General features: G+C 32.2%; 98 protein-coding genes, 3 rRNA genes and 1 riboswitch (2 of these 102 only partly in view). Of the genes, 82 read left to right on the top strand and 19 right to left on the bottom strand.

From position 1 onward, the window contains the following. A protein-coding gene (locus ACWJKE_RS05715; RefSeq protein ID WP_462959230.1) for a hypothetical protein crosses the window boundary here: on the top strand, positions 1-2,316 show its 3' portion. Its footprint begins 897 nt before the window's first position; the window shows 2,316 of its 3,213 coding nt (coding positions 898-3,213); the start codon falls outside the window, past its left edge; its stop codon occupies positions 2,314-2,316. A gap of 398 nt (positions 2,317-2,714) precedes the next feature. On the opposite strand, the gene ACWJKE_RS05710 is transcribed toward ACWJKE_RS05715, so the two are convergent. The 3 genes from ACWJKE_RS05710 to ACWJKE_RS05700 all read right to left on the bottom strand — a co-directional run bounded on the left by ACWJKE_RS05710 (position 2,715) and on the right by ACWJKE_RS05700 (position 7,031). Continuing rightward, positions 2,715-5,696: a DUF3427 domain-containing protein gene (locus ACWJKE_RS05710; RefSeq protein ID WP_462959229.1), complete on the bottom strand. Its 2,982-nt coding sequence runs from the start codon at positions 5,694-5,696 to the stop codon at positions 2,715-2,717. Between the two features lie 396 nt (positions 5,697-6,092). After that, positions 6,093-6,491, bottom strand: a complete 399-nt coding sequence (locus tag ACWJKE_RS05705; RefSeq protein WP_462959228.1) for a (deoxy)nucleoside triphosphate pyrophosphohydrolase — start codon at positions 6,489-6,491, stop codon at positions 6,093-6,095. Positions 6,492-6,725: 234 nt separating this feature from the next. Further along, entirely contained in the window at positions 6,726-7,031 is a 306-nt protein-coding gene (locus ACWJKE_RS05700) for a DUF4277 domain-containing protein (protein ID WP_462959227.1), read from the bottom strand. Between the two features lie 391 nt (positions 7,032-7,422). Between ACWJKE_RS05700 and ACWJKE_RS05695 the strand changes: the two genes are divergently transcribed. The 8 genes from ACWJKE_RS05695 (at position 7,423) to ACWJKE_RS05660 (ending at position 16,829) form a co-directional block, all read left to right on the top strand. Further along, complete coding sequence (locus ACWJKE_RS05695; RefSeq protein ID WP_462959226.1) at positions 7,423-9,339, top strand: site-specific DNA-methyltransferase; 1,917 nt, start codon at positions 7,423-7,425, stop codon at positions 9,337-9,339. Between the two features lies 1 nt (position 9,340). Then, the gene (locus ACWJKE_RS05690; protein ID WP_462959225.1) at positions 9,341-11,680 is read left to right on the top strand and encodes a DEAD/DEAH box helicase; all 2,340 of its coding nucleotides are present in this window, start codon (positions 9,341-9,343) and stop codon (positions 11,678-11,680) included. Between the two features lie 193 nt (positions 11,681-11,873). Then, on the top strand, positions 11,874-12,752 hold the full coding sequence (locus ACWJKE_RS05685) for a hypothetical protein (protein ID WP_462959224.1): 879 nt from the start codon (positions 11,874-11,876) through the stop codon (positions 12,750-12,752). Beyond that, entirely contained in the window at positions 12,727-15,198 is a 2,472-nt protein-coding gene (locus ACWJKE_RS05680) for a DUF2357 domain-containing protein (RefSeq protein WP_462959223.1), read from the top strand. Before ACWJKE_RS05685 ends, ACWJKE_RS05680 begins: the two co-directional genes overlap by 26 nt. Before the next feature lie 135 nt (positions 15,199-15,333). Beyond that, positions 15,334-15,900, top strand: coding sequence for an L-2-amino-thiazoline-4-carboxylic acid hydrolase (locus ACWJKE_RS05675; protein WP_462959222.1), 567 nt, complete (start codon positions 15,334-15,336; stop codon positions 15,898-15,900). 119 nt (positions 15,901-16,019) lie between these two features. Next, positions 16,020-16,427 carry a methyltransferase gene (locus tag ACWJKE_RS05670; protein WP_462959221.1) on the top strand — a complete coding sequence of 136 codons (408 nt, stop codon included), beginning with the start codon at positions 16,020-16,022 and terminating at the stop codon, positions 16,425-16,427. 2 nt (positions 16,428-16,429) lie between these two features. Then, positions 16,430-16,654: a hypothetical protein gene (locus ACWJKE_RS05665; protein WP_462959220.1), complete on the top strand. Its 225-nt coding sequence runs from the start codon at positions 16,430-16,432 to the stop codon at positions 16,652-16,654. Positions 16,655-16,694: 40 nt separating this feature from the next. After that, a complete protein-coding gene (locus ACWJKE_RS05660; RefSeq protein WP_462959219.1) occupies positions 16,695-16,829 on the top strand; it encodes a hypothetical protein in 135 nt (44 codons plus the stop codon). Between the two features lie 15 nt (positions 16,830-16,844). Here ACWJKE_RS05660 and brnQ (ACWJKE_RS05655) read toward each other — a convergent pair whose 3' ends face one another. Continuing rightward, positions 16,845-18,155: a branched-chain amino acid transport system II carrier protein gene (brnQ, locus tag ACWJKE_RS05655; protein WP_462959218.1), complete on the bottom strand. Its 1,311-nt coding sequence runs from the start codon at positions 18,153-18,155 to the stop codon at positions 16,845-16,847. A gap of 309 nt (positions 18,156-18,464) precedes the next feature. Between brnQ (ACWJKE_RS05655) and ACWJKE_RS05650 the strand changes: the two genes are divergently transcribed. The 14 genes from ACWJKE_RS05650 (at position 18,465) to ACWJKE_RS05585 (ending at position 35,153) form a co-directional block, all read left to right on the top strand. After that, positions 18,465-19,259, top strand: a complete 795-nt coding sequence (locus tag ACWJKE_RS05650; RefSeq protein ID WP_462959217.1) for an acetoacetate decarboxylase family protein — start codon at positions 18,465-18,467, stop codon at positions 19,257-19,259. Positions 19,260-19,286: 27 nt separating this feature from the next. Next, entirely contained in the window at positions 19,287-20,150 is an 864-nt protein-coding gene (locus tag ACWJKE_RS05645; protein ID WP_220287455.1) for an SDR family NAD(P)-dependent oxidoreductase, read from the top strand. A 58-nt stretch (positions 20,151-20,208) separates the two neighbouring features. After that, complete coding sequence (locus tag ACWJKE_RS05640) at positions 20,209-21,879, top strand: oleate hydratase (RefSeq protein ID WP_462959216.1); 1,671 nt, start codon at positions 20,209-20,211, stop codon at positions 21,877-21,879. 259 nt (positions 21,880-22,138) lie between these two features. Then, the gene (locus tag ACWJKE_RS05635; RefSeq protein ID WP_462959215.1) at positions 22,139-22,756 is read left to right on the top strand and encodes a nitroreductase family protein; all 618 of its coding nucleotides are present in this window, start codon (positions 22,139-22,141) and stop codon (positions 22,754-22,756) included. A 442-nt stretch (positions 22,757-23,198) separates the two neighbouring features. Further along, positions 23,199-24,143: a ribonuclease Z gene (locus ACWJKE_RS05630; protein ID WP_462953955.1), complete on the top strand. Its 945-nt coding sequence runs from the start codon at positions 23,199-23,201 to the stop codon at positions 24,141-24,143. A 580-nt stretch (positions 24,144-24,723) separates the two neighbouring features. After that, a 16S ribosomal RNA gene (locus ACWJKE_RS05625) occupies positions 24,724-26,241 on the top strand. Positions 26,242-26,534: 293 nt separating this feature from the next. Next, positions 26,535-29,460: ribosomal RNA gene (locus tag ACWJKE_RS05620) — 23S ribosomal RNA — on the top strand. A gap of 116 nt (positions 29,461-29,576) precedes the next feature. Next, a 5S ribosomal RNA gene (gene rrf / locus ACWJKE_RS05615) occupies positions 29,577-29,693 on the top strand. Together the 16S, 23S and 5S rRNA genes form the textbook arrangement of a ribosomal RNA operon. Before the next feature lie 166 nt (positions 29,694-29,859). Continuing rightward, positions 29,860-31,320 carry an IS1182 family transposase gene (locus ACWJKE_RS05610; protein ID WP_462952569.1) on the top strand — a complete coding sequence of 487 codons (1,461 nt, stop codon included), beginning with the start codon at positions 29,860-29,862 and terminating at the stop codon, positions 31,318-31,320. 243 nt (positions 31,321-31,563) lie between these two features. After that, the gene (locus tag ACWJKE_RS05605; RefSeq protein WP_462953954.1) at positions 31,564-32,271 is read left to right on the top strand and encodes an LbetaH domain-containing protein; all 708 of its coding nucleotides are present in this window, start codon (positions 31,564-31,566) and stop codon (positions 32,269-32,271) included. A 219-nt stretch (positions 32,272-32,490) separates the two neighbouring features. After that, entirely contained in the window at positions 32,491-32,853 is a 363-nt protein-coding gene (locus ACWJKE_RS05600) for a GntR family transcriptional regulator (protein WP_216304564.1), read from the top strand. Position 32,854: 1 nt separating this feature from the next. Further along, positions 32,855-33,730: an ATP-binding cassette domain-containing protein gene (locus ACWJKE_RS05595; protein ID WP_216304563.1), complete on the top strand. Its 876-nt coding sequence runs from the start codon at positions 32,855-32,857 to the stop codon at positions 33,728-33,730. Beyond that, entirely contained in the window at positions 33,730-34,464 is a 735-nt protein-coding gene (locus tag ACWJKE_RS05590) for a hypothetical protein (RefSeq protein ID WP_216304562.1), read from the top strand. The genes ACWJKE_RS05595 and ACWJKE_RS05590 overlap by 1 nt, the downstream gene beginning before the upstream one ends. A gap of 47 nt (positions 34,465-34,511) precedes the next feature. Then, positions 34,512-35,153, top strand: coding sequence for a cyclase family protein (locus ACWJKE_RS05585; RefSeq protein WP_216304561.1), 642 nt, complete (start codon positions 34,512-34,514; stop codon positions 35,151-35,153). 60 nt (positions 35,154-35,213) lie between these two features. Here the strand turns inward: ACWJKE_RS05585 and ACWJKE_RS05580 are convergent, their stop codons facing one another. After that, positions 35,214-35,582: a GHKL domain-containing protein gene (locus tag ACWJKE_RS05580; protein WP_462959214.1), complete on the bottom strand. Its 369-nt coding sequence runs from the start codon at positions 35,580-35,582 to the stop codon at positions 35,214-35,216. Between the two features lie 471 nt (positions 35,583-36,053). Here ACWJKE_RS05580 and ACWJKE_RS05575 point away from each other — a divergent pair, with 471 nt between their 5' ends. Genes ACWJKE_RS05575 through ACWJKE_RS05550 form a run of 6 tightly spaced genes read left to right on the top strand, consistent with a single transcriptional unit; the run spans position 36,054 to position 39,230 of the window. Continuing rightward, positions 36,054-36,260 (top strand): DUF1657 domain-containing protein, encoded by a 207-nt coding sequence (locus ACWJKE_RS05575; RefSeq protein ID WP_216304559.1) that lies wholly within the window; start codon positions 36,054-36,056, stop codon positions 36,258-36,260. Positions 36,261-36,273: 13 nt separating this feature from the next. Further along, positions 36,274-37,134 (top strand): DUF421 domain-containing protein, encoded by an 861-nt coding sequence (locus ACWJKE_RS05570; RefSeq protein WP_220287836.1) that lies wholly within the window; start codon positions 36,274-36,276, stop codon positions 37,132-37,134. An 11-nt stretch (positions 37,135-37,145) separates the two neighbouring features. Beyond that, on the top strand, positions 37,146-37,625 hold the full coding sequence (gene spoVAC, locus ACWJKE_RS05565; RefSeq protein ID WP_220320553.1) for a stage V sporulation protein AC: 480 nt from the start codon (positions 37,146-37,148) through the stop codon (positions 37,623-37,625). Continuing rightward, positions 37,626-38,627: a stage V sporulation protein AD gene (gene spoVAD / locus ACWJKE_RS05560; protein WP_220287833.1), complete on the top strand. Its 1,002-nt coding sequence runs from the start codon at positions 37,626-37,628 to the stop codon at positions 38,625-38,627. Between the two features lie 21 nt (positions 38,628-38,648). Beyond that, positions 38,649-39,002 (top strand): stage V sporulation protein AE, encoded by a 354-nt coding sequence (spoVAE, locus tag ACWJKE_RS05555; protein ID WP_216304555.1) that lies wholly within the window; start codon positions 38,649-38,651, stop codon positions 39,000-39,002. Between the two features lie 27 nt (positions 39,003-39,029). After that, the gene (locus ACWJKE_RS05550) at positions 39,030-39,230 is read left to right on the top strand and encodes a DUF1657 domain-containing protein (protein ID WP_165414803.1); all 201 of its coding nucleotides are present in this window, start codon (positions 39,030-39,032) and stop codon (positions 39,228-39,230) included. Positions 39,231-39,732: 502 nt separating this feature from the next. Here ACWJKE_RS05550 and glpT read toward each other — a convergent pair. The 4 genes from glpT to ACWJKE_RS05530 all read right to left on the bottom strand — a co-directional run bounded on the left by glpT (position 39,733) and on the right by ACWJKE_RS05530 (position 44,289). Further along, positions 39,733-41,079, bottom strand: a complete 1,347-nt coding sequence (glpT, locus tag ACWJKE_RS05545) for a glycerol-3-phosphate transporter (protein ID WP_462959213.1) — start codon at positions 41,077-41,079, stop codon at positions 39,733-39,735. 123 nt (positions 41,080-41,202) lie between these two features. Further along, on the bottom strand, positions 41,203-41,568 hold the full coding sequence (locus ACWJKE_RS05540) for a DUF1667 domain-containing protein (RefSeq protein WP_220287838.1): 366 nt from the start codon (positions 41,566-41,568) through the stop codon (positions 41,203-41,205). Positions 41,569-41,574: 6 nt separating this feature from the next. Next, positions 41,575-42,834 (bottom strand): NAD(P)/FAD-dependent oxidoreductase, encoded by a 1,260-nt coding sequence (locus tag ACWJKE_RS05535; protein ID WP_304518689.1) that lies wholly within the window; start codon positions 42,832-42,834, stop codon positions 41,575-41,577. A gap of 15 nt (positions 42,835-42,849) precedes the next feature. Beyond that, on the bottom strand, positions 42,850-44,289 hold the full coding sequence (locus ACWJKE_RS05530) for an NAD(P)/FAD-dependent oxidoreductase (protein ID WP_258280700.1): 1,440 nt from the start codon (positions 44,287-44,289) through the stop codon (positions 42,850-42,852). A gap of 391 nt (positions 44,290-44,680) precedes the next feature. Between ACWJKE_RS05530 and glpQ the strand changes: the two genes are divergently transcribed. The 8 genes from glpQ (at position 44,681) to ACWJKE_RS05490 (ending at position 53,222) form a co-directional block, all read left to right on the top strand. Continuing rightward, positions 44,681-45,775: a glycerophosphodiester phosphodiesterase gene (gene glpQ, locus ACWJKE_RS05525; protein ID WP_165414443.1), complete on the top strand. Its 1,095-nt coding sequence runs from the start codon at positions 44,681-44,683 to the stop codon at positions 45,773-45,775. Between the two features lie 187 nt (positions 45,776-45,962). Further along, positions 45,963-46,730: a formate/nitrite transporter family protein gene (locus ACWJKE_RS05520; RefSeq protein ID WP_216304374.1), complete on the top strand. Its 768-nt coding sequence runs from the start codon at positions 45,963-45,965 to the stop codon at positions 46,728-46,730. 158 nt (positions 46,731-46,888) lie between these two features. Further along, entirely contained in the window at positions 46,889-47,575 is a 687-nt protein-coding gene (locus ACWJKE_RS05515; protein ID WP_462959212.1) for a Crp/Fnr family transcriptional regulator, read from the top strand. Positions 47,576-47,723: 148 nt separating this feature from the next. Continuing rightward, positions 47,724-48,731: an anaerobic sulfite reductase subunit AsrA gene (gene asrA / locus ACWJKE_RS05510; protein WP_216304376.1), complete on the top strand. Its 1,008-nt coding sequence runs from the start codon at positions 47,724-47,726 to the stop codon at positions 48,729-48,731. Next, positions 48,732-49,523: an anaerobic sulfite reductase subunit AsrB gene (gene asrB / locus ACWJKE_RS05505; protein ID WP_165414447.1), complete on the top strand. Its 792-nt coding sequence runs from the start codon at positions 48,732-48,734 to the stop codon at positions 49,521-49,523. It abuts the gene before it with no gap. A gap of 13 nt (positions 49,524-49,536) precedes the next feature. Beyond that, entirely contained in the window at positions 49,537-50,484 is a 948-nt protein-coding gene (gene asrC / locus ACWJKE_RS05500; protein ID WP_220286900.1) for a sulfite reductase subunit C, read from the top strand. A 282-nt stretch (positions 50,485-50,766) separates the two neighbouring features. Then, positions 50,767-51,552 carry an ABC transporter ATP-binding protein gene (locus tag ACWJKE_RS05495; protein ID WP_216304379.1) on the top strand — a complete coding sequence of 262 codons (786 nt, stop codon included), beginning with the start codon at positions 50,767-50,769 and terminating at the stop codon, positions 51,550-51,552. 2 nt (positions 51,553-51,554) lie between these two features. Further along, positions 51,555-53,222 (top strand): hypothetical protein, encoded by a 1,668-nt coding sequence (locus ACWJKE_RS05490; RefSeq protein ID WP_462959210.1) that lies wholly within the window; start codon positions 51,555-51,557, stop codon positions 53,220-53,222. A gap of 119 nt (positions 53,223-53,341) precedes the next feature. On the opposite strand, the gene ACWJKE_RS05485 is transcribed toward ACWJKE_RS05490, so the two are convergent. Beyond that, on the bottom strand, positions 53,342-53,632 hold the full coding sequence (locus tag ACWJKE_RS05485) for a DUF503 domain-containing protein (protein WP_220320305.1): 291 nt from the start codon (positions 53,630-53,632) through the stop codon (positions 53,342-53,344). Between the two features lie 222 nt (positions 53,633-53,854). Between ACWJKE_RS05485 and ACWJKE_RS05480 the strand changes: the two genes are divergently transcribed. From ACWJKE_RS05480 to ACWJKE_RS05465, 4 genes are all read left to right on the top strand, one after another. Then, entirely contained in the window at positions 53,855-54,046 is a 192-nt protein-coding gene (locus ACWJKE_RS05480) for a hypothetical protein (RefSeq protein ID WP_462953951.1), read from the top strand. Positions 54,047-54,122: 76 nt separating this feature from the next. Further along, positions 54,123-54,314 carry a hypothetical protein gene (locus ACWJKE_RS05475; protein ID WP_216304383.1) on the top strand — a complete coding sequence of 64 codons (192 nt, stop codon included), beginning with the start codon at positions 54,123-54,125 and terminating at the stop codon, positions 54,312-54,314. A gap of 218 nt (positions 54,315-54,532) precedes the next feature. After that, on the top strand, positions 54,533-55,861 hold the full coding sequence (locus tag ACWJKE_RS05470) for an MATE family efflux transporter (RefSeq protein WP_216304384.1): 1,329 nt from the start codon (positions 54,533-54,535) through the stop codon (positions 55,859-55,861). 73 nt (positions 55,862-55,934) lie between these two features. Continuing rightward, complete coding sequence (locus ACWJKE_RS05465; protein ID WP_220286896.1) at positions 55,935-56,753, top strand: MerR family transcriptional regulator; 819 nt, start codon at positions 55,935-55,937, stop codon at positions 56,751-56,753. Between the two features lie 37 nt (positions 56,754-56,790). Here ACWJKE_RS05465 and ACWJKE_RS05460 read toward each other — a convergent pair whose 3' ends face one another. Beyond that, a complete protein-coding gene (locus ACWJKE_RS05460) occupies positions 56,791-58,728 on the bottom strand; it encodes a Cache 3/Cache 2 fusion domain-containing protein (RefSeq protein ID WP_462959209.1) in 1,938 nt (645 codons plus the stop codon). Positions 58,729-59,302: 574 nt separating this feature from the next. Here ACWJKE_RS05460 and brnQ (ACWJKE_RS05455) point away from each other — a divergent pair. The 4 genes from brnQ (ACWJKE_RS05455) (at position 59,303) to ACWJKE_RS05440 (ending at position 63,454) form a co-directional block, all read left to right on the top strand. Beyond that, positions 59,303-60,598, top strand: a complete 1,296-nt coding sequence (brnQ, locus tag ACWJKE_RS05455) for a branched-chain amino acid transport system II carrier protein (protein ID WP_220286895.1) — start codon at positions 59,303-59,305, stop codon at positions 60,596-60,598. Positions 60,599-61,127: 529 nt separating this feature from the next. Continuing rightward, on the top strand, positions 61,128-62,000 hold the full coding sequence (gene speE, locus ACWJKE_RS05450) for a polyamine aminopropyltransferase (protein ID WP_165414534.1): 873 nt from the start codon (positions 61,128-61,130) through the stop codon (positions 61,998-62,000). A 238-nt stretch (positions 62,001-62,238) separates the two neighbouring features. Next, positions 62,239-62,967 (top strand): hypothetical protein, encoded by a 729-nt coding sequence (locus ACWJKE_RS05445; protein ID WP_216303689.1) that lies wholly within the window; start codon positions 62,239-62,241, stop codon positions 62,965-62,967. A 262-nt stretch (positions 62,968-63,229) separates the two neighbouring features. Next, positions 63,230-63,454 carry an alpha/beta-type small acid-soluble spore protein gene (locus ACWJKE_RS05440; protein ID WP_165414532.1) on the top strand — a complete coding sequence of 75 codons (225 nt, stop codon included), beginning with the start codon at positions 63,230-63,232 and terminating at the stop codon, positions 63,452-63,454. Positions 63,455-63,612: 158 nt separating this feature from the next. Here ACWJKE_RS05440 and ACWJKE_RS05435 read toward each other — a convergent pair whose 3' ends face one another. Then, positions 63,613-64,080 carry a GreA/GreB family elongation factor gene (locus ACWJKE_RS05435; RefSeq protein ID WP_216303688.1) on the bottom strand — a complete coding sequence of 156 codons (468 nt, stop codon included), beginning with the start codon at positions 64,078-64,080 and terminating at the stop codon, positions 63,613-63,615. 434 nt (positions 64,081-64,514) lie between these two features. Here ACWJKE_RS05435 and ACWJKE_RS05430 point away from each other — a divergent pair, with 434 nt between their 5' ends. The 4 genes from ACWJKE_RS05430 (at position 64,515) to ACWJKE_RS05415 (ending at position 69,222) form a co-directional block, all read left to right on the top strand. After that, the gene (locus ACWJKE_RS05430; protein WP_216303687.1) at positions 64,515-65,876 is read left to right on the top strand and encodes an MATE family efflux transporter; all 1,362 of its coding nucleotides are present in this window, start codon (positions 64,515-64,517) and stop codon (positions 65,874-65,876) included. A gap of 276 nt (positions 65,877-66,152) precedes the next feature. Beyond that, on the top strand, positions 66,153-67,370 hold the full coding sequence (locus ACWJKE_RS05425) for a quaternary amine ABC transporter ATP-binding protein (RefSeq protein WP_216303686.1): 1,218 nt from the start codon (positions 66,153-66,155) through the stop codon (positions 67,368-67,370). Next, a complete protein-coding gene (locus ACWJKE_RS05420; protein WP_216303685.1) occupies positions 67,339-68,181 on the top strand; it encodes an ABC transporter permease in 843 nt (280 codons plus the stop codon). The genes ACWJKE_RS05425 and ACWJKE_RS05420 overlap by 32 nt, the downstream gene beginning before the upstream one ends. A 141-nt stretch (positions 68,182-68,322) precedes the next feature. Beyond that, positions 68,323-69,222: a glycine betaine ABC transporter substrate-binding protein gene (locus ACWJKE_RS05415; RefSeq protein ID WP_216303684.1), complete on the top strand. Its 900-nt coding sequence runs from the start codon at positions 68,323-68,325 to the stop codon at positions 69,220-69,222. Between the two features lie 108 nt (positions 69,223-69,330). Here the strand turns inward: ACWJKE_RS05415 and ACWJKE_RS05410 are convergent, their stop codons facing one another. Together ACWJKE_RS05410 and ACWJKE_RS05405 are read right to left on the bottom strand one after the other, a co-directional pair. After that, positions 69,331-69,657, bottom strand: a complete 327-nt coding sequence (locus ACWJKE_RS05410; RefSeq protein WP_216303683.1) for a hypothetical protein — start codon at positions 69,655-69,657, stop codon at positions 69,331-69,333. Positions 69,658-69,837: 180 nt separating this feature from the next. Next, positions 69,838-70,146, bottom strand: a complete 309-nt coding sequence (locus tag ACWJKE_RS05405; RefSeq protein WP_462953949.1) for a hypothetical protein — start codon at positions 70,144-70,146, stop codon at positions 69,838-69,840. Between the two features lie 333 nt (positions 70,147-70,479). Between ACWJKE_RS05405 and ACWJKE_RS05400 the strand changes: the two genes are divergently transcribed. The 8 genes from ACWJKE_RS05400 (at position 70,480) to ACWJKE_RS05365 (ending at position 75,794) form a co-directional block, all read left to right on the top strand. Continuing rightward, positions 70,480-70,992 (top strand): RNA polymerase sigma factor, encoded by a 513-nt coding sequence (locus ACWJKE_RS05400; protein WP_462953948.1) that lies wholly within the window; start codon positions 70,480-70,482, stop codon positions 70,990-70,992. Next, positions 70,989-71,447, top strand: a complete 459-nt coding sequence (locus ACWJKE_RS05395) for a hypothetical protein (protein WP_462953947.1) — start codon at positions 70,989-70,991, stop codon at positions 71,445-71,447. The genes ACWJKE_RS05400 and ACWJKE_RS05395 overlap by 4 nt, the downstream gene beginning before the upstream one ends. Next, positions 71,428-71,958, top strand: a complete 531-nt coding sequence (locus tag ACWJKE_RS05390) for a hypothetical protein (RefSeq protein ID WP_462953946.1) — start codon at positions 71,428-71,430, stop codon at positions 71,956-71,958. Before ACWJKE_RS05395 ends, ACWJKE_RS05390 begins: the two co-directional genes overlap by 20 nt. After that, positions 71,951-72,256: a LiaF transmembrane domain-containing protein gene (locus tag ACWJKE_RS05385; protein WP_462953945.1), complete on the top strand. Its 306-nt coding sequence runs from the start codon at positions 71,951-71,953 to the stop codon at positions 72,254-72,256. Before ACWJKE_RS05390 ends, ACWJKE_RS05385 begins: the two co-directional genes overlap by 8 nt. A gap of 280 nt (positions 72,257-72,536) precedes the next feature. Continuing rightward, positions 72,537-72,665, top strand: coding sequence for a hypothetical protein (locus ACWJKE_RS05380; RefSeq protein ID WP_258280698.1), 129 nt, complete (start codon positions 72,537-72,539; stop codon positions 72,663-72,665). Positions 72,666-72,745: 80 nt separating this feature from the next. Further along, positions 72,746-73,294 carry a ParB N-terminal domain-containing protein gene (locus tag ACWJKE_RS05375; RefSeq protein WP_165414791.1) on the top strand — a complete coding sequence of 183 codons (549 nt, stop codon included), beginning with the start codon at positions 72,746-72,748 and terminating at the stop codon, positions 73,292-73,294. Between the two features lie 156 nt (positions 73,295-73,450). Next, complete coding sequence (locus tag ACWJKE_RS05370; protein WP_216303678.1) at positions 73,451-75,013, top strand: hypothetical protein; 1,563 nt, start codon at positions 73,451-73,453, stop codon at positions 75,011-75,013. Between the two features lie 64 nt (positions 75,014-75,077). Continuing rightward, positions 75,078-75,794, top strand: a complete 717-nt coding sequence (locus ACWJKE_RS05365; RefSeq protein WP_216303677.1) for an FG-GAP-like repeat-containing protein — start codon at positions 75,078-75,080, stop codon at positions 75,792-75,794. 46 nt (positions 75,795-75,840) lie between these two features. On the opposite strand, the gene msrB is transcribed toward ACWJKE_RS05365, so the two are convergent. Continuing rightward, positions 75,841-76,296: a peptide-methionine (R)-S-oxide reductase MsrB gene (gene msrB, locus ACWJKE_RS05360; protein WP_220286891.1), complete on the bottom strand. Its 456-nt coding sequence runs from the start codon at positions 76,294-76,296 to the stop codon at positions 75,841-75,843. A gap of 246 nt (positions 76,297-76,542) precedes the next feature. Here msrB and ACWJKE_RS05355 point away from each other — a divergent pair, with 246 nt between their 5' ends. The 10 genes from ACWJKE_RS05355 (at position 76,543) to ACWJKE_RS05310 (ending at position 88,638) form a co-directional block, all read left to right on the top strand. Continuing rightward, positions 76,543-78,606, top strand: coding sequence for a penicillin-binding transpeptidase domain-containing protein (locus tag ACWJKE_RS05355; RefSeq protein ID WP_220320302.1), 2,064 nt, complete (start codon positions 76,543-76,545; stop codon positions 78,604-78,606). A gap of 77 nt (positions 78,607-78,683) precedes the next feature. After that, positions 78,684-78,864, top strand: a riboswitch (cobalamin riboswitch). Positions 78,865-79,026: 162 nt separating this feature from the next. Continuing rightward, complete coding sequence (gene cobU / locus ACWJKE_RS05350) at positions 79,027-79,587, top strand: bifunctional adenosylcobinamide kinase/adenosylcobinamide-phosphate guanylyltransferase (protein WP_165414029.1); 561 nt, start codon at positions 79,027-79,029, stop codon at positions 79,585-79,587. Positions 79,588-79,621: 34 nt separating this feature from the next. Continuing rightward, positions 79,622-80,569, top strand: coding sequence for an ABC transporter substrate-binding protein (locus tag ACWJKE_RS05345; protein WP_216303674.1), 948 nt, complete (start codon positions 79,622-79,624; stop codon positions 80,567-80,569). A 16-nt stretch (positions 80,570-80,585) separates the two neighbouring features. Continuing rightward, positions 80,586-81,638: a FecCD family ABC transporter permease gene (locus ACWJKE_RS05340; protein ID WP_165414031.1), complete on the top strand. Its 1,053-nt coding sequence runs from the start codon at positions 80,586-80,588 to the stop codon at positions 81,636-81,638. Continuing rightward, on the top strand, positions 81,639-82,403 hold the full coding sequence (locus ACWJKE_RS05335) for an ABC transporter ATP-binding protein (RefSeq protein WP_216303673.1): 765 nt from the start codon (positions 81,639-81,641) through the stop codon (positions 82,401-82,403). It abuts the gene before it with no gap. A 279-nt stretch (positions 82,404-82,682) separates the two neighbouring features. Then, complete coding sequence (locus ACWJKE_RS05330; protein ID WP_462959208.1) at positions 82,683-83,864, top strand: O-antigen ligase family protein; 1,182 nt, start codon at positions 82,683-82,685, stop codon at positions 83,862-83,864. Between the two features lie 192 nt (positions 83,865-84,056). Continuing rightward, positions 84,057-86,111: an alpha-amylase family glycosyl hydrolase gene (locus ACWJKE_RS05325; RefSeq protein WP_220286888.1), complete on the top strand. Its 2,055-nt coding sequence runs from the start codon at positions 84,057-84,059 to the stop codon at positions 86,109-86,111. A gap of 274 nt (positions 86,112-86,385) precedes the next feature. After that, positions 86,386-86,727: a PadR family transcriptional regulator gene (locus ACWJKE_RS05320; protein ID WP_216303670.1), complete on the top strand. Its 342-nt coding sequence runs from the start codon at positions 86,386-86,388 to the stop codon at positions 86,725-86,727. Beyond that, positions 86,718-88,013: an FtsW/RodA/SpoVE family cell cycle protein gene (locus tag ACWJKE_RS05315; protein WP_220286887.1), complete on the top strand. Its 1,296-nt coding sequence runs from the start codon at positions 86,718-86,720 to the stop codon at positions 88,011-88,013. The genes ACWJKE_RS05320 and ACWJKE_RS05315 overlap by 10 nt, the downstream gene beginning before the upstream one ends. A gap of 166 nt (positions 88,014-88,179) precedes the next feature. Next, complete coding sequence (locus ACWJKE_RS05310; protein ID WP_216303668.1) at positions 88,180-88,638, top strand: hypothetical protein; 459 nt, start codon at positions 88,180-88,182, stop codon at positions 88,636-88,638. Positions 88,639-89,444: 806 nt separating this feature from the next. Here the strand turns inward: ACWJKE_RS05310 and ACWJKE_RS05305 are convergent. The 4 genes from ACWJKE_RS05305 to ACWJKE_RS05290 all read right to left on the bottom strand — a co-directional run bounded on the left by ACWJKE_RS05305 (position 89,445) and on the right by ACWJKE_RS05290 (position 96,677). Continuing rightward, positions 89,445-90,881 (bottom strand): glutamate synthase subunit beta, encoded by a 1,437-nt coding sequence (locus ACWJKE_RS05305; RefSeq protein ID WP_216303667.1) that lies wholly within the window; start codon positions 90,879-90,881, stop codon positions 89,445-89,447. Positions 90,882-90,944: 63 nt separating this feature from the next. Continuing rightward, on the bottom strand, positions 90,945-95,465 hold the full coding sequence (gene gltB / locus ACWJKE_RS05300; protein WP_462959207.1) for a glutamate synthase large subunit: 4,521 nt from the start codon (positions 95,463-95,465) through the stop codon (positions 90,945-90,947). A gap of 225 nt (positions 95,466-95,690) precedes the next feature. Continuing rightward, positions 95,691-96,407, bottom strand: coding sequence for an SGNH/GDSL hydrolase family protein (locus tag ACWJKE_RS05295; RefSeq protein WP_165414043.1), 717 nt, complete (start codon positions 96,405-96,407; stop codon positions 95,691-95,693). Positions 96,408-96,548: 141 nt separating this feature from the next. Beyond that, positions 96,549-96,677, bottom strand: coding sequence for a hypothetical protein (locus ACWJKE_RS05290; RefSeq protein ID WP_462959206.1), 129 nt, complete (start codon positions 96,675-96,677; stop codon positions 96,549-96,551). Between the two features lie 151 nt (positions 96,678-96,828). Here ACWJKE_RS05290 and ACWJKE_RS05285 point away from each other — a divergent pair, with 151 nt between their 5' ends. The 15 genes from ACWJKE_RS05285 to ACWJKE_RS05215 form a co-directional block, all read left to right on the top strand. Further along, positions 96,829-97,872, top strand: a complete 1,044-nt coding sequence (locus ACWJKE_RS05285; RefSeq protein ID WP_220320297.1) for an aliphatic sulfonate ABC transporter substrate-binding protein — start codon at positions 96,829-96,831, stop codon at positions 97,870-97,872. Between the two features lie 14 nt (positions 97,873-97,886). Continuing rightward, entirely contained in the window at positions 97,887-98,726 is an 840-nt protein-coding gene (locus ACWJKE_RS05280) for an ABC transporter ATP-binding protein (protein ID WP_220320296.1), read from the top strand. After that, on the top strand, positions 98,656-99,432 hold the full coding sequence (locus ACWJKE_RS05275) for an ABC transporter permease (protein WP_462959352.1): 777 nt from the start codon (positions 98,656-98,658) through the stop codon (positions 99,430-99,432). The genes ACWJKE_RS05280 and ACWJKE_RS05275 overlap by 71 nt, the downstream gene beginning before the upstream one ends. A gap of 29 nt (positions 99,433-99,461) precedes the next feature. Continuing rightward, positions 99,462-100,043: an adenylyl-sulfate kinase gene (cysC, locus tag ACWJKE_RS05270; protein WP_220286884.1), complete on the top strand. Its 582-nt coding sequence runs from the start codon at positions 99,462-99,464 to the stop codon at positions 100,041-100,043. 14 nt (positions 100,044-100,057) lie between these two features. Beyond that, positions 100,058-101,737: an adenylyl-sulfate reductase subunit alpha gene (locus ACWJKE_RS05265; RefSeq protein WP_216303662.1), complete on the top strand. Its 1,680-nt coding sequence runs from the start codon at positions 100,058-100,060 to the stop codon at positions 101,735-101,737. Beyond that, positions 101,727-102,041 (top strand): 4Fe-4S dicluster domain-containing protein, encoded by a 315-nt coding sequence (locus ACWJKE_RS05260; RefSeq protein WP_462953944.1) that lies wholly within the window; start codon positions 101,727-101,729, stop codon positions 102,039-102,041. The genes ACWJKE_RS05265 and ACWJKE_RS05260 overlap by 11 nt, the downstream gene beginning before the upstream one ends. Positions 102,042-102,053: 12 nt before the next feature. Continuing rightward, positions 102,054-102,854, top strand: a complete 801-nt coding sequence (cysD, locus tag ACWJKE_RS05255) for a sulfate adenylyltransferase subunit CysD (RefSeq protein WP_220286883.1) — start codon at positions 102,054-102,056, stop codon at positions 102,852-102,854. 18 nt (positions 102,855-102,872) lie between these two features. Next, entirely contained in the window at positions 102,873-104,582 is a 1,710-nt protein-coding gene (locus tag ACWJKE_RS05250) for a sulfate adenylyltransferase subunit 1 (protein ID WP_216303659.1), read from the top strand. A gap of 238 nt (positions 104,583-104,820) precedes the next feature. Beyond that, the gene (locus ACWJKE_RS05245; RefSeq protein WP_216303658.1) at positions 104,821-106,521 is read left to right on the top strand and encodes an ABC-ATPase domain-containing protein; all 1,701 of its coding nucleotides are present in this window, start codon (positions 104,821-104,823) and stop codon (positions 106,519-106,521) included. Between the two features lie 127 nt (positions 106,522-106,648). Continuing rightward, positions 106,649-110,077 (top strand): pyruvate carboxylase, encoded by a 3,429-nt coding sequence (locus ACWJKE_RS05240; protein WP_462959205.1) that lies wholly within the window; start codon positions 106,649-106,651, stop codon positions 110,075-110,077. Positions 110,078-110,329: 252 nt separating this feature from the next. After that, positions 110,330-111,619, top strand: a complete 1,290-nt coding sequence (locus ACWJKE_RS05235) for an ABC transporter substrate-binding protein (protein ID WP_216303656.1) — start codon at positions 110,330-110,332, stop codon at positions 111,617-111,619. Positions 111,620-111,665: 46 nt separating this feature from the next. Further along, positions 111,666-112,592, top strand: coding sequence for a carbohydrate ABC transporter permease (locus ACWJKE_RS05230; RefSeq protein ID WP_253198224.1), 927 nt, complete (start codon positions 111,666-111,668; stop codon positions 112,590-112,592). After that, positions 112,592-113,425 (top strand): carbohydrate ABC transporter permease, encoded by an 834-nt coding sequence (locus ACWJKE_RS05225; protein WP_216303655.1) that lies wholly within the window; start codon positions 112,592-112,594, stop codon positions 113,423-113,425. The genes ACWJKE_RS05230 and ACWJKE_RS05225 overlap by 1 nt, the downstream gene beginning before the upstream one ends. Positions 113,426-113,660: 235 nt before the next feature. Continuing rightward, complete coding sequence (locus ACWJKE_RS05220) at positions 113,661-114,803, top strand: SNIPE associated domain-containing protein (RefSeq protein ID WP_216304417.1); 1,143 nt, start codon at positions 113,661-113,663, stop codon at positions 114,801-114,803. A gap of 132 nt (positions 114,804-114,935) precedes the next feature. Beyond that, positions 114,936-115,343, top strand: the start of a protein-coding gene (locus ACWJKE_RS05215) for a dicarboxylate/amino acid:cation symporter (protein WP_216304418.1). 804 nt of this gene lie beyond the right edge of the window; 408 of the gene's 1,212 nt are visible here — the first part of the coding sequence; the start codon lies at positions 114,936-114,938; its stop codon lies beyond the right edge, outside the window.

Raw genomic sequence — 115,343 nt, 5'->3', positions numbered from 1 at the left:
TTTCAACTTAAAACATCAGTTTTAGAATACCTATTAAATAGTAAAAAGGGAGTATATGATATTTTTCATCCTTTATTTAAAGAATATATATTAAAATATATTAGTGACAATGAAATGACGAGTGAGTATGAAGTTATAGTAGGAGAAAGTGCAATAGAAAAAAAATTTTTTATAGAAGGAACTCTACTTTTACTAGATAAAGATAATGATGTTATTAATGAACATCTATTACCAGTAGGTGTAAAGTTATATAATTCAAGTAGAATAGTGCAATCTATTAAAGTATTAGAAAAAGCATTAACAATATATAAAAAAGATAGTAAATATATAGAGTATTATGCACATACCAATTATTATATCAGTTTGGTGTATATGGGTACTAATAATAAAAATGATGGATATATATGTATAAATAAAGCTATAGATATATATAATGATTTAAGTGATAAAAAAGGTTACCTTTTGTGTATAGCTATTAAAGCAGCTTTTTTGGCTGAAGATGGTAGAAAGGAAGAAACAGAAAAGTTACTAACAGAAATAGATACATTTGAATTTATTGATGATAAATTTAAAGCGTATGTATATATTAATATGTCAAAAATAAATCTTTCATTTAATCAATATGAAAAGGCAGCAACAAATGCCAAAATAGCATATGAACTTTTTGTCAAGGTTGATAATAAAGAGGGTGCTCTAAAAAGTTTGTTGAACTATTCAGGTGCATTATCTAATATAGATCAAGAAGAGTTAGCAACAGAATATCTAGAAATGATATTAGATGATAATAACATAAACAATAATAAAACGCTAAAAGCAGCCATTATGAATAATCTTACTTCATGTTATAGAAAGAAGAAGGAATACGATAAAGCTATATTTACATGTAATGAATCAATAAAGATAATGAGTGAACTAAAACAATACTCTAAATTAGCTATGAACTTATTAAATTTAGGCAATATATATAGAGATTTAAAAGATTGGATTAAATGCGAATCAACATATCTGCAAGGTATTAAAATTGCTGAGGCGCACGCAGTTATTAGAGAGACAGGAAGAGGATATGAGTTAATGGCTTCAATGAGTTACATGCAGAAAAAATATGATGAATGTATAAAATATTCACAGAAAGCAATTGAAGCAAGTAATCAAGTAAATGATGATTTTAGAGTTGCAGAAGCATATGTAGAGATGTCGAGAGGTTATTTAGGATTAAATGATATTATTCCTTATATTAATTGTATTGAACAGGCAGTACAATATTACCTAAAGGAGAATTTTGTTAATGAGGCTATCGATTACTTAATTAAACTTATAAAATATTATGATATAAATTATAATGAAGTAAAAGTTAAAGAGTATTTAGAAAAAATTAAATTGATAATAAATACAGAAAAAGATATTGATAACCAGTTACTTTATTATAATTTAGTAGAAGAGTTTAAAGAGAATGAATCTACAAATATAGTTGTTGATTTATACTATAATATTATTATTGGTATCTTGGAGTCTGAAAATAATTTAAATCTAATGCAGCTATTTACTGGATTTGTAGATATATGTAAAAACAATATTAATAATAGAACAAAAAATATGTTTATAGATGCAGTAAAGAGGCTAGTAGTAAAGGGTAAAGAAAGTAAATTATCCATGACTGTACTTGCCTTTATAATTGAAGAATCAGGACAATTAGTTGGAATAGATCAATTAGAATCTATCATAAAGCATTTAAAAGAATATTATAATGACATATATATTAGAAAAAACGGAGAGATGACATATATATTTACATCATATTGGAATTGTGGAGTCTATATTCAATATTGTTGCGAGGCCACTCAATTAATTAATATTAAAGTTGCGTTAGCATTATATTTGATAACTAAATTTAATGAGGATTATATAATTGGAGAGGGTAGCAATATTAAGTGTAAATATGTCGATTTTAATATATTGGATTTTAAATCAGTAAACGAATCACTTGGTGGAAACGAATATTTAAGTGAACATAATTTTAAAAAAATGCCTGTTAGCATCAGTACTGGGGTAACATGTGATGTAGCTACTTATATTATATTAGGAGAAGAGTACGAGATTAAGAAAAGTGAAGAAAGGGATATAAGAAATGAAATATTCATATATACCATTATGAATATATTTGATCAATTAACTAAAAGGATATCAAATGAAAGTATTACAAAAGTTGATAAAAGCGGTGCAATAAAAGCAAGAAAGTTTATTGAACATTTAATCTTTATAAAATTAGAAGATTCGAGTTCTAAATGGATTTTACAACCATTAGGGAGCGTTAAGTAATTATGTATGGCTTGTAATAAGATAATTTTAAAATCAAAAGGAGAATTAACAAATGACAAGGGAAAGTAATGTTTATTGTATTGCAGAAATAATATAATACAGAATAATTGTGGATGATTTCATAATAAGGCTGAGGCTTATTATGAAATCAGATAGTAGAAATGAACTCAGTGAAAACAGAAAAGATAACAATAGATAAAAAGTTAGCGCTTAACTCAAAAATAGGCAAATAGGTCATTTTTGGTCAAAAATTTAAAATTTATTTCTGTGCACTAATAGCAAGGGCTCTATCAAACCTATTAGAGCCTTTTGACATGTAGGAATAAAAGTGATATTTTCTAAGTTTATAGTGCACATGCACAGGTATAAAGATTAAATACCAATTCAACTATAAAACCTTATGAGATAATGTAGTCAAAGAGATCTTCTCTTACAGGTGTATATAACTGATACCTAATTTCAACAGCACTCTTATTAGTATTTCCCATAATAATCGGATTAGGAACACCTACAGCATTAATTTTTCCAAGATAATAAAACTCTTTTGATAATTTATCATCCTTATTTTTTCTTACAAACAAACTCATTTCAACGCCATCTTTTTCAGCATTATATGCTTGTACAACATCAGCGGACTTTCCCGTTCTCCCTGATTTAGATATTGCAATTAAGTGTGATGGGGATTCAAATCTATCCTCATAATTTATAGAAGCATTTATATTTTGAGATTTATTGTAATTAATAAATACAGGATAGGTTTTGGTTTTCTTATCAAACCTGTAACCACCAATATTAAGGGCCACTTCGCATTTTTCCCATTCTAATAATTTGCACACATCTTCGTATGTATATTTTTGATACAATTGAAAATTTGTATCCATATAATGATCACTGTAAGATCTTTTATATCTATCTATACCAAACTCAATTAGTTCAACAACTATTTGCTTAAATTCTTCATTCTTCAAATTTTCAATAAAAACATCCGACGTTTTATACTCTAAACCATCTTTTTCTAAGAAAATACAGTCCTTATATGTCGATTTAGCGCTTCCACTAGCAAATTGATTAGTAAGCACATTTACTATTGAGGTCTCTGTACTATCCTTAAGATTTATATCATATTCTTCTTTTAGAATATGTTTTATCCTAGATATTAAATCGAACTTATTATTTATTGAATATCTAATCATTTCTAACTCGTGAATCCGTTTCCCGGAAGCAAGTTTTTTAGAAATAAACTCTATAAAAGATTCTTGGACATCGTTAAGCTGCACCGTATATTCTTTTTCATATTTTGTTAAAAATTTATGATATGATCCTAGGCTATTATTATCGAAAATCCTTATAGGATCAATGGAGTCATGCAAATCAAAATCACTTAATCTAGGAATTTTACCTAACTTTTGTTTTAAACTATTGTAACTATCCTTAATACGTTTAATATCATTAAAATTGACTTTATCAATAGATTCAAAAATACGTTTCTTAGAAATTTCATCAAAATTCACAGTAGAGCAACCGGGAATTATTCTATTGCCCTCCATAACATATTTTCTAATAGTATCTTTATTAAAGGTTCGATCTCCTGAAAGAGCTATAGGAATCAAAAAGTTACTATCATAGTTTCCTACAAAATCTATGATGACAACAAATTCTTTATAATCATATTTTCTAAGACCACGACCTAATTGTTGTATAAAAATTATAGCTGATTTAGTAGCCCTTAACATAACAACTTGATTAACTGACGGTATGTCTATTCCTTCATTAAAAATATCAACTGTAAAAATATAATCTAAACAATTAACGAGTTCATCTTGTTCTAAGCGCTCAATAGCTGCTTCACGTTCTAGTTGAGTACTATCTCCTGTTAATGCTAATGTTCTTAAGCCACGAGTATTAAATTTAATTGATAATTCTTTAGCCTCTTTTTTATCACTACAGAATATTAGTCCTTTTACTCTATCACCACAATATCCATAAAAATTAATTTTATTTATTATATGATTAACCCTTTGGTCATCTACTAAATATTTAAAATCTGTAGTATCATCTAACCCATTACCATCAATAGATACATCCGTAATTCCAAAATAGTGGAATGGGCAAAGTAAATCTTCCTCTAAAGCTTGTTGTAGGCGGATTTCATATGCTACATTATAATCAAACATTTTAAAAATATCAAAATCATCAGATCTTTCTGGAGTAGCTGTCATCCCTAATAAAAACTCAGGCTCAAAATAATCCACAATCTTTTGATAACTAATAGCACCGGCCTTATGAACTTCATCTATAACAATATAATCAAATTCATCCTTAGAAAAGCTTAATAATACTTCATCTTTTGATAAAGTCTGAACAGTTGAAAATATAAAATCTTTATCAATATCTTTTGAGTTACCTGAAAGAATACCCATACTTTTAGTATCCCCAAAAACATTTTTAAAGCTATCTAAGGATTGTTTTGCAATTTGTTCTCTATGTACAATAAATAGCGCTCTTGTTGGATTGAAATTTCTAATATCAAAAGCTGATAAATAAGTTTTACCCGTACCGGTAGCTGAAATTAATAAAGCTTTTTTAGCCCCGTTTTCTCTTACTTTGTCTAAAGCTTGAATTGCAGATACCTGCATCTTATTGGGCTTTAGTATGTATTGAGAGATTCTTGGAACTTTGCTTTTTCTAACAAACTCTCTTTGTTTTAAATATATCTTTTCATAAGTTTCAATCCACTCTAAAGTTAGATTATCAGCTTCATGCCACATAGCTCGAAACTCATTTAATACTTCATTTGTTAATGAACCTTCCTCTAATGAAGATATCTTTATATTCCATTCTTTATTTTTAGTTAATGCTGCTTGAGTCAAATTAGAACTACCAATAATAAGCCTATAATGATCACTATGTTTAAAAATGTATCCTTTAGTATGAAAGTTATCTTTAGAATATAATCTAATATGAATATTAGAAAACTCTAAAAGCTTCTTTAATGCTTTAGGTTCACTAAAATTTAGATAATCCGTGGTTAAAATTTCACCTTTGATTCCCTTGTTCTCTAAGTATTTAAAGGTCTCAAGTAGTGGTGTAACACCGCTACTTGTAATAAATGCCACAGATATCATAAACTGATCGCAGTTCATAAGCTCTACAACAATATCACTTAATACTTTACTACCTTTACTATAATCATTTAAAATAAGCTTGGGTCTCAATGCTAAATTGGAATTTACTAAGCTGTTTATTAATCCTGTTTCATTCGCGTTTAAAATATCCTTGGCAATATTAATTTGAATATGACTACTTTCATCAATTGGTTTAAAATCTATAGTAGACTCTAAATTTTTATTTCTGTCTATTTCAGTTAAAGTTTTCAACATTACATTACACTTCCTTCAAAAGCTGCTTATTGTTATCTATCAAGACATAATTAATTCAAGGATTAAGGTTATCTGTTAACTTTTTTTATCCTATAGATACGGTTCTAGACTTATAGGGTTTTGTTATAAACTCAATAAATATACAGGTTGGTAACAAACTCCATATGATGTAATTTCACTTAATATTATAACAGATATGTATAATTATAACTTGGGAAATTATATTGAAAAGTACAATCGTATTCTAATTATACTATTAATGTTTGTTAAGGCATATTAACTAATCTATAAGTTTTCTTGAGCCTTATTGCAATTTATAGAATCTAAGCTAACATAAGAGAATGAAATGCCAGCCGGTTTATATACAGAACCCAGAAAAGGTACAGCTAAATTTTGCTATACCTTTTTTAGTGCAAGCTGATTTACAGCATTCATATCTGCTAGAGCCCATTTTAGAGAAAGTAAATTATCTCTATGTAACCATATCAATTTTGAATGTTCACTCGCGGTGGGGGTACCAGATGCTATGCGGCACCTAACAGTAATTAAATTTACTATAAATTTATCGTATTCGTGAGTGTTATCATTAAATATATCAATGAATTCAACCTCGCATGATAGCTCTTCTTGTATTTCTCTTTCAATAGCCTCTTTTAAATTTTCACCATCTTCAATTTTACCACCAGGGAACTCCCAATGGTTTGGAATGGACATTCTTGGCGAGCGAAGAGCACACAGAATTTCATTATTTTGATTCTCGATAATAGCGCCTACAACCTTTATTAATTTTTTCATACAAAACACCTCTAAATAAGTTTAGCATAAAAGGTTTAAATGTAAAAGTAATGGGTCAGGTTATTATCCCTCCAGTTATTATTGATTTATAAAGGGTATATTCACCGCTTAATTAAGCTAAGCATTTTCCAGAGTTAGATAGTTCCAATATTGTACTTTTACATTCTTCTATATATCGTTTTGAACCTTTTCAATTACAAACACGTCTTTCTCGTATACTCTCTTTTTTTTAGTTTATGGTCTTCCACTTTTGTGTATATAATGAAAAATTTTATTGGCAATATAAAGTCCTTCAAGATAGTTGTTGTTATATGTTTTATCGTCTTTGGTTACTGATAATACATTTGCATCAATCATTACTACGCTGGCTACGTTTATACCATCTTCATAAAACACATCTAAAAATTTACCCAATCTATCATTATTAGTTTGGCTTAAAGTTATAGGGCAATGAAATATTCTTTCAAGATCTTTCTCTTGATAATATTCATTTAGCAGGCATATGGGATGATGATCATAAGAAATATTTACAATCGTCATCTCAGCTATTATTCAATAAGGGATATTTGTTTTTCTGCTTAAACTTTTTTGAATCTAAGTTGATCACTTCAGATAATCGAAGATGTTAACAAATGCCTGCTATAAAATTATTTTTCTATGATAGTACATTTCCAAGTTATTTAATAACAAATTATTCATGTCCATAAATTTAATCACCTTAAAAAAATATTTCATTAACATAATCGAAATAAAACTTAATATTCTTTTTGTAAAAAAATGTAAAATAATTTATTTTATGTAAAAAAATGGTTTTTATTTTTTTTTAGTTGAATATAAATATTAATATAAGGAGTTAATGAGTTTGAGAAAACCGAATCATAAGAGCTTTTGATAAGCAAGCCGAGTCTAAAATATGAGGAGGAAATAATCAATGAGTAGCAAATATGATAGCTGTAGCAAAGAGGTATTGCTTAAAATCATAAATAAGCAGGAGAAAGAATTAAAAACAAAGAAATATGGTCTGGTTTGGGACAGTGAAAAAGAACTTGAACAGGTTGTAGTGGATTGCGAAAATAATCTCCCTATCCTACAAAGAATAAATGAAAAAGCAATTAGAACTGATGATGGTGAAGATAATATTCTAATTGAAGGAGATAATTATCATGCACTTACATGTTTAAACTATACACACAAAGGGAAAATTGATGTGATATACATCGATCCACCATATAATACAGGTGCAAAAGATTGGAAGTATAATAATGATTATGTAATCGAGGAAGATGGGTATAGACACAGTAAATGGTTAAATATGATGGAAAAAAGGCTACAACTTGCAGCTAATTTATTAAAAGAAGATGGGATAATATGTGTAACTATTGATGATTATGAACTTCCAAATCTATGGTTACTTATGAATAAGATATTTGGTAAAGAAAACCGACTTGGTGTGGTAGTCATTAGAAATAATCCGAAGGGTAGGATGACTAAAAAAGTCATTTCACAAGTGCATGAATACGCATTATATTTTGGTAAAAGTTCGAAATCTAAGATAGCAAAACTATATGTAAATCCCGAAGCAAAAAGCCATAATTATGTCAAAGATGATGATGGAGAATGGTATTTAAAAGTGAATTTAAGAAAACAAGGAGTAGATAGTGAGGCTATAAAAAAGGATGGAAATATTCGAGAAAGATATTTCCCAATATATTTTAATCAGAAAACAAAAAAGATAAGCATAGATGAAAAATTTGAAATAGAAATACTGCCGATTGATTCAAAAGGGCATAAAAGAATATGGCGAAGGGATAAAGTGGGTGTAGAAAAATTATTTAAATCTGGCGACATAATTTGTCATCGGGTTGGTGGGATTTATCAAATATTCTTTAAATTTAGAGGTGGATTAGGAGGACAACAACCTAAAAGTATTTGGGTAGACCCTATTTTTTCAGCAAGTGAATATGGCACGTCTATTTTGGAAGAAGTTTTAGGTGCAAGAGAGACTTTCCCATATCCTAAATCGTTACATGCAGTAAAACATTGTATTGAAGTTGCTACTAACAGTAAAGATGCAATAATTTTAGATTTTTTTGCGGGTTCAGGCACAACTGCACATGCTGTATTAGAATTAAATAAAGATGATGATGGTAATAGAAAGTTTATTCTTTGTACAAATAATGAAAATAATATCTGCGAAGATGTTACATATCCCCGTGTTAGAAACGTCATTAAAGGATATAAATATGTTGGAAATGATAAAACGGTTTTATTTGAAAGGAAAATCACATACTCAAGTCTAACAAAAAATATTAATAATGTCTTAGAAGAAATAGAGAATATAATTTCTGAAAACAAAGAAATATTTGATAAAATAGACAAGAAATTTATAGAAAATACTATAAAGATAATTGGTATAAAAAAAATCAACGGAATGAAAGCAGGTCTATGGGGGAATCTCCAATACTTTAAGACTGACCTAATCCCAGTTGAAAAGATTGATAGAATTGATGATAAACAAAGGCGTGAGTTGACTGAAAAAGCAGGGCAGATGATTGCAATCAAAGAAAATACTTTTGAAGAAATAGAATGTAATGAGTGGTATCAAATATTTGAAAACAGAAGTAAAACTGGTAGAACGGCAATTTATTTCAGGGAGGATATGGAGAAATTTGAAGAACTAGTAGAAAAGATAAAAACTACTAAAACAGTTTTATATGTATTCATGTATGGGAGAATAGATAAAAAGCTTTTTAAGTATTTAGGTAAGAATGTAAAGATCCAAGATATTCCAGAGCCAATTATTGAGATATACAAAGAGATTAACCTACCAATGAAGGAGGCAAGATAAAATGTTAGTGTTAAAGGATTTTCAAAAATCAATAATTGATGAGTTAAGTAATACATTTTTGGATTTATGGAAAAGTGGTAATTACAGAATACCTTTAATATTTAAGGCACCGACAGGAGCTGGTAAAACAGTTATGATGGCGGAGTTTTTACGTTGCCTCGATGATAACTATCATTTCCACGAGGATAAGGCGTATTTATGGGTGTCTTTTGGTGGAGATGATTCATGTATGCAATCAAAAGCTAAGTTTTACAGCTATTTTAACGAAGGTACAGATATGAATTTAAAGGATATAAGCAATTTAAGAGAGGGGAAGCTATACAAAAACAATATATTTTTTATTAATTGGTCTAAAATAAAAGGGACAGACAAGGAATCTAAAAAATTAAGAAGACCTAGTGAAAATACAGAGGGAGAATATGGGGTATTTGATGAATATATAAAAAATACCCAAAAGGAACGTGAATTGATTTTAATTATTGATGAGGCACATACCGAAACTGATACTATGCTTGCGAATGATGTTATTGATTTAATCAATCCAAGAATAATTATTAAGGTTACTGCTACTCCAAAAGAAATACCAAATGTGAGTGATGTAATTCATAAGAAAACAGGATTCGTTGAAGCACTCGAAGAAGATGTAATAGCGAGCGGGCTCATTAAGGAAAAGATTATCATTCAAACCGAAGAAGATTTTAAAAAATTGTCAAGCAAAGGATTGTTTGAAGATGAGATAATGCTTGAATTGGCATTTAATAAGAGAATTGAACTAAAAAACTTATATAATGAATTAGGGCTTGATATTAATCCACTTGTAATGATTCAGTTACCAAGTGACTTTAAGGAAAAAGAAGGGGTACAATCTAATCAAAAGGACCTTGTTTTATCATATTTAAAAGAAAAAGGTGTAAGAGATAATGAGATTGCAATTTGGCTTTCGAATGAAAAGAAAAATCTTAAATTGATTGAGAAGAATAATTGCGCAATGAATTATCTGATTATTAAAGTTGCTTCTGCGACTGGATGGGATTGCCCACGAGCTGATATTTTGGTTATGTTTAGAGAAATCATAAGCCCAATCTTTCATACACAGATAATAGGTAGAATAAAAAGAATGCCAGAAGGTCATCATTATGATAAAACGGAGCTAAACAATGCTTATATCTTTACAAATTATAATAAAAGCCATATTCGTGATATTAAAGACACTGAGAATTTGAACAAACCGCCCATTTATTATACGGAATTGAAAAGCGGTATTAAACAAATTGAACTTGAAACAACATTCCATGCTAGGGTAGATTTCAATAGTTTAACACCGCCACCAGTTTGGCAGAAGTTCTTTTTTTTAGTTTTTGATGAAGTATTTAGTACAAGTAATGCACCAATGGAATTAAATAATAATTATAAAAAAATGAAATCAGTTATTGATATTAATAATTGCAGTGTAAATAATCAAATAGTAGTTGATGCCCAAATTGAAGGTTTTGATAATTTTATAAATGAAATTAAGATAAAAGGGAAAGATATAAATTCTAGTTTTTCACCGTTAGAAGTAGAAAAACTTTATAATTTGGCTTGTTTTGAAGAATTAAAAAAACAAGGTGAGGATGAGGCAAAGTACAATCCATCTAGGTCATGGGGGCAATTAAAAGCTGCTTTAAATGTTTGGTTTAACACTCGTCTAGGGATAGATAGAAATAAGTATTATCCAATAATTGTAAATGAGCTACTTAAAGAATCAAGCGCTTTAAAAAAGGCTATAAGCAAGGCACTTAAAGAATTTAGAAACAAATATGAAATTGAAGTTAAGGAAAAGGAAACAAGAGATATATTTGATTTAAAGGTACCAGAAAGCAATACAAGTTTTACAGAGGATTTTGAAAAAATCGAGGGTATTTCGAAAAATGTTTATAAAGAATTTTACAATAGAAAAAAATATTTAGGTAAAAAAAATGAAGAGAATTTTATCTCATATTTAGAATCTAGGGATGATGTTCGTTGGTGGAATAAGCAAGCAGAGAGTGGTAGAAGCGTGTTTGCCATTGAGTATTATGACACTCAAGAAAAAAAAATTAGCTTATTTTACCCAGACTTTATAATCAAGACTGCAAATAAACTTCTTATATTAGATACCAAAAGCGGTAATACCGCAAAATCTCAACAAACAGCTGATAAAAATAAGGCGTTGCAGAAATGGGTTGAAAAGAACCAATCTAAATATGGATTTGAGATTATTGGTGGCATTATAATCAAGAAATATCCAAACTGGGTAATTAATTGCGAAGCTGAGTATGTCTATGAAAATAGTTCTGATTGGCAAGTCTTAATATTTTGATTAATAAAATTAATGTTAGCAAACATAAACTTCTAGTTTGTGGTAGTGTGTTAGAAGTCATAATAATAATTGAAAATTATTGTTTGATATAGAACAGGTCATATACTTTGTATGGTTCAGGATATGGTCTGTTTTATATTTCACGAACATTTTAAACAAGTTTAGTCGTTCCTCTTTCATAGATAACCAAGGGGTGTTTATTTTCACAGTTACGTATAAATTAGCTACTGGTAAATTAACTGAAATTATTTTTAGAGCTTCAAAAGAGAAAAATATTAATAAACCTTATTTTATATGTTTAGATGAAATGAACTTAGCTAGGGTTGAGTATTACTTAAGTGAATATTTAAGCATTATAGAATCTAGGGAATTTGATGAGAACAAAAATATTAAAACAGATAGATTATTTTCTCAGGGATATTTAGCTGAAGGAAATGAGTATGCAAATTTAAGAATACCTGAAAATATTTATATCGTAGGTACTGTTAATATGGATGATACCACATTTGCGTTTAGTAGAAAGGTATTGGATAGAGCTAATACTATTGAGTTTTCAGATGTAGATTTAGATGCTTTGGAATTTAGTAATGAAAAATGTGAAAGCATTAATATAGATAACGACTTCTTTAAGACAAGCTTCTTAACTATTAAGGATGCTTTAAATAGTGATGATGCATTTGTTAGGCAAACTAATAGTAAGGTTAAAGATATAAATGAAATATTAGAGCAAGGTAATAAGAATTTCGGATATAGAGTTAGAGATGAGATTGTATTTTATATGCTAGAAAACAAAATTAATGATTTATTAAGTGAAGATGAAGCTTTTGATTTTCAAATAATGCAAAAGATATTACCAATTATAACTGGGAGTGAGCTTCTAATTAAGGATATTCTAATTAAATTATTTAATTACTGTAATACGAGTGGTAAGGAAGTCAATGCTACGATGGAGTATATTAAAGATTGTGAAACAGAGCTGAAATCAGATAAGATTAAGTATAAAAAGAGTGCTAAAAAAATACTTATGATGTTAAGAGGTTATGAAGATGGATTTACTTCTTTCTGGGCGTAATGATAAGCTTTTAGAAATAGATTGTAGAGATGAATTCTCGTTAACATTTAGTGGTGAGAGTATAAATAAGAAAGCAAGAGATTTAAGTATTAATATAAATACTACCGCAACACTTACTGTAGCATTGGAATATAAAGATAAGAATAAAGTTATAGTGAAAGTCATTTCTGATAACGGTGAGTTAGCAGAAGTTAGTGGACCTAATGTTAAACCCTGCTTTTATGAAAATGGGAAATATCAGATCATCTTAGAAGTTAAAGATAAGGGCCATTATGAAGTAATTCATATGGGTAGTAATTTAAATAATGGGTTTCAGAAAATAAGTAATTGTTATATTGGAATGATTGATTTTTCTTCGGATATTGGATTGTCTAATTTTATAATTAATAAAGATGGAAAAGATATATTATCTATAGATATAGAGGTCTTTCCGTCAAAAATTGATTATCAAAAAGATTACAAAGACATAATGAATGAAGTAAATGAGGATATATATTTTTTAGCGTTTGCTCTTATGGGTAAAATTTATCTAGAAACTAAATTAGTGGATACTAAACATCAAACCAATGCAGAATTCATTAACATTTTGAGATGTATATTTGATGATTTAGAAAAAGCTATAAAAAGAATTATAGCAAATCCTAAGCATAACGTAGAAACTATAGAATCTATAAGAAGAGTAGAGAAATCAAGAGTACCGTCCCGCAATACAATTTCTTATCTAAGGGAGCATTCAAGCGTGCTTGTAGAGCATCAAAACGGATTTATTAAGGGAAAAGATAAAAACTATATTGCAACTAGGGTTGTAGATAAAAGGAAAATCACAACTATAGATATATACGAAAATAGATTTGTTAAGTACATGATAATCAGTATTATAAAAAGACTAAATGCAGTTGTGAAAAATATAGTTAGAAATATGCTCAGCAATAAAGCGAATAATAATACTGATGATAAAGTGGTGCTACATAAGTTTTTAAAGAATAAGATATGCATATTGCAAAAACACTTGAAAAATGGATTTAGTAATGTTAGTAATCTTACAGGCAAAAAGACTATGAGTTTAGTTTTTCAAATAGCTCCTGGCTATAGAGAAGTTTATAAAAAGTATATTATGCTAAGTAAGGGGTTAGCGTTAGGAGATGGAATCTATCAGATGACTCCTAAAAAGCTGTATTTATTATACGAGATGTGGTGTTATATGAAAATACACCATATTCTCAGTGAGTTAGGTTACACGGTTGAGGAATATGGAATATTAAAGTATAAGGACAATGGGTTCTATTTAACATTATCCCAGGACTCGCAGGCTAAGATGATTTATTCTAATAAAAAGAATAGGTTAGAGCTATGGTATAACAAGTCATATTCGTCTCCAACAACTAATCAAAGACCAGATACTGTACTTAATATTAGAAATTTAAATAATAAAGATGACAATAGAATTTACATATTCGATGCTAAGTATAGAATAAATGTAGATGATAAAGGGAATATAGGTCCAGTTGAGGATGATATAAATGTAATGCATAGATATAGGGATGCAATAGTATCAAAACTTAATAACAAGGTTCAATTTAAATATGATACCTTTGGGGCCTATGTTATGTTTCCGTATGGAGATGAGGAGAAGTTTAAAGAACATAACTTTTATAAGAGTATAGAAGAAGTAAATATAGGAGCTTTTCCTATGCTACCAGGGAGTACAAAATTAATAACTAAGCAGTTAAAGAAAATAATAGAACAATCCCCACTCGATGCAAGAAATGATAGGGTAGTTATAGATGAATATGATGATTATGGTAAGTTTAAACATCTGAGCGTAATGCTTGTTAATGTAAAGAATAAAGAGCATTTAAAAGAGTATAAAGAAAATCTATTTTATCATATTCCAATAGCGAAATTAAAAGAGGTTAGAGATTCGGTTGAGTATTTAGCATTCTATCAATCAAAAGAAAGTTTTAAAGATGGTGGTGGAATAAGATATTTTGGCAGGATAAAAGAGTGCAAAGAATATAAGAGAAGAGAATGTACTGAACTTAAAGCAAGAGCTGGTACTGAGAATGATATTTACATAAGAATTAACTTAGAATCTATAGAAGAAGTAGATAGTATAGTACCAATTCAAACAGGAACTAGACTTGTAACTTATACAACTTTATATCTTCTGAAAAATGCAGAAAACACCCATGAGCTAAAAGTAGGAAGTAGCTTAGAACTTGAGGTATATAAAATACTAAAGAAAGTAGCAAAAGAGAAGGGTGTTAAAATTAAGAAAATAGATAAAGACAAGGATACTAAAATTAATAAGAAAGATAAAGTGAAAGAGTATACTGTAGGGGATGCAACTGTAGAAATAGTAGATGAAATTACGATAAAGGTGAATGGTGATAAAACTAATTTAAGAAAATTAGAAGAGAATATTTTAAACTCTATGCTAAATTAATAATTAGAAGGTTTGTGGATTTACACAAGAAAGATGATGTACATCTATACCATTGGGATGTAGCCTATCCAAAGGAAGGGTTAGAACATTATCCTTAGATAATATAAATCATATTATTCTTGAAAGGTGGTAAGTATGAAGAAATTTTTAATAAATGAGTTTGGGAAAGAACAAGGGGAAAAAACATATAAACAACAACAAGAAAGATTTTATATACTTGTTAAGAATAGTAATGGAAAAAGTAAGAATCAGCTTAAAACTTTAAAAAAGTACATTCTCCCTCTAATAGCTCTTTATCAAATTATACAGGAAACCTCGGGGGAGAAAGAGACATCCTTACAAATTGTAGAGAAATATTTTTTTGAGGGTGTATATGCTAAAGTAAACCTTTTGCGTAAAATTGAAAAACTTCCATTCTTCTATAAAACTTTTCGTATGATATTTAACAAGGCACTAAAAGCCGATAACTGGGAACTTACAGTTGAACAGAATAACACTGAGGCTATGGTGTTTATTATAAAAAAATGCTTATGGCACGCTACTTGTGCAGAGCATAATTGTCTGGAAATGTGTAACATGTTCTGCAAAAGCGACAATAGGTGCTATGATTCCATGAAGAAAATTACTTTTAGAAGGACTCAAACGTTGGGAATGTGTGGAGAATATTGTGATTTTAAATTTATAAATAATAAAACAAAATAAGAATAATATTTAGTTAGTATTTGTAAATTAATTCACAAGCTTAATGAGCAGCGCATTAAGCATAAATCTACGGTCGATGCTCTATTTTAAAAAACTAAATATAGGGAGGCAACTTAAAAATGAGTTTTGATGACTATGCTAAAAATTGGGATACCGATGAAAGAATTAATAGAGCAAAAATAGTAGCAGATGAAATAAGCAAATCAATTGACATTGATAAAAATTATTCTGCTATGGAGTTTGGATGTGGAACTGGTCTTGTAAGTTTTAATCTTTATGATAAATTCAAAAAAATTAATCTTGTTGATTCATCAAAAGGAATGATAGATATACTCAACTTTAAAATTAGTAAATACAAAGTAAATAACATGTTTACTAATTATTTAGATATATCTGATAAGAATTCATTAGATATGAATTTTGATGTTATTTATAATTCCATGGCATTACATCATATTCATAATACTGCATCAATAATAAAGAGCTTTTACGAATTACTTAATGAAAATGTTTTTTATGTATTGTAGATTTGGATGAAGAAGACGGCAGTTTTCATAAAGAACATCCAGATTTTGATGGTCATAATGGGTTTAATCAAGAAAACTTAAAAAGCATTTTAATTAGTGCTGGGTTTAACGACATAGAATCGAATTCATTTTTTTATGGTGAAAAAATTATAGAAGGTAATAAAATTAACTATTCGCTCTTCCTAATGAAGGCAAGGAAGTATACAAATCCTAAATTGAGTATTTAGAGCACCGTTGTAATTCAAAGTGGAGTAACGGTAATATAAAATGAAAAAAGGTATAGCAAAATTTAATTTTGCTATACCTTTTCTTATAGAAGCTGCTTTACAGCTTGTATATCTGATGGAGCCTACTTTAGAGAAAGTGAATTATCTCTATGTAACCATATTAATTCTGAATTAACAGTGTTACATTACCTTACCCTTCAAAAATTGAAGTAGCTCCATCTTCATTTATAACTTCTTTTGGTTTTATTAAAATATTAGAAATTACAAAAGCTATTAAAGCAGGTATAAGCCATGAGAATCCAACATTTGATAGAGGAATAAATTCAATAAATCCAATGCTATTTGCGTAGATACTATTTATAGTATCTAAAATACTTATAATTAGCGCTGTGTACGTAGTTATAGCAACAACCGTATTACTCTTCACAATATCTCCAAGCAATGTAATAACTATTAGAACAATTACAATTGGATATAAAATTTGTAAAACAGGCCCTGCCAATGTAATTATACTATCAACGTCTTTCGTAGCTATTAATCCACTTACTACAGCCATAATAACAGCAGCAGTCTTGTAAGATACTTTATTATTTGAAAGATTAGCAAAGAATGTTGCTCCACTTGCGAGTAACCCTATAGCGGTTGTTAAGCATGCAAGAGCAACACATAAACTAAGAATAACTGCACCGACGCTGCCTAGGTCTAACTTAACAAGCTCTGTAACTAGTTTAGTTCTAGATATATCTCCTGGGAACAAAGTACTTGTTTGTGTTCCAAGATACATAAGGCCAGCATATACAAAGGTTAAACCCGCTACAGCAACTAGTGCTGATTTTATAGTCATCTTCATTATATCATTTGTATTTTTATAACCTTTAGCTCTAACAGATGAAATAATTATTCCTGCAAATATAACAGAAGCCATAGCATCCATTGTTTGATAACCTTCTATTAAAGCTTTTGAGAATCCACCTTTGTTAGATGTAGCTACAATTGGTCCAATAGGATCTATTATTCCTTTAAATATAATTATAGCGAGCATTAATAAAAGTGCGGGGGTAAGTATTTTACCTATATTATCAATTATTGAAGAAGGTTTAAGCACAAACGCAAGTGTTATTGCAAAATACAATATAACTACTATATTTTGTGGCACAGATGGAAATATAGGATGTATTCCAAGCTCGAAAGTTGTTGCAGCAGTTCTTGGAATTGCAAATAACGGTCCGATAACAAGAATTAAAGCTACACCGGTTATTATAGCAAATTTTTTACCTACTCTATTGGCCATTTTGTCGTAAGTCCCATTAATTTTGGCACAGGCAATTACTCCAGTTAGTGGAAGACCAACGCCTGTAATGAGAAAGCCTATTATGGATGCAAAAAATGCGCTTCCTGCAGTTTTTCCTAAGAATGGTGGAAAAATTAGGTTTCCTGCACCGAAAAACATTGCAAATAGTGCAAAACCTATAATCACGGAATGTTTTGTTGAATCTTTCATTTATGCATACCTCCAAATTAATTAATATATGTAATTTAAAAATTAAATTAGTTCTATTATAGCTATTTTTCTTAATAAAGCAAGGAATAATTAACTTTTAGTCTCCGCTAATGCTAAAAAACATACACTTTGAGTACAGTGTATGTTTTTCATACAAATTAAGGAAATTGATTGTTTAACACCTTTTTTATTAGCGTTATATTATAAATGTAGAATTCTTATATAAAAATATAAGTTTAAAGAAAGGATGGCGATGATGTAATATTAGTAAAATAAACCTGAAATATAAAATATAGGGAGGTATCATTAATGAATAGTTTTGTAAAAAATCCAAATGATATTAAAAAATATATTAGTAAACCTACAACTTTTTACGATGCTCAGATGCTCACAGCTTATTGGGAAACAAAGCCTGAGATTATTGCACGTATACTTCCAGCACCTCTAAAGCCTCTAAAAGTACCTTTGGTACATGCTTTTGTAGCTAATTATCCTAGAACAAATTTTTGCCCTCCATACAAGGAAGCAGCTTTATTTATACCAGCAGATTTTAATGGTCGAATTGGAATGTATTGTCTTTCAATGCCTATAAGTGATGGCATGGCTATGGGGCTTGGCAGAGAAATTTATGGTTTTCCAAAGAAGATGGCAGAAATCGAACTTAAGAAAGATGGAGACTCTGTTTACGGAAGTGTATCTCGAAATGGAATAAACTTCTTTAGTGTAAAAGCAAATCTTAATGGAAAATGTAATGCTGAAGATGGACAGAAAATAATTGCTGATAATTATGGAGAGGGATTACCTATATTCAATTTCAAATATTCTAAGTCACCAGATGGCAGTGGATTCGACTTAAGCCCACTACTTATAGAGCAAGGTGCAACTATGGATAATAAAGTGTTTAAAACTGGAGAATTTGAGATGGATCTGAAAGACTCACCACATGACCCTTGGGCAGAATTAGAAGTTGTAAAGATGCTAGGTTGCACTTACACTGTAGGAACTTCAGTACTTTTAAGGGGTAAAGTTTTGGCAGAAGTAGATCCAATTGCGTATTTACCATATTCAAATTCAAAATGGGATTGGTGGGAAGATACTCTATAAAACAGTATAAAAAGGAGGAGTTATATTATGAAAGAGTTTAAAGGTAAGGTAGCAGTTATTACAGGGGCTGCAAATGGAATAGGCTTTGCAATAGCTAAGGAATGTGCACGAAGAGAGATTAAAATAGTTATAGCAGATATTGATGGAAGGGACTTAAAAAGAGCGGAAGAACAACTTAAGGCAGAGGGAGCTGAAGTATTAGCTGTTGAAATGGATGTCATGAAATTTGAGGACATGGAGATGCTAGCGAAGATTGCCCTTGAAAAATTTCAACACATAGATTTATTGTTTAATAATGCAGGAGTCGTGGTTGCAGGGCCAGCTTGGTTACTATCTTTAAATGATTGGGAATGGGTTATGAAAGCTAATGTCTGGGGCATTATCCATGGCGAAAAAGTGTTCATTCCAATAATGTTAAAACAGGATACTGAGTGCCATATTGTTAATACTTCTTCTGTAGCTGGGCTTTTGGATTTGAATGGAATGTCAGCTTACCATACTTCGAAATTTGCAGCGGTTGGTCTTTCTGAATCTACCTACTTAGATCTTCAGTGCGAAACGGACAAAATAAAAATGTCAGTATTCTGTCCAGGATTTATTCAAACAGACCTTGATAATTGTGAGAGGCACAGACCAAATATTTATAAAAATGATATGAGTCAGCCTTATTATCAAAGTGATTTATATAAAGAAGAAGAGCAAAAGAAACATAAGGTTATCAAAGGCGGCATACCAATTGACACAATTGGGGCAACTATATTCAAGGCAATTGAAGAAGAAAAATTTTATATCTTAACACATGAAGAGTTAAATCCACTTATAGGTCTGAGAGTAAAAAACATGTTTGAAGGTGGAAGTCCATCTATGAATGTAATAAGAGGTGTTAAGTAACTTTAATGCGTTATATGATAAAGGATTAGTGAATAAACCAAAAAAACAGGAGGCGAACATGGAACAAAACTATAAAAATATAAATGAATTTTCTAATGGTGATAATGATAAAATAAAAGCTTATCTTGTTGGAGGTGGAATTGCATCCCTTGCGAGTGCTGTTTATTTTATTAGAGATGGACATGTTTCTGGAAAAAATATATCTATATTTGAAGAATCAAATGTAACAGGTGGTAGTCTAGATGCTCAGGGTTCAGCTGAAGATGGGTATGTCTATCGTGGTGGAAGAATGTTCGATGAAGAAGCCTACACCGCCACTTTTGATCTTTTATCAAGCATTCCGTCATTAACTGATTCAGAAAAAACATTATATGATGAATTTGTTGAATTCAATAAGAAATTTAAGTCTAGTGCTAAAGCTAGATTAGTTGGTGAAAATAAAGAGGTAATTGATGTATTTTCTCTTGGATTTAATCAACAGAATAGATTGGATTTAATTAAAATTATGGCTCAATCTGAGGAATCACTTGGAACAAGTAGGGTAAAAGATTGTTTTGAAGATTCATTTTTCAAAAGTAAATTTTGGTTTATGTGGTGCACAACTTTTGCGTTTCAACCATGGCATAGTGCAGTAGAATTTAAGAGATATCTTCATAGATTTATTCATGAGTTGCCTCGTATTAACACTTTGTCTGGTGTCCGTCGCACGCCGTACAATCAATATGATTCTATGATTTTGCCAATAGTTAAATGGCTAAAAGAACAAGGCGTCCGCTTTGAAATGAACTGTGAAGTCACTAATCTAGATTTTAAAACTTCTGAAAATGAAAAAACTGTAGAACGTATTCATTATACTTGTAATGGAAAACCAAAAAGTATTCACATTGAAAACGGGGACTATGTTCTTGCAACCATTGGTTCTATGACAGCAGGATCAAGCCTCGGATCAATGTCAACTGTACCTAAGGTTGAAGCTAAGAGCTTAGGGGGCTCGTGGAAACTTTGGGAAAATATAGCGAAGAATAGACCTGAGTTTGGTAAGCCATCCGTTTTTGATGATCATATAGATGAATCGCTATGGGAATCATTCACAGTTACTTTTAGAGATCCAACATTTTTCAAATTAATGGAGAATTTTAATGAAAATTCTGTATTTACTTTCAAGGACTCCAATTGGCTTATGTCAGTTGTTTTACCTCATCAACCATATTATAATAATCAACCTGAAAATGTTAATATATGTTGGGGCTATTGCTTGTCTCCAAATAAAAAAGGTAACTATGTGCAAAAAAAGATGTCTGAATGCACTGGTGAAGAGATATTAACAGAATTATGTTGCCATCTTGCTTTGAAAGAAGAGATGCCTTTAATTCTTAAAACATCTACATGTATACCATGTATAATGCCTTTTATAACAAGTCAATTTTTACCTAGAACAATGGGAGATAGGCCTGCGGTTGTACCAATAGGATCAACTAATTTAGCATTTATTGGACAATTCTGTGAAATGCCTGACGATGTTGTTTTTACAGTTGATTACTCGGTTAGATCAGCACAAACAGCAGTTTATTCTCTTCTCAAGTTAGATAAAGAGGTTACTCCTATTTACAAGGGCCAATATGATACCCGTGTAGTAATTGATTCAGCTATGACTATGCTAAGGGATGATAATCTCCGTGAATCACTTAGCTCAGTATTGAATATATTTAAGGCTCCTGAAACAAAATAACAAGTCAAAGATGCCTAAGTAGATTAAATAAACTGGTACCTATAGCGAATTAGCTATAGGTACTTTTTATGGACTCAAAGGATATATGAATAGAATGCGAGCATAATATCAAATTTAAACGATTTTTTAGTATTAAAGAAATTAATAATTTCAATATATGCTTGACATAATCAGTAAACTATCGGTATAATAATATAAATTAAGTAATAATAATTAGTAACGAATAATCTTAAAAAAGGAAATTAAGGGGTGTATTTAAATGAATTTAAAAGAAGTTTTTGAAAATAGAAGAGCTATTAATTTTTTTGATGTAAATAAAGGTCTTGAAGAGGGAATACTAAAGGATATAATTAACCTTGCGGTATTAGCTCCATCAGCATTTAACCTTCAACCTTGGGAAATTATAGCAGTGAAATCTAAAGAAGCTAAAGAGAAATTGTATAAACTTTCAAGTAGTCAGCCTAAGATATTAGAGGCTCCAGTGACCCTAATAATTGTAGGTAATAAAACTGGATATAATGAAACAAATCCTACATGGAAGGATATGTTAAAGCTATTTGGTGGTGATAAAGAAAAATTAGCAGGTACACAAGGGTTTGCACATAGTTTATATGGTACATCAGAGGAAAATAAATTAAAGTTCGCTGAGAGTAATGCAGGACTTCTAGCAATGTCTATAATGTATGCAGCTAAGAACCTTGGAGTAGATTCTCATCCAATGAGTGGCATGGATTTTGAGGGTGTGAGAAAAGAATTTGGACTTGATGAAAATAAGACAGTAGTAATGCTAATCTCACTTGGATACTTAGATGAAAGTAAGACACTTTATCCAAGGGCATATAGAAGAGGCTACGATGAGATAGTTAAAGAAGTTTAACGACATTTCAGAAGGAAAGTCTCCTATAGTTTCCTCGGGGTATTGAACATCTGTATTTGGTTATTCAATACCACAAAAACACATCCAATTGTAGTTTTGTAATTCTACAGCTTGGATGTGTTTTTGTATTATATATGAACACCTTTCTTGATAAATTTTCTTATTATTTTTCATAATGGTTCTTACAACTTTTATTAATTCCTTCATATATAGCACCTCTAAATAAGTTTAGAATAAAAGAGTTTGGATGAAGGTTCGTGAATATGAGAAGACTATGATAGTATATAATTATATAAGGAATACCCTATATTTTTTGTGGATTTTAAGTTCGAAATTGATATTCTTATTAAGTTGTAAAGAGGAATAATAGGATTCAACTTGGAGACTTTAGCATAGAATTTTGCATATTTTTCATGTTGAAACAATAGATGAGGTGATTTAATTGGTTGATTTAGCACTGCTAGGATGTGGAGGGGGAATGCCAATTCCCGAAAGATATTTATCTTCACTTCTCATAAACTATAAAGGAAGAAAAATACTTATTGACTGCGGAGAAGGTACCCAGGTATCCATGAAAATACTTGGCTGGGGGTTTAAGTCGATAGATGTGATTTGTATAACTCATGGACATGCGGACCACATTGTAGGACTTCCAGGTATTCTTGCAACGATTGGTAACAGTGGTAGAACTGATCCCATTACTATAATTGGGCCTAAAGGTATTACTGATATTGTGAAAGGGCTAAGGGTTGCAGCACCTTACCTTCCTTACGAACTTAATATCTTAGAAAATCCTCAAGAACCCGTGAGAATACAAGCTTCATTAAAATGTATTAATACTTCAGTAGGAGAATTTAATGATTTAATAATTTCAACACTAGAACTTGAGCACTCAACTAATTGTTTGGGTTATAGCCTCTATTTTAATAGAAAACCAAAATTTGATGTAGGAAGTGCAGCTAAAAATGAAATACCAAAGAGATTTTGGAGTAGATTGCAAAAAAATGAGATTATAAATGAACATGATAAAACATATTTTCCAAGCATGGTGATGGGAAAAGAAAGAACAGGGATAAAGATTAGTTTTATAACAGATACAAGGCCAACTCCTAAAATAACAACTTTTATTAAAGGAAGTGACTTGTTCATTTGTGAAGGTACTTATGGTAATGAAAATGATATTGAAAAAGCCATAAGGAACAAGCATATGACATTTAGTGAGGCGGCAGAACTTGCTTTAAGTGGAGATGTACAAGAACTTTTATTAACGCATTTTAGCCCTTCAATGATTAATCCGGAAGAGTATAAAGATAGAGCAGAAGGCATTTTTAAAAACACTATTATTGGCTTTGATAGAATTGTACGGAGTATGTCTTTTAAAGATTAGAAAAAATATTTCTTAATGTAACCACTACTTATAGGAGTAGTGGCTTTTTTAGCTAGTACTACAAATGACGTAAGTTTTTTTATGGTAGATAAAGAGGTAGTTGTAGCATTTAGCCATGCGTATCAGGATGCGAAATATTGAATTATTTAGACCAATTTGTAGTAATATGAGTATAATCTAGCTAGAGTACCTATGTTGTGAAATTATGCTCTTATTTATGTGATAGAATACTCCTTGTCGTCACAACCGAGTGGCACGATAAGCTAACTGTTAATAACTTTTAAATAAATTTTTCAATGAAAATAAATTAAAAAAATGTTGACAAAACAAGAAATACCTAGTAATATAGTAGAAGTCGTCACATGATGACAAAGCAAATTGGTCTTTGAAAATTAAACAGAGAAATAGGTAAAGATAGCGAAATAATATTTCGTTAAACCAGTTAATTACTTTAGTATAAAGTAAAATTTAGTCGTAAGACTAAAAGTATGTAATGAGCTTGCGAATCAACTTAATTGTTGATTAAACGACTTAACAGTTGTCGCAGATTAATCATTTCAACTAAAAAAGTGTAAACTTTTAAATTGAGAGTTTGATCCTGGCTCAGGACGAACGCTGGCGGCGTGCCTAACACATGCAAGTCGAGCGATGAAACCTTTCGGGGTGGATTAGCGGCGGACGGGTGAGTAACACGTGGGTAACCTGCCTCAAAGAGGGGAATAGCCTCCCGAAAGGGAGATTAATACCGCATAATATGTTTTGGTCGCATGATCGAAACATCAAAGGATTTTTCTTCGGAAAATTCCACTTTGAGATGGACCCGCGGCGCATTAGCTAGTTGGTGAGGTAACGGCTCACCAAGGCGACGATGCGTAGCCGACCTGAGAGGGTGATCGGCCACATTGGAACTGAGACACGGTCCAGACTCCTACGGGAGGCAGCAGTGGGGAATATTGCGCAATGGGGGAAACCCTGACGCAGCAACGCCGCGTGAATGATGAAGGCCTTCGGGTTGTAAAGTTCTGTCTTCTGGGACGATAATGACGGTACCAGAGGAGGAAGCCACGGCTAACTACGTGCCAGCAGCCGCGGTAATACGTAGGTGGCAAGCGTTGTCCGGATTTACTGGGCGTAAAGGATGCGTAGGCGGACATTTAAGTCAGATGTGAAATACCCGAGCTTAACTTGGGTGCTGCATTTGAAACTGGGTGTCTAGAGTGCAGGAGAGGTAAGTGGAATTCCTAGTGTAGCGGTGAAATGCGTAGAGATTAGGAAGAACACCAGTGGCGAAGGCGACTTACTGGACTGTAACTGACGCTGAGGCATGAAAGCGTGGGGAGCAAACAGGATTAGATACCCTGGTAGTCCACGCCGTAAACGATGAATACTAGGTGTCGGGGGTCGAACCTCGGTGCCGCCGTTAACACATTAAGTATTCCGCCTGGGGAGTACGATCGCAAGATTAAAACTCAAAGGAATTGACGGGGGCCCGCACAAGCAGCGGAGCATGTGGTTTAATTCGAAGCAACGCGAAGAACCTTACCTAGACTTGACATCCCCTGCATAACCCAGAGATGGGCGAAGTCCTTCGGGACAGGGTGACAGGTGGTGCATGGTTGTCGTCAGCTCGTGTCGTGAGATGTTGGGTTAAGTCCCGCAACGAGCGCAACCCTTATCATTAGTTGCTACCATTAAGTTGAGCACTCTAGTGAGACTGCCCGGGTTAACCGGGAGGAAGGTGGGGATGACGTCAAATCATCATGCCCCTTATGTCTAGGGCTACACACGTGCTACAATGGTGAGTACAAAGAGATGCAAGACCGCAAGGTGGAGCCAAACTCAAAAACTCATCCCAGTTCGGATTGTAGGCTGCAACTCGCCTACATGAAGCCGGAGTTGCTAGTAATCGCGAATCAGCATGTCGCGGTGAATACGTTCCCGGGCCTTGTACACACCGCCCGTCACACCATGAGAGTTGGTAACACCCGAAGTCCGTGAGGTAACCGTAAGGAGCCAGCGGCCGAAGGTGGGATTGATGATTGGGGTGAAGTCGTAACAAGGTAGCCGTAGGAGAACCTGCGGCTGGATCACCTCCTTTCTAGGGAGTAGATGTATTGACTTCGGTCGATGCAATAGAAGAATATTAATTTGTTCTTCAAAAATATCTATTGTAATTAATCGTACCTAGTTCTCTGTTTAATTTTGAGAGACTAATTTTAGCTAACTCTTAGGAGTTAGCTAATGAATAGTTTTTCTTAAAATGTTCTTTGAAAATTGCACAGTGAAAAAAAGTTGTTTTAAAAAAATTAAAACTACGTAAGTAGTTTATAAATTGATTTAATACAATTTCGCAAAATTAATATAACCGTCTATGTAAATAGACAGAATCAAGGTCAAGCTACAAAGGGCGCATGGCGAATGCCTTGGCACTAGGAGCCGAAGAAGGACGCGTTAAGCTGCGATAAGCTTTGGGTAGGCGCAAATAGCCTGTGATCCAAAGATTTCCGAATGGGGGAACCCACATAGTAACAACTATGTACTGCATACTGAATAAATAGGTATGCAGAGGTAGACCCGGGGAACTGAAACATCTAAGTACCCGGAGGAAGAGAAAGAAACATCGATTTCCTAAGTAGCGGCGAGCGAAAGGGAAAGAGCCCAAACCCAGGTCTTTGATCTGGGGGTTGAGGATAGATCATAAATACTGCAATTCCTTAATTGAAGATAGCTGGAAAGCTGCTCCGCAGAAGGTAATAGGCCTGTAAATGAAAAGGAAAAACAGTCAGATCTAATCCAGAGTACCACGAGACACGTGAAACCTTGTGGGAAGCTGGGAGGACCACCTCCCAAGGCTAAATACTACCTAGTGACCGATAGTGAAGAAGTACCGTGAGGGAAAGGTGAAAAGAACCCCGGAAGGGGAGTGAAATAGAACCTGAAACCGTGTGCCTACAACCGGTCGAAGCACTTTATATGTGTGACGGCGTGCTTTTTGTAGAACGAGCCAACGAGTTACGATATGTAGCAAGGTTAAGTACTTAAGGTACGGAGCCGAAGGGAAACCAAGTCTGAATAGGGCGCATAGTTGCATGTCGTAGACCCGAAACCGGGTGACCTATCCATGGCCAGGATGAAGCGGAAGTAAAATTCCGTGGAGGTCCGAACCACGTTGGTGTTGAAAAACCATGGGATGAGCTGTGGATAGCGGAGAAATTCCAATCGAACTCGGAGATAGCTGGTTCTCCTCGAAATAGCTTTAGGGCTAGCGTCGATTAATTGAGTAATGGAGGTAGAGCACTGAATGGGCTAGGGGCTGACAACAGTTACTGAACCCTATCAAACTCCGAATGCCATATACTTTTATTTCGGCAGTCAGACTGCGAATGATAAGATCCGTAGTCAAAAGGGAAACAGCCCAGACCATCAGCTAAGGTCCCAAAGTGTAAGTTAAGTGGAAAAGGATGTGGGATTTCTAAGACAACTAGGATGTTGGCTCAGAAGCAGCCACTCATTTAAAGAGTGCGTAATAGCTCACTAGTCAAGAGATCCTGCGCCGAAGATGTCCGGGGCTAAAACTTACCACCGAAGCTATGGGTGTACACAATTGTGTACGCGGTAGAGGAGCTTTCTGTACTGGCTGAAGTCATACCGTAAGGAGTGGTGGACGGTACAGAAGTGAGAATGTTGGCATGAGTAGCGAGAGTTAAGTGAGAATCTTAACGGTCGAAAACCTAAGGTTTCCTGAGGAAGGCTCGTCCTCTCAGGGTTAGTCGGGACCTAAGCCGAGGCCGAAAGGCGTAGGTGATGGACAATCGGTTGATATTCCGATACCACCAATGGACGTTATTAGAAATGGGATGACGCAGGAGGATAAGATGTGCACACTATTGGATGTGTGTCTAAGCATTTAGGCGGAGCAAGCAGGCAAATCCGTTTGCTCTTAACGCTGAGATGTGATGGGGAAGGGAATTTATTCCTGAAGTATCTGATTCCACGCTGCCAAGAAAAGTCTCTATCGAGGATATTGGTGCCCGTACCGCAAACCGACACAGGTAGGTGAGGAGAGAATCCTAAGACCATCGGAAGAATTGTTGTTAAGGAACTCGGCAAATTGACCCCGTAACTTCGGGAGAAGGGGTGCCTACGTAAGTAGGTCGCAGAGAATAGGCCCAAGCAACTGTTTAGCAAAAACACAGGTCTCTGCTAAAGCGAAAGCTGATGTATAGGGGCTGACGCCTGCCCGGTGCTGGAAGGTTAAGGGGATTACTTAGCGCAAGCGAAGGTATGAACTTAAGCCCCAGTAAACGGCGGCCGTAACTATAACGGTCCTAAGGTAGCGAAATTCCTTGTCGGGTAAGTTCCGACCCGCACGAATGGCGTAATGATTTGGGCACTGTCTCAACAACACATCCGGCGAAATTGTAGTGCAAGTGAAGATGCTTGCTACCCGCGATTGGACGGAAAGACCCCGTAGAGCTTTACTGTAGCTTAGCATTGAATTTCGGTATTGTCTGTACAGGATAGGTGGGAGACTGAGAAACATGGGCGTCAGCCTGTGTGGAGTCATCCTTGGGATACCACCCTGACAGTACTGAGGTTCTAACTGGAGGCCATGAATCTGGTCACAGGACATTGTTAGGTGGGCAGTTTGACTGGGGCGGTCGCCTCCAAAAAAGTAACGGAGGCGCCCAAAGGTTCCCTCAGCGCGGTTGGAAATCGCGCGAAGAGTGCAAAGGCAGAAGGGAGCCTGACTGCGACACTTACAAGTGGAGCAGGGACGAAAGTCGGGCTTAGTGATCCGGTGGTACCTCGTGGGAGGGCCATCGCTCAACGGATAAAAGCTACCTCGGGGATAACAGGCTGATCTCCCCCAAGAGTCCACATCGACGGGGAGGTTTGGCACCTCGATGTCGGCTCGTCGCATCCTGGGGCTGAAGTAGGTCCCAAGGGTTGGGCTGTTCGCCCATTAAAGCGGCACGCGAGCTGGGTTCAGAACGTCGTGAGACAGTTCGGTCCCTATCCGTCGCGGGCGTAGGAAATTTGAAGGGAGCTGTCCTTAGTACGAGAGGACCGGGATGGACAAACCTCTGGTGCACCAGTTGTCACGCCAGTGGCATCGCTGGGTAGCTATGTTTGGAAGGGATAAACGCTGAAAGCATCTAAGCGTGAAGCCCACCCTGAGATGAGATTTCCCATAACTCGCACGTAAGTGCGATGTTAGTAAGACTCCTGGAAGACCACCAGGTTGATAGGTTAGAGGTGTAAGCATGGTAACATGTTCAGCTGACTAATACTAATAAGTCGAGGGCTTGACCTAAATATATAATTAAAAGTAATGCGATATACTTCTTTCGTAAGAAAGAAGCGAGGCTTTGAGCGTGAGCGAAAAGACTAATTCACTGTGCAATTTTCAGAGAATATTTATATTCTCAATCTGGTGATTATGGCATGAAGGTAACACCCGTTCCCATACCGAACACGAAGGTTAAGCTTCAATGCGCCGATGGTACTGCAGGGGTGACCTTGTGGAAGAGTAGGTTGTCGCCAGGTAAGAAAAAAACACTAAGTTTAACGAGGCCACTGAAAAACTATATGAAAAATCGTCATCTAATTAAAGATGGCGATTTTTTTATATAAAAGACTAAAAAACAAAAAGGAATTTTAAAAGATATGTCGAATTAGTATAGTAGAATAAAATAAAAGGGGCTAAACTATTATGCTAAAAGGACAATTGGAAATAAAAATAAATACATACCATAGCTTATATTCGTTAATTATTCCGAAAGATAACATTTTAAAGCAAATTAATGACCTTGTTGACTTTTCATTTGTTTATGACGAATTGATGATTAACTATAGTTCATCTATGGGTAGAGGTGCTATTAACCCCATAATGCTATTTAAATATTTACTTTTGAAAGTAATATATGAATTGTCTGATGAAGATGTTGTTGAAAGAACTCTTTATGACATGTCCTTTAAATATTTTCTAAATTTAGCCCCAGAAGAAACAAATTTAATAAACTCAAGTACACTAACTAAATTTAGAAAGCTTCGCCTTAAAGACATGAATTTATTGGATTTATTAATAAACAAGACTGTAGAACTTGCTATAAAAGAGGGAGTTTTAAAAAGTAAAGCAATAATAGTTGATGCTACGCATACCAAGTCACGTTATAACCAAAAGTCAGCAAGCGAGGAATTATTGAAACGTGCAAAAAACTTAAGAAAAACATTGTACGGAGTACATCCTGGTATTAAAGAAGAGTTACCTAATAAAGTTACAACTGGAGTACTTGAAGATATTCTTGAGTACTGCAAATTATTAATTGATACCATAAACGAGAAGCCAGAAACTGCAGCAAATCCAGCTGTGAAAACTAAATTAAACTACTTAATGGAAGCTATTAATGATGACTTAGAAAATCTAAAAATATCAAAAGATGAGGATGCAAAAGTGGGGCATAAAACTGAGGATAGTTCTTTTTTTGGATATAAATCACACCTTGCTATGAGTGAAGAACGTTTAATTACAGCAGCTGTTATTACAACTGGCGAAAAAAGTGATGGAAAGGAGCTCATAACCTTAATAGAAAAAAGCCGTGAGGCTGGTATAGATGTAAATGAAGTAATTGGAGATACAGCTTATTCTGAAAAGAAAAACCTAGAATATACAAAAGAAAATAAAATTGCATTAATTTCAAGACTAAATCCTGTAATTTCACAAGGAATGCGAAAAAAAGAAGATGAATTTGAGTTTAATAAAGATGCTGGTTTATTTGTATGTCCGGCAGGTCATATGGCTATTAAAAAAGCAAAACAGGGAAAGAAGAATGTTGGTAAAAATCAAGTGCTAACCTACTATTTTAATGTAGAAAAGTGTAAAAATTGTGTTCATAAAGATGGGTGTTATAAAGAAGGCGCTAAATCTAAAACTTATTCAGTTTCAATAAAGTCAAATACTCACAAAGATCAAATAGAGTTCGAAAAAAGTGAATATTTTAAAAAACGAGCTAGGGAACGTTATATGATAGAGGCTAAAAACAGTGAACTTAAGCACCAACATAGCTATGATGTAGCAATATCGTCAGGCTTAATTAGTATGCAAATTCAAGGTGCATTATCAATCTTCACTGTGAATCTAAAGAGAATAATTAAGTTGAAAAGCATGAAATAGGGCTTTTAAAACTTAATTATAAAATAAAAAGCATGAGATATCCAAAATATGAATATCTCATGCTTTTTCTATTCAAGCTTGAAAACTCTACTAAATAAAGAGTGCTTTTTTCAGCGGCCTCAGTTTAACTTAGTGTTTTTTATTTGGTTAAAATAAATATATCTAATTACATCATAAAATACTTTATCACAATTATTCTAAAGGATACGTATAATATAGTATCAAATATTTAGGAGAAATATTATGAGTAAATATAAAATTGTTAGATATAATCCTGTAGGCCCAACTAATGTATATTCATATTTTGTTAGTAGTAATCCACCTACGTCTTTTAATCCTATTAGTATGTATCCCAGTATTGATAAAACTGCTTTCATAGGCCCTTTCGCGAGCATTATAGGCGATGTAAGAATCGACGCAAAAGTATTAATTGGATGTAATACAACTCTTAGAGCGGATGAAGGAACACCATTTTATATTGGAACTAAAACTAATATTCAAGATGGAGTAATATTACATGGGTTGAAAAACATGAAAGTCTCTGTAAATAAAAAAGAATATTCTATTTATATAGGAAATGAAGTTAGTATTGCTCATGGAGCTTTAGTTCATGGTCCATGTATTATTGGAAATAATACTTTTGTTGGATTTAACGCTATTGTTTTTAATTCTATTGTGGAAGATAGCTGTTACATTGATTTGGCAGCTGTTGTTACAGATGGGGTAAGAATTCCTGCTAATAGATATGTTCCTGTTGGTGCCATAATAAATACTCAAGAAAAAGCCAATGCTCTAGCAATGGTATCACAAAGTAATGAGGATTTCGCTAAAGGAGTAGCTAAATCAAATATCGAACTTTCACAAGCTTATTCTCTACAATTTGGTGATACTAGATGTAGTTGTGGTATTTGCTGTAATAGTGATACTTTTAAGAATTTAGAAAATGAATAATACATAAAAGACACAATAATACAAACTGTATTGTTGTGTCTTTTATGTATTATTAGCAAAACAAATTATATTCGTAATTTATTAATATCCCCGGGGATCTTCTAAGTGAGCTTATTAGTTTCAACCTAAAATAAACCAATTTACTATTGACAATGGAGTCATTTGGTTATATAGTTAGTTACATAAGTAATTAACCAAGTAAGTGAAGAAGGTGATAATATGAAATTAGATTTTAATAATGAGCTACCTATATATATGCAGATTGCTAAAGCTATTGAGAACAATGTTCTTAAGGGGGTATTTGAGGAAGAAACTGCAATTCCATCTACAACAGAAATATCTGTTAAGTATAAAATAAATCCAGCTACAGTAGCAAAAGGATTTAATCTACTTGTAGATGAAGGCATTATATATAAAAAAAGGGGCGTTGGTATGTTTGTTGTAACTGGAAGTAAAGAAAAGTTAATGAAAAAAAGAAAAGAAAATTTTTATGAAAGCTATATATTAGTCTTAATAGAGGAAGCTAAAAAATTAGATATTTCAAGTACTGATATTATTAAAATGATTGATGGGGGGATTTAATATGGGCACAATAAAGGTTTTAAATGCAAGTAAGAAATATGGGGATACCTTTGCATTAGATAATATTACATTAACATTAGAAGAAAATAAAATTTATGGATTATTAGGAAGAAATGGTGCAGGTAAGACAACTCTTTTAAACGTTATAAACAAAAGAATTTTCTTGAATGAGGGGACTATTTCTATAGATAATAATAGCTCGCCCTCGGATGGAAATGGTCTAGGGAAAATTCATTTTATGACAGAGCAAAACTTATATCCACAGTCTATGAAAGTAAAAGAGCTATTTAATTGGACTAAAGAATTTTATCCAAACTTTGATAGGTCTTATGCATTAGAGCTTTGTAAAAAGTTTGAACTAAATATAAATAAAAGGATTAAGGAACTTTCAACTGGATATTCCTCCATATGTAAAATTATAAATACCATGGCATCAGGTGCCGAAATATTAATATTCGATGAGCCAGTTTTAGGATTAGATGCTAATCATAGAGAGCTGTTTTATAAAGAACTTATGGAAAGTTATATAGAAAATCCTAAGACTATTATATTATCTACTCATATTATAGAAGAAGTTGCACAACTAATAGAGCGGGTAGTTATTATTAAAGATGGGAAATTAATTAAGGACGAAAGTGTAGAAGAACTATTAAAAGGGTGCTACTGCGTTTCTGGATTAAATAAAAATATAGATGCTTATATTGAAGATAAAAATTGTGTAAGTGTAGATGGAATAGCATCTTTTAAATCAGCTATTATAATAGGAAAAAATGCAGATGATGAAAAAAGGCAACAGAAAAAACTAGATTTAGAAGTTTCAAAGGTTGAACTACAGAAACTATTTATTCATTTGACTACTGACGGGAGGGTAAAATAATGACAAGCTTTAAACTTGCTAAATACAATATTAAAAGCAGCCTAAAACCAATAATAATTTATTACACTATTTTCATAGGTGCATTAACATGTATAGAAATGACAAACAAATTTTCAAATGGAGGAAGTGGTTATACAAAAGGATTAGAATTTTCATCTGTAGTATTTTTATTTGTGATAGGGTTAAACTTTTTTAAAGAAAATTTTCATTTTGCCCAAGCTAATAATATTACTAGGGTAGATTATTTTAAAGCTGCAGCAGTAGCTATTTTATCAATAGGACTCGCTATGTCAATATTGGATGTCATAATAAATAGAGTGTATAATATATTTATGGTAAGTCCAACAATGTATGATATGGTCTATAACGAGTCTTATAGTGTAGGCACAGTATGGATACAAAGCAATAGCATGCAAACACTATTTGGGACAGTTATATTTTTATTTGCTGGTTACATTGTAGCGTTTGCAATAGGATTATTAATAACTATGATATATTATAAGTGTAATAAAATAATGAAAATTTTAGTTTCTTTAATACCTATTACTATATATGGAAGAGCTTCATGCAATAATCCTAACCTTGGAGAAAAGGAAATGATTTTTATTGATAAGATACTTGGGATAAGCACGAGAAACTCTTATATGGCTGTATTAACATTCATATGTTTATTTATAATAACAATGGTTTTTGTTTATTTGCTTGTTAGAAAAGCTGTGGTTAAAAGGGTTTAACAGCTTCGAAGCTGATTTAACGACATAGATATTATGGGAGGGCTATTATGAAAGTCACTGATCTAACACATATTATTTGTTCCGACATGCCAGTTTTTCCAGGAACTGAGAAACCGATTTTTGAAAAGTCAAATACTTTGGAAAAGGATGGTTTTCAAGAGGCTAAAATCACTATGCACTCACATACAGGCACACATATAGATGCACCTGCACATATGCTCAGTGATGGTCCTTATTTAAATGATTTAGATATAGAACATTTTATTGGAAATGCTACTATTCTTGATTTTTCAAATAAAAATATGAAACTAATAGATGTTGATAGCCTAAGGTCCTATGAGGAAAAGATAAAAAATGTTGAGTTCATTATAATAAAAACAGGATGGAGTAAATACTGGGGTGATAAAAAATACTTTGAGGATTTTCCTTCTTTAAGTGAAGAATCAGCCAATTGGTTGTCAAAATTTAATTTAAAGGGTATTGGTATTGATGCAATTTCAATTGATGATATAAACTCAACCACATTTGCAGTTCATAAAATATTAATGCCAAAGAACATTATAATTATTGAGAACCTAGTGAATTTAGATTCCATCAGCAGTGAGTATTTTATCTTAAGTATTATGCCACTTAAAAATAAAAATGCTGATGGTTCACCAGTCAGAGCTATTTCCATAGAAGATATGTAACAAAATTAACTTCTATGACTCTACATAACTCAGCTACTTGCTTTGATTTTTTTTGAAAACTTACTCCCCCCTAATAATTTGTTTGAACAATATTTTAAAAACAGTATAATTACCTTCAAAGAATAGCTGAACATCACTGCCTTTTCTTTCAGCTATTTCTTTTATATTGTAAAGTCCATAGACTCTATTAACCCCTTCTTTAGTAGAAAGACCTCTTTCAAATATTTGTTCTATATTATCAAACTTTACTGTTATTCCGCTATTTTTAACTTCTACAATATTAGAGTTTTCTTCTTCACATATATTTAATATAAAGACCTTATCCTTAGTACTATTTATGACAGCTTGAAAAGCATTGTCCAATAGATTATTTAGCATATCTGAAATTTCATAATCATTTAGACTATTTTCTAGTGTATTATTGGCCACATTAAATAAGAATTTTATATTTAATCTATTCGCTTCACATAATTTATTGTAGATTATAGCTTTAACAATAATATTATCTATATATATATAATATCTTCTATAATATTATTTGAATATTTTAGAGACATAATATACTTGTTCAATTCATTTTTAACTTCTTTTTCACTTGTAATTTCTACTATTGCAGTTATGGTGTTTTAAAATTTTTAAAATCATGTTGTTTCCACCTTGTCTCTTCTACTATCTCAAATACCAATTGTTTTCATCTTTCAAAGAAAACTTTGGCCATAATAACATAAAGATAGTCAATTCAATAAAACTAAGTAATAATAAATAACTATTTAAAGTTTAATGAGTAAAATATTGAAGATAGGAGAAGATATATGAATAATAAAAAAGATAGAACTTTAATAAAAGCATGTTAGTTATACTGCGTGAGAAAAAGAATCGATAAGCATTAAGGAGGTCCATATGACTGTTGGCTCTAAGGTAAAGCAAACATTAGCCACTTTAAAAGGTTCTGAAGCTACTTTAAGATTATATTCATTGCAAGAACGAAATAAAGAAGCTAGGGCTATTTATACTGAGGCATTTGAAGAGATAGGTAAAATTAAAATAGATTTGGAAAAAAGAGTAGGCTCTATAGAGTTTCAGGAGCCTCAATACAAAGGTGACTAAGTGAGGTGAAATGATGAGTAATTGGTTAACAATATTATTCAACACGATAATTTTATATTTTTTAACACTGGTTTTAACAAGATTTATGAAAAAAAGAAACTTATTTAAGGTTACGCCTTTTGAGTTTATTTCTTATGTAATTATTGCTCTTATAGTTGCTTTAATTTCATTGGGTATAATTACGAATATTTATTTTGGACTAACTGCACTAGCTGTTTGGGTACTGATGCCTATTATCTTAGATTATTCCTCCATGAAAAGTAAATGGATTTACAATGTAATAAATGGAAAAGAAAGGGTATTAATTAAAAATGGTAAAATTATGGAAGATAATCTAGCTAAAGAAAGGATGACTGGGCAAGAGTTTCTACAAGAATTACGTTCAAAAAAAGCATTTGATTTAGCCGATGTTGAATTTGCCGTTATGGAAACAACAGGAGATATCAATGTTAGTTTAAAAGCTGATAAAAAGCCTGTTACTTCATATGATTTAGGAATAAAAGTTGCGTCTAAGGCTGAATCACAAACAGTTATTTTAGACGGGAATATGTTAAATGAAGGTCTTACCAATATTGGATTGAGTAAAGGGTGGCTTAAGACTGAGTTAGAAAACAAAGGAGTAGCAATTGAGAATGTTTTTATTGGTCAAGTAGATTCTTCTGGAGATTTATATCTGGATCTTTTTGATGATTTGATTCAAGTCCCAAAATCACAAATTAAAGAAATGCTATATGCCAGTATTCAAAAAAGTCAGGCGGACCTTATGTCCTTTGCTTTAGAAACAGAAACTGAAGAAGCAAAATCTATGTACTTAAAAAATGCTGAAAATCTAGAAAAGGTTATGAAAAAAATAAAACCATATTTATTACGTTAGAGGGTGAAATAATGTCTAATATGAAAAAGAAAAAACTAACGCCAACTCAACTGCAATATGGTGAAGTGGTGAAAAGCATAGAACCTAAAAGACCTATTTTTAAAAATTGTATTAAAGCATTCCTTGTAGGTGGTATCATATGCACCATTGGTCAATGCTTACAGGTGTTCTTTATCACCTACTTTAATTTTAATGAAAAAACAGCAGTTAGTCCGACTTCAGTAGTTTTAATCTTTGTTTCAGCGTTACTTACTGGACTTGGGATTTACGACCGCATTGGCCAATGGGCTGGAGCTGGATCTGCTGTTCCAATTACAGGTTTTGCTAATTCGATAGCTTCTGCTGCAATTGAGCATAGAAGCGAAGGATATGTACTTGGAGTCGCTGGAAATATGTTTAGGCTTGCTGGAGCAATCATTGTTTATGGAGTTTTTTCTGCTTTTGTGGTTGCTACGATAAAAATCACAATAAAATGGTTGGGAGTGATGTAGATGCTTAAAGGACATCAATCATGGATTTTCAATTCTAAACCTACAATATTAGGTTCTGCGGCAGTTGGTGGTCCTTTTGAAGGTAATGGGGCCTTAGCTGATGACTTTGATATAATTCATGAAGATTTATGGATTGGACAGGATAGTTATGAAAAGGCGGAAAGAGTTCTTCTTGAACATGCTTGTGAAAGAGCGATAAAGAAATCAAGTATAAAAAAAGAAGATATAAATTTTTTTATAAGTGGAGACTTGATGAATCAGATTACTTCCAGTAGTTTTACTGCGCGAACATTAGGGATACCTTTTTTAGGAATTTTTGGCGCTTGTTCTAGTTCCATGGAAGGGTTAGCCATGGCCGCTCAATTGATAGAAAGTAAGTCAGCTAAATATGTTATAGCATCTGCAAGTAGCCATAATGCGGCTGCAGAAAAACAATATAGATATCCTACAGAGTATGGTGGACAAAAACCACCTACTGCTCAATGGACAGTAACGGGGGCTGGAGCTGCGGTGCTTGGCAAAGAAGGATTTGGACCTAAGATTACTTCGACTACAATAGGAAGAGTAATAGATATGGGAATTTCAGATCCATTTAACATGGGGGCAGCTATGGCACCCGCGGCTGTAGATACAATTGAAGCACACTTTAGAGATTTAAATGTTGATGCCTCCTATTATGACCTTATTGCTACTGGTGATTTAGGCAAGGTAGGGCATAAACTCGCTATTAGTTTATTAAAAAGCCATGGTATAGAAATGCCATCAGATATATTTACAGACTGTGGACTTTTAATATATAAAAAGGACCAACCAGTTTTTTCTGGAGGTAGTGGCTGTGGCTGTTCTGCTACTGTAACTTATGGGCATTTTCTTAACCGTATGCGAAGAGGGGAATTAAAGAGAATATTAATAGTTGCAACTGGTGCTCTAATGTCTCCAATATCCTATCAACAAAAGGAAAGCATACCTTGCATTGCTCATGCAGTTTCTATTGAAATGTAAAAAAGAGGTGTGAGTTTATTTATGGAAAAATTTATTTATGCATTTGTAATAGGCGGTCTAATTTGCGTTATTGGCCAACTTATAATGGATATTTTAAAGATTACGCCTGCACATACTACGTGTACACTAGTTGTAATTGGAGCAATTTTAGGAGGACTAGGTTTATATGATCCTTTAGTAAAACTTGCCGGTGCAGGGGCATTTGTACCTATAAGCAGCTTTGGAAATACTCTAGTAACAGGGGCTCTAATTGATGCTGAAAAAACAGGATTTATAGGGATATTTACTGGCATTTTCAAGACAGGAAGTTCGGGGATTTCTGCTGCGATAGTTTTTGGATTTATTGGCGCTATACTATTTAAACCCAAAGGTTAAATACATATTTGAAGGGAGGTGAAAACTATGACTGTAGGAACTCAAATGCAACAAGCAATTGCAGGAATGCAAAGCGCTTCTGCTACAATGAAGACTTTTTCTCTAGAAACAGAGGATCAACAAGCAAAAAATGATTTTACACAAATCGCAGAGCAACTTGATTCTGCAATGGACATTTTAAAGGGAAGACAGAAATATATTCAAAAACAAGAGCCTCAATATAAATAGTGTTAATTCTTATATTTACAATATAAAAAGAAGTTCTGAACTCAGATTTTGTATTGAAATTAGCCGAATGCTGAAAACATAATAACTTTAAATTAAATATATTTAATTTTAGATATTTTTATGCATAAAATAGCAGTGACTGTTAATATAATTATAAAGAACATATCTACATCCTTAAGGATATTTGTTCCTCATTTAGTCCTCCACATTATTATAAGAAAAGTTATTATCTATAGAGATAATAACTTTTCGTCTTTTATTAAATAAATTTTACTTTCATACCCTTATGGAAAATTGCCTATTTCGACATGAGTATGGTATTCGCATTTTGTTAATGCAAGATTACATAACAAAAGACTGCATTTAATTTAACTGATGTCAGTTTAATCAAATGCAGTCTTAATTGCATAATACAAGAAATAAATTAAATCAATAGTTTTTTTATGTAAGATTTAATTTTATTTGCTATTGCTCAAATGTTTATAGCCAAGCAATATTAATTTTAAACCGCCGTAATATCTTCAGATTCTGGTTTTGACCTATCATGTACGTTCCAAGTAAGAGATAGAAATACAATAGCAAGTACAGCAGAAATCATAAGAAGCATGAATCCCCCATCCCAGTTGTATTTATCTACAATCATTCCTAGTAAAATTTCAGCTGCAACTTGCCCACCAAGATATCCAAAGAGTCCTGTAAATCCAGCAGCAGTTCCAGCGGCTTTTTTAGGAACTAGATCTAAGGCACTTACTCCAATAAGCATAACCGGTCCATATATTAAGGCACCTATTAAAGCTAAGGTAATATTTATTGCTAAAATACTTGAAGATTGCCAATAAACGAACACACCAACCGTAACACCTACCATGCAAGCTACGCCTACTGGTGCACGACGACCATGGAATATTTTATCACTGATCCATCCGATGAGTATAGTGCCAGGAATTGCGGCATATTCAAATAAAGAAAATGCAAGCGCTGATTCTTTAATATTAAAACCCTTTACTTCTTGTAAGTATAATGGAGCCCAATTAATGACACCATATCGTACTAAATATACAAACACATTTGCAAGAGCAATAAACCATATATATTTATTATTGAGTACATATTTAAATAGTATTTCTTTTCCAGTCATTTCTTTTTCTCTATTTTCTACTTTTACAGCAGGGTAATCATTTTTATATTCTTCTATAGGAGGAAGTCCTACAGATTGAGGTGTATCTTTTGCAAAAACCATATACAAAGTTCCAATTACGATTGCAATAATACCTGGCAAATAGAAAATTCCTTTCCAGCCTCCGAACATATGAACACCAATAAGAGCAATGGTAGCTATAAATCCACCACCAACATTATGTGCGGTATTCCAAATAGACATTTTAACGCCACGTTCTTTATCAGAAAACCAGTGGGTCATGATTCTTCCACATGGTGGCCAACCCATACCTTGAACCCAACCATTCACAAGCATCAACATAAACATTATTGTAAGACTTGAGGTAATTGGGAAAAATAAATTTGTAATACCAGACAAAATTAAACCAATACCTAAAAAATACCTCGCATTGGATCGATCTGATACGTTACCCATAACAAATTTACTGACACCATAAGCCATTCCTAGCGCAGATGCAACAAAACCAAGTTGTGTTTTTGTAAAGCCCTCTTGAATGAGATACATCTTAGCTAATGAAAAGTTACTTCTAACAAAGTAATAACCCATATAACCAATATATATACTTATAAATACTTGTAAACGATATTTTTTGTAAGCTGGGTCAATTTTTTCTTTTGGTAATCTCTCGATAGGTGCAGCAGGTTTTAAAAAATTAAATAAATTCCACACGTTTTCATCATCCTTTCGTTTTTAATTTTATTAGTAATCTGTTACTTGAATTTTATAGAAACACGGTATTACATTTATTAATACCGTGAATTTCCTCCATCTAACTGCCTTGAGTTAATACCACTATGCAGCTCCAATATCCTTAGTTGCTATAATATTTACGCCTGTGTCAAGTACGTTTTCTAGAACCACATCACCTATAGAAATAGGAGCTTTTACTATAACATTTTTTAATGCTCTTACGCAGTCATAAATCAGATCCTTTGGAATATCTCTCTCAGTTTTAACAGGAAGTATCTCATTTTCCCCACCTGAAACTAAAACAGAGGATGTAACGACTCTTGTTGGATTAGTGCATTCTTTCTTGCCGTAGGTTTCTCCAATCTTACAGGTATTTCCTTTAACGCTAATAACTTCTTTGCCCTCAAGCGCTACCACAAGAGCACAACCTATTGGACAGCCTATGCATGTTAATTCCCTTGTACTCATAGTTAACTACTCCTTTTCTACCTTTATGGTAATCTTTTTACAGTTACTATATTTATCAAAAACTGCTTTAGTTAATTTAACGCTTTCCATTTCGCCTGGTGTAAGAATCTTTTTCTTTAAATGCATTTCGCGCACATCATCAAAATAAACAGATATATAAGCAGATTTATGTACCTCACCAACCCTAAATCTAACATCTATTATGTTATCGATATTTTCAGGATTGATAGTACTTGGTACTGTATACCTAACTCCGTCTGTCGCGAAGATCTCAATACTCTTTCCGGCATGGTAAATTCCTTTTATATAATCAGAAGCATTTCTACCAGCAGTGTAGCTTTCAGTGGTTACATTATCTACTAAATCATGAACGTGAAGCACATTGCCACAGGTAAATATTCCAGAAATGCTCGTCTGCATGCTTTCATCTACCTCAGGACCCCCAGTAACTCTGGAAAGTTTAACATTAGCTTTTCTAGAAAGTTCATTTTCGGGTAGAAGGCCAACAGATAAAAGTAATGTATCACAAGCAATGTATTCCTCAGTTCCCTTAATTGGTTTTCTATGGTCATCAACTTGAGCTATAGTAACTCCGCAAAGTCTATCATGCCCATGTATATTTGTTATAGTGTGACTTAATTTTAAAGGAATATTAAAATCGTCTAAGCATTGTACAATATTTCTCTTAAGTCCACTTGAATGAGGCATTAGTTCTACACAAGCCTTTACATTTGCACCTTCGAGGGTCATTCGTCTTGCCATTATAAGTCCGATATCTCCAGAACCAAGTATTACTACTTCTTTTCCTGGCATTAGACCCTCAACATTAACATATTTTTGAGCTGTTCCAGCTGTATAAATACCTGCGCATCTTGCACCTGGTATGTTTAAAGCTCCTCTTGGTCTTTCTCTGCATCCCATTGCAAGTATAACTGCTTTTGCCTGGAGCTCCAATATACCATCTTCTGTATTTACAGCAGTAACTTGTTTACTATCATTTACATCTAGAACCATGGTATTTAGTTTATACTCGATATTAAGTGCAATAACCTTGTCAATAAACCGTTGTGAATACTCAGGACCAGTAAGTTCTTCTTTAAAGGTGTGAAGACCAAAACCATTATGAATACATTGATTGAGAATACCACCTAATTGATTATCTCTTTCTATAATTAAAATGCTGTTTATCCCTTGATCCTTTGCAGAAACTGCAGCTGCAAGGCCTGCTGGACCTCCACCAATTATGATTAAATCATATTCTTGCATATATATTCCTCCAATTTATAAAGATTGTTTATTTTTGCCAGTGAGCAGTATAGAATTTTCGCCTGATTTTGTGATGGCGCATCGTGGTATATTAAGTTCTCTTGAAAGAATATCTACAACTTTTGTTGCACAAAAGCCCGATTGGCATCTCCCCATTCCAGCTCTTGTCCTTCTTTTAACTCCATCAAGTGTTTTTGCTCCAAGAGGTCTTCTTATAGAGTCTATAATTTCACCTTCTGTTACAGTTTCACACCTACAAACAATTGTTCCATATTCAGGTATTTCCTTGATTATTTTTTTTCGCTCATCGTTTGACATTTCTCTAAATTTTCTTGTACCTTTTCGTATAGGGTTGAATTTTACATTTTCCTGCGGTGCTAATTTTTCTGTTACTATATCAGCTACCATTGCAGCAATACTTGGAGCACTAGTTAAACCTGGAGAATCAATTGCTGCTACATTAATAAAGTTCTTAGCGTCTTCTGCTTCCCCAATTATAAAATCATTTCCCTCGCATTTTGATCTATTCCCTGCAAAAGAAGTTATAACCATATTCATAGGAAGTGGCATTTGGATACTTAATTGAGCATTTAAAACGATATCATCGATGCCTTCGCGAGTTGTACTAAGATCAGCTTTGTTATCTTGATCTACAGCATTAGGTCCAATTAGAAGGTTACCATCAACAGTAGGGGTAACTAAAACTCCTTTTCCAAGTTTAGTTGGAAGTTGAAAAATAGTTTTTGTAACTAAATCTCCGCAAGCTTTATCAAATAAGACATATTCTCCTAGCTTGGGAAGTATTTTAAATTTATTATTGCTTACCATATTATTAATTTCATCCGAAAATAAACCGGCTGCATTTATTACTACTTTTGTTTCAATGTCGCCTTTATTAGTTTTTATAACGTAACAACTTTGTTTTTTTTCTATATTAAGGACCTCAGTTCCAAATTCAAATTCCACGCCATTGGTGTATGCGTTTTCAGCCATAGCAATAGTCATTTCATATGGGCAAACAATTCCTCCTGTTGGAGCATATAAGGCACCGACACAGCTCAATGTTACATTAGGTTCCATTTCTCTAACTTGATCTCCATCAAGAATAGCTAAATTAGGTACTCCATTTTTTTCGCCTTGTTCTAGTAATTCTTTAAGATCATTCATGTGTTTCTCGTCGAAGCACAGAACCAATGATCCATTCCTCTTAAATGGGAAATCTAATTCCTTTGCAAGCTTTGTATACATTTCATTACCTTTTGCGTTTAATTTTCCCTTAATAGTACTTGGATTAGCATCATACCCTGCATGTACTATTGCACTATTTGCTTTTGTTGTACCAGAAGCAACATCACTAGATTTTTCAATAACACATGTTTTTAAATTATATTTAGATAGTTCTCTTGATACTGAGCATCCAACAATACCAGCGCCAATAATAGTTACGTCAAACATTATCTTACCTCCTAAATGCGAATAAAAAGAGAACCTTAATTAATAGGTATGAAATACCCATACATTAAGGCTCTCTTTTCTCCGCCCTTAATTATTTAATGTTATATTACCATAATAACCAAATTAATGCAAAGCAAAATAATGGATGATGTAGCGAATTCAGTTGTTCTTCCCTCATAAATATTCGTCGGGTAACTTGTTTTTACATTTATGTAAAATACGCTGTTAATTTAAAGTTAGTGATAAAATATGAAAATGCTAGAAAATTTTCTGTTTTTTTCTTGAATTCTTCGTTTAGTTTAGTTATAATCAATTTGGTAGCTAACAGAAAACGTTATCACATCTACAAGATTTGAAAACGTATAACTAGATTATACAAGGGGGATATAACATGAAGAACGAAAAAAAACTAATTGCTCTAGCATGTACACTTACCATAACAGCAGGATTATTCGCAGGATGTAGACAGAAGTCTAAACAGTCTCCTCCAGTAGCAAGTAATACCACAACTGTTTCAACAAAAAATAAAAGCAATAAAATAGTGATTGGACATAGGGGTGCTTCTGGATATTTACCTGAACATACTTTAGAGTCCTATGCTTTAGCTTATGGACTAGGGGCAGATTACATAGAGAGTGATGTTTGTTTATCTAAAGATGGTGTTCCAGTAATAATGCATGATAATATGTTAGATACGACAACAGATGTAGCAAAGCGTTACCCAAATAGAAAACGAAGCGATGGACATTACTATGTAATTGATTTCACGCTAGGAGAAATTAAAACACTTAACGTGCACGAACGTACAAAAGAAGGGTCTAAGGATCCTGTTTTCCCTGATAGATTTCCTTTAAATAGTGCTCATTTTGAAGTTCCAACATTAGAAGAAATGATACAACTTGTACAAGGGCTGAATAAAAGTACAGGTCAAGAAAAAGGAATTTACCCTGAATTAAAAGAGCCTAAATTTCATACAGATAATGGACAAGATATTGGATCTGTGGTATTAAAAGTTCTTAGAAAATATGGATATGATACGCCTGAATCAAAAATTTATTTACAATGTTTTGATCCAACTTACTTAAGAAAAGTTAGGACAGAAATGGGCGCAAAAATGAAAATGGTCCAGCTAATTGGTGAAGAAGCAGATTGTCCAGGGGCAAATTATAAAAAAATGATGTCGGATGAAGGACTAGCAAAAGTAGCTGAATATGCAAATGGTATTGGACCTTGGTACCAACAAATAATAGATGAAAATGGGAAGAACGATAAAGAACCAGTTATTAATCCTAATTTAGTAAAAGATGCACATAAACATAATCTTGTTGTTCATCCATATACATTTAGAAAAGATGAAATCCCTAAATATGTAACTAGTGTAGAAGAGTTAATGCAAAAATTCTACTTTGAAGCTGATGTAGATGGTTTATTTACTGATTTTCCTGATTTTGGAATAAAAATATTAGAAAAAGGACCTAAAAAATAATCTTATATTAAAATGAGAGCACATAAGGATTGATTACCTTAAGTGCTCTTTTTTATTAATAACTAACGTCCTGGAAGTTAGATTGTTGGTAAAAAATAATTTTAGAAAATATGTGATATTAGTCACATATTTTCTTTTTCTGTAATGATATAATGTGGGTATCTTTTATAGAAGGAAGTGGTATGTCTTGTTTAGTGAAGAAATTAACAAAGTTTCAATATCGGCGGTAAAAAAATCTGAACTTTTAAAGAAAAGTAAAATGAGGTACCTCACTGCAGCGGCCCTAGCTGGTGCTTATGTGGGATTTGGAATTTTATTGATATTTACTATTGGAGGATCATTTGCAGCGGCTGAGTCACCGGCAACGAAAACTATTATGGGAGCTTCCTTTGGGATTGCCTTAAGTCTTGTAATAATGGCGGGCTCCGAACTTTTTACAGGAAATAACATGATTATGACCATAGGGTCTCTAGAAAAGAAAGTTCCTTTACTTGATTCAATAAATATTTGGATATACAGTTTTATAGGAAACTTTATAGGGTCAGCAGTGCTAGCAGCAATATTTGTAGGTTCTGGGCTTGCAAAGGGTAGCACAGCAACTTTTATTTTAAAAACATCACAAGGGAAAATGGCAACGCCAAGCATAGAATTATTTTTAAAAGGGTTACTTTGTAATATGTTAGTCTGTTTAGCCGTATGGTGTGCTATTAAATTAAAGGAAGAAACGGCTAAACTTATAATGATTTTTTGGTGCCTATTTGCATTTATAACTATAGGGTTCGAACATAGTGTTGCGAATATGACTTTGCTTACAACGGCACTAATGATTCCTCACACCGCAGCGATTTCTATAGGAGGATTAGCGCACAACTTAATTTGGGTTACCCTAGGAAACTTTGTAGGTGGAGCTGTATTTATTGGAGCAGCATATTGGTACGTAGCAAAAGAGAAATAAAACAATAAAAATATATATTATTAAAGCTAGGATTAATAAAGGTAAGTAATGTATAATTTCTTTTTTTGTTTTATTTTAAAATTTATTGCTATATAATAAGAATATTAGTATTTTTATTATAATGAGATTATAAAATGAAATCATAAGGAGAAGTTAATATGACACAAATATCGCTTAGGCAATTAAAAGACCTTCCTTTATTTAAATGTGTTGAGGATAAAACTTTGGATTTAATAAGAGAGAGTGTTGTAGTAAAAAAATTGAAAAAATCACAAATGTTATTTGCTGAAAGAGAAATCACAAATAATATATATATAGTGCTAGAGGGAAAGGTAACTATGTACAGAGTATCGGAAAAGGGTCAAAAGAGGGTTATCTATATCCTAAACAAAGGTGAGATTATAAACGAGGTCAATTTTGACAATTTTACGACATCTATTAATTGTGAAGGGTTTGAAGATAGTGAAATTATAAGTATATCAAAAGTAGACTTATTAAATATTATGAAACAGGATTTTAAGATTACAGAGATTATATTAAACTCTATGAGTAAAAAAATAAGAAGAGTGTATAGACAAATTAAGAACACAGTTCCTACTAAAATGGACAAAAGGGTAGCCGCAAAGCTTTGGAAGCTATCTAAAGATTATGGTGTAGAAACAGAAGATGGCGTTTTAATAGATATTAAAATAAACATAACTTATTTAGCAGATATGTTAGGTAGCTCTCGCGAAACTATTTCAAGGGCAGTAAAAGAGCTTGAAAACATGGATATGGTTAGAATAAAATATAGAAAATTCATAGTTAATAGAGAAAAGTTAAGCAAATACTTTAAAGGTGTGTGATGAAAATCACATACTTTTTTTATGATTTAAAATACAATATGCATAGTTAGTTATAAATTTAATTTTTATAGGAACTAACTAATGAAGTTAATTAATTAACAATATTTAGCGAATAGGTAAAATTTATTATAATGGAAGGTGTGCATTTATGGGCTTTAAGTTGAAAATAGAGAAGTTTGATGAGTATCTTGAAACATTGCGACATGAATATAAGGTGTATGCACCAGTAGTGCTCAAGGGAAAAGGAACTTTTGCGGACACAGATACTGTTAGGTATAGGGAAATAAAGAGTATAAGGGAAGTAGAGTTTGATTTAAAATCTAGTTTTTCTCCTAAAGAAATAACATTGCCAATTACTCAAACATTATTTTACTTTACTGAAAATGATTGCGTAGAGCCAAAATGCGATGAGAAGAAAATATTAATATTCTTAAGAAGTTGTGATATTCATGCTATAAAGAGATTAGATGAAATTTACCTTAAAAATGGAAATGAAGATTATTATTATAAGGTTTTAAGAGATAAAATTAAATTTGTACTTATGGGTTGTAGTGAAAGTTTTGAAAATTGTTTTTGCGCAAGTATGGGATCGAATATGATAGAAGATTATGATATGTACACTAAAATTCAAGATGATGAGGTCTTTGTGAATTGTAAATCCGAGGAACTGATGAAGTACTTTAACATAGATAAACCTAGTAACGTCGTGGTAGAGCCTGAATTTGTTTTGACTAATGAAGTAAAGGTTAATATACCTGAAAACTTAGATCAAAGAATTTTTAAATCAAAGATGTGGGATGAATATTCTTCAAGATGCATTGCTTGTGGCAGGTGTAATTTTGTCTGCGGTACTTGTTCTTGTTTTACTACGCAGGACATTTTCTATAAAGAAAATAAAAACGTGGGAGAAAGAAGGCGTGTTTGGGCATCTTGTCATGTAGACGGATACAGTGATATGGCAGGCGGACATGGATTTAGACAGGATAAAAAAGACAGAATGAGATTCAAAATTATGCACAAGGTATATGATTTTAAAAAGAGAGCCGGATATCATATGTGTATAGGTTGTGGTAGATGTGATGATATATGCCCTGAATATATATCTTTTTCAAATTGTGTAAACAAATTAAATAAAGCAATGGATGAGGTGGAATAAATGAAAAATATATACATGCCTTTTAAATCTAAGATACTTAATATAAGTAAGCATACAGAAACGGATTATACATTTAGAATGGAGTTCGAAGGTGTTGTAAAGCCGGGTCAATTTTTTGAAGTATCCATACCGAAATTTGGAGAATCACCTATATCCGTTAGTGAGATAGGTGAGGGTTATGTAGATTTTACAATTAGACGTGTCGGCACTGTTACGGATGTAATTCATAGCTTTTTTGTAGGAGGAACCTTGTTTTTAAGAGGGCCTTATGGTAATGGATTTGATGTTAACCTTTATAAAAATAAAGAAGTTATTGTAGCTGCTGGGGGAACTGGACTGGCACCAGTAAAAGGGATAGTAGATTATTTTGCTAAAAATCCAAAGGAATGTACGGGCTTTAATTTAATGGCAGGTTTTAAGTCGCCTAGTGACATCTTATTTAAAGAAAATTTCAAAGTTTGGGAAAAGAGTATCAGTGTAACGTTAACTGTAGACAGTGCTGATGACGGCTACACTGGAACTGTAGGACTCATAACAAAATATATTGCAGATATTCAAGTTCTGAATATGGATGAAGTACAGGTTATTGTAGTAGGACCACCAATGATGCTTAAGTTTACAGTAGCTGGATTTATAAAAAAAGGAGTAAAAGAAAAAAATATATGGGTATCTTATGAGCGAAAAATGTGTTGTGGAGTTGGGAAATGTGGGCACTGCAAAATTGATGATACATATATATGTTTAGATGGGCCTGTTTTTAACTATTTAGATGCAGTTCATCTAGTAGATTAAGGGGGAGAATTTAATGGATATAAATACCAAGTTGATGAAGAAAAATGCATACAGAATAACTAAAAAAAGAGGTAAAACAGCTATAAGAATAAGGGTGCCTGGTGGCCATATAGAAGCCAAACATTTAGAAGTTTTGCAAAGGGTAGCAGAAACTTACGGAGATGGAAATATTCATATAACTATAAGACAGGGTTTTGAAATACCTAATATTGATATAGATAAAATACCAGAAGTTAATAAGATGATTCAATCAGTTATAGAAGGCCTTGATATAAATCAGATTTCAGAAAATACAGGATACTTGTCTGCAGGTACTAGAAATGTGTCAGCCTGTATAGGGGCAAATGTCTGTCCTTTTGCAAATTACAATACTACAGATTTTGCAAAAAGGATTGAAAAGGAAATATTTCCCAATGACTATCATGTGAAAGTAGCTTTAACAGGTTGTCCTAATGATTGTATAAAGGCTAGAATACAAGATTTTGGGATCATAGGAATGACAGAGCCCCAATATGAATCTTATAGATGCATCAGTTGTAAATCTTGCGTAACTAACTGTAAAAAAAGAGTTACTGGTGCACTTAAAATGGAGAACTTTAAAGTAGTACGCAACCAAGACAAGTGTATTGGATGTGGAGAATGCATAGGTAAATGCCCGACTAGTTGCTGGAGCAGAAGTTATGAGAAATATTATAAACTTGTGATAATGGGTAGGACTGGCAAGAAAAATCCTAGGCTGGCTCAAGATTTTATAACTTGGGTGGATGAGGAAAATATAATCAAAATAATAAAAAACACATATTCATATATCGATAAGTATATTGATGGAAATGCTCCAGGAGGAAAAGAACACATTGGGTATATTGTTGATAGAACAGGATATCCAGTGTTTAAGGAATGGGTTTTAAAAGACGTGACTTTAGGGGAGAAAGCAGAGGTTAAGGAATATATTAACTGGTAATAATAAAAAGTATGTAGTAATTGTTCGGTGAGTGACATAACAGGTGAGTAACCATTAACATTAGAAAGCACCTTGTGAAATCAAGATTATTTATAAGAGTTGGCATCAGCTTAGGCTGGTGCTATTTTTTTTAGGTGGAAAGCTTATTTTAAAGAGATTTATATAAATAAGAATTAAAAGGTTTACATACAAGTAACAAGTGAAAACTTGTTGAAATTACCCAATTAAGCAGTATAATAAATTACATAAACAGATAAAAAATACATCCAAGGGGAGGGTACGATGGGAAATTTAGAAAGTATAATATCAATTAAAGATTTACAAATGAGCTATGGGAGTAAAAAGGTGCTTAACGGAATAAATTTAGAAATTCCTAGAGGTCAAATAATCGGATATATAGGGACTAATGGCGCTGGTAAAAGTACAACTATAAAGATAATGCTTGGGATATTAGAAGGATACTCGGGAAAAGTAGAAATATTAGGACAAGATATAAGTAATGGAAGCATAGAGTATAAAAAGAAAATAGGGTATGTACCAGAGCTTGCAGATATATATGAAAACTTGACTGCTTATGAGTATATAAGCTTTTTAGGCGGAATATATGGATTAGAAGAAAAAAAGCTTATCGAGAGAGTAACGAAGCTAATGGGCTTATTTGGAATTGAGGATGCTATAGATTCTAGAATATCCTCATATTCAAAAGGTATGAAGCAAAAGTTAATTATAATCTGTAGTTTAATTCATAATCCCGATATTTTATTTTTTGATGAGCCTCTAGGGGGACTAGATGCTAATAGTGTAATGGTGTTTAAAGAGGTTATGAAGAGTCTTGCAAAGAGCGGAAAAACCATATTTTACTCTTCACATATAATGGATGTTGTAGAGAAGGTAAGTGATAGAATATTACTTTTAAATGAGGGACAGATAGTTGCTGATGGAAGTTTTGAAGAGCTTAAGAATAATAAGAAGGAAGGAACACTTGAAGAAATATTCAATCAGCTAACAGGATTTAATGAGCATGCAGAGGTTGCTAAAGAATTTGTTTCTTTGGTTTGCGAGGTGTAATTATGAAGAATTTCACCGTACTTGCGATATTGGATAAATTTCAATCTTTATATGAAAAATTAGGCGTTAACTATAAGGCTATGAGAATGATTCTTCAGATAAAATTAACCACAGATGGTCGTAGAGTAAGTACTGTTATGGGGAATAATAAAAAGAGAGATGAAAGTAAGGACAAGAATAATTATCTATCATTATTGATGTTCAATTCAGTTATGAGCATTTTTATTGGATTAATAATAATGACGGGTGGTATGTCATCTATGCAATCTGCGAATGTTGTAATAGGTATAAATCTATTTATGATGATTTCACTTATGATATCTGATTTTTCAGCAGTATTACTAGATGTAAAAGAGAAAAATATATTACTACCTAAGCCAATCGATAGTAAAACATTTAATGCAGCAAAGACTACTCATATATGTATATATTTAATAGGTTTATCACTATCATTAAATTTGATTCCACTAGTTATTGGCAGCGTAAAATATGGAGCTTTATTTTCTGTGATATTTTTTATAGACAATATACTTGTAGTGTTCTTAGTTATAGCTTTAACATCTTTACTATATACTTTAGTTTTGAATTTTTTTGATGGAGAAAAATTAAAGGATATAATAAACTATTTTCAAATATTATTAGCGTTTGTATTTGCTTTTGGATATCAACTAGTTGCAAGAGTCTTTGATGCTACCAATATGAACAGTGAATATATGCCCAAATTGTGGCATGCATTACTTCCATCTATGTGGCTTGCATCTCCATTTGGTATACTAATAGATGGGAATAAACAACCTTTTCTAATATTTTTATTTGCACTCGCAATAGCAGGACCGATTATGTTAATGACGCTTTATATTAAAAGCGTAGTGCCTTATTTTGAAAAGAACCTTCAAAAATTAAATGATAGAGGGGGAGCCGTAAGCCGCAAAAGTGAAACTAGAAAAGAATTTATAGCAGGACTTGTTTGCAAGGACAAGATTGAAAAGGGTATGTTTAAATTTACTCAAAATATGATATCTACAGAGAGAAACTTGAAGCTTAAGGTGTATCCAACGCTTGCAATGGCAGTGTTTATGCCAGTGCTATTTATGTTTATGGGTAACGGACAAGATAAATCATTCATGGCTAATATTAAAACAGGATATGGTGGAAAAATTCATTTGTTAATGTATATAACTATATTCTTGCTTTGCTTTTGTACAGCGTTTATAAATAATAGTGATAATTATAAGGGGGCATTTATATACAAGGTATTGCCAATAGAAAATCCAGGAGTAATATTAAAAGGGGCAGTAAAAGGAACTATATTCAAACTAATACTACCACTCTATATATTAGAATCTATAGTGTTCACAATTTTTAAAGGACCGTCAATAATTTTAGACTTAATAGTAATGTTTCTAGTTCTTTTAATATTATTATTGGTGTATTTTAAAGCATCAAATAAGGCAATGCCCTTTAGTGTAAAGTTTGCTACATCGGATAGTGGTAAGCTTATAAAGCCATCAGTAATTACAATTATGCTGCTTTTAGTATTTGCTGGAATCCATGTAGCTATTAGAAATAATATGATATATATTGGTGTTTATGCGGTCGCGCTTTTGATATTTAATGTAATTCTTTGGAAAACTAGTTTTAATGTCAACTGGAAGGATATAGAAATGTAAGGGAAAAGATTTTTACCCACATACAAAAAACACTTGCATAACATATTCAACAACTCTTCACATTGAATATGTTATGCAGTTTTTTTGCAACAAGGCTAATTATAGCATCAATAGAAAGTCTACATACCTTGGATATCCTCTTTCTGAATATCAATTATTTCTGCATCAGTATTAGATTCTATAAAAGTTATAATATGCTCCATTGTAGAATCTAGCTGAGATGAAGTTCCACATATTCCTACGATACCGATAACTATTGTTTGATGAATATCCTGCTCAGCTACTTCTGCTACTGATATATTAAACTTGTTTTTTAGTTTTTGAACTATGCTTTTTACAACCATTCTTTTTTCTTTTAATGAATGCGACCATGATGATCTTAGGGTAACTGTCATAAATAAAATTTTCATTTATTCTTCACCGCCAATTTTACTATAAATATAGTATGTGTAAAAAAACTATTTATACTTATTGCTGAAACATATTTACTTATAACTGATTTTTATATATGACTCTTACTTAGTAACCTTTTAAAAATAGAGTTCATTAGTTCCTGTTATACTTTATAACAAAATGGTTAAACTATATAGTGTAATATATAGTTTAATTTCAGTATTGGAAGGGAGATACTAATGAATAAAAATAAGCTAGGAAAAGCAAAAAAATCAATTAATCAATTAGATGCTAATAAAGGAATTAGTGGCGTTTCAAATACTGAGATGTCTATTATGTATAACATATCTAATATGACTAGTGACATTACTGATGTTACTTTAGAAGAAAAAATAAAATCAAGTGATAGTTCTACACAATCAAGGCATTAGCGTTTATCAAATGACTCTCCAGTAGATAAAATTCAGGGTTATTTTCTATCACATCAAAATAGAAGGAGGTTTAAGAATGAATAGCTTTCAGCAAAAAATTGGAGATGTAATGGAATCAATAGAGGAATCAAATTCTTTTAAATGTGAAACAAGAAGGGATTTTAAAAAAGTAGCAAAAGCTTTAGTTGAAACAGGTGGAACTATACCAGACTTTAAAAAGTATGATTTAGCTTCAAAACATTGGAAGAGTGCTGAAAAATTTATTTAAACACGTTTTTCTAAAAGGGATAGAGCATAATAAATTAGACATTTTAATGTTATTTCTGTAGTATTCAAAAAAATAAAAAATAGAGTCGCGGATAAAAATTTATCTGTTGGCTCTATTTTTTAGTAATACTTTTGCTTATTTAGAAAGAAGTTGACTCTATAGTAACAATACAGTTTATAATAAGAAAGTGTGAAAATAATGAAAAAAGGTGGATATATATGACAAAGAGATTTTTGAAATATGCTATTCCATCAGCACTTGCTATGTTTATTTCATCTTTATATACAGTTGTTGATGGAATGTTCGTAGGACAAGGTGTTGGTGATTCAGCATTAGCAGCAGTTAACATAGTGCTACCATTTACAGTTATGTTATTTGGATTAGCTTCTATGTTTGCAATAGGTGGAGGAGCTCTAGTCTCTAAAAATTTTGGAGCAAGTAATACTGAAAAGGCAGTAAATATATTTAGACAAGTATTTAAATTTCTGCTAATAATTAGTGTTGTAATAAGTGTAATTGGTGTTATATTTACAGAACCAATAGTAAAGTTATTAGGAGCAACAGAGAGGCTACAGGGTTTATCAGTAGAATATTTAAGGTTTTATGCACTGTTTTGTATTCCTAATTTAACGGGAATAGTTCTTAGTAGTTTTGTTAGGAACGATGGAAGACCAAAACTTGCAATGGTTTCTACAATAAGTGGTGCAATAACTAATGTAATATTAGATTATATATTTATATTTCAACTTGGTTTTGGAATAAAAGGAGCAGCTATAGCTACAGGCCTTGGTCAAATAGTTACGGTATGTATGCTATTACCTCACTTCTTAAAAGGAGAAGGTCAATTAACTTTTGGGAATGTAAAGATTAGTAAGGAACTTATTAAAGAGTTTTCACTTATAGGATTCCCATCATTCTTTGCACAAGCAAGTTATTCAATAATTGTGTTATTGCATAATATAGCTTTAGCAAAATATGTAGGTGAGGTAGGAATTTCTGCATATAGTATAATAAATTATTTAACTACAAATATATATATGGTTCTTTATGGAATAACACTTGGAGTACAACCACTTTTAAGTTACAGCTATGGAAGAAAAGATGTTGAGAAATTGATAGGATTCTTTAAAATAACATGCGTAGCATCAATTTTAATAAGTGCTTTTTTTGTTATAACAAGTTTTATCTTTGGACAGAAGGTTATAGGAATATTCACAACAGATCCATACATAGCGCAGTTAGCATATAAGGCCCTTCGAATAGCAAGTTTTAGCTATTTTGTAGTAGGAATAAATTTAAATACCCTTGTGTATTATCAAGCTATAGAAAAACCAAAGTATGCAAATATAAGTTGTGTATGTAGATCAGTTATTTTCTTGCCAATATGCTTAACTTTATTTGGAAGTATGTTTGGGATAAATGGAATATGGGTAAGTGCGATGGTATCCGAAAGTTTAACATTTATAACTATAAAACTAATTGCAAACATAAAAACTTCTACACAAGCGGTTTTAACCGATTTAAATGTGGAACTTAAAGGAAAATAATAGTTTGAAGATGCATTAAAAATAAAAAATAGCATCATTATTTGGAAATATTAAATACAAATGAGGTGAGAATATGGGGACAAACTTTTCAATAGGAGAAATGTCAAAGTTACAAAATATATCAGTTCAGACATTACGATATTATGATAAAATTGGATTACTAAAACCTTCATATGTAGACGAGAAGAGCAGATACAGATATTATTCTGCAAAACACTTTGTAATACTTAATTCAATAAAACAATGTAAGGCTATGGGCTTATCTTTAGATGAAATAAAGGAATTAATAGAAAATTATACTTCATTTGATTCCATACTTAATATAATAAGTAAGCAAAAGGAAATGATAGATACCAAAATAAAAGATTTAAACGCAGTAAAAAATAATATTAGTTTTCTTGAGAAGCGTATAAAAAATTCTTTAAAAGAAGGGATTAATGATGTTTTTATTAAATATAACAAGGAAAGAAAATTCAAAAAATATAATAATACAAAGAGATATACAGAAGAATTTGAAATAAATCTAAGTGAAATATTAGTATCGATGGAGCAGAAGTATAGTAGTTCAATTAAAGAACTTGCTTTTGCTGTATCATATGAAGATATAAAAAAATATAATGAACTAATATATAATAATATGCTAATTAATGGTTTCGAGTGTGTTACAAATGATGATAATTTAATAACTTTGCCAAAGGGGGAATATATAACATTAAATTTTGATGATGATTATAATGATACTAGCAAGTATTATAAAAGTCTTATTGAGTATATAGATAGAAATAATATTGAGGTAAGCGGAGATTTTTATGAAATATACATAATGACTAGAGTTGGGAATGATGGGGAGGAAAGATCTTTAGGACAAATTCAAATATTAAAGAAAAAGTAAAGGGTATAATAAAAAAGCTGCATTCAATGCAGCTTTTTTATTTATATATATCGGAAAATTCAATTTGTATTTTTTCACTGTTTGTTTGATTCATTAAACCTATTTTTGAATTCGGATTATCATTACCGTCAACTATATTAACAGGCAAGCTTATTGTAAATTCTGTACCTTCTTGATACTTACTTTGTACATTAATTTTACCACCATGCATTTCAACTAAAGATTTAACTAGAGCAAGTCCTATACCACTACCTTCATGTGCTCTACTTAGTAAAGGATCCACTTGCTTAAACCTTTCAAAAATTTGTGATAACTTATCTTCTGGGATTCCTATGCCATTATCCTTTACAGAAAGTATAACGTGACTATCTTTATCGTAAACGCAAACTTCGATTTTATCTCCAGGCCTAGTAAATTTAGTTGCATTAGAAATTAAATTAAGTAAAATCCTCTCCATCTTTTCTTCATCAAAAGCCATAATTTTTTCTTCTATATCCGTATCAAAAATAATTATTCTTGACATGCCTTGCACATACGGAATAGTCGATAGGGTTATTTCCTCAACAACTTGTATTATATTTTGATTCTTTAAATTTAACTCCATAAATTTAGAATCAATTTTACTAATATCAATTATATTATTTACGAGTCGTAACAGTCTATAACAATTTTGTTTTATATAATTTGTATATTCGTTTAACTTATCCATGTTATTTGAATTTACATCTTTGCTTATATATACAGAAAATAATTGTGCTGTAGAAAAAATTATATTTAACGGTGTCTTTAATTCATGAGACATATTGGCAATAAATTCAGTTTTTAATTTATCATATTGTACTAATTCTTCTATCAAATGTTTATTTTCAGTTATCATATTATTAAAACTATCGGATAATACCCCTATTTCATCTTTGTTTTTTATGTCCGAATGTACTGTTAAATCGCCTGAGCCCGCAATCTCCATATATGACTTTAATTTATTAATGGGTTTAACCAAATTGTTAGCCATAAACACAGCTATAATCCCACCTAATAAAATCATTAATAACCCACTTAATAATGTGGTATTCAAAATTGATTTACTTGACGATGCTAAGTCATCATAGTTAGCTGTGGTAACAATATACCAATCCCAAGGTTCGAAATAGATAGAGTAAGCTAATTTATGCACACCTTTATATGTGTATTCAATTAATCCATCTCTTTTTGAAATTATTTTTTTACTTGATTCATAGTTGCTTAGATTCTTTCCCTTATCAGTAGGATGGACAATCGCTTTTCCATTAGAATCCATTATGTATACATAACCTGTTTTTCCAATTTTAAAGTTATTTAATGTTTTTTCTAAATAATCATTAAGTAATGTATTCCCTACAGCTATTGCTCCTACAACCTTTTTATCTTTATTAAGTAATGGTTTAATTCTTGACAAATAACTTTGATTTTCAGATAAATTTACGCCCCAATACTCATGATTATTAATTATTGTATTGTAAATATCTGAGTCAGCAGGGTAGTATGTTCCTTCAAGTCTTTGGTTGCCTTTAATACGGGTTGTAGATACCCTTATTAATTTATTATTACTTAATAAAAATATAGAAGCTGTGCTACCTATAGATTTATGTATATCATCAACAAGCTTAGTATCTAATGATAGCTTGTGTGTTCCGGCATATAAAACTGGTAAATAATAATCCCCTACTTTTATACTTTGGGTATTATCTACATTTATATTACCAAAACTATATAATAACTTCTCAGCAGAATCTAAATTACTATAAGACTTTTCTATAATGGAATCATTTCTTACGCTTATTGTAGTATTAATTAATTCTGTTACAGTTTGACTTTTTTCTTTAACTTCTTTAAATACTGCATCCTTTGATATTTTACCAATTAAAATACCTAAAAAACTTGATGTAAGTATAATTAATATTAGGTAACTAATAATTATTTTAATTTTAATACTCATACATTAAATCACTTCTCCTTAGATGATAAAAGAACATATTCAAATAATGATACACTTGACTAATGTAAATTTTCAAGTTTTTACTTTTAATTTATTAGATTCTACAATCTATCATGCTGTAAGGTTTACAGTAACTAATACTAGGTGTAAAAAAATGTTGTTACTTCACAATTTATAACAATTATGGACTAATTTTAGCATTTAAAGGCTTGTTTGTAAATAAAAAAATATGCGCAGTTATGGTAATGGCCTAGGGGAATTGCAACAGCAAAAAAATGTATTGATTGCATCGCAGTGATACGGAAGTTAGCTCATTGGTATACTTTTCATAGTTGTTATTATTCACGCATTGTTATACAATGCTATTATTCAAATAATTTAATAAGGAGATTTTCTCATGAATTCAGATTTTGAAAACGGTAAAATAGGAAAACTATTGTTCAACCTAGCATTACCATGCATTATGGCTCAATTAGAAATTAAAAAGATAAGGTAAGCCTTATTCTTAAAATAATAGTATGGATTTAATTATTTTTTAAAATTACATAAATTCATCATCTGGAGGTATACACAAATGAAAACTTCAACAAAACATTCCTTGGTTATAGGGTTTGCACTATTTGCAATGTTTTTCGGTGCAGGAAACCTAATTTTTCCACCATACTTAGGGAAAGCGGTAGGAAGCAAGTTTATTATAGCTATTATAGGGTTCCTCCTTACAGGAGTTGGTCTTCCTCTAATTGGAATAATTGCCTGTGCTAAAATTAATGGTTCTTTCGATAAAATGGCAAATAGAGTAGGTTCAAAATTTGCAATAATAACAGGTGTAGCTTTAATTCTTGTTATAGGACCTTTATTTGCAGTTCCAAGAACAGCCGCAACGACTTTCGAACTTGGAATACAGCCTTTATTCCCATTTATGGGGCAAAACATAACTATTATATTGTATTTTGCAATAACACTTGCATTCGTGCTTAAACCTTCTTCAATAATTGATAATATAGGTAAAATACTTACACCAGCACTTTTATTAATGCTCGCTATAATTATATTTAAAGGCATAATATTTCCTATTGGACCAATTGTAAATACACATTACCAAGGTGCATTTTCAAAATCTTTATTAGAAGGTTATCAAACGATGGACGGTATGGGCTCTGTTATATTGGCATCAATAATTCTTTCAGCTGTTAGAGCAAAGGGTTATGAAAATCCAAAGGATATAATGAAGATGACTATAAAGGCATCTATGGTGGCTGTAGTGGGTTTAGCCTTTGTATATTCTGGACTTATGTATCTTGGATCTCAAACATCTACTTTGTTCTCTGAAGATATAGCTAGAACTAATCTAGTTACACAAATTGTAAAACTAGACTTAGGCAGTATTGGTAGCGTTATTCTTAGTTTATCTGTGAGTCTTGCATGCTTAACAACTTCTATAGGATTACTTTCAAGTGGAGCAAAATACTTTACTGAACTCTCAAATGGTAAAGTATCATACACGACTAATGCTATTTCTATGGCGTTAGTAAGTGGAGTAATAGCTACAAAAGGCGTTGATAGTATAGTTATATTGGCAGTTCCAATTTTACAAATTTTATATCCAATTGTAATTATTCTAATAGCTATTACCTTTCTTGGTGATAAAGTGAAAAATGATAAGATTGTTGCTATAACTGTATACACAGCTTTAATAATAACTATTTTAGATACAGTAAATGGTTTATTTGGGAATAACATCGCATTTATTAAATTTATTCCTCTAGCAAGTGCAGGATTCTCATGGCTTGTACCTTCTTTACTAGCTTTTGTAATTTCAAACATTTTAATAAAATCGAAAGAAGATGCTACTTCAATTGTTGAAATGTGAGAATGTTTCAGCGATATAAATAATTAATATTTATAGTATAAAAAGCCACCTTTATGCAGGTGGCTTTTGTTTCTTTTGAGTTATCACTGCATTTTTTATCATTTAGTTTATGATTTCTATTTATTTTCGTCTCCACAGTAGCAACATCTACATCATCTAGTTTGTGCAAAACAATATAATTATCTTCTGTTATTCTTTTTTCTTAATTATGGTTTAAAAAGGATTTTAGAAAAAAATAACATTATATTAATATTATTAACCTAATTATAATATTCAGCTTTTTTTCTTGAGTGACCATGGGATAACTTTCAGTTAGCTATTATGGGTTGATGGAGATTTAAATAGAATAAGATATTGTGGTGTTGGGTTATCATTAGCATATCCAAGTTGAACTTTCGAATATCTATGATATACTTGAAGTGGTGGCTTTCGGAGATACAAAAGAAAACATTAAAGCTGTAATTGTTGAATTAACTATAATAGAGTTGCATCTTTACAAGCTTAAATTTATTATAATGGAGGAATTATTATGAAAATGGATGAATTGCCAAAGTATTTTAAAAAAATTGATAATGAACTGTGGTTTGAGGAAGTTGAAGTTGAGAAAAAAAGTTTGAAAATTACTTACAAAATTAATAAATGTTTTTCATATAGCAAATCGCCCTATCAAGAGGTAGCTTTGATTGATACTGTGGCATTTGGTCCATGTCTTGTGCTTGATGGGTCAATGCAGACTACTTCAGCAGATGGTTTTATATATAATGAAATGATTACTCATATTCCAGTAATCACACATAAAAACCCACAAAACGTATTGGTAATTGGTGGAGGAGACTGTGGAGCGGTACGAGAATTATCAAAGTATAAAGGACTTGAGACAATTGACATGGTTGAGCTCGACGAAGTAGTAACAAAAGAAAGCATAAAATTTCTTCCGGAAATAAGCGGAGGCGCAGGTTTTGATAAAAGAATCAATTTTAAATTCGGAGATGGAGTTGAATACGTAAAGAAGACCGATATTAAGTATGATATAGTCATGGTCGATTCACCAGATCCTGAGGGTCCTGCTAAGGACTTGTTTGGAGAAGAATTTTATAAAAATGTAAAAAGAACATTAAAAACTGATGGAGTAATGGTATGTCAAAGTGAATCTCCAATGCTTCATCGTAATATAATTGAGAATACAAGAAGGATATTAAAGAATAACTTTAAAATTGTAAAAACCTATATAGCGTTTGTTCCAACTTATCCAGGTGGATTATGGAGTTTTACAATGGCTTCAGATGTTTATGATCCTAGTAACATGGACGTAAATAAATTGCCTCTTGAAACTCGTTATTTAACAAAGGAGATTGCAAAATCTTGCTTTGATCTTCCAAATTTCATAAGTGATCTAAAATAGAAAAAGCTGAGCTTAAAAGTTTAGAGACTACAATTGATTAGGGTATAGACATGAAGTCTGTATCCTTTTTAATGTGATGGTTAAGGAGGGTTTAAATTATGCCAATCTGGGTGTCGTTTTTAATTGGGTTTATTATAGCAATTGTATTTAGCATTTTTATTAAAAAAAACAAATAACTTTTAAATAATTATGATTATAAAGTTATCACTATAAAAGCATATGCGAGGAGAAAAAACAAATGAAAAAGTCAGTAAAAGCACTTGTAATCTTATCACTCATAGTACTATTAGTTATAGTAGTAAGTATATACAGAATAGTCTCAACACCACCATCACAAGTATCATCAGAAGCTGCAACAGGAACACCAGAGCAAATAGCGGATAAAAGGATTTCAGATGCGAAAATAGTAGCGGATAAAAAAATAGCAGATGCAAAAATAGTAGCAGATAAAATAATAGAAGATGCAAAAGTGGCGGAGGAAAAAAAAACATCGGATTTAAAAGCAATCGAGACTAAAAAAATATTAGAGGCAAAGTCTCAGGGTAATCAACTTAAAGAAGATGAATATAAAAGTTATAGTAATGAAAAATTTTCATATTCAATTATGTATCCTAATGATCTTAAAGTAGTTAATGATACTGCAAATGGTAATATATTTAAATCTGACGATGGAAAGGTTTATTTGCAGGTATATGGAACTAATAATGCACCAAATGATACTATTGATTCAATATACAATAAAGCAATTAAAAATAATAATATGTATTATAAAGCTAAAGGTGGTAGTTGGTTTGTAATATCTTATACTGAAGGTGACGAAATAGTATATCAAAAAAAAGTAGTAGGAAAAGCTTCAACAAATACTTTTATTTTTAAATTTCCAGCAAATGAAAAGGACAAATATACTAAAGTTGTGGATAGGCTTGAAAAAAGTTTCAAGACATCTTCTACTGATAAAAATCATTAATGGTAGAGTTGATAAGCCGCATAAAAAAATAGATAACTATTATAAATAAATATAATAGAAAAAGGAGATAATTAAAGTTATCTTCTTTATTTTATTTCAAACACAATCAAAATTAATAAACCTAAATAAAAATTTTAAAGATGAATTAATGAATAAAAAGTTCGTTTTAAAAAATACTAGTTGTAGATATACAAGGTTGAGATCAAAATTATTACAATATATCTTGGGTATTTACAATATAAAATTATATGGAGGTAGTAAAATGACTAAAAGAACATTAGTACCAGAAGCAGCGGGAAAACTTCAAAAATTTAAGATGGAAGTAGCACAAGATATGGCAGTAGATAATATTGAAAGCAGAAATGTAGATATGGGCGATGTGCCAAGTAATATTGTAAATAAAATAAAAAATTCAGGTAATGTCGGCGGAGAAATGGTAAAGAGAATGGTAGAGGCAGCAGAAAAAAATATGGTGGATAATAAGTAAAGGGTGTCGTGCATCCGTATGAAGTTTCTCCGCCGTGCCTTGAAATAAGGGTTTGAAATGTGAATTCATAAAAGCAATGATAAGGGGTAATTTTAAATTTACAAAACAAGAATTAATAAAAAAAATTTAAGCAGAGAGTGATCTCTGCTTAAATTTTTTTACTCGTAAATTTTTTCTATACTTACTTCATAATTGCCTTCAGGAGATATAACAGAGCACTTTTCTCCAAGTGCCTTTTTATATATTGCCATTCCAAGAGGGGATTCAATACTTATGTTCATTAAATCAGGGTTGGTCTCTACTGTTGATACCAGGTGTATGTTCTCAATATCACCTGTGTCAAGAAATTTAATATCAGCCTGACCTCCAAGACCTAATTGGTCGTCACTACTGTAATCATCTACGACTGTAGAGTTCCTAAGTAACTCTTGAACTGCAATTATTCTATCATTATTGGTTGCTTCCTCATCTTTAGCTGCATCATACTCTGCATTCTCACTTAAATCGCCATGGCCCTTTGCTTCTTTAATTGCGGCTGTTATTTCTCTTCTTTTTTCTCCTGTGCGAAAGGATAATTCTTCCTCTAATTTTATTACTCCACTAGGTGTTAATATTGTATTTTTCATAGTTTTGTCACTCCTAACAATTTTTGCGTATATGATTCTGTCTTCTATTTTAAAATAAATTAGACATATCAAATTTTTTTAAATATAGAGAAGACAATAAAGAATTATTATATCACATTTTTGGACAATATATTAAATGTAATTTTGAAGTTAATGTTTATTTAAATGTATTCTAATAAACATTACAAACTATATTTATAAAAACTGCAATATATTTTGTTGTTAATGAGCCCTGAAGTAGATTGAATAATTTAGGCTTGCAGAATAAGAAAAAATGTAGAACATGTGTTATACTAGAAAATAGGTATATCAATGGTTAATGCCGCATATCTAAACATATGTGACTCAAATAGAATAATATAAAATTACTGGAAATTGTAAAAGTTTCTTACTGACATTTTAAATTTATATTTTTAGTATGGAGGAATGTTTTTATGAATCAAACAAAAGAATTAGGAACAGAAAGTATAGGAAAACTACTGGTTAAGTTTTCGGTGCCAGCTATAACAGGGATGATTGTAAATGCGTTATATAACATTGTAGATCGAATGTATATAGGGCATATTAAAGGGGTAGGATCCTATGCACTTTCAGGACTTGCTATAACGTTCCCCATATCAGTTATTATAATGGCTTTTGGAATGCTTATTGGGATAGGTGCTAGTGCAGTTATATCAATAAAACTAGGAGAAAAAAACAAGGAAGCGGCAGATAATATTTTGGGAAATGCCTTTATACTTATAACGATAATATCATTAGTGATTAGTATACTTGGAGTTTTGTTTTTAAATAAACTCCTAATCTTATTTGGAGCAAGTGAAAATAGTATCCCCTATGCAAAAGCATATATACAAATCATACTTATGGGAGCTGTTTTTCAAAATATAGGATTTGGTATTAATAATATAATTAGAGCAGAGGGTAATCCTAAAATGGCAATGCTTACAATGGTATTTGGTGCAATTATTAATATTATATTAGATCCAATATTCATATTCGTTTTTGATATGGGAATTCAAGGTGCTGCAATAGCAACCATAATTTCTCAAGCTTTTAATACTATATTAGTATTGAAATATTTTACATCTAAAAGCAGTGGAAGCGTGCTAAAAATAAAGAAAGCCAATTTAAAGCTGCATAAACATATTATAAAAGATATTTTTGCTATTGGCATGGCTCCTTTTTCTATGCAAATTGCATCAAGTTTTGTAATTATTTTATATAATAAAGGTCTTTATTCTTACGGAGGGGATCTTGCAATAGCTGCAATGGGAATATTAAATAGTATATCAATGCTTATTTTTATGCCTATATTTGGTATAAGTCAAGGGATTCAGCCTATAATAGGATATAATTATGGGGCTAAATTGTATCCAAGGGTTTTAAAGGTTTTAAAGCTTGCCATAACTTTTGGCACTTGCATTGCTATAATTGGATTTATAGGAGTACAAGTATTTGCGAAGCAGCTTATTGGCGTATTTGTAGGTAATAATACTGACCTAATAAATCTAGGTGCACGTGGAATTAGAATAGACTTAATCTTTTTACCTATATTAGGGTTTCAAATTTTAGGGGCAAGCTATTTTCAAGCAATAAATGAGGCAAAAACCTCAATGATTTTAAGCATATTAAGACAAGTCATAGTACTAATTCCACTTATTCTTATACTTCCATTATTTTTTAAATTGGATGGATTATGGCTTTCACAACCTTGTGCAGATTTGATCGCAACTGCACTAACCGCATTCTTCTTATGGAAAAGTATTAAAAAACTTAAATGTAAAAACATTGTATAGAAAAACAACAAATGTAACACAATAACAAAATAGATCCAACAAAAAAAGGTGTTTATAAAGAACACCTTTTTATGTTAATTATTTTTAATAATTCAGGAGGTTGAATAAGTATGCAAATACCTTATTAATAGCATATATGTAATATAATAGGAGAAATGCGATTGTCGAAAACTTGTATTTACTGTCGAGGTCTAGTACAATGTAAGAATATCGCTTAAATCTAAAGGGATGTGTTTACAAATAATACATAGATTAAATAATCAAAGAGGTGAATAAATGTTGAAAATTGAAGTTAAAGGTTTGACCAAGATTTTTGGTAAAAACCCTAAACAAGGAATAAAGCTTTTACAAGAAGGAAAAACAAAACCAGATATCTTAAAAGAAACAGGAATGACTGTAGGTGTAAATAGGGTATCGTTTGAAGTACACTCTGGAGAAATTTTTGTCATTATGGGATTGTCAGGAAGTGGGAAGTCCACCCTTGTTAGATTGATTAATCGTCTAATCGAGCCAAATGCAGGTAGTGTGTTAGTGGATGGTGAGGATTTGGCGAAAATGGATAAACATAAATTAAGAGAAACTAGAAGAAAGAAACTAAGCATGGTTTTTCAAGGATTTGGATTATTTCCCCATCGTACTATTTTGGAGAATGCCGGATTCGGATTAGAAATACAAGGTATGGATAAAAAAGAAATTGAGGAAAAAGCCCTCGAATCATTACAATTGGTAGGGCTTAAAGGATACGAGGATCAATATCCTAGTCAATTATCAGGAGGGATGAAGCAAAGAGTAGGTCTTGCAAGGGCTCTAGCTAATAATCCAGATATTTTATTAATGGATGAAGCCTTTTCAGCACTAGATCCTTTAAACCGTAAAGAGATGCAAGATGAGCTTATAGATTTACAAGCAACCATGCATAAAACAATTATATTTATTACGCATGACTTAGATGAAGCACTTAAAATTGGAGACAGAATAGCAATTATGAAAAATGGATTAATAGTGCAGGTTGGTACTCCAGAAGAAATTATGACAAATCCTGCTGATGAATATGTTAGAAAGTTTGTTGAGGATGTAGATAGATCCAAGGTTTTTTCTGCACAACATGTTATGAAACGCCCAGAGACCATAGATGTAGAAAAACATGGTCCACGAGTTGCATTAAAACGTATGAGACAGGCTGGAATTTCAAGTATCTATGTTATTAATAAAAACAAAGAGTTCTTAGGAGTTGTAACTGCAGATGCGGCAGCTGAAGCAGTGAAAAATGGAACTAAAGATATTTATGATGTTATGATTACGGATGTTCCTGTAGTTCTTCCAGATTTGTCATTAAATGATTTGTTTGAGATAATACACGATTCTCCTGTACCAGTAGCTGTTGTTGAAGAAAAAATATTAAAAGGAATTATAGTTCGAGGTGCAGTATTAGCGGCTCTTGCAGGAAATGAGGTGAATAACGATGAAACAAATACCAACGATACCAATAGTTAAATGGGCTGACATGCTTGTAGCATGGTTAAGAGATAACGCTCAGTGGTTTTTTGAACCAATTAAAGATATTCTAAATGCTGTTGTAAATGGGTTAAGTGACGCATTAATAGCTATCCCTCCAGTGGTTTTTATACTGATTATCGTAGCATTAACTATATTTATAACTAAGAAAAAATGGGGTTTATCTATATTTGCATTATTGGGGTTGCTATTAATCCTAAATCTTGGATATTGGGAACAAACCATGCTTACCCTTTCATTGATTTTGACATCTAGTTCAATATCAATTTTGATTGGTATTCCTCTTGGAGTTTGGATGTCAAAAAGCAGAATGGTGCAAGATATAGTAACGCCTATATTAGACATTATGCAGACTATGCCTGCTTTTGTTTATTTAATACCAGCTGTTTCTTTCTTTGGGATAGGAATGGTACCTGGAATTATTGCATCTGTTATATTTGCAATGCCTCCAGTTGTAAGGTTAACTAATTTTGGTATTCGCCAAGTTTCAACAGAACTTATTGAGGCAGCAGATGCCTTTGGGTCAACTCCTGCACAAAAATTATTTAAGGTTCAACTTCCGATTGCGAAAAATACAATTATGGCAGGGGTTAACCAAACAATTATGTTAGCACTATCTATGGTTGTTATAGCTTCTATGATTGGTGCTGACGGGTTAGGTGTTGAAGTCTTTAGAGCGGTTACAAGAAATGAAGCCGGACAAGGATTTGCTTCAGGTTTAGCTATTGTTATATTAGCGATGATATTGGATCGTATTACTCAAGCGCTAAATAAAAAACACACTACATAAGGTTTTAACGACATTTCAGAAGGAAAGTCTCCACTTCTATAATTGGGAGTGTAAATCTCCTTCTGAAGTTGTTAATATTGCAGCTTCGAAGAAGATGATTTAACGACATTTCAAAATAAAATAAAAGGAGTAAGTAAATTAATGATTAAAAATAATTGGAAACAATTTGGAATAGTAACATTTAGTCTAATAGCTCTGACTTTTGTAGGATGTAGTAGTAAAAGTGGCGAAGTAAAAAAGACTGATAATTCAAGTATTGAAAAACAATTAAATTATAAGATTACAGGTATAGATGCGGGCGCGGGCGTAGTGCAAGCTGCTGAAAAAGCTGTTAAAGACTATAAATTAGATTATAAAGTGCAAACTAGCTCAGGTGCTGCTATGACACAAGCACTTTCAGATGCAATTAAAAATAAGGAGCCAATTATAATAACTGGTTGGTCACCTCACTGGATGTTTAGTAAATATGATTTGAAATACTTAAAGGACCCTAAAGGATCTTTCGGTGGTGCTGAAAATATAAATACAATTGCACGCTTAGGATTAAAAAAAGATAAGCCAGATGCTTATAAAATTTTAGACCAATTTTCATGGACAGCTGATGATATGGAAGCTGTTATGCTTAAAGTTAACGAGGGTGAAGTTGTAAAGAAAGTTGCAAGACAATGGATTACTGACAATAAAGATAAAGTAAGTAAGTGGACAGCGGGTGCAAAAAAAGTGGATGGTAAGGAAGTCAAGCTTGCTTATGTTTCTTGGGATACAGAAATTGCATCTACTAATGTAATTGCATTAGTACTTGAAGATATGGGATACAAAGTTAGACTTACGCAAGTAGAATCAGGTCCTATGTGGGCGGCTGTAGCTACTGGAGATGTAGATGCTATTGTTGCAGCATGGTTACCAGGAACACACGCTAAATATATGGCTGACTACAAAGGTAAAGTTGAAGATCTAGGTCCAAACCTAGAGGGAGCTAAAATAGGGTTAGTTGTTCCTAAATATATGAACATTAATTCTATAGAAGATTTAGCTAAATAGATTATTTATTAAAAATAGGCCTTCAAAAGGCCTATTTTTTTACGTTATTAGATTCAGTGTATGTAGCAAGTTAGAGTGAGGTTAAATTGTCATCTCTAGTTCTACTTATTAATCTTTTCTGCAGCAATTCTTGTGAACCCAATTTTTATAGTCTTCTTGAAATCCTAAGTCAGTATAACAAATTAATTCTCCAGGAGAAATGGAATTAGTACATACCTGACAAGTAGAGTTATACTCAGCTGTCTTTGTAATCCCTAACCATAGGGGTTCATTAAGTTTTAAAAGTTCATGTTCTAGTTCATTATCTGTAAATTCCTTGCATACTAACTCACGTAAATAACCTGAAAAATTATTTTCTCCATGAGTTAATTTAGATTTTCGCAGTGCTAATTTATACACATGATCTGGCAGGTTAATTGATACTTTTTTACTCATTATTACTAACTCCTATAGTATTAATATCTACTGATATAATATGAGGGTTATTATAATTAGTGCACACTTTGTATCGAATATTGCCTTGGACGTGGTACTACTTTAAAGGTAATTATTAAAAAGTGCATAAGTAATCAATTAGAAGCAGATAGGATAGGGAACAACCTATATTAGTATTAACTACAAATTTGTTGTTGGGTATTTTTTTTCAAATGCAAAATCGGTTACTCTACTTAATAGATAAATAGAACTGCCCAAAAACCCGATCTGTTCACCAGTTAGTAAATTTAATATAGATAATATACCTAATAGTAGAAAACTAAATCCCGCTATAACAGTTGAAACTTTTTGTTGTTTTAGATATTTATTTAGTACATTCTTGTCTTGAATGTTCATTTCTAGTATTTTTTTTTTGGTATTATAAATTCCTAATAAAATGAGTGTTATTCCTAGAACTATTATAAGTGAACTCAGTGCTAATTTAAACATACTGTTACCTCCCATCATATAAATACATTTGCGATAGCCTGACAGAGCTATTGCTTATTAAATCATCTCCTGCGGAGCTGTATATTAACGACTTCAGAAGGGGATTTATACTCTCACTGAAGTTTTCTATTTGTTAGGGTAAGTAACGCCTACTTATAGTAGGTAACTCCCACTTATAGAAGTGGGAGACGTTCCTTCAGAAATGTCGTTAAATTGTACTTTATTTATATGGTAATTGTAACATTAATTTTAATAACATTACATTTTAAATGTTATAATTGAAGTGTTTTTTATTTCTCAATCGTTATATTAAGTGTAAGGGCAAAAAAGGGGGTGATGGTTGTTCAAAAAGAACAGTTTGCAAACTATATAAAACAATATGAACGTTTAATCATTACTATTTGTCTATCCTTTACAAAAAATTACTTTGATGCAGAGGATTTGGCACAACAAACTTTTTTGTCTGCATATATAAGCTTTGGTAAATTTGATGGGGTAAATTTTAAAGCTTGGCTTACAACAATTGCAGTGAATAAATGTAAAGATTTTCTTAAAAGTCCTGCAAGAAAAATTCACAGCATACCTGATGAAGATTTTGAGGGTATAAAGTATAAGGGGGAAACACCTGAGGAGTCGCTTTTAAAAAAACATAGTAGCGAAAGAATATATAGTTTATGTAAGAAATTAAAAGAGCCTTATAGGGCGGTGTCAGTAAACTATTTTTGTGAAGATGTTAAACTTTCTGATATGGCAAAAAACACAGGTCAAAGTTTGAAAACATTGCAAACACATCTTTATAGATCCAAAAAGATGTTGAAAGTTTTATGGAAGGAGGAGTTTATGTGAGTGGTACATTATTTAAAGAAAACGGACACTTAAGTAAAATATCAATAAAAGGGCTTAAAGAGGGATCTCTAAGTGATAATGAACTAATTTTATTATCAGAACATATTTGCCATTGTGAAGGCTGTGCTGATGCTTTAGCTAATAGTTTCGATGATAATGAACTTACTGATGCTCCTTTAGGATTTGAGCAGGAAATACTAAACAAAATAAATAAGGAAAAAGAAATTAATACTCAATTTATCTTTTATTCTATGAGGGTAGTAATGGCAGCAAGTATAGCATTAATGTTTGTTTTTTCAAATCCATTAAATTTTGTGGCCAATGCTAAAAGTGAAACACTGGAGGTAACCCCTATGAGTTTAAGTACCATAAACTCAATTAATGAAAGTCTTAATAATTTCTCGCAAAAAATAATTAACTTGGAGGTTTTTAATAATGAAAAAGGAAAAAAATAAATTTTTAACCTTTAGCTTTTCAATGTTACCTGGCGCAGGTCACATGTATATGGGATTTATGAAGATGGGTTTATCACTTATGACAGCATTCTTCTTTTTAATATTTCTTTCTAGCTGGCTTTCTATAGGGCCACTACTATTCGTTTTACCATTGATTTGGTTTTATTCGTTTTTCGATTGTATGAATAAACGTTATTCAACGGATGAGGAGTTTTTACTTTTAGAGGATAATTATTTATTTTCTCTCGATGAATTAGTGAAAATAGATAAAGGTTTATTTAAGAAGCACAGCTTGATTGCAGGGATATTACTAGTATTTACCGGAATTTATTTAATATGGAATAACATCATAAACAGCTTACTTGGACGTATGAACATGTCGGGCGAACTATATAGTCTTATTAATGATGTAACAAGAGTGGTGCCTCAAGTAATAATAGGTATTGTAATAATTGTTGTGGGTGCGAAACTTATTATAGGCAAGAAAAAAGAGTGTGATATGAATGATTAAGGGACGTAGAGCGGGAACATTTACTACTGGAATAGTTTTAGTTATATTTGGAATAATGTTTTTACTACGATTAATAAATCCAAGTATTAAATATTTACTAATAGCATCGATGTGGCCCCTAGTTTTAGTTCTACTAGGAATTGAAATTATTGTAGCCTACTTAATAAACAAAAAAGAAGCAATGAAATACGATTTTGGCGCAATAATACTGATAATAATGGTATCATTCTTTGCAATGGGTATGGGATGTATGGAGTATACAATTACTCACATTGAACAGTTTAGAACTGTATTTTAACGTCATTTTAGAAGCTGTGTAGCTTTGCAGGAGATGACTTAAGTTAAGAATCCCAGCACTTAAATATATTTAAGTACTGGAAAGTTTTGTTAAGTAAGTGGAAAATAGTAGTATAAAAAAATAGTTTAACCCCTAAAAGTATGCTATTTCCTGCAATTGTAGGGTTTGAATTGTAACTTTATGCATACAATGATATAATAGATGTATAGGTAAGAATAGTGATAAGTAATAGTTAAGATTTACAAATAAAATTTTTGAATTTACGAATGGGGTGAAGTCTGTGTTAGCTTATAATGAAAAAAATTCTACAGTTGAAAAATATCTAAAAACGTCTAACATAGTTATAGGTAAATTTACTTGCGTGAAAACTAATATGAAGTTAAATTATAATATAGTTAAAAACACCTAGAAAGGGCTATGAGCTTTCTAGGTGTTTTATTTTTGGAATTAAACAGCTAAAATATATACAATTAAAAGGAGAGTTTAAATATGAATAAGAGTGAGATTATAATTAAGGGATTACCTGTAAAAACAAATAGGTTAGAGAATGGAGATGTTAATTTACTATTTAAAATAGGAACTTATGATGATATGAATTCAATTTATAGAGTAATTGTCAAAAAAGATTATTGGAGAGATGCAGTAATAGGTATGAAGGATGTAAATTATTTTGTAATTAAAGGTGAATTAAAAGCGTGCGTAAATAGCAAGGGAACCCCTTTTATTTCAGTTGAAGCATCATCAATTAAAATATTCAATCTGTTAAAAGATGCGAATGGTCAAATAGATTTAAATTACGAAATGCCAATTGGAACAGACGAAATAATGGATATTTCAAAGTTAGTAAATGAAAATGAAGATTTGTCAATAAAACGTTCAAAAAACAAAGCAATAAATTATATGAAGAATAATAAAAAGTTTAACAAACCTATTGTTATTAAAAAAGGAAGCTTTGTAATTGTATCGGGCCATGATCAATATGCAGCAGCGCAAGAACTTGGAATAAATAACGTGCCAGTTTCATATGAAGAAAATTAGTAAGTCAAAATTATATTTTTATTTTACTATTTATATTAGTTTTTAATATTATCTACAGTCAGTGATGTGAATATGTTTGAACATAGTATGCAAACAGGCTATAATATATTAAATACAACATATTGTTTATTTTATATAAATGTTTGGAGGGAGAAAATGGTTTGCAACAGCTGTAAGAATGAATTTACTAATATTAATGGATTAAAATTTTGCCCATATTGTGGAGAGAAAATAGAAGAAAAAATAGATTTAGAAGATGAACGGATTACTAATAAAAATAATAACAGGGATAAAGAAAAGACAGTTGGAGCGGACAAAAAAGAGGAAAAACATCAGGAGACGATAGCGATGCCTGCAATAACTGAGGAAAACATAAAAAAGGATAAAAGGGATAAGTTTTTTGCTTATTTTAAAAAAACATTTGTGCATAGGAAAGTAATTATACCTATAATATCATTATTAGTTGTTACCTCAGTCGCAGTCTTTGCATACACAGTTTTTATTGTTAAACCAGTGGATGAAGTGAAAATAAAAGACGACTTGCTAGGAAAAGTAGTAACTCTTCCTAAAGGAACAGTAATAAAAATAAGCAAAAATGATATGAAAAGCTTTAAGATAAATAGTAGGAATACATATAAGGGCAAGGATGACATAAAAGTAGATTTAACTTTAAACAATGGCGCTATTGAGGCAAAGACTTCTTTGGCTCTAGTATATAATGATGAAGGAAAAAATCAATGGAAGATTAGCCCTAAAATTATAGTTGAGAGCGTTAATTCATTGAAACCGTTGGTAGGTATGAATGAAAAGAAGTTTTGGGTTGGATTAAAAAAATTAAGTATTAATATTGCAGATATACCAAAAGTATTAGGTGGACAAGATGTCACAAATCTTGGCATGGTTTCAAGAACACCGGATTTAGAAAACAAAAAAGAAGAAATTTTGGTGACAGCTTCTATAGACAGTGGACTTCTGGTTTCTACAGGAAAGATAAAGTGTAACCTTGTTTTTGAAAATGAAACTTGGAGAATTGATAACATTGAAGAAAACAGCGCAGAGGGATCTAAATTAGTCTTATCACCAACTTTTTCTGATGAAAAGGTTATTGAAACTATAAAAGAACAAGGAGTGGGAGAAACAGTATCCTATTCAAGTTTTTTTGGTGGCAAAGGGTTTGCTATAAATGATAGATTTACTAAGAGTATTAATATATCTGATAAAAAGTTTGATGTACAAAATGGAACATTAATTGTTAATGCTAAGAGGGAGAGTATAGTGGGAGAAATAAAGTTGGTATTATCAACTAATTATACTTTCTCAATATCTTTCGCCAATATATCTTTTTTAAACAGGTCAAAAACTACCGTTGATAGTGGGACAATAAACAATGTGCCTACGGAGATAATAGTACCCTCTATTACCAATGCCGAAATTGAAGGGAGTAATTTATTTTTCTGGTGGTCTAATAACCATAAAATAACAGCTAAAGAAGCGAAGACCTTTAAATCTAATGAAATATTGTCTAAGAAGGGATTAGATAATATAAAATATGTTTATGGAAGTATTACTTATAAAGATGAGAAAAAGAATGAAAACAAAAACGTTTCTTTTGTAGCGCTTTATTTTCTTGTTTACGATGCTGACAAGGGATATAACTGGAAATTAGATAAATTAGTTGGCGAAGATTCGCCCAATTACAAGGCTTATAAAAATCAATAAATGGAACAATTTATTGCTTGGCTCATAAGATATTTTATAAATCTTATAATGCAAAGGAGCAGTTATGTATAATAGATATAATAGGATAAATCCGAGCATTGTTAGTTATGCAAGTGGAGATGTAAATGGTGATGGAATAACAGATGCTGTGTACTTAACAGGTATAAAGACACCAGATAGTCCATATACTCAAAATATCGTCCTTGTAATTCAAGATGGAATAACAGGTGATTTTGCTAGTATACCACTTAGTGAAAATACAGGATACAATCCTACACTATTTTTGGGGGATTTTACTGGAGATGGTGTAGATGATATTTTAATAAGTATTGCAACAGGTGGTAGTGGTGGAATAATGTACTATTACATTTACTCGTTTATTAACAATGAAGCAAAATTACTATTTGACTTTAATGTATATAATGAGCAATACAAATACGATGTTACTTATAAAGACAATTACAAGGTTGAAGTTATCAGTAAGAAAAATAACCAAAAATACATTATAGATATATCCAACAAGGACGCCGATTATTTAAATGAAATATACGACGAAAACGGAAAGCTAAAGAATCCAATCAACGGATTCGTTGATCCTATAAGCGGCTTATATCCTGTGGATTTTGATTCAGATAAAGTATATGAGCTATTGGGTTATCAAAAAATAGCTGGAAGATACCATGCAGACTCCTTAGGATATGTTTTAAATACTTTAAAATGGAAAGATAAGATATTTGCTTTGGATAATCAGCAAGTAGCTATTAATGGATTACAAGTATAGGTATACTTGTAACGACAGTTTTGGAGGAGAGCGAGAAACGCTCTCCTTATTTATTGAATAATTCTAAGTAATCTCCATATCCTTCATCGCAGAGCTTATGAATTGGTATAAACTTTAGTGAAGCACTATTTATGCAATATCTTAATCCACCCTGGGAAATCGGACCATCGTTGAATAAATGTCCTAAATGACTGTCACCATATTTGCTCCTTACTTCTGTTCTCATCATACCATGGGTTGCATCCTTATTTTCTTTAACGTTAGCATCCTCAACAGGCTTTGTAAAACTAGGCCACCCACAACCTGAATCAAATTTATCAAGAGATGTAAATAAGGGCTCTCCACTATTAATATCTACATAAATGCCTTCTTCTTTATTATTCCAAAATTCATTTTCAAAAGATTTTTCTGTGCTGCTTTCCTGACTTACTTCAAACTGAATTGGAGTTAAGATCTTCTTTAGTTCTTCTTTACTTTTTTTAGTATAAACTTTATTATCCATAATAATGCCTCCTTAATAATGAGTATAATATTTATTGCACCAATTAATAGTTATTATATACTAAATACATTATAAGCAACAGGGGTAAAGATGTGTTGAAAATAGTATCCTGAGGGTATTAATTCTCTAGTTAATATAATTTATTTTATAATATATTTGTTTAATATGCAAAAAAATAAACTTTTAAAAATCATACTATTTAATTATACGGTTCAAGTGTTATAATAAGTAAGGGGTGGTAAAAAAATGTCGAAAAAAAACTTAAAAGTAGTACTTTTTACAACGATAGGGATTATATTAATAGTAATGGCAGTATTTATGTTTAATTTTTTTACAAAAGTGGATAGTGCAACAAAAACATTTGATACATATAAGAACAAGTGGGTAAAGCAGGATTTCAAAACAATGTATAGCATGCTTTCAGTTAAAACTAAGGAAACAATAACTGAAAAGGAATTTGTAGACAAATACAATGCTATTTATAGTGGAATAGAGGCTAAAAGTATATCTATTAATGTGGAGAATGAAGATAAAATTAAGGAAGGAAATAAAAAAGCTATAAATATACCATTTTCTATAGTTATGGATACTGCAGCAGGGCAATTAAAAATGCCAGGCTACCAGGCTACTATGGTGAAGGAAGAAGTTAACAATAAAAAGCAGTGGACATTAGTTTGGAATGAGAAAATGATATTTCCTAGTATGGAAGCGGGAGATAAGGTTAGGGTAGAGCCAGAAGTGGCTATACGTGGAGAAATTTATGATAGGAGTAAAAAACCACTTGCAATAAATGATTTAATTGTTACGATTGGAATAAAACCCATTACATTTATTAAAAATAAGGATGCTAATATATCGCAGATGGCTAAGATACTAGATATTGATGCTTCGGTTATAGAAAATAAACTAAAGGATAATGAAAATTCTGATCAATTTATACCGATTATTAACATATTGCGTAGTGAAAAAGTAAAAATAGATGGAGTTATGAAGCTTGATGGGGTAATCCCGAACAAGACTAAAGGTAGAGTATATCCAGGTGGGGAAGCTTTGGGGTCGCTTATAGGATACATAAAGCCGATAACTGCTGAGGAACTACAAAAGAATTCTAGTAAAGGGTATAACTCATTTAGTTTAATAGGAAAGGCAGGTCTTGAACAGGTTTATGAGGACAAGCTTAAGGGTGAAAATGGGGCAACAATATATATATCAAAACAAAATAATAACAATAAGGTTGTAATTCTTAAAAAAGAATCAAAAGCAGGTGAAAATATAACATTATCAGTAGATAGTGAACTACAGAAGAAAATATATGAAGGGATGAATAAAGAGCCGGGAGCCAGTGCAGCAATAAATCCAAAAACTGGAGAGGTATTGGCTTTAGTAAGCTCGCCGTCATATGATACAAATGCAATTACTACTTATGTTTCTAATACCCAAAAGGCAGAATGGGAAAAAGCAGGGGATCCATTTAATAATAGATTTAAGGCTGTATATTCTCCAGGGTCTACATTTAAACTGATAACGGCTGCAGTTGGGTTAGAGCAAGGGAAGATAAAACCTAGTGAACTTATTAACATACCGGGAAACGAATGGCAACCGGATAAATCATGGGGACTCAATAAGGTTACTAGGGTTGGTGAACCGAGAGAGTCAGTGAATTTACAGGATGCATTTGTATACTCTGATAACATATATTTCGCAAAGGCAGCTCTTAATATAGGTAAAGAGGAATTTATAAAAGGATGCAACAATTTTGGAATAGGTCAAAAGCTTCCAATAAATTATCCAATAGCAAATTCACAAGTAGCCAATGGTAACAACATTAAGAATGATGTAGCATTAGCAGATACTGGTTATGGTCAAGGGGAGGTCCTTATGAGCCCACTTCACCTTGCACTATCGTATAGCGCAGTTGTTAACGATGGAAATATTATGTCTCCAACTTTAGAAAGTTTGAATGAAAAGGTAAAGGCTAAGGTATGGAAAGCTAATGCAATTTCCGCGGATAATATAAAATTTGTAAAAGATGGTCTCACTGGAGTTATCGATAACCCAAATGGTACAGGTCATGCGGCAAAAGTTGATGGGCAAGCTCTCGCGGGTAAAACTGGAACAGCGGAACTTAAGAAAGATGACAAGGATAAAGCTGCAGAAGAAAATGGATGGTTTATATGTATGGATACAGTTAATCCTAAAATAGTAGTATCAATGTTAATGGAAAACGTTAAAGAGAAAGGTGGAAGTCACCATGTGGTACCTATTGTAAAAGGAGTAATGGAATATTACTTAAATAAAACACTGAAATAGCGTTAGAAAGTAGGTAGAATGATTTACATTGCTTTAATATTTTTTTGATGTTACAATAAAAATAGTCAACTTAATAAAAATTAAATATTGTTTTAGGTGCCTTGTAACAGGGGTTAAAAGGGAAAGTGACTAAAAAACCACTGCAGCCCACCGCTACTGTATTAGAGGATGAAATCCAAAGAACCATTGGGAAACTGAGAAGGTTGGAGAGTAAGATGATGCTAAAGCCAGTAAACCTGCCTATTGCTTGAAATTTTAGTCTTCGGAGGGAGGATGAAAAATGCGTGATTTAACAATAATATTGGGTTATCCAATATATGAAAAATTTAATTGCATTATTCCACATCCTTGAGATGTGGTTTTTTTATTTTCTGATTTTTTTACATTAGAGCATATTATTAAAATAATAAGGAGCATACTATGAAAAAAATTATACTTATAACAGGTGGCGCAAGGAGTGGGAAAAGTACATATGCTGAGAAGCTAGCCAAAGAAGAGAAGGGCAACGTACTTTATATTGCAACTTCAATTCCGTTTGATGATGAAATGAAGGACAGAGTAAAAAAACATAAAGAAAGAAGACCAGCTAATTGGTATACCTTTGAAGGCTATAAGAATTTAAAACAGGTATTCTATAACGAAGAAATGCAGTTTGATACGATTTTATTAGATTGTATTACAATAATGACTACAAATCTTATGTTTGATGAAGCGGGGGATAATTTCGATGATCTTAATAATCAAGCTATAAGCGCAATGGAAAAAGGGATTTTACAAGAGGTAGCAGTATTTCTTGACGAAGCAGAAAAAAACTTAAAAACAATAATTCTTGTAACTAACGAAATTGGCTCTGGAATTGTACCAGAATACAAGATGGCAAGGGTTTTTAGAGATATTGCGGGTAGAGTTAATCAGTATATTGCATCAAGGGCTCAGGAAGTTCACATGGTGGTTTGTGGTATCCCAATTAAAATTAAATAAGTAATTAAAAAATTAAAATTTATGGAGGCAACTTATGTTTAAAAGAAAAAGTATAATAAGTCTAGTTTTAGCTGTTTTTGTTTGTGTTGTATTTAGCGCGTGTGGCAGCAAAGGTGAGAATAAAGGGTCGCTTAATACTACTAAAAAGGAAACTAACGCTGTAGTATATCCGCTAAAGGTAGTTGACTCATATGATAGAACGGTTATCATTGAAAAAGAACCTAAAAGAATTATTACAATTGCACCAAATATAACAGAGGGAATATATGCACTTGGTAAAGGAAGCAGTGTAGTTGGTAGAAGTGATTACGATGATTACCCAGCTCAGGCCCTTAAGGTTACATCTGTTGGTGACTTATTGCAACCAAGTGTAGAGAAAATTGTTGAATTAAAACCTGATGTAGTTATTGTATCAGCTCTTTTTGATAAGGCTATTATTAAAAAATTAGAGGCTCTTAATATAAAGGTTGTAGCGCTTGGTGGTGAAGAAAATTTTAATGGTGTGTATGACACAATGTCAAAACTTGGTCAGGTTGTAAATGCTAGTGGGGAAGCCCAGACAATAGTATCAGATATGAAAAGGAAAGTTGCAGAAATAACTGATAAGGTTAAGGATGCTAAGAAGCCAACAGTGTACTATGTAGCAGGATTTGGCAAGAGTGGTGATTTTACAGCAGGAAAAGATACATTTATAGGTAGTATGATAGACATTGCTGGCGGAAAAAATGCTGCGGGCGACGTAGTTGGTTGGAACTACAGTGTAGAAAAGCTTGTAGAAAAGAATCCTGATGTGCTAATTTGTTCAAAGCTCTATGATTCAAAAAAAGGTATAAAAGCTACCAATGGTTACAAAGATTTGAATGCAGTTAAGAACGGCAAATTATTGGAGATTGATGAAAACATTATTGTTAGGCAGGGACCGAGACTTGCAGAAGGACTTGAAGCAATTGCTAAATTAGTTCATCCTGAACTTTTTAAATAAAAGGGGTTAAATAACCATGACGTTTATAGAAAATAAGAGTTATTATCGACGAGTTTTTGCAGTAGGGGTATTTTTACTCCTAATTGTAATGATTGTAGCAACAAATTTTGGGGTAGCAGATATTTCTTTAAAACAGACAGCCCTAATTATTATAAGCAAAATTCCAATATTAAATAACAGTGTATCCTTAGATGGAATTAATCCTACATCTGCAATCATATTGGTAAAGTTAAGACTTCCTAGAATCATTTTATCCTGTTTAGTAGGAGCAGCACTTTCAGTGGTTGGTACCTCTTTTCAGGGTATTTTCAAAAATCCAATGGCAGATCCATTTATTCTCGGAGTTTCATCAGGGGCTGCACTTGGGGCCACTATAACCATGGTTTTTCTTAATGAAATCAATTTTTTAGGGATGAGCATGGTGGCATTCAATGCTTTTGTAGGTGCTATAATAACTACTTTTCTGGTTTATAATATTGCGAGAGTCGGTACTAAAGTTCCAGTTACCACACTTTTACTATCGGGTGTTGCCATAAATTATTTATTATCATCCATTATTTCATTAATGATGACCTTTAATAGAGATAATATTGAAAAAATAGTTATGTGGACGATGGGAAGTTTTTCAACGGCTGGATATCACGAGGTAATTTTACTGTTTATAATAGTAGTTCCCTCAATTTTATTTATTTTTACATTTTCAAGAGATCTGAATATCATGGTTCTTGGAGAAGAGAGTGCTAGAAGTCTTGGTGTAGATGTAAATGGATTAAAAAAGTATATACTTTTAATAAGTACTTTGATGGTGGCAGCAGTCGTATCTGTAAGTGGAATAATTGGATTTGTAGGTCTTATAGTGCCTCACTCTATTAGAATGATTTTTGGACCAGATAATAGGGTGGTTATACCATTTTCTGCACTTGGGGGAGCTATATTTTTAATAATTTGCGATACGCTTGCAAGAGCAGTAGTGCCTCCATCAGAAATACCAGTAGGAATTATTACTTCAATTTTTGGAGTTCCATTTTTTATATATTTATTATATAGAACAAAGAAGAAGGCGATGTAATTGATAGAGATAAATAACGTAAGTTTTTCCTTTGAACAGGAAGTATTAAAGGATATTAGTATAAACATAGAAAGAGGAAAATTTCACACTATTCTAGGTCCAAATGGTTCAGGTAAAACTACACTTCTAAGGATATTATCAAAATCACTGCAACCTGAAAAAGGTGAAGTTTTTATTGATGAAAAGGACTTAGCCCAAATGAAATCAAAGGTTTTAGCAAAGAAAATAGCAGTGGTACCGCAAAGCACAGAAATCGAATTCGATATTTCAGTACAAGATATAGTTCTTATGGGAAGAACGCCTCATATTTCTAGATTCTGCTCAGAAAGTGAAAAAGATATGGGAATAGCTATGAAAGCTATGAAAATGACAAACACTTGGGGTCTTAGAAATAAAAGCATAAATGCATTAAGTGGCGGAGAAAGACAACGAGTGGTAGTGGCAAGAGCGATTGCCCAAGAAACAGGAATAATTCTTTTAGATGAGCCTATTTCTCACCTAGACATTCATCATCAAATTGAAATGATGAATCAATTAAAACAATTAAATGAAAATAAAAACATAACAATTATTGCTGTGCTACATGATTTGAACATAGCGGCTGCATATGGCAATCATATGATACTAATGCATGATTGCTTAGTTTACAAAGATGGAACTCCAGAGGAAGTATTAACAGAAGATATAATTAAAGAGGTTTACGGATTAGATGTATATATAACTAAAAATCCTAAAACGGGTAAAACTTTTATTATGCCATTTTAGTAGCAAGGGTAATCCTTTGCTACATTTATTTTTTTGAAACAATATGGGAAAAGAGATATAATGGAGGAAGGGGGATAATAAAAATGATATCCTACAGATATTTTAGTCGGTGTAGCTTTAGGGCTTATATGTTGTAGAATAATAATATACCCTTTTAATAAAGTAAACAATAATACCAAGGCTAGTATATAATAGAAAGAGGTGACAAGGTTAATATTAGTACTTAATGGAATTGCAGTTTACAAAATGATAAGGTAATTCTCTTGGGCACTTATCATTATGCTTACGAAAAAAAATACTAGAGATGAAGGTGGCTTTATTATGGGCATTTTAGTTTTATTAACAATCATTTCTCCTTATACGACCATAATACCATTATTATATATGATATATATGGTGTTATTTAAAAAAATTAAGATAGATAAAAATTATTGGAATATAGGACTTTGTTTACTATTTATTTGGTCTTTAATAGTAGGAGTTATAAATTATAGTTTTACATCAATTGTTGCATCGTTTGCTCTCTTTATATATCTATGTGTTAGTATTTTTTTGCAAAATTATTGTAAAAATGAAAATATGGTGGAAAAGATATATATGCATTTAGTGTTTTTTTCTCTGTTCTCAGCAATTTTTGGAATTATTGAGAAAGTGTTATATGAGTATTTTAATTTTAATATTTGGGGGGCATTTCTTCAAAGTACAGCTCAGCCAGCAGTTAATGGTAGAATATATAGCACCTTTGGTAATCCTAATGTAGCGGGGAACTGGTTTGCTATAATGATTCTTGTAGGTATTTATTTTTGTAGCATTAAATCAAAAACTGCAAAATTATTTTATGAGACAGCGACAATCCTCTTTGTTATTGCATTGTGTTTAACGGGATCTCGGGGTGCTTTTATGGGGCTATTATTTGGCGTTTTTATATTTTATCTACTTAAAGGTAATAAAAAAGATATATGGCTGTTTATCACAATATTTATAATTACGGCTGTAATTACTTTTGTACCACCAGAAATGCTTAAAAATTTAACCGGACATGATTTCGATACCTCATTCAATAGTCGTTTTGGAATATGGGATGGATGTTTAAAAATGATAAAACTTAAGCCTTTTACGGGTTGGGGTATTATGGGGATAACTGACCATGGAGAAAGCTTCATGAAAGGGTATTATTATGCAACCCTATACCACGGTCACAATATCTGGATTACTATTATGACAACACTTGGAGCTGTTGGGCTTCTCATATATACCTATATGAAAATTAATTTATTCCGAAATTTAAAGATACTTCATGCACAGAATTGTAGATTAGTTCCAATGCTGGCAGGTATTCAAGCTGTAATAATTGGGCATGGACTGGTTGACTTTACAATGATTGCACCACAAGCTGGGTTATTATTTATAGCTAGTTCAGCTATAATAAACGCCCTTATAAAACAAGATAATATCAATTGAGAAAAATATAATAGATATAATAATTTCATTACTAATAGACTAAATTTAAGTCGTTATAATTATTTTTGAGTTTATTATTTATTTATTTATTTATTTGAAGAACAAAGGAATTGATAATATTTAGTCGAATTAGATATATTAGTAATAAATATTTTGACTTGCAATAATTTCAAATACGAAAGGAATTTTTAAATGGAGGATTATAAAAATAAAAACATCAAAATAATAGAGATTGATCCATATCTCAAGCCGTTTGAAAGTGATATTAGGATTAGAGTGGACCGTTATACATCTTGTAAAAAAGAATTACTTGGTAATAATCAAAGCTTTGACTCTTTTGCGAGTGGCGACTTATTTTACGGGTTCCATTTAATTAAGGGGGGATGGGTTTATAGAGAATGGGCCCCTATGGCTGATGCTCTTTATTTAATTGGCGATTTTAACTCTTGGAATCCTCAAACACATCCATTGATAAGAAAAGAAAGTGGAAATTGGGAGATTTTTTTGCCAGGGGTACAAGCCCTAAAACATTTATCCTATGTTAAGGTAAGGGTAGTGGCTAAAGGTGTATCAAGAGATAGAATTCCTCTTTATATTAAGCGGACGATGCAGGATCCTATTACTAATGATTTTGTAGGACAAATTTGGCAACCAGACTTTGAATTTAAGTGGCGGGATAGTGAATTTCATGTTGATAGCGAATTGCCATTGTTTATATATGAGGCTCATGTAGGTATGTCCCAGGAAAAAGAAGGAATGGGTACTTTTAGCGAGTTTACAGAAAATATTCTTCCAAGAATAAAGGCTGCTGGTTATAATACTGTGCAGCTTATGGCGGTAATGCAACATCCATATTATGCCTCTTTTGGTTATCAAGTATCTAATTTTTTTGCTGTTTCATCTTGGTTTGGAACCCCTGAAGAGCTTAAAGCATTAGTTAATGCTGCCCACCTTATGGGAATTGCGGTATTACTTGATTTAGTACACTCTCATTCAATTAAGAATATAGCTGAGGGGATTAATGAGTTTGACGGAACTGATTATCAATTCTTCCATACTGGAGTTAAGGGGAATCATCCAGCATGGGGTACAAAACTTTTTAATTATGGGAAGCCAGAAGTTCTTCATTTCCTTTTGTCGAATATTAAGTTTTGGCTAGAGGAATACCATTTTGATGGTTATCGATTTGATGGTGTGTCATCGATGTTATATCACCACCAAGGGCTTGGAGTAGTGTTCTCGGATTACAGTAAATACTTTAGTATGGATACGGATATAGAAGCAATTACTTACCTTCAATTTGCTAATGACTTAGTAAGAGAAGTAAAACCTAATGCAGTAACTATTGCAGAGGATATGAGCGGAATGCCTGGAATGTGTCTGCCAGTTGATTTTGGTGGCATTGGCTTCGATTATCGTTTGTCTATGGGAGTGCCTGATCTTTGGGTGAAATTGTTAAAAGAACTGCCAGATGAAAAATGGAGCATGTGTCAGTTGTGGCACGAGTTAACTAATAGACGGCCTAAGGAAAAGAATATAGGGTATTCTGAATCACATGATCAAGCACTTGTAGGTGACAAGACCTTAATGTTCCGTTTAGGCGGAAAGGAAATGTATTCTCACATGCTAAAAAGTGATGATAATTTAATAATAAATAGAGCAGTAGAACTTCATAAACTTATTAGATTTATTACTATAACTTTAGCTGGTGAAGGCTATTTAAATTTCATGGGGAATGAATTTGGTCACCCGGAATGGATTGACTTCCCAAGAGAAGGTAATAATTGGAGTTATAATTACGCAAGAAGACAATGGAGTCTGATGGAAAATAAAGATCTTAAGTATGAATATTTGTCAAATTTTGATAAAGAAATGCTAATTTTATTAAAAACATATAATGTTTTAAGTGCAACAGACCTCCAAAATCTTTGGACTGATGATAAGCAAAATATGATTGCTTTCAGAAAAGGTGAATTAGTATTTTTATTTAATTTTAATCCATCTGCTTCTTTCTCAGAATATGAACTACCTACTGGCGAGATGGGTGAATATAAGATTATCTTTAATAGTGATGAAACGATATTTGGTGGCCAACACAGAATTGCAACAGATTATATATACAGCGCGAAAACATTACGAAATAAGGGGAATAAACCTGGGATTATAGTGTATTCACCTAGTAGAACTGTGCTAGTTCTAAAGAAAGTTATTCAAATGAGTGACCCCTGCCAGGCAATGGAAGGGTAGAAAATCATGAATTCCTAAAAGTAATGATATGTAATATATGACAAAATAAAAACACCTAGAAGAAGTTCTTCTAGGTGTTTTTATTTTGAAGGGTTTGGAAGTAGCTTATAGAAGAGGTATTGTTAAAACATAATTAAAAATATACTAATTCTCATTTATATTCTATATTGACATTTTGGAATATAATGTTATTATTATACTTATGATATCAATGTATCGGATTACTAGGTATAAATGGTATCATATGCCATAAAAATATAAGGGGGGCAATAACATGTCAATAAACAAGGAACTGTTAAAGGGAAGTACGATAATCCTCATTTTAAAATTAATTGATAAAAAACCAATGTATGGCTATGAAATGATAAAAGAAATGGAAGAAAAATCAAACGGTGTGTTTACATTGAAGGAAGGAACTCTCTATCCAATTCTTCATACCTTGGAGGCAAAAGGATTAGTTGTGGCATATTGGGGTGAGGGTTCTGGAAAACGTCCTAGAAAGTACTACAGGATAATGGAGGAAGGTAGATTATCATTAAAGGCAAAAGAGGAAGAATGGACAACTTTCCGTTCTACAGTTGATAAAATATTAGGGGGGGCTATATTATGGACGTAGGAGATAATTCTAAAATTAGTGAATATATAGATTATGTATGTTCTTATGTAAAGTATAAGGGAGCTCATAAAGAAATAAAACAAGAGCTATCCTCACATATTGAGGATATTGTAGGCGAATATGCTGAAAAAGGAATAGTACAAGAAGAATCAGTAATTAGAGCTGTTGAACGCATGGGAGATGGCGAAGCAGTAGGTAAACAGCTAAACATAGCACATAAGGGAACTCCGGATTGGATTACATTAATTTTAACCATACTACTCGTTAATATAGGTGTTGCATTGATGTATCTCATGCAATATAAAAATTCATTCAGAAGTAGTGATTATCTATTTAAGCACAGCTTATTATATGCTGCTATTGGTACTATAGGTATAGTATTATTATATTTCTTTGACTATAGAAAACTTCAAAAGTATTCGAAACATATCTTTGTAGGCATGTGCTTATTATTTACCTTATCATTTTTTATAAGCCACCCTATAAATGGAAGTCCTTTTATCAGTGTAGGAAGATTTACATTTGATATTAAAGCAATTAGTTTATATGTATTTATAATAGCACTAGCAGGTATATTCAATAACGATGACTGGAATAAAAAAATGAATTTAATTAAAGCTGTATGGTATTTAATTATTCCAATGCTTTTAATGCTAGCTGCTCAAGGATTAGGTTACTGTGGAATTTATTTTATTACATTTATAGTTTTAGCTCTTAAATCTAATATGAAAAAAAGATATGTAATTTACATTGTTGCACTTAATACTATTTGTTTTCTGTATTATATTATATCAGAACCATATAGAATAAGTAGGTTTTTTACTTTTTTACACCCATTCTCGGATGCGAGAGGAGTAGGGTTCTTGAATGTACAGATGTACGAAATAGCTCATACATCTGGAATTTTCGGACATGGGTTTTCTGCAAATGAGGCACTGTTAAAGGTACCTGAGATGCAATCAGACTTTGTTTTTATTTATATAGTACATACTTTTGGGTGGCTTGGAGCCGCGGTTATTATTTCTATTATTGTTTCTTTCATATATAGAATTCTACATGTTTCAAAATATGTTAGAGATAATTATGGACGATTACTTATAAGCGGTTTGATTAGTATATTTATAGTTCAATTCGCAACGAATATATTAATGAATCTAAATTTATTCCCTATGATAGGAATTCCACTTCCTTTCATAAGCTATGGAGGCTCTTTAGGGATTATTAATATGGTATCCGTAGGCATTATTATGAGTGTGTATAGAAGGCGAAGTTTATCCAATTCATGAGTGTGCTAATTCTATGTTGATTATTAAATAATTACTTAAGTATAATATGAAAAATATGTTATAATTTTATTATAGGTTATTTATATCATAAAAGGACGATACATACATAAGTGTAAGCTATGACGAATCAATATGAAAATACATTAAATAAAAAGGCGGAATTATTTTGAAAAAACGTTTATTAATAATAGCTCTGATAATCAGTTTTCTATTTGCAACTTACGCTTTCATTAATCAAAAAATACAAAGAAAAAAAGCGAATGAGGTATTTATACATTGCATTTATGAACTTGTAGGTTGCTTTGGGATTGGTTACAGTAAAGTTGATGAGGAAGATAAAATATCTTACTATATGGAGGCATCTGCATATTTACATACAGCTATATCTATATTACCTTTTACGTCCTATGCTAACGTTGAAAATAAAACTGGAGGTTCAACTGCACTATCTAAACTTTATATGTCCATTTCAATAAATGCTACACCTCAATCTACTAATAGATCGATAGCTTTTACTGAAAAAGAAGAAGAAATACAACGGTATTTGTATTTTATGAGTATTAATCCTAATGATAAGGAGAATTGGGATTTACTTTCAAAAATTGCAGTGGATATAGGATATTAAAAGAGTGTAAAATAAAGTTATAGCTTTAACCGCTGGGGCAGTTAATTTGAACTGTTCTTTAATTATGTGCTGCAAGGATAATTTATATTTGGAGATAGAGGTTATATGAAGAAAAATTTGAAATTTGGCACTTTGATTATTGCTCTGATTACTATGTGGTAGGCTTTTGAATTTGATAGGGATTATTACAACTCAATGGGAGTGGACAAGTTTTTCAGTGGTTTTGTTAATGATTTTTGCGAGTAATGAACAATTTAAAAAAAAAGGGAACAAAATAAAAGAAAGAATGCTGGGATAAAAAATTTGATAATAGAAGTAACATACCATTAAGTCCAGAAAAAACATTAGTCGAAAATTGAAAATAACGAGGATAGATGCTTTCTCGTTACTTACATTTTTCGTAAGATGCAAAGTTAAGTCAACATTTGTGGATCTTATTAAAGGTTGAAAAATATAAAAGATAGGAAGAAGGCTGTGTTAAATAAAACCTTCTTCTTATCTTTTATATTATTAAAATACATACCATAGGATGTGCTAATTACTATATAGTATGAACTTTCTCCGAAAGTGACTTCAAATAAGAAGAGCAGAAACATTGAAAATTCATTTAGTAATTCTTCTTTTGGCAATATAAAATTCTCGTGAGCCTCCTGTAAGGAAGGCTAGGGAACCGGCTGTAAGCCGAATGTGAGCGTTAGAGAAATTTATATTGGCAAAAGATTAGAATTATTTGATGGAATTTCACGTTTCAAGCTCTTATTTCGAATCACGCAGGAGAGATTTCATACTGATTGTACTATTTGCTCTTACCCCCTTAATGAAGTTTCCCCCATTAAATACTTATCAATATTTTTAGTAACTGCGCGACCTTCATATATTGCCCAAACAACTAATGATTGGCCCTTTTTCATATCTCCAGCTGCAAAAACGCCTTGTAAATTAGTCATATAATTATCATCTACAATAACGTTTCCTCGGTTATCAAAGTCTAAAGCTAAGTCCGTAAGCATACCTTCATGTTGTGGATGCAAGAAACCCATAGCTAAAATAACCAAGTCAACTTTGAGCTCAAATTCTGAACCTGGTATTTCACTCATTTGTTGCATACCTTTTTCATTACGTGTCCACTCAACTTTAGATGCATGGAGCGTAGTAACTTCGCCATCTTCACCAGTGAATTTTCTTGTAGTAATATTCCAATCGCGGTTGCAACCTTCTTCATGAGAAGTAGTAGTTTTTAGTGTTCTAGGGTATGAAGGCCATGGCATTGTGTCGTCTCTATCTACAGGGGGCTTTGGCATAATTTCATATTGATATACGCTCTTAGCTCCTTGCCTTATTGCAGTTCCAATACAATCTGAGCCAGTATCTCCGCCTCCGAGTACCAGTACAACTTTGCCTTTAGCATTTATCTCACTAGCTTCTATTGTTTTGCCTGAAACTCTTCTATTTTGTTGTTTTAGATAATCCATAGCAAAATGTACACCTTTTAATTCTCTGCCTTCAACTAATAAATCTCTAGGAATTGTACTACCACCAGTTAAAGCTACTGCATCAAATTCAGATAAAAGAGTGTCTACAGAATAATCAACTCCGACATTTACATTAGTTTTAAAGCTAACTCCTGCCTCAATCATAAAATCCACTCTTCTTTGAACTATGCTTTTATCTAATTTAAAATCTGGTATGCCATATCTTAAAAGCCCGCCTATTTCATCGTCCCTTTCAAAAACAGTTACATCATGGCCTACAGAGTTAAGTTCAGCAGCTGCCGCAAGGCCCGATGGACCCGAACCAACAATAGCGACCTTTTTACCAGTCCGAACTCTAGGCTCTAAAGGGTTTGTCCATCCTTGTGAAAATGCTTTTTCTATAATATTTAATTCTATTTCCCTTATTGCAACAGGGTCTCCATTAACTCCTAATGTACATGAACCTTCACAAGGGGCGGGACAAATCCTGCCAGTGAACTCTGGGAAATTATTTGTAAGGGTTAACCTGTTATATGCTTTTTCCCATTTTTCTTTATATACCATGTCATTCCAATCTGGAATTAAGTTTCCTAGAGGGCAACTCCAGTTACAAAAAGGAACACCACATTCCATGCACCTTGCACCTTGCTGACGCAGTTTTTCAACTGGAAATTCTATGAATAATTCTTTAGAGTCCTTAATTCTATCTTTTACAGGGCGTTTATTTGCAGTTTCTCTTTTGAATTCTTTGAAACCATACAATTTTCCCAAATTTAACACCTCCAAAAATTGAAAACTGAGAACCGTCCCTAAAGAGAGACAGTTCTATAGCTTCTATTTACCTTCTAATATTGCTTTGTAAGCGGTTGGTATTACTTTTTTGAACTTTAACTTGTATTCTTTCCAGTTATTTAGAATTTTACTTGCTTTATGGCTGTTAGTTGCTTCAAAATGTTCTTTTATTATCGAATGGAGCTGTAATAAATCTGGTTCTGAAGTTATTAATTCTACCTCTATCATTTCCATATTACAGTTTGATTTTAATGTTTCATCTTCGTCGATAACGTATGCTATACCACCGCTCATTCCGGCTGCAAAGTTCCTGCCTGTTCTTCCGATAATAACTACAATTCCACCTGTCATATATTCACAACCGTGGTCTCCAATTCCTTCAACTACAGCCTGGGCTCCTGAATTTCTTACTGCAAAGCGTTCGCCTACTAATCCGTTTATAAACAACTTACCAGAAGTCGCTCCATAAAGAATTGTATTACCCGCGATGAAGTTTTCGTCTTGAATAAAACTGCAATTTTCTGGTGTCTTTACAATTATTTTAGCACCTGATAATCCTTTGCCAACATAATCATTTGCATCTCCTACTAAGTTTAATGTTAATCCATTAGCACCAAAGGCTCCAAAACTCTGACCTGCTGCCCCAACAAAATTTAATGTTATTGTATCGTCAGGAAGTCCAGCGGCGCCATATTTCATAGCAATTCTTCCACTTAACATTGCACCAACAGAACGATTAACATTTTCAATTTCTAAATTAGAGGTGCTTTTCATTCCATTTTCTAGGGATATTTTTGCCATTTCAATAAGCTTGAAATCTAAAGAAGTATCTAACCCGTGATCTTGTGATATTACACAGTACCGCTTAATCCTTTTGGGCATATCAGGTTTATATAGAATATTTGATAAATCTAGTTCCTTTGCTTTCCAGTGGTCTATAGCCTTTTTCTGATTAATTTTATCTACTCTACCTATCATTTCATTCATAGTTCTAAAACCAAGTCTCGCCATATGCTCTCTTATTTCCTTGGCAATAAATGTAAAGAAATTCACCACGTATTCAGGTTTTCCCCTGAAATTCTTACGAAGTTCTGGATCTTGCGTAGCTATGCCCATATCACAAGTATTCAAGTGACAATTTCTTAGCATAGTACAACCGAGCACTACAAGAGCTGTAGTTGCAAACCCAAATTCTTCTGCTCCAAGAAGTGCTGCAATAACAACATCACGTCCTGTTTTAAGCTGACCATCAGTTTGAACGGTTACTCTGCTTCTTAAATTATTTAAAAGCAATACCTGCTGGGTTTCAGCAAGTCCAAGCTCCCAAGGTAGCCCCGCATGCTTTATTGAGGAAAGTGGGGAAGCACCTGTTCCTCCATCATGACCACTTATTACTATAGCATCTGAATGTGCCTTAACAACTCCAGCGGCTATGGTTCCAACACCTAACTCTGAAACCAATTTTGTACTTATTCTGGCCCTAGGGTTTACACTCTTTAGATCATGAATAAGCTGAGCTAAATCTTCAATAGAATATATATCGTGATGAGGTGGTGGGGAAATTAAATCAATCCCAGGGGTTGAATGCCTTAGCCTAGCTATATTTGCATCAACTTTTTTGCCTGGTAGTTGACCACCTTCACCAGGTTTTGCTCCTTGAGCTATTTTTATTTGCAATTCGTCTGCATTTACAAGATATTCAGCAGTTACACCAAATCTACCGGAAGCTATTTGTTTAATTGCACTTCTTCTTAAATCACCATTTTCATCAACTTTGAATCTTTCGGCATCCTCTCCACCTTCACCAGTGTTGCTTTTTCCACCAAGCCTATTCATAGCTATAGCCATAGTTTCATGGGCTTCCTTGCTGATGGACCCAAAGGACATTGCACCTGAGCAAAAGCGTTTTACTATTTCACTAATTGGTTCAACACTTTCTATTGGAATTCCGTTCCCATAATTAAGTTCAAATAATCCTCTAATTGTACATAAGTTCTTGTCCTGCTCATTTATCACTTTTGCATATTCTTTATATAAATTATAATCATTTGATTTTGTAGCAACTTGAAGTTTAAAGATTGTATCCGGGTTAAATAAGTGGTGTTCTCCACCTTTTCTCCAAGAATATGCCCCTCCTACATCAAGTTCAGCTATAGGTTTTCTTAATTTGTTGAAGGCATTTTTATGCCTAATTAATACTTCTCTTGCTACGGTATCTACACCAATTCCACCAATTCTAGAAGAGGTTCCACCAAAATATTTTTGGAGTAAATCAGAACTTAAGCCAACTGCGTCAAAAATTTGTGCTCCATGATAACTCTGTATAGTTGAAATTCCCATTTTTGATAATATTTTTAGAAGCCCTTGTGATATTGCATGTATATAGTTTTCATGGGCTTTTTCTATAGAAACATTTTCTATATCGCCATCATTTATAATATTATCAATAGACTTAAATGCAAGATATGGATTAACACCTGTTGCCCCATAGCCAATTAATAAGGCAAAATGCATTGTTTCTCTAGCTTCTCCTGTTTCGACTATAATAGAAACAGAGGTTCTGGTCTTTTTGCGGGTTAAGTGCTGCTGAACGGCAGATAATGCAAGTAAGCTTGGGATTGCAGCATCATAAGAGTCTACTGATTTATCACTAAGAACGATAATATTATAGCCTTCTTCAATTCTTGCAGATGTTCTTTTGCAAAGCTTGTCTAGGGCATCTTTAAACCCTTCAATTCCAGTATCTGCTTTAAAAGTTATGGGAATTGTTGTAGTTTTAAAAGCGTTATCTTTTAAATTTTTAATCTTAGCTACTTCTAAATTAGTTAAGATAGGACTCTTTATTTCTATAAATGGGTTATCAGTAAGATCTTGATTTAAAACATTATCTTGAGATCCCAAATAGTTCATAAGTGACATTACCATTTTTTCTCTAATTGGATCTATTGGTGGATTGGTAACCTGAGCAAAAAGTTGCTTGAAATAAGCAAATAAGAGTTGAGGCCTATTAGATAATACAGCCAGTGGTGTATCATTTCCCATAGAGCCAATGGGTTCCTTACCATCTCTTGCCATAGGAGATAGTATAATCCTTAAATCTTCTAGAGAATATCCAAAGGCTTGTTGCCTTTCCTTTAAAATATCTTTGTCTATTTTAACGTCATTAATTACAGCATCAAAATCTTCTAGATAAAGTTTATTTTTTAAAATCATTTCACCATAAGGCTTGTTTGTGCAAACTGCTTTTTTTACTTCTTCATCTTCAATTATTCTGCCTTCATTTGTATCAATCAAAAACATCTTTCCTGGTTGAAGCTTGCCTTTTTCTTTGATATTCTCTGGTTTAAACTTAAGTACTCCAGCTTCAGATGCAAGAACAGCAAAGCCATCCTTTGTTATTATATACCTTGCGGGCCTAAGTCCATTTCTATCGAGTGTTGCACCTATTCGAATACCATCTGTAAATGCAACAACAGCAGGACCGTCCCAAGGTTCAATTAACGAACCATGATACTCATAAAAAGATTTTTTATAATCTTCCATATCATTATTTGACATCCAAACTTCAGGAATCAACATCATTATGCTATGAGGTAGAGATCTTCCATCCATTTTTAAAAGTTCTAACATATTATCCAGGGAAGCTGAATCGCTACCATTAGGGCTAATAATTGGAAACAATTTCTTTATGTTCTTTCCATACACTTTGGACTTTAAAACTCCTTCGCGAGCATTCATCCAGTTTCTATTTCCTCTAATTGTATTTATTTCGCCATTATGAGCCAAATATCTAAAGGGTTGTGCTAAATCCCAAGTTGGAAAGGTGTTTGTACTATATCTTTGATGAACAAGGCAAATCGCACTCTTAAAATTTATGTCTTGTAAATCGATGTAAAATCCTTTTATTTGGTCGGCAAGTAAAAGTCCCTTGTAAACAATTGTTCTGCTAGAAAGACTGCAGATATAGAAATATTCTGTGCTTCTATTAACCAATTTGATTGCTTCTCTTTCTGCTCTTTTTCTTATAATATAAAGTCTTCTTTCAAATTCTTCTTGAAGCTGCTCGTCTGTTAGAGTCGGATCTTTAAAATTTGATCCTAAAAAAATCTGTCTAATTATTGGCTCTGTTCCTTTTGCCGTGTCTCCAATGTTTCTATTATCTATAGGAACAGATCTCCAACCTAATATTTTTTGTCCTTCTTCTTCGGCAATTCTTTCAAGTATTCCTTCACATTGAAATCTTAATGCAGGTTCCTTTGGCAAAAAAATCATTCCTACGGCGTAGCTTCCTGCCATTGGTAATTCTAGGCCTAAATTGTCACAGCTAATCCTAAGAAATTCATCAGGAATTTGTACCAAAATACCTGCACCATCTCCAGTTTTAGGATCTGCACCCACTGCACCTCTATGAGTTAAATTCACAAGAACTTTTAACCCTTTTTTTATAATACCGTTGGTTTTCTCACCTCTGATATTTGCTACAAAGCCAACGCCACAATTATCTTTTTCAAAGGCCGGATCATACAATCCTTGCTTTTCAGGATAACCAATGCTATTACTCATGATATTACCCCCTTTATATTTATAAATGAATTATATAAATTGTACCATGATTTTATGAAAATGCAAGTTTCATTTTTAAAAAAATCATATTTAACAAATTATACTTAATAAATTGTGTTTAAAAAATAACAAAAGCAACAAAAATTGAAAGTTAATTTCCAATCTTTGTTGCTAAGGAATTATATGATACGTCTGAATATATGTTCTATGAGCGTATCAACATTTTTAATGTTGTAATAAAAAGTTGTAGTTTTCTTTTAAAAATTTTAATATAACATTTGCTATTAATGATTGACCTTCAATATTGGGATGTATTCCATCTTTACATAAAAATTGACTATAGTCGCTGTACTTTAAAAACTCTGTGCGTACATCAATAAGAACAGTGCTAGTTTCAGCGGCTATCTCAGTAATGATTTTACTATATGAGTTATGCCAATTAAAGAGTCTATCCTTCGTGCCTAACCACTGTAAGATATTTTTTTCTGAAGTAGAATCTTCTTTTGTAATCCATTTAAAATACTTTAAAGGATCGAGTGGTGGCAACGTCATAAGTATAGGGAATATGTGATTAGTTTTCAATGTGTCTATCATTGTAAGTAGTGTTTCACGAAAGATAGAAATATCAGTATTAGGTCTGTATTCCATATCAGGATTTTTAGCGATGTCATTCCAGTTATAGTCACAGTCATTACCACCAAATTCTATTAACACTATATCAGGTGATTTTTTGATGACATCATTATACATCTTACGTGCGCCTCTCATAATGGTACTACCAAATTTACCAGCATTATATACTGGGCCTTTTATTTTATTTTCAATGATGCTCGTAAAGTTTTCTTTTAAAGTTGCGTATTTAGATCTTTCATCATCATAAATGATTCCCTTTGTAATAGAATCACCAAATGCTATAAAAATATAACTATCTTTTATTTCCATAATATACCTCCATGAAATTAAATTATAATCGTATAAATTGATTGCGCTAATTTATATATATTAATAATATATCATATGAATATAAATAATTCAATACGTAGTTATTGAAACTACGTATTGAATAAAAAACTTTGCTATCAATTAAATTATAACTAGCGCAGCTTCGAAGGGTTTAACAACTTCAGGAGGAGATTTATATTCCAACTGAAGTTTTCTATTTGTTATAGTATGCATCTTATTTGTTATAGTATGTATCTTAATTGTATCCATTCACTTATAGAAGTGGAAGACATTTCAATAAAACATAGTAAACCTATTGACATTATAGGGGATGGAATATATACTTATATAAAATATATAAGAGGGACACTTTCCTTTTGAAATATTGTTAAAAGTGGGGATTTAAATTAGGAGAGATAAAATGAAAAATTCAAAGAGTCTTAAATTTTCAATGGTATTATTCGTAGGTGTTTTAATACTTGGGGGATTAGCAGGATGCTCATCTAAAAAAGTAGAAAATGATAATGTAAATCTTAGAGTTGGGTATTTTCCAAACATAACTCATTCACAAGCTCTTGTAGGACGCGCACAGGGAAGTTTTCAAAAAGCCGTCGGCGGAAAAAATAAGATAGATTGGAAATTATTCAATGCAGGCCCAGCAGAAATAGAAGCACTTTTTGCAGAAGCTATTGATATAGCATATATAGGGCCTGGTCCAGCTATTAATGGATATGCAAAATCCAAAGGCGACATTCAGATTATTGCAGGGGCAACCGACGCAGGAGCAATATTTGTATCTAAAAGAGGAACAATTATTAAAAATCTAAAAGAGTTAAGTGGCAAGAAAATTGCAGTTCCACAATTTGGTAATACACAAGATCTAACACTTCGAAATATATTATCTGCGAATGGGCTTAAAGACACGACAAAGGGTGGAACCGTGGAAGTAAGGCAAGCAGCAAATGCGGATATTTTATCTCTGATGCAAAAAGGGGATATAGATGCAGCCTTAGTGCCAGAACCATGGGGTTCAAGATTTATTAAAGAGGCGAAAGCAAATATTATTTTAGATTATAAAGAAATATTTAGAAAAGGAAAATATACTACTGCTGTAGTAGTTGTTAGAACTGAATTTTTAAAGCAGCATCCACAAATTGTTGAAAATTTTATAAGAAATCATGTAGAAGTAACTGATTATATTAATAAAAATCCAGATAATGCTAAGGAAATAGTAAACAAACAAATTACTGAATTAACTAAAAAAGGAATACCAAATGATGTTTTAGATGCTGCTTTTAAGAGATTAACAATTACAAATAATCCGGAAAAAGACTCAGTAATTGATTTTGTTAAATATTCACTCCATGCAGGCTTCTTAAAATTAGAGCCAGATACTAAGGAGTTGTTTAATCTTAGTATTTTGAATAAAGTTTTAAAAGAAAAAGGGCAAGATCAAATCAAATAAAAGAGGTGATAAATTTGAGTCTTATTGTTAAGGGCGTAAGCAAAGAATTTGTTTCAAAACATAAAAAAACAAGCACACTTGAAAATTTTAATTTAGAGATAAAAAAGGGCGACTTCGTATGTATACTAGGACCGTCTGGTTGTGGGAAATCAACACTGCTAAATATTTTGGCAGGACTTGAAAAGGCCACTAAGGGCGTGGTTATACTTAATGGTAATGAGATAGCTGGGCCGGGACCAGATAGGACAGTGATGTTTCAGGAAGCAGCATTATTCCCATGGCTTAAGGTAATTGATAACGTAGAGTTTGGAATGAAAATGGCAGGTGTGACTAAGGGAGTTAGATACGAGAAGGCACTACATTATTTGAAAATGGTTCATCTTTCAAAGTTCCAGAATTCCTATGTTTATGAGCTGTCGGGGGGAATGAAGCAGAGAGTAGCACTTGCTCGCGCACTATCTCTTGACTGCGAAATACTTTTAATGGATGAACCTTTTGCGGCTCTTGATAGTCAGACTAAAATGATGTTACAACAAGAATTGCAACGCATATGGGTAAATACAAAAAAAACCATCATTTTTATTACTCACAACGCAGAAGAGGCAGTTTATTTGGCCAATAGAGTTGTAGTGATGGCAGCAAATCCAGGTAGAATAAAGCAGGAGTTTATTATAGAGCTTGCAAGGCCAAGACAGATGGAAAGTTGTGATATTGCTTATTACACATCTAAAATAATGAAAGCATTAAAAGAGGAGGTGGAGAAGGTTGCAAAAGCAGAATACGATGGTGATTGGAATATTGAAGAAAATTCTGTTTTATATTCTTCTAATATTAATATGGGAGGCGATTTATAAAGTAGGAGTTGATATTCTAAGAATTTGGAGGCCTTATACGTTACCATCACCTATAGATGTTTTTGGGACTCTGGCAGTTCTAATAAAGGATAATACTATAGGGATAGCCATTGTTGCAAGTTTAAAGAGAATACTAGTGGGATATTTTATTTCAGTAGTAATAGGAGTTACTCTTGGGCTCACAATTGCTAAATTTAAATATTTAGAAGAGAACCTGGGTCCATTAATTTTAGGCCTTCAGACATTGCCAAGTATTTGCTGGTTGCCGTTTGCGATTTTATGGTTTGGGCTTAGTGAGAGTTCGATTATTTTTGTAATTGCAATTGGTTCCACATTTGCGGTGGCAATATCAGTTAATTATGCAATAAAAAATGTTAATCCCTTATATATAAGAGCTGCAAGAACGATGGGAGCTAAGGGTAGTAAGATCTATACTCAGGTAATCCTGCCGGCAGCGTTGCCGGATATAGTTAGTGGATTAAAGCAGGGATGGTCCTTTGCATGGAGGGCTCTAATGGCTGGGGAAATGCTTTCGTCTACAAAGGGGCTTGGTCAAGTACTAATGGTAGGAAGAGATTTAGCAGACATTAGCCAGGTTGTAGCAGTAATGATAGTAATAATAATTCTTGGCTTATTAGTTGATAAACTTGTTTTTTCAAGATTAGAGAAAAGCATGAGACATATTTGGGGTCTTGATAGGGTCTAGTTTTTAAAAATTGATGGAGGTGAAGTTAAATGAGTACAGAAAATCTTACCTGGCATAATACGTTTGTAACTCGCAGGCATAGAGAAGCCACACTTACACAAAAATCTAAGTTATTATGGTTTACTGGGTTATCAGGTTCTGGTAAGTCTACGGTGGCAAACGCTTTAGAGATAAAATTAAATCATCTAGGAAAATCAACTTATCTATTGGATGGTGATAATATTCGCCTTGGCATAAATTCAGATCTTGGATTTTCTGTAGAGGATAGAAGTGAAAATATTAGGCGAATTAGTGAAATTGGAAAGCTATTTGTAGATGCAGGACTAATAACTATTGCTTGTTTCATATCCCCGCTTATTGTAAACCGTGAAATGGTAAGAGCAACTCTTGGTGAAGATTTCATTGAAATATTTGTAGATTGCCCACTTGGCGAATGTGAGAAAAGAGATCCTAAAAATCTATATAAAAAGGCGAGACTCGCTGAAATTAAAGAATTTACAGGAATAACTTCACCTTACGAAAACCCAGAAAATCCAGAAATTGTGATAAATACAAAAGAGCAAACTATAGATCAATGTGTAGATAAAATATTAGATTATTTAAAGCTATAGTTTAGGAGGTTAAGATGAAGCTAGAAATGAAAACTTTGGTAGCAGATATATTAGTTGTTGGTGGAGGCACGGCCGGATGTTATGCATCACTTACTTTAACTAAGAGAGAAGACATAAGCATTATAGTAGTGGACAAAGCTAATATAAAAAGAAGCGGATGTCTAGCGGCAGGAGTTAATGCAATCAATGGTTATATTAATAAAGGATATACCCCAGAAGACTTCGTAGATTATGTTAAAAATGAAGCTGAGGGAATAATAAGGGAAGACCTGGTATATTCTATTGCTAAAAATTTAAACAAAGTTACAAAAAATATGGAGGGACTAGGGCTTGCAATCTTAAAGGATTCACAGGGCCAATATGTTACTCGTGGCAAAAGAAGTATTAAAATCAATGGGGAAAATATAAAACCTCTTCTTGCAAATGAGGTTAACTCAAAGAAAAACATAAAGGTTTTAAACAAGGTAAATATAATAGATTACATTGTTAAAGATGAAGTAGTTATAGGTGCTTATGGTTTCCATATAGAAAAAAATATCTTTTATGTAATTTATGCAAAGGCAGTTATTTGCACCACTGGTGGAGCTTCAGGCCTTTATAAACCTAATAATCCTGGATTTTCTAAACATAAGATGTGGTATTCACCTTTTAATACCGGAGCAGGGTATGCAATGGGAATAAGAGCAGGGGCTGAGATGACATCTTTTGAAATGAGGTTTATTGCGCTTAGATGCAAGGACACCATAGCACCTACAGGCACTGTGGCTCAAGGTATTGGTGCTAAGCAAATTAATGCCTACGATACGGAGTATGTACAAAACTATGGGAGACCTTTAACTATTACACGATTATTTGCAACTGTAGAGGAAAATAAAAAAGGCTTAGGACCTTGCTATTTGAAAACTAAGGGCATTTCAAAGGAAGTAGAGGAAGAACTCTACAAGGCATATCTTAATATGGCTCCAGCACAGACTTTAAAGTGGATTGAAGATGGTTTGGGGCCTAGTACAGAAAATTTGGAGATAGAAGGTACAGAACCTTATATAGTAGGTGGTCACTCTGCTAGCGGTTATTGGGTGGATGCAAAACGAGCTACTACTATCTCAGGATTATATGCAGCTGGGGATGTGGCAGGGGGAAGCCCTAAAAAATATGTAACTGGTTGTTTTGTCGAAGGTGAGATTGCAGCTGATGCCGCAACGGAGTTTATAAAAAACAAGAAAAATAAATTAATAGAGGAAGAAGAAATTTTATCTAAAGCTAAATTATTAGAAACTTTTCTTGAAGATAATGACAGTTTATTTTCTATAAATGGTGTTGAAGAGGCTATGCAAAAGGTAATGGATGAATATGCAGGTGGTATATCTAAAAACTATGTTTTTAATTCTTCAAAATTGCGAATTGCAAGTGGTAAAATAGATGAGCTTTTAGTGCTTTCAAAGGATTTGAGGGCCAAGGACATGCGAGAACTTTTGCAAATATTTGAAGTCATAGATAGGTTATATGTTTGCAAAGTTTTAATAGTTCATCTTCTAAAAAGAAAAGAAACCCGCTGGAAATGCTATGGAGATAATGCGGATTTTCCATATAAAGATGATGGTTTACTTAAATATATCAACACAATATATAAAGATGGAAAGGTTAAAGTTGTTTTTAGAAATTTAATAAAGCGAGATGAAGTTTATGAGCATTAAAATAGATCCACAAAAATGTGTGGGTTGCGGAAAATGTATGGACGTTTGCCCGGGAAATCTTATATTTAAAAAGAATGACTCAAAAGCTTTTATAGAATACCCACAGGAGTGTTGGGGATGTTGTGCTTGCGTTAAAGAATGTCCTTTTATGGCTATAAATTATTATCTTGGAGCAGATATTGGAGGTAAAGGAACTTATTTAAATACAAAAAAAGAAAAAAATCTTCTTCATTGGCACATGTTTAAACCAAATAGTGAAGAAATCATTATTACAACAAATGTAGCAGAGGCTAACAAATATTAGGGAGGTAAAATTATGGATCATTTAGATACATTAGAAGCAGAAAGTATTTTTATATTAAGAGAATCCTATAAAAAATTAGGTAGACTTGGGATGTTATGGTCAATTGGAAAGGATTCAACAGTACTGTTGTGGCTCGCTAAGAAGGCTTTTTTTGGACATTGTCCTTTTCCTTTTATTCATGTAGATACCAAACATAAAATACCTGCAATGATTGAATATAGGGACAAAATTGCTAAAGAGTTTAATATTGACCTTATAGTACACACGAATGAGGAAGCTATAAAGAATGGTATGGGGCCACATTGCGGAAGACTTAATTGCTGCAAGGCACTAAAAACAGATGGCCTTCAACAGGTGGTTACAAAGTATGAATTTGATGGATTAATTCTAGGAATTAGAAGTGATGAGGAAGGTTCGCGGTCAAAGGAAAGAGTATTTAGTGAAAGAAATAAGGATTCGGAATGGGATTATACTAATCAAGCACCAGAACTTTGGGATCAATTTAAAACTGATTTTCCAAAGGGCAATCATATTAGAGTTCATCCAATACTTCATTGGAGTGAAATTGACATATGGGCTTATATACAGAGAGAAAATATACCAATTATAGATTTGTATTTTGCTAAAGACGGCAAAAGATATAGAAGTCTTGGTTGCGCTGAGTGTACTGGTAAGATAGATTCTACGGCTACGACTATTGATGAAATTATTGAAGAACTAAAAAACACTACAACAGGTGAACGCGCAGGTAGAGCTCAAGATCAAGAGGATGCTTACGCAATGCAAAAGCTTCGTAAAGATGGGTATATGTAAGGGAGGGGTTTATTACTAATGGAAAATACAAGAGAAGTATTAAGAATAGTTACGGTAGGACACGTAGATCACGGCAAGTCTACAGTAATTGGAAGATTGCTTTATGATACAAAATCATTGCCAGAAGGTGCAATAGACAGAGTTAAAAAAATTGCTAAAGAAAAAGGTAAACCATTTGAATATGCATACCTATTAGATGCTTTTGAAGAAGAACAAAAACAAGGAATAACAATCGATACAACTTCTCTTCAATTTCATACAGACATGCGGGATTATGTAATTATAGATGCTCCAGGACATGTAGAATTTCTTAAAAACATGATTACAGGGGCAGCTAGCGCTGAAGCTGCACTTTTAATAATTGATGCGGAAGAAGGAATTCAAGAACAATCTAAAAGACATGGTTATATACTTTCTCTTTTAGGGATTAGGCAGGTGTGCGTTGTAGTTAATAAAATGGATCTTATTGATTATAGCCAGGAAAGATTTAATGTTATAAAAAATGAAATGAATGTCTTTTTAAATAATCTAAATGTACACCCTATGAGTTATATCCCTATATCAGCATTTTACGGTGAAAATTTAACTTCAAAATCCGATAAATTATCTTGGTATAAGGGGGAAACTGTGCTTGAAGCATTAGATTTATTTACCCAAGAAACAGGCCTCGAAGCAAAACCTCTAAGATTACCTATACAAGATGTATATAAGTTTGATAATAGGAGAATAATTGCAGGAAGAGTAGAGGCAGGTACACTTAATATTGGGGATGAGATTCTTATTTCACCAGAAAATAAAACTACAAAAGTTAAAACTATTGAATATTTTGTAGAAAAAGATAATGTAAAAACTGTAAGTGCAGGTATGTCGGTAGGTATTACTTTTGAAGATGAATTTTTTAATAAAAGAGGAGAAATAATCTCTCATAAAAAAAATACACCTATTGTCTCAAATATTTTTAAGACCAATATATTTTGGATGGGGAAAAGCAATTTTGTAAAAGGTAGGAAATATAAGATAAAGCTTGTAACTCAAGAAGTGGAATGTGAAATTGTATCGTTTAATAAAGTTATAGATGCAACTACTTTAGGTACTTACGAAAATGCACTTGAGGCAAAAACTAATGATGTAGCTGAAGTTACTATAAAAACAAAGGAGAATATATGCTTTGATAAATTTTCAGATAACCAAAACACTGGTAGATTTGTAATAGTGGATGGTTATGATGTAAGTGGTGGTGGAATTATTTCAGGCGCTATTGATCCTGATGAAGTAACGGTGACTAGCTTTATTAAAGGTGAAATTAAGATTCCAATAAATTGTTTTGATGAATATTATTATGATATTAAAACAGCAGAAGTTAAAAAGAACTTGTCAAAAGTCGTGCAATATAACATTTGTGATAATGTACCTTTCCTTGGAGAAAGTTATGATTTTAAAGAAAACTTCGATGTAATAGTATTAAATGCTAGCATTGTTGCTAAAATAAGAGCTGGTAAGTTAATGGATGTTATCTCAATAGATAAGTATTCTTATGAGGCCGTAGTCACTATTAATGAAAATGGGTTTGGTATCAATATAGGCGCTGATAAAGATTTATTGGACTATATCGCTGATTACGAAAAAGGCATTAACGATATTTTTGCAAATAAATGGCTTAATTTCACTAAATATAGAACTATAAAGTTTAGAGATATTATAGAAGAAATAGTAGAATACGAGATTTAAATCAAAAAGGAGGGGTATAATCCTCCTTTTAATTTATGAAAAGAATAACTATTTTTATCGGATTTTACATGATTATTGATGCAACAAATAAAGATGTGTATAATTAATATAGGTGTATTAAATAATAAGACATTGTATTGTAGATTATAAGTTACTAAACAAAAAATCCATAGTTTAGTAGCTTTTTTATATTATAAGAAAGTGAAATTTATTTTATAAAGAATAAGAGGAGAGTTTAATGAAAAGTTTGGAGTTGTTAAAAAAAGAACTAGCTAGAATTGATGGGAAAAGTTATAGGTTGTACAAGGAGTTAGAGGGAGAGTATGATTTTGGGGGTTTTGCACTTTGCATAGATCATGTTCAAGGTGATCCTTTTGCATCACCATCAAGAATTAGGGTAATAGTAAATCAGAGGGTTGCTAAATTTCCAAAGGATACTTTTGATAATAAAATAAAAAATATTGCAGTAGCTGATTATTTAACAAGAGAATTTTATTCTAATATAAATAAGTGCTGCGTAAAAGTTTTTGGATCTGGGAAGAGTGGATTAATAGCTATAAGCAAATGTCCACAAGAGATACTAAATAGAACTTCAATAATTATAGATGAGGATAAAATAGAAGCAAGGTTTTATGTTGGATTTCCAGCGAGAGGAAGAAGCGTTTTATCAAGAGAGCTTGAGAAAATTTTGTATAATGTTATACCAAATATTGTAGAGAGGACTTTAATGTATAAAAATATTAATAGTGAAAAATTAATAAGCAGAGTAAATTTAGTAGAAGATCAAGAGCATATAAGAAGGTCGCTTGCAAGTAGAGGGCTAGTTGCATTTGTAGCCAATGGATCAATGCTGCCGAGAGAAAGTGGAATATCTACAAAAGCATTAAAAGCTGGCATGGTATTTGCCTCACCAAAGGAATTAGAAGTAGAGTTTAATACAAAGAGCCGTGGCAAAATTTGCGGAATGGGAATAAAAAAAGGTATAACGCTTATAGTAGGTGGAGGATATCATGGTAAATCAACATTATTAAAAGCAATAGAGCTTGGAGTTTATAATCATATTGAAGGTGATGGTAGAGAGTTTGTTATAACAGATGAATCAGCTTTAAAAGTAAGGGCAGAAGATAGTAGATGCGTCACTAAAACGGATATATCACTATTTATTAGTAACTTACCTAACGGGAAAGACACTGTAGAATTCTCTACGCAGAACGCAAGTGGGAGTACATCACAAGCGGCGAGTATTATTGAGGGGATAGAAAGCAGCGCTAAGGTATTTTTAATAGATGAAGATACTTCAGCTACTAATTTCATGATGAGAGATGATTTAATGCAAAAATTAGTTTGCACAGAAAAGGAACCAATCACACCGTTTATTGAAATAGTGGGATCTTTATATAACCAGAAAGGTATTTCAACAATAATGGTAGTAGGAAGCTCTGGAGATTTTTTTGATGTAGCGGATTCTGTAGTGCAGCTTGATAATTATGAGGCCAAGGACGTCACAAAAAAGGCTAAAAAACTAAGTAGTGGTCATATTACAAAAAGAATTAACGAAAGAAATTTAAAAATAGATATCTCATTTAACAGAGTAGTTAAAGCCGGAACTATTTCACAAGGAGAAAGGGGAGTTAAAATCAAAACAATGGGGCTCAATATATTGTGTATAAACAGAGATGACATAGATTTAAGAGCTGTAGAGCAAATAGTTGATAGTGAACAAGTAAATGCTATAGGCACAATTATGAAATGGGCAGAGGTAAATATTATGAATAAGGGCTTAAGATTTGAAAGTATGGTTGATGATATAATTTGTAAAATAAAGAAAAATGGGTTAATATCCATGGATAAATTAAAAGGTGGAAGTGGAGATTTAGCCATGCCGCGAAAGCAAGAAATAATGGCAGTATATAATAGGTACAGAAACCTAAAAATATAAAAAGATATAACTAGAATTTGGAATAAAAATAAATCAATGACATTTTTATTTATTGCATTTTTTTTAAAAATCCTGTATTCTTATGAATAATGAAGTAGATTAAAGGCTAAAACAGGGGGTAACAAATGTGAAAAAATTTAAACGAGTACTAGTAGCAAACAGAGGCGAAATTGCTATAAGAATTTTTAGAGCTTGTAATGAACTTGGGATTCGTACGGTGGCGATTTATTCCAATGAAGATAAGTATTCACTTTTTAAAACTAAGGCAGACGAAGCTTATTTAATTGGAAAAAGCAGAAGTCCTGTTGAGGCATATCTAAATATTGAGGAGATAATCAGTATTGCGCTTAAAAAAGGTGTAGATGCAATTCATCCAGGGTATGGATTCTTATCAGAGAACCCTGAATTCGCGAAAAAATGTGCAAAAGCAGGTATTGAATTTATCGGGCCTACAGCTGAAATGATGGATAAACTTGGAGACAAGATTAAATGCAAAATTGTGGCAAAATCATTAGGAGTTCCTACGATACCTGGTTATGAAAAAGAAATTGAAACAGTAGACATTGCAAAGAAACTCGCAGGGGAATGTGGATATCCTATTATGTTAAAGGCAGTTGCTGGCGGCGGCGGACGAGGCATGAGAATTGTAAGAAATGAAGGCGAATTAGCCTCTGCTTATAGAAGTGCTAAAAGTGAAGCAAAGAAAGCGTTCGGTATCGACCATTTATTTATAGAAAAATATTTTGAAAAGTCTAAACATATAGAAGTACAGGTTCTTGGAGACAAGTTTGGTAATATTGTTCATTTATTTGAAAGAGATTGCTCTATTCAAAGAAGACATCAAAAGGTAGTAGAGTACAGTCCTGCTTTTTCAATATCAGAAGAAAAAAGAAATGAAATCTGCAATGATGCATTAAAAATAGCTAAATCAGTAAATTATAGAAGTGCTGGAACTTTGGAGTTCTTAGTAGATACTTATGGGAATCATTATTTTATAGAAATGAACCCTAGAATTCAAGTTGAACACACCGTTACAGAAATGGTAACAGGTATTGATATAGTTCAAAGCCAAATACTTATAGCAGAAGATTATGCTTTAAATTCCTCTAAAATAGGAATTTCGTCTCAAGAAGATGTTGTGCTTCGAGGATATTCTATTCAGTGCAGGATAACAACAGAGGATCCTTCTAATAATTTTGCACCGGATACTGGAAAAATAGAAGAATATAGAACAGGTTCTGGCTTTGGAATAAGGCTTGATGGCGGTAATGGTTTTGCAGGGGCGGTAATTAGCCCTTACTACGATAGCCTTTTGGTAAAAAATATATCATGGTCTAGAACTTTTCAAGATGCTATAAGAAAATCTATAAGAGCTGTTGAGGAAACTAGAATTACAGGAGTAAAGACTAATATAGGTTTTCTAATTAATGTATTAAATCATCCTACTTTTTTGAAGGGCGAATGTAATACAAGTTTTATTGAAGAAAGTCCAGAATTAATATCCATTGCACCTAAGGAAGATGAGGAAGGCAGAGTGTTAAAATTCATTGGAGACAAAATGGTAAATGAAGTAAGTGGAATTAAAAAGCTTTATGATGTGCCGGTAGTTCCTAAAATTATAATGCCAAATAAACTTAGTGGGACAAAACAGATTTTAGATATGCAGGGTACGGAAGGTCTTTTAAACTGGATTAAAAATCAAAATAAATTACTGTTAACAGACACCACAATGAGAGATGCTCATCAATCTTTAATGGCAACTAGAATGCGAACGAAGGATATGTTAAAAATAGCAAGTGCTACCTCTGTTTATGGAGGAGATTTGTTTTCCCTTGAGATGTGGGGAGGAGCTACTTTTGATGTAGCATACCGCTTTTTAAACGAATCGCCCTGGGAAAGATTAACACAGCTACGATCGAAAATTCCTAATGTGCTTTTCCAGATGCTACTACGTGGAGCAAATGCAGTAGGCTATAAAAATTATCCTGATAATGTAATCCGTGAATTTATTAAAGAATCTGCAGATACAGGCATTGATGTTTTCAGAATTTTTGATTCTCTAAACTGGTTAAAAGGAATGGAAGTTTCAATAGATGAAGTTATTAAAAGTGGTAAAGTTGCAGAAGCTTGTATTTGTTACACAGGAGACATCTTAAATGATAAAAAAAATAAATATAATTTGGATTATTATATTAAGCTAGCAAAGGAAATTGAGAAAACAGGAGCTCATATTTTAGGAATAAAAGATATGTCAGCACTGCTTAAACCTCATGCTGCGTTTAAGTTAATAAATGCACTAAAGCAAGAAGTAGGAATGCCTATTCATCTTCATACCCATGATACTACAGGAAATGGAGTTGCTACAGTTTTGATGGCGGCTCAAGCAGGCGTTGACATTGTAGATACTGCTTTTAACAGTATGTCAGGGCTTACAAGTCAACCAGCTTTAAATTCAGTTGTTGCAGCACTTAAGAATACTGACAGGGATACTGGGATAGAACCCAAAGGAATTCAGGAAATTTCAGATTATTGGGATGCAGTAAGACCAGTTTATGACCAATTTAAATCAGATTTGAATTCTGGTTCCGCTGAAATTTATAGATATGAAATTCCAGGAGGCCAATACTCTAATCTCAAACCACAAGTAGAAAGTTTCGGACTTTCACATAAATTTAATGAAATTAAAGAACTGTATAAAGAAGTAAATGAAATGGTAGGGGATATTGTAAAGGTAACTCCATCCTCTAAGATGGTTGGAGACTTTGCAATATTTATGCTTCAAAATGACCTTACACCAGAAAATATATACGAAAAAGCTACTAATATGTCTTTCCCAGATTCCGTTGTAGCATACTTTAAAGGCATGATGGGTCAACCAATGGGAGGATTTCCAGAAAAACTTCAGATATTAGTTTTAAAGGGTGAGAAGCCAATTACATGTAGACCGGGTGAATTACTCCCTGATGAGGATTTTAGCAAGATAGAGAAACACCTAATAGAGAAATTTAATATTGCTCCAAATAAAAAAGACGTACTTAGCTATTCATTATACCCTGAGGTATTCGATGGCTATATAAAATATGTTAAGGAGTTTGGAGATTTAAGTAGAATCGGAAGCGATGTATATTTCCACGGGCTCAATGAGGGTGAAACCTGCGAAGTCGAAATTGCTGAAGGAAAAACCTATATGATAAAGTTGCTTCACATTGGTAGATTGGATTTAGAGGGTAACAAAGTTCTTGTTTTCGAGGTGGATGGAAATAGACGCGAAATAAAAATAAAAGATAGAAACAATAAAGCGTTGCAAGATTTCCAAGGACCAGAAATGGCAGATTCATCAAATCCTTTAGAAATCGGAGCACCTATACCAGGAACTATTTTAGCCATTCTTGTAGCAGAAGGAGATACAATAACTGAAAATCAACCATTGATGACAGTGGAGGCTATGAAAATGGAGACAAGGGTAAGCGCCAGTGTAACAGGAGTGGTTGAGTCAATTAATGTTATTGAAGGACAACAGGTAAAGGCTGGAGAACTTTTAATAAATTTAAAATAGCTTAGAAAATTAGCAAATAAAACTCAAATAAGAGTAAAAAAAACACTAAAGTTTTTAAGCTTTAGTGTTTTTTACTCTTATTTTTTTGTTAATTAAGGTTTAATGCACGTTTGAAACTAATTTATGAATTTTTAAGAAAATATTTATATAAAAAGATTATATTGGTTATTGCGTTCGAATATAAATTATAAGACATGAAGTTTATATGATGAGGGAGAAATCAAAATTTATGAAAAGAGAGGATGAAGAATAATGAAAAAGTTATCAATAACCTTAGCGTTTGTTATGATTGCTTCCATGTCTTTTATCGGATGCAGTAAATCTACTGAGCCAAAAGTAACAACTATTCAGTTTATGGAGACTCTAACCAGTCCTGAGAGGACTAAATTTGTAAAAGAGCTTATATCTGATTTTGAATTAAAGAATAAAGATGTAAAAGTGGAACTAATCTCTGAGCCATGGGAACAAGCCCATGATAAAATCATTACAATGTCAGCTGCAAATCAACTGCCAGATGTAATGGAAATGGCTGCAAATTGGGCTTCTGAAATCGGTGCAACCGGAAAGCTTGAAGATTTAGGGCCATATTATAATAAATGGGACAAAAAGGATACATTGACAGAGAAAAGCCTTAAGCTTGGTAAAGCATACAAAGACACATTGTATGTCGTTCCTCATAGTTTATATTTCCAGGCAATGTATTATAGGAACGATTGGTTAAAAGCAGCAGGTGTTGATGTTCCAAAAACAACAGAGGATTTCTTTAATACTGCAGAAAAAATCACGGATAAATCAAAAAACAGGTATGGATATTCATTCAGAGGAGGAGCGGGAAGCTGGACCCTTATGTCGAACTTCATTATGACTAATGGAGGATTTACAAATTACTTTGATGAAAATGGTAAATGTGTGTTTAGAAAACCTGAATCCGTTGAAACATTTAAGAAATTCACTGATATGTATCTAAAGGCTGCTCCAAAGGATGCTCTTAACTGGGGATATGCGGAAACAGTTGATGCATTCACATCAAGTAATACAGCCCTAATCATACAGGACTCTGAAGTAATAAAATCATGTGAAACAAAAATGGACAAAGGAACATTTGAAACAGGATTATGTCCTGTAGGTCCTGATGGCAAGAGATATTTACAAGGAGGATACATTGGGTTCTCAATGCCATCTGCTTCATATAAGAAAGAAGCTTCTTGGAAATTCATTTCTTATATGATGAGCCCTGAAGTTAACCTTAAATGGGGTGTTAAAAACTCTGTAATTCCTGCAACAAAAGTGCCTAATGATAGCGCTGAGTTTAAAAAAGGTTATATTTCTGCATATACAAATACTTTAGAAGATTCCAATACAGTATTGTTCAGCGCTCCTGAATATTTGCCAGAATGGGGAGAATTTACAGGAAAGATTGCTGGGCAGGAACTTCAGTCATATCTCTTGAAAAAGCAAACTGCAGAAAAAACTATGAATAATATATCTACGTATTTAGAAAATGCAAATGCGAAATACAATAAAAAAAGTAGTATTAAATAAAGAGAAATGGAGAAATTATCCATTTATCTTGATAGGAGGTAGTAGTTTGGACAGTAAAAAATCATTAGCACAAAAAAAACGGGTTATAAACAGTGTTAAGAAAAAGAATATTGAGCCTTATTTATATATAATGCCGGGATTAGTATTAATGTTTGTTTTTATTGGATATCCAATTGCAAAGGGGATAGCAACCTCCTTCTATCATTATAGGCTAAATGATCCCAATATTTACTTTAATGGCTTTGAAAATTACAAAGAAATACTTGCAGAAAAAGATTTTTGGAAGATTTTAAAAAATTCATTCTGGTGGGTTGCAGGTTCGATAAGTTTCCAGTTTACATTTGGGCTAATTTTGGCTCTGCTACTAAATAGAAAATTTAAATTTAGGGGCTTATATCAGGCCTTAGTTCTTGCGCCTTGGGCAGTACCTGGCTTTTTAATAGGACTTATATGGAAATGGCTACTTAATGGGCAATATGGAGTTATAAATGATATTTTTATTAAATTGCATTTAACAAAAGAGCCTATTTCATTCTTGGCACAATTAAATACTGCACTTCCAAGCACAATAGTGGCAAATATTTGGTATGGTATACCATTTTTCACCATAATGATTTTGGCTGCACTTCAGTCAATACCGTTGACTTTATACGAATCTGCAGAAATAGATGGTGCAGGAAAAGTAGCAAAATTTTTCAAAATAACTTTGCCATACATAAAACCCACTATCATTACAACTTTGCTGCTTAGAGTCATATGGATATTTAGTTTTGCAGATATTATATATATAATGACAAATGGTGGGCCTTTGAATTCATCAAATAATTTGGCTTCTTATATTATTTTTAAAGCATATAAAGCCCTTGATTTTGGTCAGGCGTCAGCTATAAGTGTCATATTTTTAGTAATACTACTCATATATACTGTACTTTATCTAGCAATTACGAAATTTGATAAAGCGGGTGATTTTTAATGAACAAGGAAAATAAATTAAGCAGAGCATTGACATACTTTTTAATGGTAGCATTCTTTATTTTTATGACTTCCCCTATCATCTGGATATTTATTACATCAGTAAAGTCAGTTAAGGAGATAGTGACTATACCTATAACATACTTTCCAAAACACTTTACTTTAAAAAATTATGAAAGTATATTAAAAACTACAAACTTTCCAGTATACTTTAAAAATAGTGTGATTGTAGGTACTACTGCATCAATAGGGACTTTGATTATATCACTATTTGCAGGATATTCTCTGGCAAGGTTTAAATTTGCAGGTAAAAAACTTACCCTCTTTCTATTCCTTGCAACTCAGATGGTTCCTGTGGCAGCGATTATAGTGCCTATATTTATGCTTTTTTCAAAATTAGGCCTTATAAATAATTTGCTGGGGCTAATAATAATTTATATAGTTTTGAACATCCCTTTTTGCACTATGATGATAAGGGGATTTTTCGAAAAAATACCTTATACTTTGGAAGAAGCTGCAATGATTGATGGATGTTCAAGAATACAAGCATTGATAAAAATAATACTTCCTGTAATGAAACCAGGTATTATTGCAACTTTTGTTTTTGCTTTTATGGGAGCATGGAATGAATTATTCTTCAACACTCTGTTTATAAGCCGTGAAGGCCTTAAAACTCTGCCAACAGGGATTAATGCTTTTATCGGGAAATATGATATAGACTGGGGAATGATGACAGCAGGTTCTGTTATTGCTTTAATACCTATATTCATTATGTTTGGTGTTATCCAAAAATATCTGGTAGGGGGTCTTACTGACGGTGCTGTCAAAGGATAATAATTTTATCTATGGTTGTGTATAGACAAGTAAGAGATTATATAACAACATGATGCACCTAGATATAGGTGTATTTTTTATATTTAGGGTAGTGAGCTACAGTATACATAAGGATAAAATTAGGAAAATATTAATAGTTTGGTAATTATTGAGCTAAAATTTGACTTATTACTATATTTACGAGTGAATTTTTTGTGGTATAATGTAAATTAATAAAGAAATAGGAGGGTTTTCAATGGCAATACTTACGTCTATTAAAGATGCTTTAAATGCGAAGCAATATAAATCTGAGGTTGAAAAACTAATCGAGGAAAATAAAAATTTGAAATATATAAAATTAACTCCAACTCAAATGGGAATGAGTCAAATTTTATCTAAAACTAAAGAACTTGAAGCAGAGCTCGAAGGATATGATAATATAATTAAAACAAAAGCAAAAGACATACAAGAACTTAAAACAGAATATAATGATCAAGCTGTGTATCAGTCTAGAGAGTTTGAACAAAAATCGAATGAATATGATGATTTAATTAAGCTGAAATGTAAAGAGCTTGAAGATAAATCAGCAGAATACGATTGCATAATTGAAAACAAGAGTAAAGAATATGATGATCTAATTCAGCTAAAAGGTAAAGAACTTGAAGACAAATCAACAGAATACGATGGATTAATTGAAAACAAAAGTAAAGAGTATGATAATTTAATCCAGTTAAAAGATAAAGAACTTGAAGATAAATCAACAGAGTATGATGACTTTATTGAAATGAAAAGCAAAGAATATGAGGATATGTTCAAACTAAAAGCTAATGAAATTGAACAGAAATCAAATGAATATGAAGTTTTAATTGAAACTAAAACAAAATTCATTGAGGAACTTAATGCAGAATATAACGATATAAAAACATGTGTGGATAGCTTAAAGTCTCAAATAATAAATTTAGATGATGATATTTTAATGCAAAGTTTTGGAGTTTATAAATCTGAATATAATTTAATGAATTCAGAAAAATGTTCTACAATGCTTCAGGATATAAGAGAAAAGCAAATTGAGATGATAAAATCAAAGGAAGCTATAGAATTTAAGCAGTGGATTGTTAATGGAAGTATAAAAGAAGGCAATCAACTAGTTGGAGATATGACAGAGGATATGATTAAATTAGTCCTTAGGATTTTTAATGATGAGTGTGATTCTATAATTGAAAAGGTTAAATTTAGTAATATAGAAATGATAGAAAATAGAATCAAAAAATTCTTTGAGGATTTAAATAAGCTTGGGAATATAACACAAGTTAAAATAGCTCCTAAATATTTGGATACTAAACTAGAAGAACTTTATCTTTCTTATGAATATAAACTTAAAAAACAGGAAGAAAAGTAAAATAATGGTTGTGTGATAACCTTAGAAGAACTATAATGAAGCTATAACAAAAATGCATTATTTATGAAAGTAATTATTAAAATTAAAATTTAAACGTCAAATTAAGGCGTTTATTTATAAGGAGGAATATAAATGAAAAAAACAGTAAAAAAGAAAAAAATAGGATTACTTCCTAGACTTATTATCGCTATCATATTAGGTATCATTTTAGGAAAAATACTTCCAGGAACAGGGATTAGGATTTTTGCAACATTCAATGGACTATTCGGTCAATTTTTAGGTTTTGCTATACCGCTTATAATTATAGGATTTATAGTACCTGGTATAGGTGATCTTGGTAGTGGGGCTGGTAAAATTCTAGCTTTAACTGCAGGAATAGCGTATGCATCTACTATAATTGCCGGATCAATAGCATACTTTGCAAATATTACTATTCTTCCAATGTTTTTAAAACCTGGAGCACTAGGCGCAAATTTTGGTAGTAGTGAGAGTGGGCTTGCTAAAGCCTTTATTGAATTTAAAATACTACCTTTAATGGAT

It is taken from the genome of Clostridium sp. CM036 (assembly GCF_055081135.1).
This window is presented reverse-complemented; position numbering and strand designations above follow the sequence as displayed.

What these genes read in the sequence shown, in the direction of transcription:
- ACWJKE_RS05710 (WP_462959229.1), bottom strand. Translation starts at nt 5,696, where the DNA reads ATGTTGAAAACTTTAACTGAAATAGACAGAAATAAAAATTTAGAGTCT.
- ACWJKE_RS05705 (WP_462959228.1), bottom strand. Translation starts at nt 6,491, where the DNA reads ATGAAAAAATTAATAAAGGTTGTAGGCGCTATTATCGAGAATCAAAAT.
- ACWJKE_RS05700 (WP_462959227.1), bottom strand. Translation starts at nt 7,031, where the DNA reads ATGACGATTGTAAATATTTCTTATGATCATCATCCCATATGCCTGCTA.
- ACWJKE_RS05695 (WP_462959226.1), top strand. Translation starts at nt 7,423, where the DNA reads ATGAGTAGCAAATATGATAGCTGTAGCAAAGAGGTATTGCTTAAAATC.
- ACWJKE_RS05690 (WP_462959225.1), top strand. Translation starts at nt 9,341, where the DNA reads ATGTTAGTGTTAAAGGATTTTCAAAAATCAATAATTGATGAGTTAAGT.
- ACWJKE_RS05680 (WP_462959223.1), top strand. Translation starts at nt 12,727, where the DNA reads ATGGATTTACTTCTTTCTGGGCGTAATGATAAGCTTTTAGAAATAGAT.
- ACWJKE_RS05675 (WP_462959222.1), top strand. Translation starts at nt 15,334, where the DNA reads ATGAAGAAATTTTTAATAAATGAGTTTGGGAAAGAACAAGGGGAAAAA.
- ACWJKE_RS05670 (WP_462959221.1), top strand. Translation starts at nt 16,020, where the DNA reads ATGAGTTTTGATGACTATGCTAAAAATTGGGATACCGATGAAAGAATT.
- ACWJKE_RS05660 (WP_462959219.1), top strand. Translation starts at nt 16,695, where the DNA reads ATGAAAAAAGGTATAGCAAAATTTAATTTTGCTATACCTTTTCTTATA.
- brnQ (WP_462959218.1), bottom strand. Translation starts at nt 18,155, where the DNA reads ATGAAAGATTCAACAAAACATTCCGTGATTATAGGTTTTGCACTATTT.
- ACWJKE_RS05650 (WP_462959217.1), top strand. Translation starts at nt 18,465, where the DNA reads ATGAATAGTTTTGTAAAAAATCCAAATGATATTAAAAAATATATTAGT.
- ACWJKE_RS05645 (WP_220287455.1), top strand. Translation starts at nt 19,287, where the DNA reads ATGAAAGAGTTTAAAGGTAAGGTAGCAGTTATTACAGGGGCTGCAAAT.
- ACWJKE_RS05640 (WP_462959216.1), top strand. Translation starts at nt 20,209, where the DNA reads ATGGAACAAAACTATAAAAATATAAATGAATTTTCTAATGGTGATAAT.
- ACWJKE_RS05635 (WP_462959215.1), top strand. Translation starts at nt 22,139, where the DNA reads ATGAATTTAAAAGAAGTTTTTGAAAATAGAAGAGCTATTAATTTTTTT.
- ACWJKE_RS05610 (WP_462952569.1), top strand. Translation starts at nt 29,860, where the DNA reads ATGCTAAAAGGACAATTGGAAATAAAAATAAATACATACCATAGCTTA.
- ACWJKE_RS05605 (WP_462953954.1), top strand. Translation starts at nt 31,564, where the DNA reads ATGAGTAAATATAAAATTGTTAGATATAATCCTGTAGGCCCAACTAAT.
- ACWJKE_RS05600 (WP_216304564.1), top strand. Translation starts at nt 32,491, where the DNA reads ATGAAATTAGATTTTAATAATGAGCTACCTATATATATGCAGATTGCT.
- ACWJKE_RS05595 (WP_216304563.1), top strand. Translation starts at nt 32,855, where the DNA reads ATGGGCACAATAAAGGTTTTAAATGCAAGTAAGAAATATGGGGATACC.
- ACWJKE_RS05590 (WP_216304562.1), top strand. Translation starts at nt 33,730, where the DNA reads ATGACAAGCTTTAAACTTGCTAAATACAATATTAAAAGCAGCCTAAAA.
- ACWJKE_RS05585 (WP_216304561.1), top strand. Translation starts at nt 34,512, where the DNA reads ATGAAAGTCACTGATCTAACACATATTATTTGTTCCGACATGCCAGTT.
- ACWJKE_RS05575 (WP_216304559.1), top strand. Translation starts at nt 36,054, where the DNA reads ATGACTGTTGGCTCTAAGGTAAAGCAAACATTAGCCACTTTAAAAGGT.
- ACWJKE_RS05570 (WP_220287836.1), top strand. Translation starts at nt 36,274, where the DNA reads ATGAGTAATTGGTTAACAATATTATTCAACACGATAATTTTATATTTT.
- spoVAC (WP_220320553.1), top strand. Translation starts at nt 37,146, where the DNA reads ATGTCTAATATGAAAAAGAAAAAACTAACGCCAACTCAACTGCAATAT.
- spoVAD (WP_220287833.1), top strand. Translation starts at nt 37,626, where the DNA reads ATGCTTAAAGGACATCAATCATGGATTTTCAATTCTAAACCTACAATA.
- spoVAE (WP_216304555.1), top strand. Translation starts at nt 38,649, where the DNA reads ATGGAAAAATTTATTTATGCATTTGTAATAGGCGGTCTAATTTGCGTT.
- ACWJKE_RS05550 (WP_165414803.1), top strand. Translation starts at nt 39,030, where the DNA reads ATGACTGTAGGAACTCAAATGCAACAAGCAATTGCAGGAATGCAAAGC.
- ACWJKE_RS05540 (WP_220287838.1), bottom strand. Translation starts at nt 41,568, where the DNA reads ATGAGTACAAGGGAATTAACATGCATAGGCTGTCCAATAGGTTGTGCT.
- ACWJKE_RS05535 (WP_304518689.1), bottom strand. Translation starts at nt 42,834, where the DNA reads ATGCAAGAATATGATTTAATCATAATTGGTGGAGGTCCAGCAGGCCTT.
- ACWJKE_RS05530 (WP_258280700.1), bottom strand. Translation starts at nt 44,289, where the DNA reads ATGTTTGACGTAACTATTATTGGCGCTGGTATTGTTGGATGCTCAGTA.
- glpQ (WP_165414443.1), top strand. Translation starts at nt 44,681, where the DNA reads ATGAAGAACGAAAAAAAACTAATTGCTCTAGCATGTACACTTACCATA.
- ACWJKE_RS05515 (WP_462959212.1), top strand. Translation starts at nt 46,889, where the DNA reads ATGACACAAATATCGCTTAGGCAATTAAAAGACCTTCCTTTATTTAAA.
- asrA (WP_216304376.1), top strand. Translation starts at nt 47,724, where the DNA reads ATGGGCTTTAAGTTGAAAATAGAGAAGTTTGATGAGTATCTTGAAACA.
- asrB (WP_165414447.1), top strand. Translation starts at nt 48,732, where the DNA reads ATGAAAAATATATACATGCCTTTTAAATCTAAGATACTTAATATAAGT.
- asrC (WP_220286900.1), top strand. Translation starts at nt 49,537, where the DNA reads ATGGATATAAATACCAAGTTGATGAAGAAAAATGCATACAGAATAACT.
- ACWJKE_RS05495 (WP_216304379.1), top strand. Translation starts at nt 50,767, where the DNA reads ATGGGAAATTTAGAAAGTATAATATCAATTAAAGATTTACAAATGAGC.
- ACWJKE_RS05490 (WP_462959210.1), top strand. Translation starts at nt 51,555, where the DNA reads ATGAAGAATTTCACCGTACTTGCGATATTGGATAAATTTCAATCTTTA.
- ACWJKE_RS05485 (WP_220320305.1), bottom strand. Translation starts at nt 53,632, where the DNA reads ATGAAAATTTTATTTATGACAGTTACCCTAAGATCATCATGGTCGCAT.
- ACWJKE_RS05480 (WP_462953951.1), top strand. Translation starts at nt 53,855, where the DNA reads ATGAATAAAAATAAGCTAGGAAAAGCAAAAAAATCAATTAATCAATTA.
- ACWJKE_RS05475 (WP_216304383.1), top strand. Translation starts at nt 54,123, where the DNA reads ATGAATAGCTTTCAGCAAAAAATTGGAGATGTAATGGAATCAATAGAG.
- ACWJKE_RS05470 (WP_216304384.1), top strand. Translation starts at nt 54,533, where the DNA reads ATGACAAAGAGATTTTTGAAATATGCTATTCCATCAGCACTTGCTATG.
- ACWJKE_RS05465 (WP_220286896.1), top strand. Translation starts at nt 55,935, where the DNA reads ATGGGGACAAACTTTTCAATAGGAGAAATGTCAAAGTTACAAAATATA.
- ACWJKE_RS05460 (WP_462959209.1), bottom strand. Translation starts at nt 58,728, where the DNA reads ATGAGTATTAAAATTAAAATAATTATTAGTTACCTAATATTAATTATA.
- brnQ (WP_220286895.1), top strand. Translation starts at nt 59,303, where the DNA reads ATGAAAACTTCAACAAAACATTCCTTGGTTATAGGGTTTGCACTATTT.
- speE (WP_165414534.1), top strand. Translation starts at nt 61,128, where the DNA reads ATGAAAATGGATGAATTGCCAAAGTATTTTAAAAAAATTGATAATGAA.
- ACWJKE_RS05445 (WP_216303689.1), top strand. Translation starts at nt 62,239, where the DNA reads ATGAAAAAGTCAGTAAAAGCACTTGTAATCTTATCACTCATAGTACTA.
- ACWJKE_RS05440 (WP_165414532.1), top strand. Translation starts at nt 63,230, where the DNA reads ATGACTAAAAGAACATTAGTACCAGAAGCAGCGGGAAAACTTCAAAAA.
- ACWJKE_RS05435 (WP_216303688.1), bottom strand. Translation starts at nt 64,080, where the DNA reads ATGAAAAATACAATATTAACACCTAGTGGAGTAATAAAATTAGAGGAA.
- ACWJKE_RS05430 (WP_216303687.1), top strand. Translation starts at nt 64,515, where the DNA reads ATGAATCAAACAAAAGAATTAGGAACAGAAAGTATAGGAAAACTACTG.
- ACWJKE_RS05425 (WP_216303686.1), top strand. Translation starts at nt 66,153, where the DNA reads ATGTTGAAAATTGAAGTTAAAGGTTTGACCAAGATTTTTGGTAAAAAC.
- ACWJKE_RS05420 (WP_216303685.1), top strand. Translation starts at nt 67,339, where the DNA reads ATGAAACAAATACCAACGATACCAATAGTTAAATGGGCTGACATGCTT.
- ACWJKE_RS05415 (WP_216303684.1), top strand. Translation starts at nt 68,323, where the DNA reads ATGATTAAAAATAATTGGAAACAATTTGGAATAGTAACATTTAGTCTA.
- ACWJKE_RS05410 (WP_216303683.1), bottom strand. Translation starts at nt 69,657, where the DNA reads ATGAGTAAAAAAGTATCAATTAACCTGCCAGATCATGTGTATAAATTA.
- ACWJKE_RS05405 (WP_462953949.1), bottom strand. Translation starts at nt 70,146, where the DNA reads ATGTTTAAATTAGCACTGAGTTCACTTATAATAGTTCTAGGAATAACA.
- ACWJKE_RS05390 (WP_462953946.1), top strand. Translation starts at nt 71,428, where the DNA reads ATGAAAAAGGAAAAAAATAAATTTTTAACCTTTAGCTTTTCAATGTTA.
- ACWJKE_RS05385 (WP_462953945.1), top strand. Translation starts at nt 71,951, where the DNA reads ATGATTAAGGGACGTAGAGCGGGAACATTTACTACTGGAATAGTTTTA.
- ACWJKE_RS05375 (WP_165414791.1), top strand. Translation starts at nt 72,746, where the DNA reads ATGAATAAGAGTGAGATTATAATTAAGGGATTACCTGTAAAAACAAAT.
- ACWJKE_RS05370 (WP_216303678.1), top strand. Translation starts at nt 73,451, where the DNA reads ATGGTTTGCAACAGCTGTAAGAATGAATTTACTAATATTAATGGATTA.
- ACWJKE_RS05365 (WP_216303677.1), top strand. Translation starts at nt 75,078, where the DNA reads ATGTATAATAGATATAATAGGATAAATCCGAGCATTGTTAGTTATGCA.
- msrB (WP_220286891.1), bottom strand. Translation starts at nt 76,296, where the DNA reads ATGGATAATAAAGTTTATACTAAAAAAAGTAAAGAAGAACTAAAGAAG.
- ACWJKE_RS05355 (WP_220320302.1), top strand. Translation starts at nt 76,543, where the DNA reads ATGTCGAAAAAAAACTTAAAAGTAGTACTTTTTACAACGATAGGGATT.
- cobU (WP_165414029.1), top strand. Translation starts at nt 79,027, where the DNA reads ATGAAAAAAATTATACTTATAACAGGTGGCGCAAGGAGTGGGAAAAGT.
- ACWJKE_RS05345 (WP_216303674.1), top strand. Translation starts at nt 79,622, where the DNA reads ATGTTTAAAAGAAAAAGTATAATAAGTCTAGTTTTAGCTGTTTTTGTT.
- ACWJKE_RS05340 (WP_165414031.1), top strand. Translation starts at nt 80,586, where the DNA reads ATGACGTTTATAGAAAATAAGAGTTATTATCGACGAGTTTTTGCAGTA.
- ACWJKE_RS05330 (WP_462959208.1), top strand. Translation starts at nt 82,683, where the DNA reads ATGCTTACGAAAAAAAATACTAGAGATGAAGGTGGCTTTATTATGGGC.
- ACWJKE_RS05325 (WP_220286888.1), top strand. Translation starts at nt 84,057, where the DNA reads ATGGAGGATTATAAAAATAAAAACATCAAAATAATAGAGATTGATCCA.
- ACWJKE_RS05320 (WP_216303670.1), top strand. Translation starts at nt 86,386, where the DNA reads ATGTCAATAAACAAGGAACTGTTAAAGGGAAGTACGATAATCCTCATT.
- ACWJKE_RS05315 (WP_220286887.1), top strand. Translation starts at nt 86,718, where the DNA reads ATGGACGTAGGAGATAATTCTAAAATTAGTGAATATATAGATTATGTA.
- gltB (WP_462959207.1), bottom strand. Translation starts at nt 95,465, where the DNA reads ATGAGTAATAGCATTGGTTATCCTGAAAAGCAAGGATTGTATGATCCG.
- ACWJKE_RS05295 (WP_165414043.1), bottom strand. Translation starts at nt 96,407, where the DNA reads ATGGAAATAAAAGATAGTTATATTTTTATAGCATTTGGTGATTCTATT.
- ACWJKE_RS05290 (WP_462959206.1), bottom strand. Translation starts at nt 96,677, where the DNA reads ATGGATACAATTAAGATACATACTATAACAAATAAGATGCATACTATA.
- ACWJKE_RS05285 (WP_220320297.1), top strand. Translation starts at nt 96,829, where the DNA reads ATGAAAAATTCAAAGAGTCTTAAATTTTCAATGGTATTATTCGTAGGT.
- ACWJKE_RS05275 (WP_462959352.1), top strand. Translation starts at nt 98,656, where the DNA reads ATGGTGATTGGAATATTGAAGAAAATTCTGTTTTATATTCTTCTAATA.
- cysC (WP_220286884.1), top strand. Translation starts at nt 99,462, where the DNA reads ATGAGTACAGAAAATCTTACCTGGCATAATACGTTTGTAACTCGCAGG.
- ACWJKE_RS05265 (WP_216303662.1), top strand. Translation starts at nt 100,058, where the DNA reads ATGAAGCTAGAAATGAAAACTTTGGTAGCAGATATATTAGTTGTTGGT.
- ACWJKE_RS05260 (WP_462953944.1), top strand. Translation starts at nt 101,727, where the DNA reads ATGAGCATTAAAATAGATCCACAAAAATGTGTGGGTTGCGGAAAATGT.
- cysD (WP_220286883.1), top strand. Translation starts at nt 102,054, where the DNA reads ATGGATCATTTAGATACATTAGAAGCAGAAAGTATTTTTATATTAAGA.
- ACWJKE_RS05250 (WP_216303659.1), top strand. Translation starts at nt 102,873, where the DNA reads ATGGAAAATACAAGAGAAGTATTAAGAATAGTTACGGTAGGACACGTA.
- ACWJKE_RS05245 (WP_216303658.1), top strand. Translation starts at nt 104,821, where the DNA reads ATGAAAAGTTTGGAGTTGTTAAAAAAAGAACTAGCTAGAATTGATGGG.
- ACWJKE_RS05235 (WP_216303656.1), top strand. Translation starts at nt 110,330, where the DNA reads ATGAAAAAGTTATCAATAACCTTAGCGTTTGTTATGATTGCTTCCATG.
- ACWJKE_RS05225 (WP_216303655.1), top strand. Translation starts at nt 112,592, where the DNA reads ATGAACAAGGAAAATAAATTAAGCAGAGCATTGACATACTTTTTAATG.
- ACWJKE_RS05220 (WP_216304417.1), top strand. Translation starts at nt 113,661, where the DNA reads ATGGCAATACTTACGTCTATTAAAGATGCTTTAAATGCGAAGCAATAT.